Source organism: Arthrobacter sp. YAF34 (assembly GCF_052113245.1).
GTDB lineage: Bacteria > Actinomycetota > Actinomycetes > Actinomycetales > Micrococcaceae > Arthrobacter.
Window position 1 is genome coordinate 230687 of the sequence record NZ_JBFRCV010000002.1, and the last position, 113433, is coordinate 344119.

The window sequence follows — 113433 nt, forward strand, 5'->3', positions numbered from 1 at the left end:
CGCGGGCAGGCCGACGCCGGCCGCGTCCGCGAGCTGATCCTTCAGCGCCTCGGCGTCGAAGGCTAGTCCCTAGCCGCCCACTAATTCGGTCATGATGGTCTGCAGCGCTTCGCAGACCATCATGACCGATGTGCGTTTAAGGTTCTCCGGCCTGGCCAGGAGGTCGATCCGGCGCCGGGTGCTGATGCCCTCCAGCGGCCGCAGCACAATATCCGGGTTCAGCACCGGCCGCGCGGTGTGCCGCGGCAGCAGACCGATCACGCCGCCGGCCGCCACGAGCGCCGCCACGGTCGAGTAGTCGTTGATGCGGTGCACGATGTTCAGCTCACGGCTGGAGACCGCCGCGACGGCGGAGAGCACGTCGGCGGGGGAGTACCCGGCGCGGCTCGTCACCCACGGTTCGCCCACGACGTCGTCGGCCGTCACCGCCCGCTGGGCGGCCAGCCGGTGCCCGGCCGGCAGGGCCACGTCCAGCGGCTCGTGCGCGAGCGGAATCACCGCGACGCGTTCCTCGGGCCAGCGCGGGCTGTGGTCCATCCGGTGCGCCAGCACCAGGTCGTAGCGTGCCGTCAGGGCCGGGAAGTCCTGCTGGGCCACATCTTCGTCCGAAAGCAGGATCCGCGGCTGGCCCGGGCCGTCCAGGAGCCGGGCCAGCGGCGCGAACAGCGCCTGCCCGGCGCTGTGGAAACCGCTGAGCGTCACCGGTGCGACCGGCGAACCGTGGTACGCCCCGATCGCCATTTTCGCGTCCGCCATCGCGCTCACGACGGCGGCACCGGCGTCCGCGAGGACCTGCCCGGCCTCCGTGAGTACCAGGTTCCGGCCCTCCTTCCGGGTCAGCGGAACCTCCACGGTCTTCTGCAGCGCGGCCAGCTGCTGGGACACGGCCGAGGGTGTGACGAGGAGGGTTTCGGCGACGGCCTTGACGCTGCCCAGCGCGCCGAGTTCGCGCAGCATCTCCAGCTGGTGGATTTCCATGCCGCTCATTCTATGCGCAAGAAAAAGCTAAATCGTCGATTGAGAAAAAGGAGGTTGTGCTAACGCTTTGTGATGGGTCTAATGGGGTGAGTTGTCCCACACCCGTGCGGCTCGGCGGTACAGAACGCGCGAAGCAAAACACACAGTTAGGAAGGCCCATGAAGGCTCTCTACAAGGCCGGCGCCCACGCAGGATTCGAGCTCGTGGACCGTCCCGAGCCCGAGACCGGCCCCGGCGACGTCAAGATCCGGGTCATGACCACGGGCATCTGCGGCACTGACCTGCACATCCAGTCCTGGGACGCCTGGGCGCAGGGCATCATCAACGCCCCGCTGATCGCCGGCCACGAGTTTTACGGCGAAGTGGTCGAGACCGGCGAGGACGTCCTGGACGTCAGGGTCGGGGACCGGGTCTCCGGCGAGGGCCACATCGTCTGCGGGATCTGCCGCAACTGCCGCGCCGGCCGCAAGCAGATGTGCATCAACACCGTCAGCGTCGGCGTCCAGCGCGACGGCGCCTTCGCCGAGTATGTGGTGATCCCCGAGACCAACGTCTGGGTCCACCAGGATCCTTCCGTCACGCCGGAACTGGGCGCCATCTTCGACCCCTTCGGCAACGCCGTTCACACCGCCCTGAGCTTCCCCCTCGTCGGCGAGGACGTCCTGATCACCGGCGCCGGACCCATCGGGCTCATGGCGATCGCCGTCGCCCGGCACGCGGGCGCCCGCAAAATCGCCATCACCGATGTCTCCGCGCCCCGGCTGGAACTGGCCCGGAAGCTCGGCGTCGACCTCGCCATCGATGTCTCGAAGATGCGGGTCAAAGACGCCCAGCGGGAACTCGGCATGCGCGAGGGCTTCGACATCGGCATGGAAATGTCGGGACACCCCACCGCCCTGCCTGAGATGATCGACAACATGAACCACGGCGGCCGGATCGCGATGCTGGGATTGCCTAGCCAGTCCATCGACATTGACTGGGGCAAGGTGGTCACGCACATGCTCACCATGAAGGGCATCTACGGCCGCGAAATGTTCGAGACCTGGTACGCGATGAGCGCCATGCTCTCGTCCAACCCGGTCCTGCACGCCAACATCTCGGCCGTGGTCACGGACACGCTGCCGGCCACCGACTGGGAAAAGGGCTTCGAGGTGGCCCGCGCCGGCGTCGGCGGCAAGGTGGTCCTCGACTGGACCGTCTTCTAGACCGGCTTTCCTGACAGCCCGCTTCCGGGCCTCCTGCCAGACCCCGCATTTTGCCCCGCATCCAACCAGCTGAGGAGCCAACCCATGTATTCAGCCATCAAGGACCAGCTGCAGCACGAACTTGACGAGATCCGCAGCGCCGGACTGTTCAAGACCGAGCGGCACATCGACTCGCCGCAGGCCAACCGCATCAAGGCCGGGCAGATCGGCGAGTCCGGCGCCGACGTCCTGAACTTCTGCGCCAACAACTACCTCGGCCTCGCGGACCACGCGGACATTATTGCCGCAGCCAAGGAAGCCATGGACTCCCGGGGCTTCGGCATGGCCAGCGTCCGCTTCATCTGCGGCACCCAGGACCTGCACCTGGCGCTGGAAAAGCGCGTGTCGGCCTTCCTCGGCACCGAGGACACCATCTTGTTCTCCAGCTGCTTCGATGCCAACGGCGGCGTGTTCGAGTCCCTCTTCGGCCCGGAAGACGCCGTCATCTCCGACGCCCTGAACCACGCGTCCATCATTGACGGCATCCGTCTCTGCAAGGCCCAGCGCTTCCGCTACGCCAACCAGGACATGGCGGACCTCGAAGCGAAACTGATCGAGGCCACCACGCAGGAGAACCCCGCACGCCGCAAGATCATCGTCACGGACGGCGTCTTCTCGATGGACGGCTTCCTGGCCCCGCTCGAGGCGATCTGCGACCTCGCCGAGAAGTACGACGCCCTGGTCATGGTGGACGACTCCCACGCGGTGGGCTTCATGGGCGCCACCGGGGCCGGCACGCCGGAACACGCCGGCGTCTCGGACCGCGTGGACATCTACACCGGCACCTTCGGCAAGGCCCTCGGCGGCGCCTCCGGCGGCTACGTCTCCGGCCGTGGCGAGGTCGTGGCGATGCTCCGCCAGAAGGCCCGCCCGTACCTGTTCTCCAACTCGCTGGCCCCGGCAATCGTCGCAGCCACGCTCAAGGCCCTGGACCTCGTGGAGAACTCCGGCGAACTGCGCGGCAAGCTCTTCGCCAACGCCGAACTCTTCCGGAACCGCATGACCGAGGAAGGCTTCGACCTCCTCCCCGGCGAGCACGCGATTGTCCCGGTGATGTTCGGCGACGCCGTCATGGCGGCCAAGGTGGCCGACGCCATGCTCCACCACGGCGTCTTCGTCACGGCGTTCAGCTACCCGGTGGTGCCTAAGGGCGCCGCCCGGATCCGCGTGCAGCTCTCCGCCGCGCACAGCGCCGACGACGTCGAGGCGTGCGTGCAGGCGTTCATCCGGAGCCGCGCGGCCGTCGCAGCCGCCTAGGCCGGATCCCTGAGCCAGGCCCCACGCTGAACTGCTCCCCGAAAGTCGGACTGAAAATTCAGTCCTGACTTTCGGGGAGCAGCTTCATGGAGGGAGCAGTTCGTTCCTTGCCCGGCGACTGCCAGCGCTAAGAGTTGACTGTCAGCGTGAGCGGTGATGCTGTCTCCGGGCCGCCACACTCCGCCGTTCCGCCGGTCCGCTGCCAGGCCAAGGTCATCTTTTTCTCGGCGAGGGTATTTCCGGCTGGGTCCAGGGCCCGGACGGTCACAGACCCGGGGGAGTCGATCTCGAATCCAAACCGCCAACGGTCCGGGCCGAACTTCTCGACGGTGATGGGACGCTGAATGGGACCGCTACCCGGCGGGAATCCGAGGCCGTTGGCCCCGGTGGGGGTTACCGTCGCGGACGGGAGGACGGTCCGCGGCGCAGGGCTCTCCGTCGCCCGGGAACATGAGTCCGGGGTGCACAGCTGCACCCAGGACACACTGCGGGTGTCTCCAGCCAAGGTCACGGTGACGAAGTTCGTCCACGCAATGGCCGGGCAAACCCTCGCGCACCCCGCAACGGGCACCAGGGCCGGCAGCAGGACTGTCAGCCAGGCGAGGGACCGCAGCGGCGTCATGCGGCCAGCGTAAGTCCCGGCCTCGGACATGTCGATAGGAGCATCTCCCTTGCGGCCATGGCCCGGACAATCTGCAAGGATGGAGCCATGTCAGATACTTACGATGTCGTAATTGTCGGCGGCGGTATTGCCGGCCTGTCCCTGGCTGCCACGCTGGCCGGGCACTGCAGCGTGGCCCTGGTCGAAGCCGAGCAGACCCTGGCCTACCACACCTCGGCCCGCTCGGCGCGGCAGCTGATTCCCAGCTACGGCCCGCCCGTGGTCCAGGAACTCACCGTCCGGACGCTGGACCTCATCGCCGCCCAGGACGCCGACCGTCCGGAACCGGTGCTCACGCCGCGCAGCTTCATGCTGATCGGGGACGACGCCACCGTCCAGGCGGAGGCCAGCGGCCACATGCACCGGATCACCCACGCCGAGGCACTGGAGCTGTGCCCGGCCCTGGTCCCGGACTCGTTCAGCGCCGCTGGCCTGGACACTGGCTCCTTCGCCTGCAACGCCCCCGTGCTGCTCGAGGACCACCGGCGCCGTGCGGAGGCTGGCGGAGTGGACATCATCACCGGCGCCAGGGTCCATTCGGCCCAGCGCCTTGGCACCGGCTGGGAACTGGGCGCCGGGCAGGAAGGCTTCCAGTCCGCCGTCGTGGTCAATGCCGCCGGGGCCTGGGCGGATGAACTTGCCGTCCTCAGCGGCGTCGAAAAGGTCCAGCTGCAGCCGTACCGGCGCACCGCGGCGATCGTCGACGTCGACCATCCCCTCCCGGAGTCCAGCCCCTTTGTGGCCGCTGCCGACGAATCCTTCTATTTCCGCCCGGACGGAGCACAGGTCCTCATCTCGCCTTCGGAGTCTGTCCCGAGCGGCCCGGAGGACGCGCAGCCCTACCCCGGCGACGTCGAACGACTCATCGCCCGGCTCAACACCGTCACAGCACTCGGGATCCGTGGCGTCCGCAAGGCCTGGACGGGGCTGCGGACGGAGGCGGCCGACGGCGTTCCCGTGGTGGGATTCGATGCCGAGGCCACCGGATTCTTCTGGCTCGCCGGCCAGGGCGGTTACGGGTTCCAGACCTCCTCCGGCATTGCGGAGCTGGCCGCCGGGCTCATCCTCGCCGGCCAGGGGTCCGCCGCTTCCGTTGCTGCCGCGGACGCCAGTCCGGCATCCCGGACAGCGGAGGCGCTGGCCGCGACCCGCTGGTCCATCCGGCGCTGAAGAATGGTTCCATGAGCACCCTCATCACCAACATCGCCGAACTGATGACCCAGGACGCGGAACACCGCATCCTCCGCGACGCGGCAGTGGTGATCGAGGGCGAGCGGATTTCCTGGCTCGGTCCCGCGGCCGACGCCCCTGCCGCGGACGAAAGCGTGGACGCCGGGGGCCGGGCGCTCCTGCCGGGCTGGGTCGATTCGCACACCCACCTGATTTTCGCGGGGGACCGCACGGCCGAGTTCGAGGCCCGGATGGCGGGGGAGAGTTACAGCGCCGGCGGCATCGCCGTCACCACCGGTGCCACCCGGGGCACGAGCGACTTCGACCTCACCCGGCTGGCGATGGGCCGGGTCGCCGAGGCCGTGTCGCAGGGCACCACGTACCTGGAGACCAAGACCGGCTACGGCCTGGACCTTGAGAACGAGGCCCGCAGCGCCCGGATCGCCTCCACGGTCGCGGACGAAGTCACCTATCTGGGGGCGCACCTGGTGCCCGCCGGGACGGACGCGGAGGAATATACGGAGCTGGTGTGCGGGCCGATGCTCGCCGCCGTGCTGCCCTACGTCCGCTGGGCCGACGTCTTTTGCGAGCGGGGCGCCTTCAACGAGGACCAGTCCCGCCGGGTGCTCCAGGCCTGCAAGGACGCCGGGCTGGGCCTGCGCGTCCACGGCAACCAGCTCGGCGAGGGCCCGGGCGTCCGGCTCGCCGTGGAATTCGGCGCCGCGAGCGTGGACCACGTGAACTACCTCTCCGCCGCGGACATCGAGGCGCTCGCCGGCAGCTGGTTCGGCTGGGACGCCGGCTCCGGCGGAGGCACGCGCGGCACGGTCGCGACGTGCCTGCCGGCCTGCGATCTCTCCACCCGGCAGCCGCTGGCCCCGGGCCGGGCCCTGCTCGACGCCGGCGCGCAGCTGGCCCTGGCCTCCAACTGCAACCCCGGCACGTCGTACACGAGCTCCATGGCGTTCTGCGTCACCACCGCCGTTCTGCAGATGCGGCTCAGCGTCCACGAGGCGGTCCGCGCAGCGACCTACGGCGGCGCGTTGGCCCTCGGGCGGGAGTCCGGGAACGACGTCGACGGCGAACGCGCGGTGGGCTCGATCGCCGTCGGACACCGCGCGGACCTGCACCTGCTCAATGCGCCGTCCGCCACGCACCTGGCCTACCGGCCCGGCATCCCCCTGACGCACGCCGTATGGCGGGCCGGCACAGAACAGCAGGTCAGCGCAGCCCAGGCGGTGCGCTAGCTGTACTGTCCCGGCACAGCTAGAAAAACATCGGCGGGGCGTCGAGAACGGTCTCGTCCACACGCCTCTTCTCCCACTGGGTGAAGGGCTTGTCAAGCTCGTACTTGCCGTGCGCACTGCGCAGCAGGGTGCGGACCTCGGCGTTCTCCGGGTTGTTCAAGGACTCGAAATACTCCACGGACCAGTGGAACCAGCGCATGCAGAACAGCCGCATGGTCAGTCCGTGCGTCACAAACAGTGCATTCGGCGCATAGCTGGGCCTCGACCAGTGCCGGTACAGGGTTTCCATGAAGGAGGAAATCCGGTCATACACATCGGAGCCTGACTCGCCCTCGCGGAAGCGGTAGAAGAAGTGCCCGTAGGCGTTGCGGAGCTCCTTCTGGTCCTCGATGTCACCGGCGATCTGAAAGTTGGCCCAGTCCTGTTCCCGCAGCCGGGGCTCCTCGATCACCCGCTCCACGAGGGGACCCAGATTGAGCGCCTCGAGCGTTTGGTAAGCGCGCAGGTACGGCGAGACGTAGACGCACACCGGGCGGCCGTCCAACTGGCGCCGGACCTCGACGCCGGCCGCCGCCGCCTGCTCCAGCCCGAGCGGCGTCAGCGGGATCCGGTAGTCCGGAACGCGGTTGTAGATCGAGGTGTCGGCATTGGCAGCGGACTGGCCGTGCCGGATCATGATGATTTTCCGGGGCGCACTCATAGTCCCCAAGCATAGGGGTCCCAAAAGCAAGGGCCGTAGGCAAAGCCCCGCACGGCCGGCGCGCTCCTAAGACCAGCAAACTCTCGGCAACTGCAGGCAAGATAGGACCATGTTGGTTCCCTCCCGCCGTCGGCTGCGGTTCGAAGTGTTGATTGTCCTGGGGCTGTCGCTGGGGCAGTCCGCGGTCTATTCCGTCGTGCAGCTCATGGACAAAATGACCCAGGCGCCGCTGGCCCAGGGGACGTCCACGCTGAACCGTTCGCAGAGCCCGCGCGAATACTTCGATCTCACCTACCAGCTGCTGGACATCTTCTTCGCCCTGGTCCCCGTGGCCCTGGTGATCTACTTCCTCACCGAACGGTGGCCGGGCGGAGAGCACGGCACCTCGGCGTTCCGGAAGATCGGCTTCGACTTCGCCCGACCCGGCAAGGACCTGCTGCAGGGACTGGGGCTCGCCGCGGTCATCGGCGTTCCGTCCCTGGCGCTCTACGCCGCCGGCCGGGCCCTGGGGATCACGACGGCGATCATCCCCAGTGCGCTGGACGCGTACTGGTGGACGGTGCCGGTCCTTGTCCTCTCCGCGATCCGGCACGCGGTGGTCGAGGAAGTGATCGTGGTGGCCTACCTGCTCGACCGGCTTGGAAAACTGGGCTGGAGCACCCCGGCGGCCATCGCCGCCAGCGCCCTGCTCCGCGGCAGCTACCACCTCTATCAGGGGTTCGGGCCGTTCATCGGCAACGCGGTGATGGGCGTTGTCTTCGCCCTGGTGTACACCCGGACCAAGCGCGTCATGCCGCTCGTGATCGCGCACGCCATCCTGGATACCGTGGCGTTCGTGGGATTCAGCCTGTTCGGCAAAGCCGTGGGCCTGGGCTGACAGCCAACACAGCAACGCGGGGTCACTTTCGGCCCATCCGGAGCCTCCGGACGGGCGCGAAGTGACCCCGCGTTGCTTTTATGAACAGGCGACCCCGGCCGGCCTTAAAGAAGTATCGGCCGCCATCTAAGGGTGACAACGTTGGCACCCTTAGATGGCGGCCGAAGTGTGGGGCAGGTGCAGCGTTAGATCGTGACCGCTCCGGAAGCGGTCTCGAAGGTGACGGAGAGGATGCCGGGCGTGCCGTGCGGCGCGATCCAGTGAACGGCCACGTCCTCCAGCGGCTTTTCCACCGGCTCGCCCAGCCATTCGGTCACCCGCTCTGCGGAACCGGCAATGGTCAGCGCGGACATTTTGACATCGCTCTCGTAGGCTTTGGACGGGTGGAGCTCCGGATTGCCCTCCCACTTGAGCATGTACGGCACCTGGGGATCGGCGATGAGGCCCAGGATGCCGATCTGCTTCCAGACCAGTTCACGGCCGTCGGGGAACTTCCGGTTGCCGTTCACGGCCGAGCGGCCCAGCCGCTCCTCGAACGGGGCGAGGTCGTCCACTTCGACGCACCAGCCCATCCAGCCGCCGCCGGCCTCGGAGCGTGCCCGGACGGCCTGGCCAAAGGGAGCCTTGTCCGACGCCGGGTGGTTCAGGACCTCAACGACTTCCAGGTACTTGTGGCCCGCGAGCGGGATAATCATGTTGCGTGTCCCGAAACGGGGGTGCACTCCGCCCTTTACGGCTTCGACGCCGAGGGCGGACGCAATACGTTCAGTGGTGGCTGCCAAGCCATCGTGTTCACAGGCGTAAGAGACGTGATCCATGCGCATGCCCTCATCTTGGCACTTTGTGATGGACCTCTCAGCTTAGGCTCCCCTTACCGTCATAGGATGTCACGGCGCGCCGTCAGCGGCAGCCCGGGAAGCGTCTGCAGGCGGCGCCACGGTCCGTCATCTTCATGTTCGTCACAAAGCTATCCAACGCCCGCCCGCCCTTCCTAGACTGAAGCAAGGTCATGAGTGCCAGCGCACAGCCCCGGCTTGCTGGCCGGCAACCCTCGTATCGCGGTGGGGTGCCCCGGGTGAAGACCTGGCCGTCCGGCGCCCGCCGGAGGGCAAGCGCGGCGCCTGTGCCGGTCCGGGCCGATGGCCCTGGGCGGTGCTGTGCCCGGTCCCTTGAGGAGCATCAATGTCCACTGCCTGGTCCTTTGAAACCCGCCAGATCCACGCCGGTCAGGAGGCGGACTCCGCCACCGGGGCGCGGTCCCTCCCGATCTACCAGACGACGTCGTTCGTGTTCCCAAGCGCCGAAAGCGCCGCGAACCGCTTCGCGCTGGCCGAGCTCGCCCCCATCTATACCCGGATCGGCAACCCCACCCAGGACGCCGTCGAACAGCGCGTGGCAAGCCTTGAAGGCGGCCTCGCGGCCCTGCTGCTCAGCTCCGGCCAGGCCGCCGAGACCTTCGCGATCCTCAACGTGGCCGAAGCCGGGGACCATGTAGTGGCCAGCCCCAGCCTCTACGGCGGAACGTACAATCTGCTCGCCCACACGTTGAAGAAGTTCGGCATCTCCGTGACATTCGTTGCGGACCCGGACAACCTTGACCACTGGCGGGACGCCGTCCAGCCCAACACCAAGCTGTTCTTCGGCGAGGTGGTGTCCAACCCGCGCCAGGACGTGCTGGACATCGAAGGCATCTCCAAGGTGGCCCATGAGGCCGGCGTGCCCCTGATCGTGGACAACACCCTGTCCACCCCCTACCTCATCCGTCCGATCGAGTGGGGCGCAGACATCGTGGTCCACTCCGCCACCAAGTACCTCGGCGGCCACGGCGCCGCGATCGCCGGCGTGATCGTTGATTCCGGCAACTTCGACTTCGGCAAGGACCCCGAGCGGTTCCCGGGCTTCAACACCCCGGACCCCACCTACAACGGGCTGGTCTACGCCCGCGACCTCGGTGCCGGCGGCGCCCTCGGGGCCAACCTCTCCTACATCCTCAAGGCCCGGGTGCAGCTCCTTCGCGACCTGGGCTCCGCCGTGTCCCCGTTCAACGCCTTCCTCATTGCCCAGGGCATCGAGACGCTCAGCCTGCGCGTCGAACGCCACGTGGCCAACGCCACCAGCGTCGCCGAATGGCTGGAGGCCAGGGACGACGTCGAGTCGGTCGCCTACGCCGGACTGCCGTCCAGCCCCTGGTACGAACGCGGGCGCAAGTACGGGCCCAAGGGGACCGGCGCCGTCGTGGCATTCACGATCGCCGGGGGAGCCGAGGCCGGCAAGCGGTTTGTCGATGCCCTCGAGCTGCACTCGCACGTGGCAAACATCGGCGACGTCCGCTCCCTGGTGATCCACCCGGCGTCGACCACGCACAGCCAGCTCTCGGCCGAGCAGCAGGCCGTGGCCGGCGTGAGCCCGGGGCTGGTGCGGCTCTCGGTCGGCCTGGAGCACATCGATGACATCCTCGCGGACCTCGACGCCGGATTCCGCGCGGCCAAGGGCGCCTAAGGACACGCCGCATTCGCCGGAGCCGTCGAGGTCGCCGTAACGCTCGGGCGGCCTCGGTGGTTTCCGGCGGTCCCGGTGCACTGGACACCGGGGTGTCACACGGAAGTCACAATCTTGGTCATACCGGCACCCTGTTTCGTACACTCGATGCAGGTCATGAGTGCCAGCGACAGCCCCGGCTTGCTGGCCGGCAACCCTCCTTTTGCGGCGGGGTGCCCCGGGTGAAGACCTGGCCTGCCGGTCAGCTGACGGCAGGCAAGCGCGAAGTTAGGTCCTCAGATGACGATTGCCGTCACCCGCACGGGTGTACCCGAAACCCAACCAGCCCGGACTTCCGGTGCGCCCGGAAGCACGTCCGCCGGCCCTGCCCCGGGGGCGGATCCCCGGGTGCCGGACGGACGCGTCCAGTACCTCCGGATCGGCGACCTGCAGCTCGAATCCGGGGTCGCGCTGCCGGACGTGGTTCTCGCTTACGAGACGTGGGGGTCCCTCAACGCCGATGCGTCCAATGCCGTCCTGATTGAGCACGCCCTGACCGGCGACACCCATGTGACCCGCGGCGCCAGCGCGGAACCCGGCTGGTGGGAGCAGCTGGCCGGACCGGGGGCTCCCGTGGATACGGACAAGTACTTCGTAGTGTCGATCAACATCCTGGGCGGCTGCTACGGCTCCACGGGACCGTCCACGCCGGCACCGGACGGGCGCCCGTGGGGATCGCGGTTCCCGCTCGTCACGCTACGGGACACCACCGCCGCGGAGGCACGCCTGGCCGATGCCCTGGGCATCGGCAGCTGGCACGCCGTACTGGGCGGCTCACTCGGCGGGGCGCGGGCGCTGGAATGGGCCGTGATGTACCCCGGGAGGGTCCGGCGCTGCGCCGTGATTTCGGTCGGCGCCAGCAGCACCGCCGAACAGATTGCCTTTGCACAGGCCCAGACCCTGGCGATCCGCCAGGATCCCCACTTCAACGGCGGGGACTACTACGGCGGCCCGGAGCCCGTCGCAGGGCTCGCTCTCGCCCGCCGAATCGCGCACATCACCTACCGCTCCGCGGCAGAACTGGAGGGCCGGTTCGGCCGGAACGCACAGGAGCCCGAGGCTCCCCTCGAGGCCGGATCGCTGGCCGGGCGCGGGCGCTACCAGGTGGAAAGCTACCTGGACCACCAGGGCAACAAGCTGGTCCGGCGCTTCGACGCCAACAGCTACATCGCCATTACCGAGGCACTCATGAGCCACGATGTCTGCCGCGGACGCGGAAGCCTTCGCGAGTCGCTCGCCTCCGCCACCGCCGAATTCCTGGTCGCTGCCGTGGACTCGGACCGGCTGTACTTCCCGGCCCAGTCCCGTGCGCTGGCCGAGGCCCTGCCGGGCGGCGCCGAGCTGCACATCATCGAGGCGCCGATCGGCCACGACGGCTTCCTGACCGAAATCGGCCAGCTAAGCGGCCAGTTGCGGAGCAGCTTCTTCGGCTAGTCGCCGCGCCGCTGTGCATTTTTGCAGATGCTCTCTGCAGTAATGGTCGTTGTGGCCCACGACCTCTGGACCCATACTCGTTGAGAATGACGCTGTGTGTGCAAACTCACACACGTCTCAGCCTAATGGTCCACAGGGTGTCGAAGGCGACACCGAAGGAGTTCTCATGAGCACGGAAAACGCCGCGGCAACGCGAGCAGACGGGTCGGACGTCAAGACGTCCGGCCTGAAGAAGGTGGTGGCGGCCTCGATGGCCGGCACCGTCGTGGAATGGTACGAATTTTTCCTCTACGCCTCTGCGGCCACCCTGGTCTTTGGCAAGGCATTCTTCCCGAATTCCCAGACCGAACTGGACGGCATCCTCGCGGCGTTCCTCACCTACGCCGTCGGCTTCATCGCACGCCCGATCGGCGGGATCGTTTTCGGCCACTTCGGCGACAAGTTCGGCCGCAAGCAGCTGCTCCAGGTCAGCATCATCCTGGTCGGCGTGTCCACCTTCCTGATGGGCTGCCTGCCCACCTTTGCGCAGATGGGCTACTGGGCCCCCGCGCTGCTGGTCTTCCTGCGCTTCGCCCAGGGCTTCGCCGTCGGCGGTGAATGGGGCGGCGCCGTCCTGCTCGTCGCAGAGCACAGCCCCAGCAAGTCCCGCGGCTTCTGGGCCGCGTGGCCGCAGTCCGCCGTTCCGCTGGGCAACCTCTTCGCCACCGCCGTGCTGTTCATTCTGTCCTCCGTGCTGTCCTCCGCGGACTTCCTCTCCTGGGGCTGGCGAGTCGCCTTCTGGCTCTCCGCCGTGATCGTCCTCATTGGCTACTACATCCGCACCAAGGTCAGCGACGCCCCGATCTTCCTGGAGGCCCAGAAGGAAGTCACTGTCGAGAACAAGGGCTACGGTGTTGCAGAGGTCTTCCGCCGCTATCCCCGAGGCGTGTTCACCGCGATGGGCCTGCGCTTCGCGGAGAACATCCTTTACTACCTCGTGGTCACGTTCTCGATTACCTACCTCAAGACCGTGGTCCATGCCGACACCGCCCGGATCCTGCTCCTCCTGCTGGTGGCACACTTCATCCACTTCGCCGTGATCCCCATGGTCGGCAGGCTCTCGGACCGCGTGGGCCGCAAGCCCGTCTACATGGCCGGCGCCGTTCTTGGTGCGACCTGGGGCTTCTTCGCCTTCCCGATGATGGACACCGGAAACGATTTCGTCATCCTCGCCGCTGTCATCATCGGGCTGCTGTTCCACTCCCTGATGTACGCGGGGCAGCCGGCCATCATGGCTGAGATGTTCCCGACCCGCATGCGGTACTCCGGGGTTTCGCTCGGCTACCAGGTGACCTCAATCGTGGCCGGTTCGCTCGCGCCGATCATCGCCGTCGCCCTGCTGAGCCAGTACAAGTCCTCTGTCCCGGTGGCCATCTACCTCCTGATCGCCTGCGCGATCACCGCCGTCGCCGTCTTCTTCCTCAAGGAGACCCGCGGCATCTCGCTCCACGACGTCGACGCCGCCGACGCCCAGGGCACCGCAGACCTCCTCACCGCGGGCAAGCGGTAACCCCGCCGCCCCGAGGAACGTTCGTTAGGGCGCAGGCTGCCCGGCTCCGTGCACTCACGGAGCCGGGCAGCCTGCGTTAACGGCGGAACGCGGCGCCGACGGTAGCCTGACCTGACCCGGGACTTAGGCGGAGAGCACCTCCCGGCGCTCCCTGATTTCCTGCCGAATCGCCTCCAACACGGCACGGACCGGGGCCGAGCGCAGCGACTCGGGCCGGGCCACCGCCCAAATGGGGAGCTGGCGCTGGAAGTCGTCCGGCAGAACGGCCACGAACCCGGGCCGGCCCGCGACGAGGAAGTTGGGGAGCAGGCCAATCCCGGCACCCCGCCGCACCGCCTCCAGCTGGGCGAACACGCTGGTGGCCTGGAAGCTGGACCTCGGCACCGGCAACGCCGTGGAGCGGTGGCCCAGCTCGGCCACTTGGAGGGCCGATTCGACGTAGGAGACGAAGCCGTGCTGCCGGACGTCGTCGAGCGTGGCCGGAAGCCCGTGCTCCTGCGCATAGCCGGGGCTGGCGTACAGCCTGAGGAAGTAGTTGCTCAGGAAGATGGCCTGGGCATTCGCTGTCTCCATGGTGCCCACCACCACTTCGAGATCCACGCCCGAGCGGTTTTGGCTCACCTTGCGGGTGGCGCTGAGCAACTCCACGTTGAGCATTGGATTTTCCCGCTGCAGCCGCACCAGCGCCGGGGCGAGGAACTCGGTGCCGAAGCCGTCCGGGGTGCTGATCCGGACCAGGCCGGAGACCATATCGCCGGACCGGGCAAGGCTGCTGGACAGGGCGCCAAGGGTGCCCTCGATGGCCTCGGCTGCCGCGACGGCGCGGCTGCCGAGTTCGGTCAGCTCCCAGCCGTGCGGGCTGCGCTCCAGCGTCCGGCCGCCGAGCTGCTTGTCCAGGGCCAAGACGCGGCGCGAGATCGTGGTATGGGTGGTGCCAAGCGTCTCCGCTACCGCGTTGAACCGGCCCAGCCGGGCCACCGTCAGCAGAATCAGCAGGTCATCGGGGCTCGGAAGCCGACGCAAGTCCACGTTTTTCTCCTCGGCGGGCAGGTTCGGTCAACGGATACGGAGGCCTGCGCGCCTTCGGCGCCCTCATTCCCAGCAGATGTGCATTTGTGCACATGCCATCTGTGATTTTTTACCTTGATTGCACCCTAGCAGGGTGTGATCGTGGACACGGAGACGCCCGCGTTTCGGCCTTCGGCAGGAGCGCGCAGAGGCGCACGGCAATCATCAAGCAAAGGAGCTTATGCCATGGCAGTTATCGCCTGGATCGGACTGGGAAACATGGGCGGGTCCATGTCGGTCAACCTCGCCAAGGACGGACATGAGGTCCGCGGGTTCGACCTCAACGCCGAGGCCGTTGCCGCGGCCGGCGCCGGGGGAGTCATCCCGGCAGGCAGCATCGCCGAAGCCGTCGACGGGGCCGACGTCGTGTTCACCATGCTCCCCAAGGGCGAGCACGCCCGCGCGGTGTACCTCGGCGAATCCGGTGTCTTGGCCCATGCCGACACCCGGACGCTGCTGGTGGATTCCTCGACGATTGATATTGCCTCCGCCCAGGCCCTGCACGACGCCGCCGCTGCCGCCGGCTTCCGCTTTGTCGACGCCCCAGTCTCGGGCGGCATGAGCGGGGCCAAGGCGGCCACCTTGACGTTCATGATCGGCGGCGAGGCCGGCGCCGTCGCGGACGCCACCGAGTACATCCGCCCCATGGCGGCGAACATCATCCCCACAGGCGGCGCCACCACCGGCCAAGCCGCCAAAATCTGCAACAACCTCATGCTTTTCATCAACCTGGCTTCCACCGCGGAGGGCGCCGTGCTGGCGGACCGGCTCGGCCTGGACAAGCAGGTGTTCTGGGACATCGCCTCCGTTTCCTCCGGCGACAGCTGGGCCCTGCGCACCTGGTACCCCGTGGCCGGCGTCGTGCCCACCGCAGCGTCGAACAACGGCTTCGCCCCGACCTTCACCACCGAACTCGCCAACAAGGACATCGGCCTGGCCATCAGCGCCGCCCGTGACACCGGCACCCCGCTGGCACTCGGCGAACACGTCCAGCAGCTCTTCCAGCGGCTTATCGACTCCGGCCAGTCCGGCATGGACTGCTCCGCGATCGTCAAGCTGGTCGACGGCTCGCTCGAGTCCGCGAACTAGGCCCCACGCCCCAACCCCGGCCGCGCCCCCAACGCCCCCACGAAAGAGACCCACCCCATGGAACGCATTCCGCACTTCATCAACGGCACCCTGGTGTCCGACGCCGAGCGCTTCGGCCCCGTCTTCAACCCGGCAACCGGCGAGCAGGAAAAGGAAGTCGCCCTCGCCTCCGCCGCCCGCGTCGAGGAGGCCGTCGAGGCCGCCCGCGCTGCCCTGCCCGGCTGGCGCGCCACGAGCCTGGCCCGGCGCACCGCGATCTTCTTCAAGGTCCGCGAACTGCTCATGCAGCGTCGCCCCGAACTGGCAGCCCTGCTGACCAGCGAGCACGGCAAGGTCCTCTCGGACGCCGAGGGCGAGATCACCCGCGGCCTGGAGAACATCGAATTCGCCACCGGGCTGTCCCACATGCTCAAGGGCGAGCGCTCCGAGCAGGTCTCCGGCGGCGTCGATGTCCATTCGGTCCGCCAGCCGGTCGGCGTCGTCGCCTGCATCACGCCGTTCAACTTCCCCGCCATGGTGCCGCTGTGGATGATCGGCAGCGCCCTGGCCTGCGGCAACACCGTACTGCTTAAGCCCAGCGAAAAAGATCCGTCCTCCGCCGTCTTCATCGCCCAGGTGTTCGCCGAGGCCGGGCTGCCGGCGGGCGTGCTCAACGTGGTCCACGGCGACAAGGAAGCCGTTGACGTCCTGCTGGAACACCCCGCCGTCAAGGCCGTCAGCTTTGTGGGCTCAACGCCGATCGCGCAGTCCATCTACAAGCGCGCCGCCGACCACGGCAAGCGCGTCCAGGCCCTCGGCGGGGCGAAGAACCACATGGTGGTCCTGCCGGACGCGGATCTGAACATGGCCGCCGACGCCGCCGTTTCAGCCGCCTACGGCTCCGCGGGGGAGCGCTGCATGGCCGTCAGCGTCCTCGTCGCCGTCGGCAACATCGCCGACGACCTGGTCGGCGCGATCACCACCCGGATGGCCACCCTGAAGATCGGCCCCGGCACCGACCCGGCCTCCCAGATGGGGCCGCTGATCACCGCCGAGCACCGCGACAAGGTCGCATCCTACGTTGCGGGCGCCGCGGACGAGGGCGCCTCCGTCGTGGTTGACGGCCGCGAGCAGGAGTTCGACTCCAACGGCTTCTTCCTGGGCGTCAGCCTGATCGATCACGTCAAGCCCGGCATGAAGGTCTACGACGAAGAGATCTTCGGCCCCGTCCTCTCGGTGGTCCGCGTCGAGACCTACGCCGACGCCGTGAAGCTGGTCAACGACAACGAGTTCGGCAACGGCGTGGCGATCTTCACCCGCGACGGCGGCGCCGCCCGGCAGTTCGAGTTCGACGTCGAGGCCGGCATGGTGGGCGTCAACGTGCCGATCCCGGTGCCGGTGGGCACGTTCTCCTTCGGCGGCTGGAAGAGCTCGCTTTTTGGTGACACCCACATGTACGGCCCGGAAAGCATCCGCTTCTACACCCGCGGCAAGGTGGTCACCACCCGGTGGCCCGACCCCGCGACCTCGGTGATCGATCTCGGCTTCCCCCAAGTCGATTGACATCCCTCCCTCTTTCAAGCAACGCGGCGTCACTTCGCGCCCATCAGGCACCGGATCGCGGGACGTAGGTGACCCCGCGTTGCTTTCGGGCTCTGGGATTAGAGTAGGCAGGGACAGCCATGATCCGGGAGGCATTGTGACCACGCTCATCAACCGACCCAACACGGCATTACTCGTCGTGGACATGCAGCGCGGCGTCGTCGCGGAGGCCTACCGCCGCGACGCCGTCGTTGCCACCATCGCAGCCCTCGTGGAGAAGGCGCGCGCCGCCGGCGTCGACGTCGTCTGGGTGCAGCACAGCGGCGAGGAGCTTCCGCCGGGCAGCGACGGCTGGAAGTATGTGCCGGAGCTTGCCCGGAGTGCGGCTGAGCCTCTCGTGGCCAAGGAGTACAGCGACGCCTTCGAGGCGACCGAACTGGAGTCCGTGCTGGCCGCCCGCGGCATTGGCCGCCTCCTCCTGGCCGGTGCGCAGACCGACGAGTGCATTCGTTCGACCCTGCACGGCGCGATCACCCGCGGCTACGATGTCACGCTGGTCGCGGACGCGCACACCACCGAGGACCTGAGCCCATTTGGCGCACCGACGCCGGAACTGGTGGTGGCCCACACCAACCTGTACTGGCAGAACCACAGGGCCCCGGGGCGGACGGCAGGAACGGTGAACGCGGCCGACGTCGACTTCACCGGCCGGGATCCTAGCCGTTCATGATTTCTAGCCGTTCATGATGTCAGCGCGCTGGGCCATGTAGTCCTCCATGGACATTTTGCCGTCGCTGTACTTCTGGTCGAGTTCGGCGAGCTTGCGGGCCCGGTAGCCCTGCGCTGCCGATGTCTGGGGTGCCTGAGGCGCCTGCGGCTGTCCGGCGTCCGGTGCCGGTGCGTGCCGTTGGGGCTGCGGGGGGTTGTTGAGGTACTGGGGGCTGTCTTCGTAAGGAACCGGGGACTGGTAGCCGGCCGGACCCGGATACTGCTGGCCGGGATACGGCTCGGTCGGGAATGGCTGGTCCGGAAACCGCGGCGCGGGGTACTGCTGACCGGGGTACTGCTGTCCGGAACTCTGACCGTCGGGGTACGGGCCGCCCGGATATGGCTGGTCGGCCTGCCCGGGCTGCCTCGGTGCCCCCAACTGGCCGAAACCGCCGAAGTAGTCCTGCTGCGTGTAACCGTCCCGCGGCTGGTTGCTCTGGTTGCTCTGGTTCCCGGGGCGGCCCGGGTTGCCGGGGAATTGGCCGAACTGGCCCGGCGTGCCCTGATTCCGGCCGCGGACGGATCTCCGGTAGCGCCGGACTGCCATGGGCACCAGGAACGACAACACGATGATCCAGAAAAACATACTGCTCACGGGACGGGGCCTTTCGACGGGAGGGCCTGGGGAGTGTCCTTCCAGCTTATGCCCCGCAGGCTCAGGACCGTACCGCGTCCTCGGCCCCCGGCGGGCCCTCGCCCGAGCCCAGCGGAACGCCGGGGCCGAACACCGGGCCGGCGAGGGGCCGCTTGGCCGTCACGCCGTCGCCCGAGGAGCGGTGCCGCAGCCGCCGCACCACCCACGGGACAAAGTATTCCCTGGCCCACACGAGGTCCCCGCTGCGGGCCTCCCGCCAGCTGCGCTGCGGCAGCGGCTTGGGGGAGAGCGGCTCCAGCGTGTGGGCGACGTTCAGGGAGTCCAGCACCATGGCCGCGATCGTGTGGTGGCCCAGCGGCGAGAAGTGCAGCCGGTCAGCATTCCACATCTGCGGATCGTTGAGCTGGCGCAGCGACCACATATCCGCGATCACAGCGTCGTGGCGCGCGGCGATCGTCCGCAGGTTCTCGTTGTAGATGGCCACCTTGCTGCGAATCCGGCCCAACACCGAGGAACCGGTGTCGGGCCCGTTGAACAGGACTACGGTGGCGCCGCCGACGCTCAGGATCTGCACCACCGAGTCCAGCTTTTCCGCCAGCGCATCCGGATCGCCGCCCGGGCGGATGAGATCGTTGCCGCCGGCGGAGAGCGTGATGAGGTCCGGCTTGAGGGACAGGCAGTGCGCCATTTGCTGGTCCACGATCTGCTGCAGGAGCCGGCCCCGGACGGCCAGGTTGGCGTACGCGAAGTCGTTGTGGCCGCGGCTGAGTTCCTCGGCCACACGGTCAGCCCAGCCCCGGTGGCCGCCCGGGCTGGCCGGTTCCGGATCGCCAATGCCTTCCGTGAAGGAGTCACCCATGGCCACATAACGGGTCCAGGGATGGGTAACAACAGCGTCCGCTGACGGGTCCGGTGAATTTTCCATGGCTTCGGTTTCGCTCACCCTCTTATCCTGCACCGTTCCCGTTAAGCTACGCCACCGTAGGTTGTTACCGCCGGGTAACTGTAAGAATGGTTCCATGACTCACGCCGATGCTTTCCCCGCCCCTGTCGTCCTGTGGTCCCAGCCCGAAGAGGCCTGCGCCGGCAAGCCCCTCCTGGTGCTGCTGCACGGCTACGGCGCCAACGAAGAGGACCTCCTCAGCCTGGCCGACATGCTGCCGAAGGATTTCGCGGTGGCTTCGCTGCGGGCCCCGATCGTCTCCGGCCCGGGCTTCACCTGGTTCCCGCTGACGGCCTCCATCGAGTATTCGCTCGACGCCGTCAAGGACGCCGCGGCGTATGTGGGGGACTGGCTCGACGGCGTCAAGGCCAACCACCCGTCGGTGACGCTGCTCGGCTTCTCGATGGGCATGGCCATGGCCACCACCCTGCTGCGCCAGCGCCCCGCGGACTTCGCCGCCGTCGTCGGCCTGTCCGGGTTCGTGGTCGACGCCGGCGATGACCCGAGCTTCCGCGACGGCGAACTGAACGCCACGGTGCCGCTGTTCTGGGGCCGGGACCAGCAGGACCCGGTGATTACCCCCGACAAGATCGACTACACCATGGACTGGGTGCGCAAGCACGTGAAGCTCACCAAGGTCCTCTACACGGGCATGTGGCACGGCATCAACCAGCAGGAAATCGGCCACGTCTCGGAGTTCCTCACGCACGAGGTCCTCAACTCCAGGAACTAGACCCGCCAAGGCCAGAGGCGAGTGCCCGGGGCCAGCGCACGCGGCCCCGGCAGTGCCCCGGCAGGGGGCTAAGCGGCCGGGGCGCTGATCCGCACGGTCTGGCCGTTCACGGTGACCGTGTCGCCGTCGTGAAGCTGGCGGCCCCGGCGCTCATCAATCTCGCCGTTGACCTTGACCAGCCCGTTCTTGATCAGGTCCGCGGCCTCCACGCCGTCCTCGACCAGATTCGCGAGCTTCAGCAGCTGGCCCAGCCGGATCATGCTGTCGCGGATAATGATGTCTTCGAATTCCGTATTGCTCATATAGGCAATAATGCCTGACCTAAGGTGGCACCAATGACCCACACACCCCGGCTCCCGCTCATCGCGGGGCTGCCCTTGGCCGTCGCGGCCGGGTTGTTCATCCCGCTCCAAGGCCGGATCAACGGCGCCCTCGGGGTGGCCCTCGGCGACGGAATCGGTGCCGCCGTCGTCAGCTTCAGCACCGGACTGGTGCTGATGGCGGTCATTTCCCTGGCGCTGCCGAAGGGCCGGGCCAGCGTGGCCCGGATCCTGCCGGCCGTTCGCGAACGGCAGTTCCCGCCCTACTACCTCCTGGCCGGCTGTATCGGGGCCCTGTTCGTCTTCGCCCAATCCTTCACCGTCGCTGTGCTCGGCGTTGCCCTCTTCACCGTGGCCGCCGTGACGGGGCAGACCCTCAGCGGGCTGCTGGTGGACCGGATGGGGATCGGGCCCGCGGGCAAGCGGCCCATCACCGGCATCCGGGTGCTCGGCAGTGTGCTGACCGTCGCCGCCGTCGCGTGGGCGGTCTCGCCCAGGTTCAGCGCCGGAGAATCCGGGCTGCAGCTGTTTGTGCCTCTCTTGCTGCCGGTTCTGGCCGGTTTCCTGATGAGCTTCCAGCAGGCCATGAACGGCACAGCCACCGTCCACTACGGGTCCCCGATCGCCGCGACGCTCGTGAACTTCATCGCCGGAGCCGCCCTGCTCTGGGTGGCCTGGCTGATCAAGCTCGCGGTGGCCGGGGCCGGCAACCCCCTCCCGGCGCAGTGGTGGTACTACCTTGGCGGCCCGCTCGGCTGCATCTTCATCGGGGTCGGCGCCCTGCTGGTCCGCAGCCTGGGCGTGCTGGTCACCGGCCTCGGGATGATCGCCGGGCAGCTGCTCGGATCCCTCGGACTGGACCTGCTGTTCCCGGTTCCCGGAACCGTCATCGCCCTCCCCACAGTCCTCGGCACCCTGCTCACACTCGGCGCCATCATCCTGGCCACCCTGCCCTGGCCCCGGGGCGCGCTGAAGCGGTAGCGGGCCGGTAGGCTTGGAGTTTGCATCCCACTGTTCGTTTCACCCCGTCCGGCAACCAGCCGGTGACCCGGGGCTGACACCGCGGACCGCACCCAGCGGCCCTGTAGAAAATTGGAGTTTCCATGGCAGCAAAATCCGTCCTCGACCAGATCATTTCCCTCGCCAAGCGACGGGGATTCGTTTTCCAGGCCGGTGAAATCTACGGTGGCTCCCGCTCTGCCTGGGATTACGGCCCGCTCGGCGCCGAGCTCAAGGAAAACATCAAGCGCCAGTGGTGGCAGTCCGTGGTCCGCGGCCGCGAAGACGTCGTAGGCCTCGATTCCTCCGTCATCCTGCCCCGCCAGGTATGGGAAGCCTCCGGCCACGTCGATGTCTTCTCCGACCCGCTGGTGGAGTGCCTGTCCTGCCACAAGCGCTACCGCGCGGACCACCTCGAAGAAGAGTATGAGGAGAAGAAGGGCCGTCCCGCCGAGAACGGCCTCAAGGACATCGCCTGCGCCAACTGCGGCACCCGCGGCCAGTGGACGGAGCCCCACGAATTCTCCGGCCTGCTCAAGACCTACCTCGGTCCCGTCGCCAGCGAGGAGGGCCTGCACTACCTGCGGCCCGAAACCGCCCAGGGCATCTTCGTGAACTTCAGCAACGTCCTGACCACCTCGCGGAAGAAGCCGCCGTTCGGCATCGGCCAGATCGGCAAGTCGTTCCGCAACGAGATCACGCCGGGCAACTTCATCTTCCGCACCCGCGAGTTCGAGCAGATGGAGATGGAATTCTTCGTCGAACCCGGCACGGACGAGCAGTGGCACGAGTACTGGATGAAGGAACGCATGTCCTGGTACACGGGCCTGGGCATCCGTGAGGAGAACTTGCGCTTCTTCGAGCACCCGCTGGAGAAGCTCAGCCATTACTCCAAGGGCACCACGGACATCGAATACCGCTTCGGCTTCCAGGGCTCGGAGTGGGGCGAGCTCGAGGGCATCGCCAACCGCACCGACTTTGACCTCTCCACCCATGCCAAGGCCTCCGGCGCGGACCTGAGCTACTTCAACCAGGCCACCAACGAGCGCTACACCCCGTACGTGATCGAACCTGCCGCCGGCCTCACCCGCTCCTTCATGGCCTTCATGATCGATGCCTACACCGAGGACGAGGCACCCAACGCCAAGGGCGGCGTGGACATCCGCACCGTGCTCAAGCTCGATCCGCGCCTGGCCCCGGTGAAGGCGGCCGTGCTGCCGCTGAGCCGCAACGAGGACCTGTCCCCGAAGGCCAAGGACCTCGCCGCCCAGCTGCGCAAGAGCTGGAACATCGAGTTCGACGACGCCGGCGCCATCGGCCGCCGCTACCGCCGCCAGGACGAGATCGGCACCCCGTTCTGCATCACCGTGGACTTCGAGACCCTCGAGGACCAGGCCGTCACCATCCGCGAACGCGACACCATGAGCCAGGAACGCGTCTCCCTGGACAAGGTGGAGGGCTACCTGGCCGCACGGCTGATCGGCGCCTGATCATGGCCATTGCATACAGGGAATGGCGGGAGGGCGACGACCTCGCGCTCCTGGAAATCTGGGGTGGGCCGGAGACGGTGCAGGCCGGGCAGTTCCGGGGCACCCTGGCGCCCTCCGGCAACGCCCCGTGGCGCCGCTGCATCGTGGCCGAGGACGTCGTCGACGGCGTCGCGATTCCCGTGGCGGCGGCCGTGGTCCACGAGGCCTCGCTGCATCCGGAGCGGCTTTGGGCGTATATCGAAGTCGCCCGAGACCACCGCCGCTCCGGCATCGGATCCACCCTGCTGACCATGCTCCGGCACGAGGCGGCCCAGTCGCCGTCGGGCGTGTCCAAGCTGCGCTGCAAGGTGGAGCCGGGCACCCCCGGGGCGGCCTTTGCAGAGGCCGCGGGCCTGGTCCCGATCCAGCGGTCCCGCCTCGTGGTCGTTGACCCGGCGCCGCTCAAGCTGCCGGTCTTCGGCGATGGTTCGGAGTCGGCGGCCACCGATCAGGTCGAAGACCTGGCCACCGGCTCGGTGGAGCTCAGCGACGTCGTGGGCCGGTACTACACCGCCGTCCACGATTGGGACAGCCCGGGGGAGTTGAGTGTCGGCACCGTGCAGCGCCTGTTCCTGGATGACCTCAGCGGCGCCCACGGCGCGATCGTGCTGCGGGCGCCCAAGGCCAGTGCCTTCGGTCACGGCATCGCGGCGAGCCGGAAGGGCAGGCTGGAGGGCTTCGCCATCAGCTATGCGCAGGCAATGCCGGGGACCGACGCCGACGGTTCCGGGGCGGCCGGCCCGGCCGAACCCACCGACGTCTTCCTGGGCCACGAGCCCAAGCTCGGCGCCGATGAAGCCCGGGCCGCCGTGCGCGATCTCCTGGCCCTGATCGCCTATCAGCACCCGGTGATGCTGGAACTGGACGACGCGATGACCGCCCTGCGTGCCGTGGTCGAACCGCTGCTTGACAGCGGCAAGGCCCGCGTCCAGGGCTCGGAAACCCTCGTGGTCTCGGACCCGTCCTAGCCCTGAACCCAACTGACTCGCAGCTGGGGCCGTTTTGAAGCGTGATAACGGCCCCAGCTGCGAGTCAGTTTGCGTTGGACGGCAGGATTATCGGCGCCTGGCACCGGCGCGCCGCGGACCGTCGGCCTCGTCCAGGCGGCGCCGTTCCTCCTCCGTCGGGGCGCCGCCGCCAAGCCCGGCCGGCATCCACCAGGCGCCCGGCGCAGGGTGCAGGGGCAAGTCCGCCATCCCGACGTCGATCCCGTGCTGGAGGGTCCGGGCAAGTTGCGCGGTAGCCGGCTGTGCGTCCTGCGCCGGGTCCGGGAGCGAACCCGGAAGGATCGGCTCACCGACGTGGATGCGGACCGGCGCGCGCCAGGCGCGCCGCGGCGAGAATCCATGGTGCCGGGTCATCAGCCGGTGCGCGCCCCAGATGGAGACCGGAATGATGGGCACACCGGCCTCGGCAGCCATCCGCACGGCGCCGGTCTTGCATTCGCGCACCGTGAAGCTGCGGCTCACGCCGGCCTCGGGCAGAATCGCGATGTATTCGCCCGCCAACAGCCGGGTGACCGCGGCGTCGTAGGCGTGGGCCCCCGATCCGTACCCCACCACGACATGGCCGGCTGCGCTGACCGCGGGTCCGGCAAACCAGTGGTCGGCTGCCCCCTGTGTGATGAGGAAGCGCATTTGGGCGCGGTTGTGCCACCACAGCAGCATTTCCGCGAAGGCGAAGTCGAGGTAGCCGAAATGCGTCACCGCCACCACCGCGCCCTGACCGGGCACCACCTGCCGCGACGATCCGCGGCGGGGAGCATTGGGTAAATCATCGCTCGGCCCGGGCTGGGGCAGGTGCTCCCGGCCCGTGACGAGGACGCGGATCTGGAACAGCCAGCGCAGCGCCAGGCCGGTGCGGACAATGAACCGGTAAAAACGGTCGCTGGGCTCCGGTCTCCACTGCGGGGGCCGCCAGCTCATGCCACGCCTGCCATGTCAGTGCCTTCTACGTCAGCGCCCGCCACGTCAGTGCCCGTCTTTTAGCCCGCTTGCGGGCCGGCGGGGCGGCAGGGGAAGGAAGCCGGACGTGGCTTCGATGTATTCCTTGTAGCCGGGCCGGGCGGCCATGGCCCTTTCCGTCAGCGGCTTGCCAGTCTTGCCGGCGAGAGTCCAGATCATGAGGGCGGGGGACAGGATGGTCAGCACGCCGGGCCAGGAATCGGCGGCCACCAGGAAGATCCCGGCCCAGACGGCGGCGTCGCCGAAGTAGTTCGGGTGCCGGGTGTAGCGCCACAGGCCGGTGTTCAGGACTGTTCCACGCCGTGCGGGATCAGCCTTGAACCGCGTCAGCTGCCAGTCTCCAACCGTCTCGAACACGAAGCCCAGGATCCAGAGCAGGACGCCCAGGACTGCCAGCCAGCCCAGGCTGCCCGTGGCGAACATGCCGACCTGGATGGTGAGCGAGACGAAGAACATCACGATGCCCTGGGGCAGGTAGACCCGGCGCAGGGCGTAAACGTGGCGTGATCCGGGCGCGGCGGAGAGCATGTCCACGTAGCGCGGATCCTCGTGGCCGCCGCGTGCACGGACCCCAATGTGGACCGCGAGGCGGAGGCCCCACACGGCGACCAGGGCAAGGAGCAGCAGCCGACGGCCGGCGTCGCCGTATCCTGCCGACAGCACCCAGGAAATGGCGGCCACCACAACGAAGCCGAGGCCCCAGACGGTGTCAATGACGGAGTGCCGATTCTGCCGCACGGCAACCGCAAAGGTCACTGCCAGCAGGACCACGAGGCCCGCGATGACCCACGGCAGGCTGGCGAGGAAGGCATCGAGCGGGAACGGCGGCATCACAGCACCACCGGCAAACGTGTTCCGGCCGCGGGCAGCACACTGCGGATCGCGTCGGTGGCGCCGGAGACATCGGCCCCCGTGGCTTGTCCGAAGGCGTCCAGGATGAAGCCGTCGGCCAGCGAGTTCCACAGGCCCAGGCGGCGGATCATGAAATGGCCCGCACCTTTGAGGGAGACATAGTCCACGGAACCGGCGACGCCGTCGGCGCGCCGGGCATACTCGAGGGATCTGACCGGGCTGGTCCAGCGGTCTTCGGTGCCGTGGACGATCAGCACCCGGCGGCCGGCCACGGGTTCCACCGGGGTTTCGTGATTGAGCCACGGGGCGAGCGCGACGACGGCGGCGACTTGCGGATCGTCGGCCACGCGCAGGGCGGTGAGGCCGCCCATGGAGTGGCCCAGGAGGTAGACCGGCACGCCGGGATGCTCTTGGCTGATCCGGGAGAGGGCCCAGCGGGCATCGTGCACGGGGGACATGTCCACCCCGTTCCATCCCCGGTACCGGTTGCGCAGCGTCCAGACGGCCAGCCCGTGCGGGGCGCCCTGCCGGTTCAGGGCCCGTGCGAAGGGCAGCATGCGGGCCGGACTCAGGTGCCGGCCACGGACCGGTTCGAAGCTGTCCGCGCGACCGCCGTGCAGGACCAGGGCCACCCCGCGGGTCTCCCCGGCCGCCTCGGCAATGGTCAGCACGGCCTTGGCAGCAGGCCCGGAACGGCCCGCCTCCGGTTCGCGATCGTCTAGTTTACGCATGACCACGCGTGTGTCCTTCCCGTACTTCGTCCGTCAATAACCAACCCTAGGCTGCGGCCCCCGCCCGTCAAGGCAGGGGGTGCCTAGTGTGAATTCGGAGCCGGCGCCCCCGGCGATGGGTGCGGCCCGCAGGCGTGCATTTGAGGGTGTATTTGGACGGTGCATTTGGACGGTGGATTTGGACGGCGCATAGGAGGGTGCATTTGACGGTGCGCTTGACGGAAGAATGCGGGAAGAGTAGGCCTGTGCAGGTAAACCTCCGGGCGTCACGCCGGCTGGGAGCGCAGAAAACCGTCCGGGTCGAATCTCACGACGAAATCGACGGTATGGAAATGAACGGAACATCTTTGGATCGCCTGCGTGAGCAAATCCGCGGGCAACTCATCACGCCCGGCGACCCCGACTACGACGCGGCACGGGCCGTCTTCAACGGCATGATCGATAAGAGGCCGGCCGCGGTGGCCCAGGTTTCCCAGGTGGCCGATGTCATCTCCTGCGTCAACTTCGCCCGGGACAACTCCCTGGACTTGGCGGTCCGCGGTGGAGGACACAGTGCCCCGGGCTTTGGCACGCGGGATGACGCCCTGGTCGTCGATTTCTCCAACATGACCGGCGTCCGGGTTGATCCGGCAACCGCCACGGCGCGCGCGGAGCCGGGTGCGACGTGGGCCGACTTCAACCACGCGACCCATGCCTTCGGGCTGGCAACTCCCGGCGGCATTGTCGGCTCGACCGGCATCGCCGGGCTGACCCTCGGCGGCGGCATTGGCTACCTGAGCCGCAAGTATGGCCTCACCTGCGACAACCTCCTCTCTGCCGACGTCGTCACGGCCGAGGGAAAGTTCCTTACAGCCAGCAAAAGCGAGAACGAGGACCTGTTCTGGGCGTTGCGCGGCGGCGGCGGGAACTTCGGCGTCGTGACGTCGTTCGAGTACCGGATGCACCCCGTGGACATGGTCCACGCCGGGATCATCATTTACCCCGTCGAGCATGCTGAGACGGTGGCGAGGTTTTACCGGGACTACATGGCCACCGCCCCTGAAGAGTTTGGCGCGTTCCTGGGCTTCCACCAGAGTCCTCCTGTTCCGTTCCTGCCCGAGGAATGGCATGGCAAACCGGTGTGCGTCATCGCCGGCATGTGGACCGGCGATCCGGCGGAAGGTCCGGCACGCTGGCAGCCGTTCCTGGACGCCGCGCAGGCTGCGGGATCCATGGTGGGACCAATGCCGTACCCCGCCTTGAACTCGGCCTTCGACCCGCTGCAGCCCCCCGGCATGCAGGCCTACTGGAAAGCGGATTTTCTGGCGGAGCTCAACGACGGTGCCATCGCTGCGCACATCGAACACGGCAGCAAGGTCCCCAGCGTGCAGACCGCGGTACACCTCTACCCCATTGACGGGGCAGTTCATCGCGTGGGCGCAAGCGAAACGGCGTTCTCCAACAGGAGCGTGAAGTTTTCGCCCGTGATCGCGGCGCAGTGGCTGGACCCCGCGGACAACGAGGCAAATATCGCGTGGGTGCGGGACTACGCGGCCGCCCTGCGGCCCTATTCGGCGCCCGGTGGCTACATCAACTTCATGGACGGCGACGATCTGCCCCGGGTTGCGGAGAACTACGGACCGAATTACAGCCGCCTGCGGGAGATCAAAGCCAAGTACGACCCGCAGAACCTCTTCCACATTAACCAGAACATCGCGCCCGCGGAGACCCAAGTTTCCACATAGCCGAGACGGATCGGCCCGATTTGCCCGTCTTTGAGACAATGGTCGGGTGACTGTCGTAGCAACGCCTCCCGCCCCGAAGCTGGAACTCCCGCCCCTGAAGCTGGGCCCGATCACCGTGGACACCCCGGTGATTCTGGCTCCGATGGCGGGCATCACCAACTCTGCCTTCCGCAGGCTGTGCCGTGAGTACGGCGGCGGCCTGTATGTGGCGGAGATGGTCACCTCGCGTGCCCTCGTGGAACGCACGCCGGAGTCGCTGCGCATCATTTCGCACGACGACGACGAGAAAGTCCGCTCCGTCCAGCTCTACGGGGTCGACCCCGTGACCGTCGGCCAGGCAGTGCGGATGCTGGTCGAGGAAGACCGCGCGGACCACATCGACCTCAACTTCGGGTGCCCTGTCCCGAAAGTCACCCGGCGCGGCGGCGGCTCGGCCCTGCCCTGGAAGATCGACCTCTTCACTTCGATCGTCCAGACGGCGGTCAAGGAAGCCTCCAGGGGCAATATTCCGCTGACCATCAAGATGCGCAAGGGCATTGACGAGGACCACCTGACCTACCTCGACGCCGGCCGGATCGCCCGCGATTCCGGCGTCGCCGCCGTCGCCCTGCACGGCCGCACGGCGGCCCAGTTCTACTCCGGCCAGGCTGACTGGTCCGCCATCGCCCGGCTGCGCGAGGCACTCCCGGACATCCCCGTCCTGGGCAACGGGGATATCTGGTCCGCCGAGGACGCAGTCCGGATGGTCCGCGAAACCGGTGTGGACGGCGTGGTCGTCGGGCGCGGCTGCCAGGGCCGGCCGTGGCTGTTCGGCGATCTTATGGCCGCGTTTGAAGGCAGCGACCAGCGGTTCCGGCCGGATCTGGGGCAGGTGGCCGAGAGCGTGTACCGGCACGCCGAGCTCATGGTCGAGACGTTCGGGGATGAGTGCAAGGCGCTGCGCGAAATCCGCAAGCACGTGGCCTGGTACTTCAAGGGCTACGTGGTTGGCAGCGAACTGCGGACCAAGCTGGCGCTCGTCACCAGCCTCGAAGTGCTGCGCGGGACCCTGGATCAGCTGGACCTCGAGTCACCGTACCCGGGTGTCGACGCCGAGGGGCCGCGCGGCCGCGCCGGCTCGCCCAAGAAGCCCGCACTGCCCAAGGACTGGCTGCTGAACCGGACGCTGGATGACGAGCAGACCCGCGACATCTCCTTCGCCGAACTGGACGTGTCCGGTGGCTGAGACCCGGACCACCGCGCCCGTCCTGGACGGCTACACCTCCCGCGACTCCGCCCGGTGGGTCGAGGAACCGCCCAAGAGCACCTACCGTTCGGACTTCGAGCGTGACCGTGCGCGGGTCCTGCACTCCTCGGCGCTGCGCCGGCTGGGTGCGAAGACCCAGGTGGTGGCCCCGGACACCGACGACTTCGTCCGGACCCGGCTCACGCACAGCCTCGAGGTGGCCCAAGTGGGCCGCGAACTCGGCCGCGCCCTCGGCTGCGATCCCGACGTCGTGGACACCGCGTGCCTCAGCCATGACCTCGGCCACCCGCCCTTCGGTCACAACGGCGAGGCCGCGCTCAACGAAACGGCCCACGCGATCGGCGGTTTCGAAGGGAACGCCCAGACGCTGCGGCTGCTGACCCGGTTGGAGCCGAAGGTCCTTGCCCCGGACGGCCGGCCCGCCGGCCTGAACCTGACCAGGGCGAGCCTGGATGCCGCCGCCAAATACCCGTGGTCCGCCGTGAACGCTCCCGTCATCCACGGCGAGCGGACCAGCAAGTTCGGCGCCTACGAGGACGATCTCCCCATCTTCGATTGGATCCGCGACGCCGCCCCGGAACGCCGCTCCTGCCTCGAAGCGCAGGTCATGGACCTGGCGGACGACATTTCCTACTCCGTGCACGACGTCGAGGACGCGATCGTCGCGGGCCATTTCCAGCTGCGCTGGATGGACAACCCCGACCACCGCGCGCGCGTCGTCGGCTATGCCAAGCAGTGGTATTTGCCGCACAACGACCCCGCCGCGATCGACGCTGCCCTGGCCCGGCTGGAGGCCACCAATGTCTGGGTGCGCGAAGCCGACGGCAGCCGCAAAGCCATGGCGGCGCTCAAGGACATGACCAGCCAGCTCATCGGCCGGTTCTGCCAGAGTGCGCTGGAAGCAACGCGCGCCGTCTACGGCCCGGAGAACCTCACCCGCTACAACGCGGAGCTGATCGTCCCGGAGGAGACCGTCATGGAAATCGCTGTGATGAAGGGCCTGGCCACCACCTTCGTGATGACCACCGAGCACAGGCAACCCATCTACGAGCGCCAGCGGGAGGTTCTGCACGCCCTCGTTACCGCGCTGAGTGCCACGGCGGACCGGCACCTGGAGCCGATGTTCGCCGCAGACTGGCTCGATGCGGGGGACGACGCAGCGCGGCTGCGCGTCGTGATCGATCAGGTCGCGTCACTGACGGACGGCTCGGCGCTGGCCCTGTACGAGCGTCTCGTGGGCAGTCTGCCGTCGCTGTGGTGACGGCCCCCACGGCCGGACCGCCGGCGTCGTACCCGGGGACTAGGATGACACTGTGGCCGGCCTGATCAAACGCGAAGACATCGATGAAGTGCGCGAGCGCACCGACATCAAGGAAGTCGTCGACGGGTACGTGACGCTCAAGGGCGCCGGGCTGGGGTCCTACAAGGGCCTGTGCCCTTTCCATGACGAGCGCTCGCCCTCCTTCACGGTCCGCCCCCAGGTTGGCCGCTACCACTGCTTCGGCTGCGGCGAGGACGGCGACGTCATCTCCTTCGTCCAAAAGCTGGACCACATCTCCTTCCACGAGGCCGTGGAAAAGCTGGCCCACCGGATCGGCTTCGAGCTCCATTACGAGGACGGCGGCTCCGGACCCAACCGGGAGGACATCGGCCGGCGCCAGCGGCTGCTGGACGCGCACAAGGTCGCCGACGAGTTTTTCCGTGCCCAGCTGCTGACCCCGGGCGCCGCGGAGGGCCGCAACTTCCTCTACGGGCGCGGCTTCGACCGTGCGGCGTCGGAACAGTTCGGCGTGGGCTACGCCCCGCAGGGCTGGGACTCGCTGCTCAAGCACCTCCGCGGACGCGGCTACACCGATGCCGAACTCAAGCTGACCGGGATGTTTTCCGAAGGCAACCGGGGAATCTACGACCGCTTCCGCGGCCGGCTGATCTGGCCCATCCGGGACATCGCGGGCGAGACCATCGGCTTCGGCGCCCGCAAGCTGTATGAAGATGACCAAGGCCCGAAGTACCTGAACACCCCCGAAACCGCGCTCTACAAAAAGTCCCAGGTCCTCTATGGGATCGACCTCGCCAAGCGCAACATTGCCAAGGACCGCCAGCTCGTGGTGGTGGAGGGTTACACCGACGTCATGGCCTGTCACCTGGCCGGGATTCCGACTGCGGTAGCCACCTGCGGAACCGCTTTCGGCACCGAGCACATCAAGATCGCCCGCCGGCTGCTCTCCGACGACGGCAGCGGGGGAGAGGTCATCTTCACCTTCGACGGCGACGCTGCGGGCCAGAAGGCGGCGCTGCGCGCCTTCGAAGAGGACCAGCGGTTCGTCGCGCAAACCTTTGTGGCCGTCGAGCCCAGTGGCGCCGACCCCTGCGAGCTCCGCCAGGCCAAGGGCGACTCCGCTGTCCGGGACCTGATCGGGACCCGCCGGCCGTTGTTCGAGTTCGCGATCCGGGCCACGCTCAAACGCCACAACCTGGACACCGTCGAGGGCCGGATCGCGGCGCTGCGTGAATCCGCGCCCGTGGTGGCACAGATCCGCGACGCCGGCATCCGGCCGGCCTACGCCCGCGAGCTGGCCGGATGGCTGGGGATGCCGGTCGAGGAAGTCAGCCGGGCGGTCGGCGCGGCCACCAAGCGCGCCGCACAGTCTGCCTCGGCGGCGCCGGGCGACGGTCGGAGCCAAGGCCAGAGCCAGGGGCAGGGCGGCGGCCAGGGCTATGCCGGGTCCCGCCGCGGCTTTGCCGGCACTGCCCCCGGCGTTGCCCCCTTGCCACCGTCGGCCGTGCTCCCGTCCTTCAACCGCCCTGATCCCCGGGACCCCGTGGCAGCAATGGAGCGCCAGGCGCTTGAGGTAGCCCTGCAGGAACCGGCCATGCTCGAGGGCGAGACGTGGCAGCGCTTCTCCGAAGCACGGTTCTCCACGCCGGCCTATCTCGCCATCCACGAGGCCATCCGGGCCACCGGACTCGGGTTTGCCGGGGATCCCGTGCGCTGGGTGGAGCAGTTGCTGCAGGAGGTCCCCGAGCCGTTGCGCCCGCTGGTGTCCGAGCTCTCCGTGGTGCCGCTGCCGGCCAACACGGCCGAAGGCGTCCTGCGCTACTGCAAGGACATCCTCGCCCGCTTGTTCGAGCTCCAGATCACCCGGGTGAAAGCCGACAAGATGGGCCAGCTGCAGCGTCTGGACGCCTCGGCCGATCCCGAGGAATTCCAGCGGCTGAATCGCGAACTCATGCAACTGGAGATGGAGCGGCGGTCCCTTCGCTCGGACGCCTGAGCCCGCCGATTTCGTTTCCCGGGCCGGTGTTTGCTACGCTTATACCCGCTTCATTCCTCCTTAGCTCAATTGGCAGAGCATTCGACTGTTAATCGAAGGGTTGCTGGTTCAAGTCCAGCAGGAGGAGCGCGCAGTCCCCGTTCCGGGTTTCCGGAACGGGGACTTTTTTATACCCGGAGGGGGTATTTTTAGGCCGGCCGGCGCTGGTCCCTGGGCCGATTTCCCTACCGGCAAAACCTTTGCTAATGTCGTACCTGCTTCATTCCTCCTTAGCTCAATTGGCAGAGCATTCGACTGTTAATCGAAGGGTTGCTGGTTCAAGTCCAGCAGGAGGAGCGGACAGGTCCCGCGGCCGGTGAAAACCAGCCGCGGGACCTTTTTTGTGCATCCGGTCAGGTGCCGGGGTCATTCGGTTTGAGCGGTCCTTGCCGTTCCCGAAGCCGCTCGGGTGGCGGGGCTCAGACGAAGTACATTTCCACCTGCAGGAAGCGTTGGGCCTCGGCGACCGCGGCCTCGAACGCCTCTTGCTCCGTGGGGGACTTCCGCGGCTCGCGCGGGTGCCATTCGTGCGGCGCCGAATGCACCTGCGTGAATCCGGCGCCCGGGGGCGCGTAGAAGATTCCGAACCGCTGGACAGGCCACTCCGGGGAGGTCTCCGGCGCCACCAGGAGGGCTGAGTCAAAGGCCGGGTTGTACCACTGGGCAATCGGACGGCGTCGGTCTTCGGTAAACAGCCCGGCGGCATACATGGCCGCCGACTGCTCGCTGGTCTGACTGCACAGGCGATCCCACCACAGGGGCAGGATTCCGGCGTCGCACCGCTGCCACGTGGCCGGGAGGGGCTGAGGTTCCTGCCTATGGGGCATGAATCAACTTTATCGCCCGGCACCGACGTCGAACAGGGTCCGCCCATGCCGGCGCCCGAGGGTCAGCGGATGCGTTGGCCGGTGCAGCCGGGGGACATGCTCAGTGCTGGCCGGTGCAGCCGGGGGACATGCTCAGTGCTGGCCGGTGCAGCCGGGGGACATGCTCAGTGCTGGCCGGTGCAGCCGGGGGACATGCTCAGTGCTGGCCGGTGCAGCCGGGGGACATGCTCAGTGCTGGACTTGGCGTATGGACATGATGCCACTATGCCCAGTCCCGGGCGCGAAAAATGAGCATGTCCCTCCGTGCCGGGCGTCAAGAATGAGCATGTCCCGCGGGGTGCCCTGCAAGAATGAGCATGTCCCTCCGTGCCGGGCGTCAAGAATGAGCATGTCCCGCGGGGTGCCCCGGAAGAATGAGCATGTCCCTCCGCGAGGCAGGGGCGGTGCCCTACTGGATCGGGGGCACTGTGCTGGGCCGCACGACCAGCCAGAGCGCGGCCGCTGCCAGGAAGATGCAGGCGGCCTGGACGGCGCCCATGGGGGTTGCGGAGCCGACGCCGAGCCAGCCGACCACGGGGGAGACCAGGCCGGCCATCATGAAGGTCGCGGCGCCAAGGAGGGATGCCGCTGTGCCGGCCTGGGCGCCGTGTTTGGCCAGGGCCAGCACCTGCACGGTGGGGAACGTGAAGCCGGCGCCGAGGATGTAGAACCACAGCGGCACCAGGACACCCCACAGCCCGAAGCCCAGCTGGTCGAAGACGACTATCAGGACTGCCATGAGGAACATCCACGCCGTGGAACAGGCCAGAATCCATTGCGGCGGGACGCGCCTGATGAGCCTTGCGCTGGTCTGGACGCCGGCCACGATGCCCAGCGAATTGACTCCGAAGAGGAGTCCGTACTGCTGGGGCGTGAACCCGTAGACATTCTGGAACAGGAACGGGGAGGCCGACAGGTAGGTGAAGAGGCCCGCGAAGTTCATCCCGCCGACCAGAAGCAGGCCCACGAAGATCCGGTCGGAGAACAGCACCCTGTAGCGCTGGCGCATGGTCATCCCGGTCTTACCGCGCAGCTCCGGGGGCAGCGTCTCCCGGATCACGAACACGGCGGCGATGATGACGCAGCTCCCGTAGGCGGCCAGGAACAAGAAGATGCCGGGCCAGGGCATCACCAACAGCAGTTGGGAACCGATGACGGGGGCGAGGATGGGTGCCAGGCCGTTGACCAGCGCCATCCGCGAAAACATCCGGACCATCGCATAGCCGCTGAACAGGTCGCGGACCATGGCCATAGCCACCACACCGCCGCCGGCGGCCCCGATGCCCATCAGCACACGGAAGAAACCCAGCGTGGCGATGTCCGTCGACTGGGCAGCGCCCAGAGAAGCCGTGATATGGACCGCCGTCGCGAGGATCAGGGGCAGCCGCCGGCCGAACTTATCGCTGAGCGGCCCCACCACCAGCTGTCCCAGGGCAAAGCCCACGGTGGTCCCGGTCAGCGTCAGCTGCACAGCGGCCGCGGATACGCCCAGGTTCTCTTCCAGCGCCGGGAACGCGGGCAGGTAGAGGTCCACAGTGAACGGCCCCAGGGCAGTCAGCGCGCCGAGCGTCAGGATATAGAGGAATTTGCGACGGCGGCTCAGGGAATCACCGGGATTGGGGGGTGTGCTCACAGAGGTCCATCCTAGGGCCCGCCGGGGAGTCCGGCGGGCGGTGGCGGGGGCGCGCCACGGCCCGTGCGAAAAGGCCTCTCAGGAGCCGAAATGATAGTTTTGACACCGGGGTCTGTGCGAAGCTGTCCAGACCCGACAAGCCCGCGGGAGCGGAACGACAGATGGCACCAGTTAGGCGGGACCGATGAGCGGACGTCACAGCGGCGGGACAGGCGGCGGGCTGCGCATTTCCGCGCTGCCGAAAACCCTGAAGATAATCTTCAAGTTGGCGCCCCGGCAGCTCAATGACGAGATTGCTCTGGCCAAGGCCGAAATCAAGCGCAAGGGGGTTCAGCTCGGCGTCGCCGGCGCGTTTTTCGCCGTCGCACTGGTGTTCGTTGGCTTGCTGGTGATCGGACTCGTCGTTGCCGCGATCATGGGGCTGGCCACGATCATGCCCGCGTGGCTCGCCGCCTTGCTGGTCTGCGCCGTCTGCCTGGTCATCGCAGCGATCGGGGCGCTGATCGGACTGAACAAGTTCAAAGCAGCCATGCCCCTGGTCCCCGAGGACACGCTGCGGGGACTCAAGTACGATCTTGGTATCGCCAAGGAAGGCTCCGCGTTCGATCCCGCCGTCCTGGACCCGGACTCCGAACAGTACAAGGCCGCGAAAGCCGCCAAGGAAGCCGCGGCCGCCAAGGCGAAGGCGGAGAAGGAAGCCAAGGTTGCCGCGCAACCCGACCTTGGGCCCGCCCCCACAGAGGCCGAACTCCGACGCCGGCTGGACGAGCGCCGCACGCACCTCACCGGCGTGCGCGACGACCTCGGCCGGGAACTCGACGTCAAGACCCAGGTCCAGGCCCTGCTGGCCGGTGCCCAGGCGCTACTGCAGAACGGCAAGGAACAGCTCGGCGGCAAGATCGCGGGCTTCCGAGCCTCGGCCCGCGCCTCGGCGGGGCCGCACCCCGCATCAGATGACGCGGGCCTGGCCGGCCAGATCAAGCAGCGCTGGAAGCCTCTGGCGGCGCTCGCAGCGTCGGCGGCCGCCCTCGCAGTCCTGGTCCGCAAGCTAATCAAAGGCTAGGCAGCCCCCTGAAGCTGAACGCCAAACCATTGTCGTCCACGGAAAGGGGGGATCTATGAAGTTCATCGGCGCCGGTGCCCGCCCCGGGCATCCCCTCGTCCACCGCGACGCGGTCTTCACGGTTCCCAATGTCCTGACCGTTGTGCGCTTCCTCGGCGTTCCGCTGTTCATCTGGCTCGTCCTTGCCGAGCACCAATACGGCTACGCCGCCCTCGTGCTCGCCGTCATGGCCAGCACCGACTGGGTTGACGGCTACATTGCCCGCCGCTTCAACCAGATGTCCAACCTCGGCCGGGTCATGGATCCCATTGCCGACAGGCTCTCGCTGATCGCGGTTGCCGTGACCCTCGTGATCGCCGGCGTCGTCCAGTGGTGGTATCTCGCGGCGCTGCTGGTCCCGGATGCGGTGCTGCTGGCCTTGTCCCTGTTCTACTTCCACGGCCACCCGGACCTCCCGGTGAGCCGCATCGGAAAGATCCGGACCGGCCTGCTGCTGGTCGGCACGCCGCTCCTGGTCCTGTCCAAGCTGCCGGTACCTGCCGCAGACGTCTACGCCACGGCCGCGTGGATCTTCCTGGGCCTGGGCCTGGTGGGGCACTGGATCGCGGCCTACAACTACGTTTGGGCCATCATCGGCAAGGGCAGAGACCAGCGGGCCCACGACGGCGGCTCCCGCTGATGGTCTGGTTTGCGGTTTTGCTTGCGGTACTTGGCGCCTTCTGCCTCGCCTTCGGCGCCCAGCGACAGGGCAGTGCGGTCAAGGCCGACACCGGCGGCCTGGCCCTGAGCACCCACGGACTGCTGCGGCTGGTGCGCAATCCGCGCTGGGTCTTCGGGTTCATGCTGCTTTGCGTCGGGATGGCGATGAACGCCGTCGCCCTCGTCATGGCCCCCTTGACGGTGGTGCAGCCCATCGGCGCGATTGCCCTGGTCATCACCACCGTGGTCAACACCAAGGACCAGGGCCTGAGCATGAACCGTGCAACCGTCGTGGCGATCTCGGCCTGCGTGACCGGCTCAGCGATGTTCGTAGTGCTGGCCGTCAACGTGACCCAGGAGAACCACAACGTCAGCAGCGAGGACGAACTGACCATCGTCTTGCTGCTGGCCCTGGCGGTGGGGCTCTTCGGAACGCTCGCCCTGATGTTCAGGCACCGCATGAGCGCCTTCGTCTACATTCTGGGCGCCGGAGTTCTGTTCGGCTTCGTCGCGGTCCTGACCCGCATCATTGGCAGGCATCTGCTCGACCCGAACGGGCTGTTCCTGCTGAATGTGCCCTGGTACAGCGTCGTGGCGATTATCGCTGCCGGCGCTCTGGGATCGTGGTTTGTGCAGAACGCCTATTCCGGCGGACCGCCGGACCTCGTGATCGCCGGATTGACGGTGATCGACCCGATCGTCGGCATCGCGATCGGCATCGTGATCCTGGGGGAACTGCGTCCGGATGTCCAACCTGTTATGGCCATTGCCATGGGGACGGCCGCATCCCTTGCTATCGTGGGAGTGATAGCCCTTTCCAGGCACCACCCGGAAGTCACCAAGCGCAAGAAGGACGCGCGGAAGGCCGCGGGCAGGTCCTAGGGCGTCAGTCCAGACTTCGGCTACAGGCCCGGCGCGCCTGCGCCGACCGCCAGCCGGCCATCTTTGAACCAGCTGCCCGCCAGTGACCACCAGGAGCTCTCCACGTGACCATGTCCGACAACCAGAAACCGCTGACCATCCTGATTGCCGCTGACACGTACCCGCCCCACGTGAACGGGGCCGCCCAGTTCGGCTACCGTCTCGCCAAGGGGATGACAGCCCGCGGACACGACGTGCACGTCCTCGCGTGCCGTCCGGGCAAGGGGCCGAGTTTCAGTGAGTTCAGCGACGAGGCCACCGTGCACCGCCTGCGCTCCCATTCGGTGCCCACACACGAGTATTTCCGGATCACCTTCCCCTGGGAGATCAAGAAGGAGATCGGGCTGTTGTTCGATCGCATCCAGCCCGACGTGGTGCACATCCAGAGCCACTACATGATCGGTGAGCACGTCCTGTACGAGGCCGTGAAGCGTGGCATCCGGGTGGTGGCGACGAACCACTTCATGCCCGAAAACCTCAACCCCTTCCTGCCGTTCCCGGAATGGTTCAAGGACATCGTGGGCCGCATCTCCTGGAAGGACATGGGCAAGGTGATGGGCCAGGCCGACGTCGTGACCACGCCGACGCCGTTGGCCGCCAAGGCCATGCACCAGCACGCCTTCCTCCGCAAGGTCCTGCCGCTCTCCAATGGCATCGACGCAGCCGCCTATGAGCTGGGTCCGGACGAAACAGTTGAACGCCATGCCAGTCCCACGGCCCTATTCGTCGGCCGGCTGGCCGAGGAGAAGCACGTGGACGTGCTGATCGACGCGCTCGCCAAAACGCCCAAGGACCTGGACATCCACCTGGAAATCGTCGGCGGCGGAGAAGTCCGGCCGGCCCTCGAAGCCCAGGTCGCCCGGCTGGGGCTGACCGACAGGGTCAGGTTCCTCGGCCTGGCCAGCGACGCCGACCTGCGGACGGCTTACATCACGGCCGATGTCTTCTGCATGCCGGGAACGGCGGAACTCCAGTCGCTCGTGACCCTGGAAGCGATGTCGGCGTCGACGCCGGTCCTGCTGGCCAACGCCATGGCCCTGCCGCACCTGGTGCGCGAAGGGGAGAACGGCTACCTCTTCACCCCCAATGACAGCGATGACCTCGCCGCTAAGCTGACCCGCGTGTTTTCCCTGCCCGCCGACGAGCGCGAGGCGATGGGGAAGACCAGCCGTGAAATGGTGCAGAGCCACGGCATCGAACGCACGCTGCAGACGTTCGAGGACATCTACCGGGGCGCAAGCTACGACGACCTCGTCCTCTAGGACGCCTGCCTGCTAGTTGTGAGTCCGGCCCGCACGCCTGCGGTCGGCAAGCGCCCGGCCGGCGTGCACGCGTGATGCGTCTAGTATTGCTAGAGTGTTTTTGCCCGGAACCAGTCCGGCCCCGCGGGGCAGGGCTGGTTCCAGGGCGCAGGGGGCTATAGCTCAGCTGGTTAGAGCGCGGGACTCATAATCCTAAGGTCCTCGGTTCAAGTCCGAGTAGCCCTACACTTCTGCGGAAAACCTCTTGCACGGGTCCGCACCCACGGGAGCCGTGGCCGACGTCGGCCACGGCTCCCTTTTCGTCCCCTCCGGCGCTTGCAGGCACCCCCGATCTGCGATATGTTACTGATCAGTAACATATCGCAGAGGCGAAGCCCGCGTCCTTTTGATCGCCGCTGATCACGAGCGAAGGAACATCATGTCCAAAGCTGCAATCGACATCCACAACCTGCCCTACGCCGATGGCGACTTCTTCGCGTTCGAGCAGCTTCTGAGCGCCAAGGAGCAGGACAGGCTGTCCGAGGTCCGCGAGTTCCTCGCCCGCGAGGTGAAGCCAATCGCCGTCGATTGCTGGAACCGGGCCGAGTTCCCCATGGAGCTGATCCCGAAGCTTGCCGAAATCGACCTCGTCAGTCCGGTTAAGCGGCAGGGCTACTCCAACCTCTTCGCAGGGATCCTGCACGCCGAAGCCACTCGCGCAGATACGTCGATCGCGACGTTCATGGGGGTCCATGACGGGCTCTTCACCGGCTCCATCGAAGCCCTTGCCTCGCAGGAGCAGCAGGATGCCTGGCTCCCGGACATCTACTCGCTCAAGAAAATCGGCGCCTTTGGCCTGACGGAGCCCCTCGGCGGCTCCGACGTCGCGGGTGGTACACGCACCACGGCGCGGCGGGAGGGCGGCAACTGGATCCTCAACGGGGCCAAGCGCTGGATTGGCAACGCCACCTTCTCGGACTGGGTAGTCATCTACGCCCGGGACGTCGACGACAACCAGGTCAAAGGCTTCCTCGTCGATACCACGACGGAGGGCTACAGCGCCACGAAGATCGAGAACAAGATCTCCCTGCGCACAGTTCAGAACGCTGACATCACACTCGACAATGTGGTGGTGCCGGACTTCTTCAAGCTCGCCAACGCCAACAGCTTCCGCGACACGAACAAGGTCCTCAAAGTCACCCGCCTCTCTGTCGCGTGGCAGGCAGTCGGCCAGCAACTGGCGGCCTTCGACGTAGCCCGGCGTTACGCCGTGGAGCGCAGCCAGTTCGGCCGGCCGATTGCCTCCTTCCAGTTGGTCCAGCACCAGCTCGTGCAGATCCTGGGCAACGCGGTCAGTTCCATGGGCATGATGGTGAGGCTTTCCCAGCTGGAGGATGCCGGCCAGGCCAAGGATGAGCAGTCGGCCTTGGCCAAGGCGTTTACTACCGCACGCATGCGCGAAAGTGTGGCCTTGGGCCGCAGCATCCTTGGCGGCAACGGCATCGTCACCGACTTCGAGATGGCCAAGGTGTTTGCCGACGCCGAAGCCATCTATTCCTACGAGGGCACCCACGAAATCAACACCCTCGTGACGGGCCGTGCGATCACCGGGATTTCGGCGATCGTCTAAGCGGCGCCCGCTCACCCGGTGTCCGCCAGGGGTGGGAGCAGGACGGAAGGCCTCAAATCCGTCACGAATGCCAGCGGGTTCACGTAGTCGTCGCCCTGGCGGACGCCCCAGTGGAGGCACGGCGGCGCCGGGCCGCAGTGCCCGGTCCGCACGTACCCCAGGACGTCGCCCTCCGCCACTGAGGACCCCGCCGTCAGTGCACTGGCTACCGGCTCGAAACTGCTGCGCAGGCCGTTGCGATGATCGATCGTGATGACCGGACGGTCCACCACGATCCCGACGAAGCTCACCGTCCCGGCGGCCGGCGAGATGACCCGGGCGCCGTCGTGCACCGCCGCAAGATCGACACCGCGGTGTCCGCTGAGCCACGGCCTGGCCGGGGGATCGAAGGCGCGCAGAACTGCCGGCCGTGGACGGAGCGGCCAGCTCCAGTCAGGCGCCGGGGGCAGTGCAACCAGGGGCGGTGCAGCCAGGGGCGGTGCAACCAGGAATGGTGCAGCTAAGAGCAGGGCAGCCAGACAGGCGGGGATCTTCATGCCCCCAGCCTGCCGCTCCAGCACACTGGTCGGAACCGCCCGCTGCGGCTATATGGATAAGCGTCCATCACGGTCCCGCCGCCCCCAAAACGGTCCTTCGCAGCTGGGCCGCTGTAGTACACTTGGTGGAGCAGTTTGCTGTGCCCTCACGCTTGTTCAACTCGCTGATCGCTGATGCGATATTCGGGATCGTCCAGGCCGGCACGCCTCATTCAGGGGTGCGGGGGAGCAGCAGCTGACTACGCGTATCCAGCCCTCCTCATAAGAAGCCTGAAACTTCCGGTGCGGAGGACTGCGCCTCCTGCGGTCCGTCCCTCATGGCACGTCCATGCGGCACGGATAGGAAGCACAGTGGATGCCAGGAGCAGTGCCCGTCCCGGGTGCCTGCTAAACAACCGTCAACTATTGGCAGGGTAAGAGAGCCGTGGGCTCTCTCATGAATGACCTGCCGGAAGGAGCGTCGGCATGCCCGTCGTAACTATGCGCCAGCTGCTTGACAGCGGCGTCCACTTTGGACACCAGACCCGCCGTTGGAACCCGAAGATGAAGCGCTTCATCTTCACGGAGCGCAACGGTATCTACATCATTGACCTGCAGCAGTCGCTGTCCTACATCGACCGTGCTTACGAGTTCGTGAAGGCTACCGTTGCACACGGCGGCACCGTTCTCTTCGTCGGCACCAAGAAGCAGGCGCAGGAATCCATCGCCGAGCAGGCCACCCGCGTTGGCCAGCCGTACGTCAACCAGCGTTGGCTCGGCGGTATGCTCACCAACTTCCAGACCGTCTCCAAGCGCATCCAGCGCATGAAGGAACTGGAAGAGATCGACTTCGACGACGTCGCCGGTTCCGCATACACGAAGAAGGAACTGCTGCTCCTTCGCCGCGAACTCACCAAGCTGGAAACCAACCTTGGCGGTATCCGCAACCTGACCAAGGCGCCGTCCGCCCTGTGGATCGTTGACACCAAGAAGGAACACCTTGCTGTCGACGAGGCCAAGAAGCTGAACATCCCGGTTGTGGCCATCCTGGACACCAACTGCGATCCCGACGAAGTCGACTTCCCGATCCCGGGCAACGACGACGCCATCCGCTCCGTCAACCTGCTGACCCGCGTTGTCGCTGACGCCGTTGCTGAGGGCCTCATCGCCCGCAACCAGCGCGCCACCGGCACCACGGAAGCTCCGGAAGAGCCGCTGGCCGAGTGGGAGCGCGAGCTCCTCGAAGGCAACAAGGCTGAAGCTGCTGCAGCCCCCGCTGCTGAAGCACCGGCTGCTGAGGCACCGGCTGCTGAAGAAGCACCGGCCGCTGACGCTGCCCCGGCCGCAGAAGCTCCGGCGGCTGACGAAGCCCCGGCCGCCGACGAAGCCAAGTAGTCAGACAAGTAAATCTGGATCTCCCCACGTGCTCTCCGGCGCATAGGGGGTACCGACAGGATGGCCGCTCACCAGGTGAGCAGCCGTCCTGTCGGTCCGTACACCACATAAATTTCTAGACAGAGGGGTTCACATGGCGAACTACACTGCCGCTGATATCAAGGCTCTGCGCGAGCGCACCGGCGCCGGCATGATGGATGTCAAGAAGGCTCTTGACGAAGCCAACGGTGACGCCGAGAAGGCCATCGAAATCATCCGCATCAAGGGTCTCAAGGGCGCCACCAAGCGCGAAGGCCGCTCCACCGCTGAAGGCCTGGTTGCTGCCAAGGTCTCCAACGGCGTCGGCGTGATGATCGAGGTCAACTGCGAGACCGACTTCGTCGCCAAGGCTGACAAGTTCATCCAGCTGGCCGACAAGGTCCTGGCCGTGGCCGTCGAGTCCGGCGCCGCCGACCTCGAGACCCTGCTCGCCACCGACGTCGACGGCAAGCCGCTGTCCGACGTCGTCATCGAAGAGGGCGCCGTTCTGGGCGAAAAGGTTGTTGTCCGCCGTATCTCCCGCATCGAGGGTGCAACGGTTGACGCTTACCTGCACAAGACCTCCAAGGATCTCCCGGCCCAGGTCGGCGTCCTGTTCGCAGTTGACGGCGAAGGCGAAGCAGCTGCCACCGCAGCCCACGATGTCGCCGTTCACATCGCCGCGATGTCCCCGAACTACCTCTCCCGCGAGGATGTGCCGGCCGAGCTCGTCGAGTCCGAGCGCCGCATCGCCGAGGAGACTGCCAAGGCTGAAGGCAAGCCCGAAGCAGCAATGACCAAGATTGTGGAAGGCCGTGTCACGGGCTTCTACAAGGGTGAGGTGCTCCTCGACCAGGCATTCGCCAAGGATGCCAAGAAGTCTGTTGCGCAGATCCTCGAAGAGGCCGGCGTCAAGGGCACCGCGTTCACGCGCTTCCGCGTCGGTTCCTAGCCAGACACCAGTCAGACAATAGTCAGACACGCTAAGGGGGTGGTCACCACGGTGGCCACCCCTTTTGCATGCACGCACGAGGCACCAGTTCCGGCCACGGCCGGAATGCCGCCTTGGGCGCCCAGCACGATAACCTAACTCAGAGTTCACCAACGGGAAGGCACCATGGAAACCGTCACCACTTCAGCCCAGCCAAAGAAGAACAGGCGCCGCGTCCTCTTGAAGCTCTCCGGCGAGGTCTTCGGCGGCGGGAAACTGGGCGTCGACCCGGATACCGTCCGTGGCGTGGCCAAGCAGATCGCGGCGGCAGTGCCCGACGTCGAGGTCGCAATCGTCGTCGGCGGCGGAAACTTCTTCCGCGGAGCCGAACTGTCCCAGAGCGGCATGGACCGTTCCCGCGCCGACTACATGGGCATGCTCGGAACCGTCATGAACTGCCTCGCCCTCCAGGACTTCCTGGAGCAAGCAGGCGTCGAGACCCGTGTGCAGAGCGCCATCACCATGGGCCAGGTCGCCGAAGCGTACATTCCCCGCCGCGCCATCCGGCACATGGAAAAGGGCCGCGTTGTCATTTTCGGCGCCGGCGCCGGACTGCCCTACTTCTCCACGGACACTGTGGCGGCCCAGCGCGCCATGGAGGTCCACGCGGACGTCGTCCTGATGGCCAAGAGCGGGGTCGACGGTGTGTACACCGCCGATCCGAAGAAGGACCCGACGGCGGAGAAGCTGCACCGCCTCAGCTACGACGACGCCCTCCGCCGCGACATCCGTGTCATGGACCAGACCGCGATGACCATGTGCAAGGACAACAACCTCACCATGGTGGTCTTTGGCATGGAAGGTGAGGGCAACGTCACCCGCGCCATCCTCGGCGAGGACCTGGGCACCGTCGTCACCCCCTAGCAGCGGCTAGGATGTTTTCAGGACCATTCCGCCGTTAGGCGGGAAACACAGGCGCCAGGCGGAACACACAGGCGCACAAGAAAAACGTGCCGCGCCCCGGCCACCGGGACGCACCAATTTCTGAGGAGAGACCGTGATCGAAGAAACCTTGCTCGAAGCCGGGGACAAGATGGACAAGGCAGTTGAGGTAGCCAAGGAAGACTTCGCCTCGATCCGGACCGGACGCGCGACGCCGGGCCTGTACAACAAGGTCGTCGTCGAGTACTACGGCACCCCGACGCCGCTGCAGCAGCTGGCTTCCTTCGCGGTTCCGGATGCGCGTACCATCCTCATCACCCCGTACGACAAGACGGCCCTGCGCGATATCGAACGCGCCCTGAGCGACTCCGAGGTGGGCGCCAACCCCTCCAACGACGGCAACGTCATCCGGATCACCATTCCGGAGCTGACGTCCGAACGGCGCAAGGAATACGTCAAGATCGTCAAGTCCAAGGGCGAAGACGCGAAGGTGTCGATCCGCAACATCCGCCGCAAGGCCAAGGAAACGCTGGACAAGCTCGTCAAGGACGGCGAAGCCGGCGAAGATGAAGGCTCACGCGGCGAAAAGGAACTGGACGCGATCACCAAGGCGCACGTTGACGGGATTGACGAGCTGCTCAAGCGCAAGGAAGCTGAGCTGCTCGAGGTCTGATGGATCAGGCACAGGAGTCCTCCGGCCAGCGCGTCCGGAGACGGGGGAAACAGCGCGACAACCCGACCCCTAAAGCGGGCCGGAACCTGCCCGCCGCCATCCTTGTGGGTGTGGGCATGCTCGTCTGTGTCCTGGGCGGCCTGCTGTTCCTTCCGCTGGGCTTCGTCCTGGTGACCACCACCTTCGCAATCTTCGGCGTCTGGGAAATCTTCCGCGCCCTCGAGGCCGCGGGTACCCGCCTGCCCATCATCCCGGTGATGGTCGGCACCGTGGCCATGCCGGCCGCCGCCTACTTTGGCGGCCTTGAGAGCCTGCTTTTTGCCATGCTCGTCAGCAGCGTGGCAGTGCTGTTGTGGCGGACCCTTGAAGGCGCTGCCGGTTCGGCGCGCAGCATCTTCGCCGGGGTCTTCGCGCTGTCCTGGGTGCCGTTCCTGATCAGCTTCGCCACGCTGCTGCTGCACACGGCCGACGGCGAGACGCCCATCGGCCTCTGGCCCGGGGGGGTTATCCCGCCGGGCGCCTGGCAGATCGCGACGCTCCTGCTCCTGGTGGTAGCCAATGACACCTTCGGCTACCTCGTGGGCGCTTCCCTGGGAAAGCATCCGATGGCCCCCAAGATCAGTCCCAAGAAGACCTGGGAAGGGTTCGCCGGATCCATCGCCGGGGCCGTGATCATCGGCGTGCTCGCCACGGTCTTCGTGCTGGGCAAGCCGTGGTGGGTCGGCGTCGTCCTCGCGGTGGGTATGGTCGCTGCGGCCACGGCCGGCGACCTTGCCGAATCCATGGTCAAACGCGAACTCGGCATCAAGGACATGAGCAGCATCCTGCCCGGCCACGGAGGCGTCATGGACCGCCTGGATTCGATCGTTTTCGCCTCGCCGGCGGCATTCATTCTCTTCTCGGCCGTCGCCGGCTCGTAAGGCGCATCACTCCCAGCACTCCCGGCCCCTAGAATGGTGCCGAGCAAACCAGCCGAACGGCATCAAAGGAACAAAGTAACAGTGGACATTCAACGGCAGATTCCTGCGTCTTTTGACCGCGTGCAGCGGAACCAATATGGCTACAACGCCAAGCAGGTCGACGATTTCCTGCAGCGCGCGCGGGTGTCATTCGAGGCTTCGAGCCCGGCCGCACGCGCCATCAAGAGCGCCGACGTCCGCGCGGTCTCCTTCGATCCTGTCAAGGGCGGCTACGCCGCGGCCGGCGTGGATGCCGCGCTGGACCGGCTGGAAGACGCCCTGGCCCGGCTCGAGCGCGACGACCTGGTGGCCGAACGCGGCGAGGAGGCCTGGCTGCGCGAAATCGGCCGGCTCGCCGGCGTCCTGCGCGGGCGCCTGCACCGCCCCGACGGCCAGCGCTTCCGGCGCCCGTCCAAGCCCAAGGCCCGCAGCTACAACACCGTCGACGTGGACGACCTGTGCCGCGAGCTGATCGGCTACCTCGAGGAGGACCAGCCGCTGAGCGTGGACAACGTCCGGCGTGCCGTGTTCCGCCCCGCCATGGGCCGGGACGGCTATGAGGAGAGCCAGGTCGACGCATTCCTCGAGCGGGCCGTGGAGCTCATGGCGGCCATCGATTAGTCCCGTGGCCGGGCCGAGATGCCCGGCGTCAGGTCTGCGGGCGCAGCCGGATGTTCACCATCTTCAGCTCGTTGACGCCCTCGAAACGGTAGACCAGTTCCACTGTCTTGGTGGCGCAATCGATGGAACCCGCGACGTCGGCTGAGTTGGCCCCGTTCTTGGAGCTGACGGTGACGCTGGAATAGTTCGGCTTGCAGCTCTCGTCCAGGCCCAGACCGTGCACCCCGAGGGTGAACTCCTCCTGCGAAAGCTTCTCCTTGAGGGCCGGGTCCAGATAGTTTTCATAGGCGTTGGTGACATCGCCCGCGATGATCAAGTTCGTGAAATCGTCCGCGATGGCCCGGGCCCGGTTGTTGGCTCCGCCCACCACGTTGATCAGGATGATGCCACCGACCGTCACGAGCAGCAGGACACTGCCGAGAACCCCGAGCACGATCCACAAGGCCTTGCGGCTCTTTTTCGAAGGCGGGTGGCCCGCGCCCCCGTATGGCGGCGGCCCATAGGGCACGGCACCGGCGGCAGGCGGAGGGTAATAAGGCGGCGCACCGCCGGCGGTGTCAGGCGGGTAGCCGGGCGGCGGGTAGCTGGGCGCACCGCCGGCGGTGTCAGGCGGGTAGCCGGGCGGCGGGTAGGACTGGGCTGCGGGGTCGGGTGCCCCCGCCGGGGCTGCATAGTACGGAACCGGCGGCTGCCCTGCCGCGGGTTGAGCCGCCGAGGGCTCACGTCCCGGCTGCGAGGGTAGTGGGCGGTGCGGTTCCTCGGGACTGCTCATTGTTCCAGCCTTTCCGGCAGCCCAGACAGCCACTGCCCGTAGTGGGCCGCGTCCGCGGACCCAAAGGGGACCCAACGGACACAGCCTAGCGCCGCGGCCCTCTACCGGACAGGGCAGAAGTGCACATCCTAGGGCAGTGCATCACCGCAGCTCAGGTGCGCCGTGACGCCCATCAGTTCTCGGCGGAACCGCGTTCCAGCAGGGGCTGGATCCGGAACGGGATCAGCTCGCCCATGGCGAGTGCGGTGTCGGTCCGGTCCACGCCGTCGCAGGCCAGGATCTTGCCGTTGATCCGGAACAGGTCCTCGGCGTCGAGGGCCACCACCCGCAGGAGCAGATCGGCGGAGCCGGTCAGGCCGTACCCCTCCAGGATTTCCGGAATATCGGCAAGCTGCACGGCCAGGGGGCCAAGCTTTTGCTGCTGGACATGCACGGAAATGAAAGCCATCAGCGGGTACCCCAAGGACGCCGGATTGATGCGCCGCTCGAAGGAGAGGAACACGTGCTTCTTCTCCAGCTGCGCCATCCTCGCCTGCACGGTATTGCGCGAGAGCCCGAGCTTCTGGGCCAGGGCCACCACGGTCCGCCGGGGATCCCGGGCCATGGCCGAAAGCAGGCGGGTGTCGGTGCCATCCAAGGGTTGCATAATGCGCAAGATTAGCACGGTACCGCGAGGTCAAACAGTGCATAATGCTCAGTATTTTCAGGGACGGTTGTACCCGATGAGCATTGTGAGTAGGGTCACAATTATCCGGGGCAACGGCGCCCGGGCGGCTGGCGCGCCGCGGGATCACGAGTCCTGCGAGTTCCGGTCAGACGACGTCAGAAGGTGCGGACAACAGTGTTTACCGACGACGCGGGCAAGGGCGGCATTGCCGCCGGCGGCCCCGGAAACAGTGAAATTTCAACGAGGCGGACGGGCGGCGATCTCGTCCAGCTCATCACTCCGTCGGGCGAGCGGATCAGCCATCCGGAGTTCGATTCCTGGCTCCATGACGTCAGCGACGAGCAGCTTGGCTCGCTCTATGAGGACATGGTGGTCATCCGCAGGATCGACGCCGAGGCTACCGCCCTCCAGCGGCAGGGCGAACTTGCGCTCTGGCCGCCGCTGCTCGGCCAGGAGGCCTCCCAGATCGGCTCGGCCCGCGCACTGCGCGAGGACGACTTTGTCTTCCCCAGCTACCGCGACAACGGTGTGGCCTACTGCCGGGGAGTGAAACCCGAGGACCTCGTCCGCGCCTGGCGCGGCAACGCGTCCGCCGGCTGGGACCCCTTCACGGTCAACGTTGCCACCCAGCAGATCATCATCGGTGCGCAGAGCCTGCACGCCACCGGCTATGCGATGGGCATCCAGAACGACGGCGCCGACTGCGTCGCCGTGGCCTATTTCGGCGACGGCGCCACGAGCGAGGGCGACGTGAACGAGGCCATGGTCTTCGCCGCGAGCTTCCAGGCCCCGGTCGTCTTCTTCTGCCAGAACAACCACTGGGCCATCTCGGAACCCGTCCGGCTGCAGTCCCACATTCAGCTCGCGGACCGGGCCTCCGGCTTCGGCATCCCCAGCATGCGGGTGGACGGAAACGATGTCCTTGCCGTCATGGCGGCCACCCGCATTGCGCTGGACCGGGCGCGGCGCGGCGGCGGGCCCACCTTCATCGAGGCTGTCACCTACCGGATGGGCCCGCACACGACGGCGGATGACCCCACCCGCTACCGGGACGCCAACGAGCTTGAGGACTGGGCCGCAAAAGACCCGATCAGCCGGCTGAAAGCGCTGCTGGACCGCAAGGGCCTGCTGACCGCTGACCTTGAGGCCGCCGTCGCAGACAAAGCCGATGCCGTGGCCAAGGAGCTCCGGGCCGGCACCATCAACATGCCCGAGCCGCAGCCGCTGGATATCTTCAAGCACGTCTACAGCACGCCGAACTCCTGGCTGGACCGCCAGCAGGAGCATTACTCCCGTTACCTGGCTTCCTTCGGCGATCCCGCAGAAGCCGCTTCTGAAGAAGGTGCACGCTGATGACGCAGATGACCTTTGCCCGAGCCATCAATTCGGGCCTGCGCAAATCCCTCGAAAACGATCCCAAGGTGGTCCTGATGGGGGAGGACATCGGCACCCTCGGCGGTGTCTTCCGCGTCACGGACGGGCTGCAGAAAGACTTCGGCACGCACCGCGTCGTGGACACCCCGCTCGCCGAATCGGGCATCATGGGCACCGCCGTCGGCCTGGCGTACCGCGGCTACCGCCCGGTGGTGGAGATCCAGTTCGACGGGTTCATCTACCCGGCATTCGACCAGATCGTCAGCCAGGTCGCCAAGATGCACTACCGCACCCAGGGTGCGGTCAAGATGCCCATCACCATCCGCGTCCCGTTCGGCGGCGGCATCGGCTCCCCGGAGCACCACTCGGAATCGCCCGAGGCCTACTTCACCCACACCTCGGGGCTGCGCGTGGTCAGCGTGTCCAACCCCCAGGACGCCTACACCATGATCCAGCAGGCCATCGCCTCCGATGATCCCGTCCTGTACTTCGAGCCCAAGCGGCGGTACCACGACAAGGGCGAGGTGGACGAGACGGTCGACCTGAGCGCGGCCCTGTCCATGGAAAAGGCCCGCGTGGTCACCGAGGGCAAGGACGTCACGCTCGTCGCCTACGGCCCGCTGGTCAAGACCGCCCGCGACGCCGCCCTGGCCGCCGCGGATGAAGGCGTCTCGGTCGAGGTCATTGACCTCCGCTCGCTGGCCCCGCTGGATTTCGTCACCCTTGAGGCCTCGGTCCGCAAGACCGGCCGGCTGGTGATCACGCACGAGGCATCCCAGTCCGGCGGCCTCGGCGCCGAAGTTGCCGCGAGCATCACCGAGCGCTGCTTCTATCACCTCGAAGCCGCGCCCGTCCGCGTGACCGGCTTCGACGTTCCGTACCCCTACTCCAAGCTGGAAATGCACCACCTGCCGGGCCTTGACAGGATTCTCGACGGCGTCGACCGCGCCCTGGGCCGCCCCAACTCCCTCAGCGGGCTGGAAGGATGAGCGCCACCATGATCAAGGAATTCAGGCTCCCGGACCTCGGCGAAGGACTGACCGAATCGGAAATCGTGGCCTGGAAGGTCGCGGTGGGGGACACCGTCACCCTTAACCAGATCATCGCCGAGGTCGAGACGGCCAAGGCTGTCGTCGAACTGCCCTCGCCGTTCGCCGGCGTCGTCGCGGTCCTGCACGAACAGCCCGGCACCGTGGTGGAGGTCGGGAAGCCGATAGTCTCGTTCGAGATTGCGGGCGACGACGGCGCCGACGGTTCCGCACCTGACTCGGACGCCGCCGCCAAGCGCGAGCCGAACCTCGTCGGCTACGGCGCCGTCCTGGAAGCCTCCGGCCGGCCCGCACGCCGCGCCCGCACGTTCGGGGCCCCGGCGACGGCCTCACCCGTCCGCGCAGCCGAGCCGGCCGCCCCGGTTCGCGCAGCCGAGCCGGCCTCACCCGTCAGCGCACCCGCGCCGGCCGAGCAGGTCGCCCCGGTCCGCGCAGCCGAGCCGGTCGCACCCACGCCAGTCGAAACCAAGCCGGCCGCACCCGCGCCGGGGGAGCGCCCGCGGTCCACCCCGCCGGTGCGCAAGCTGGCCAAGGATCTCGGCGTCGACCTCGAGGCCGTGACCGGTACGGGCGAGCACGGGCTCATCACCCGTGACGATGTCAAGAACTTTGTCGGCGGCGGGGACCTGCCCGCAGCCGCCCAGGAACTCGCCGGCGCGGCGCAGCCAGTTGGGGCGCAGGCGGCCGGGTTCATCCCGTCCGGCGGTGAGCGGGAAACGCGCACGCCGATCAAGGGCGTGCGGAAGTTCACGGCCGCCGCCATGGTGTCCAGTGCCTTCACCGCACCGCACGTCACCGAGTTCCTGACCGTTGACGTCACGCCCACCATGGAGCTGCTGGCCCGGCTCAAGGCCAGCCGCGCGTTCGCCGGGTACAAACTCACGCCTCTGACGCTCGTATCCAAGGCGGTGTTGATTGCGTTGCGCAACCACCCCACGCTCAACGCCCGGTGGGACGACGCCAACCAGGAGATCGTCCAGTTCAACTACGTGAACCTGGGCATCGCGGCCGCGACCCCGCGGGGGCTGACGGTTCCGAACATCAAGGATGCGGACCGGATGTCCCTCCTGGAAATCTCCACTGCCCTGACAGAGCTGACGGACACGGCCCGGGCCGGGAAGACAAGCCCTGAGGCGCTCTCCGGCGGCACGATCTCCATCACGAACATCGGCGTCTTCGGCATTGACGCCGGCACGCCCATCCTGAACCCCGGCGAGGCTGCCATTCTGGCCCTCGGCGCGGTCCGGAAGATGCCGTGGGAGTACCGGGACGAGGTGGCCCTGCGCCAGGTCATGACGCTCAGCCTCTCCTTCGACCACCGGCTGGTCGACGGCGAGCAGGGCTCGCGGTTCCTCCAGGACCTCGGCGCCATGCTGGCCGATCCGGGCATGGTTCTCGCGATGGTCTAGCCACCCCCGATTCTAGGCACCCCTGATCACAGCTGCCGGTTGCCCTCTCCGCCAAGGAGGGGCGGCCGGCAGCTTTGTTTTGTGCGGGGTTGTCGCCGGCCGGGGGCACTTTGAGGACCATTTTCGACGGCGGGGCCCCGGGTCACGGCGTGTCCGCGCCAAAGTGCCCCCGGAGCGCGCCCGCAGCGCGCCGTGGGCGGAGGCGTGGGGGGACGGCGAGCGGTCAGTCGAACGGTTCGGGCGCGGGCGGTGCCAGGAGTGCCGCCAGGGCCATGCTCTGCAGCAGCGGCCTGGCGCGCCGGACGCCCATCAGGCGTCCCGGGCTGCGCACCGAGTGCGGGGTGGAGTTGATCAGGCCGAACGTGGCGTGCGCGCGCATCCGCAGCTCGGAGGCCTCGGTGCCCTCATGCACCCCGGCCAGCACGTCCACCCAGAGTTCAACGTAATTGCGCTGGAGCGTGCGGACCTCGGCCTGATCCTCGCCGGCCAGGTTGCTGAAGTCCTGGTCCTGGACCCGGATGACGTCGGGATTGCTGAGGGCGAAGTCCACATGAAACGCCACGAGGCCGCCCAGCGCCGCTAGGGCACCGTCGGAATCGGCAACCACCCGGCGGCCGCCGTCGAGCAGGTTCTTGCTGACACTGAGCAAAAGCGCACCGAGCACCGCCTGCTTGCCGGCGAAGTGGCGGTAGACGGCGGGCCCGCTGACCCCTGCCGCGGCTCCCAGATCCTCCAGGGAGACGCGGTTGAACCCCTCGAGGGCGAAGAGCGTGGCGGCGGCGGACAGCAGTGCCTGCCGCCGGTTTGCCTTGGCCTGGCTCCGCTGTGTTGAGTTGGCCCGGCTCCGCTGCGTTGAAGGGGCTGGGGTTGAAGGGGCTGGGGTGGAGGGGGCGCGGGGTGCCGGCGTCTGGGTGGTCAGGCTGGGCTCGGTCACCGGCGCATCCCCTCGTTGCGAATGATCCCTGTGTTGGACATCACAGTTAATAGAGACTAACCTAAAACTCAGTTATGCGGTACTAACCGAAATAGCCGGGCGGCCTGAGCTGCCGGTCCGGCGCGCAGGTCAGGGAACGGAAGCAGTCAATGGAGACAATCGCCAGCCGGGTGGATGCGACGAGCGCCGCCTATGCCGCGAACCGGGAGGCCCAGCTCGGGCTGGCCGGCGAACTGAGGGAACGGCTCGCCACCGCCGCGCTGGGCGGCCCCACCAAGTCCCGGGAACGCCATGTGGCCCGCGGCAAGCTCCTGCCGCGGGAGCGCATTGACCGGCTGCTGGACGACGGCAGCCCTTTCCTGGAAATCGCCCCGCTGGCGGCGGACGGCATGTACGACGGCGACTCGCCCGGTGCCGGCGTCATCGCCGGGATAGGTCTGGTGCACGGCCGCCAGGTCCTGGTGATTTCCAACGACGCCACGGTCAAGGGCGGCACCTACTATCCGATGACCGTGAAGAAGCACCTCCGCGCGCAGGAAATCGCCCTCGAGAACCGGCTGCCCTGCATCTACCTGGTGGACTCCGGTGGCGCGTTCCTGCCCAAGCAGGACGAGGTCTTCCCGGACAAGGAACACTTCGGCCGGATCTTCTTCAACCAGGCCAAGATGTCCGCGGCGAAAATCCCGCAGATCGCCTCCGTCATGGGATCCTGCACCGCCGGGGGCGCCTACGTGCCCGCGATGAGCGACGAGACGGTGATTGTCCGCAACCAGGGCACCATCTTCCTGGGCGGCCCGCCGCTGGTGAAGGCCGCGATCGGCGAGATCGTCACGGCCGAGGAACTTGGCGGCGGCGACGTGCACTCGAAGATCTCCGGGGTCACGGACCACCTGGCCGAGAACGACGAGCATGCGCTCCAGATCGTCCGCGACATCGTCTCCACCCTGCCGAAGCCTTCCGCGCCGGTCTGGGACGTCGACACCGTCGTCGAACCCGTTGCCGACCCGGACGAGCTCTACGGTGCCGTTCCCACGGACGTCAACGCCCAGTACGACGTGCGCGAGGTCATCGCCCGGCTGGTCGACGGCAGCCGGTTCCATGAGTTCAAGAAGAACTACGGAACCACCCTGGTCACCGGCTTCGCCAAACTGCACGGGCACCCGGTGGGGATCGTGGCGAACAACGGCGTGCTTTTCAGCGAGTCCTCGCTCAAAGGCGCGCACTTCATCGAACTGTGCGACCAGCGCGGGATCCCGCTGATCTTCCTGCAGAACCTCTCCGGTTTCATGGTGGGCAAGGACTACGAGCAGGGCGGCATCGCCAAGAACGGCGCCAAGATGGTCACCGCCGTCGCCACCGCCCGGGTCCCCAAGCTCACGGTGGTGATCGGCGGCTCCTTCGGCGCCGGGAACTACTCGATGTGCGGGCGGGCGTACTCGCCGCGCTTCCTGTGGATGTGGCCGGCGTCGCGGATCTCCGTCATGGGCGGCAACCAGGCCTCCAGCGTGCTGGCCACGGTGAAGCGGGACCAGTACGAGGCCCGCGGCGAGGAATGGTCCGCCGCGGACGAGGAAGCGTTCAAGGCCCCGATCAAGGCCCAGTACGAGGACCAGGGCAGCCCCTACTACTCCACCGCCCGCCTCTGGGACGACGGCGTGATCGACCCCGCGGACACCCGCACCGTCCTGGGACTGGCGCTCGACGTCGTCTCCCGCACCCCGCTGCCGGAGACCTCCTTCGGCCTGTTCCGGATGTGAGCCAGCCATGACCATCTCTTCCCCGACCACGCCTTCAGCGGTCACACCTCCAGCCACCCCCGCAACCGGCACCCCTTTGTTCGGCACGGTCCTGGTCGCCAACCGCGGCGAGATCGCCTGCCGCGTCATCCGGACCCTGCGGGCCCTGGGAATCCGTTCGGTCGCCGTGTATTCCGACGCCGACGCCGGCGCCCGGCACGTGCGGGAGGCCGACGTCGCCGTCCGGATCGGCCCGGCGGCCGCCACCGAGAGCTACCTGAAGATCGAGGCCATCATCCAGGCATGCCGCGACACGGGCGCCGAGGCCGTGCACCCCGGCTACGGCTTCCTGAGCGAGAACGTCGACTTCGCCCGCGCCCTGGAAAAGGCCGGGATCACGTTCATCGGCCCCGGCGTCGAATCCCTCAACGTCATGGGCGACAAGATCCGCTCCAAAAACCACGTCACCGGCTACGGCGTCCCGGTGGTCCCGGGCATCGCCGAACCCGGGATGACTGACGCGCAACTCATCGAGGCAGCGGCCGGCGTCGGGTTCCCGCTCCTGATCAAGCCCTCCGCCGGCGGCGGCGGCAAGGGCATGCACATCGTCGAACGCGCCGAGGACCTCGAGGCCACCCTGACCACCGCCCGCCGGGTCGCCGCCAGCGCCTTCGGTGACGACACCCTGTTCCTGGAACGGCTCGTGCTCACCCCGCGGCACATCGAGGTCCAGGTCCTGGCGGACAACCACGGCAACGTCATCCACCTGGGGGAGCGTGAGTGCTCGCTGCAGCGCCGCCACCAGAAGGTCATCGAGGAAGCACCCTCCCCGCTGCTGGAATCCCTGCCCGACGGCGCGGCAATCCGGGCCCGGCTCGGCGAGGCCGCCTGCAACGCCGCGCGCAGCGTCAACTACTCCGGCGCCGGCACGGTGGAATTCCTCGTCTCGGACAACGCCCCGGACGAGTTCTTCTTCATGGAGATGAACACCCGCCTGCAGGTCGAACACCCCGTCACCGAGATGGTCACCGGCATCGACCTCGTCGAATGGCAGGTCCGCATCGCCGCCGGCGAGGAACTCACCGTGGCCCAGGACGACGTCGTGCTCACCGGCCACTCGGTGGAGGCCCGCGTTTACGCCGAAATCCCGGAGAAGAACTTCCTGCCCTCCGGAGGTGAAGTGCTGCTTCTCGATGAACGGGGCTCGATGTTCACCGCGATGGACGACCTTGATTCCGTCACTCCAGCCGGCGCCGACCCCGACATCCGGATCGATTCCTCGCTGATGACGGGACTGGAGATCTCCAGCGACTATGACCCCATGGTGTCCAAGGTCATCGCCTGGGGCAAAGACCGGGCCGCGGCACTGGGCAAGCTCGACTCCGCGCTTACCCGGTACACCGCCCTTGGCATCGACACCAACGTCGAATACCTGCGGCTGCTGATCAACGATGCCGACGTCCGCGCCGGCCGGCTCGACACAGGCCTGATCGAGCGGAAAATGCCGGACTTCACGTTCCGCCGCGCCGGCGATGCCGAGCTCATCGCAGCAGCCATGCCTTTCTGGGTCCTTGCCGAGGGCCCGGTGACGGTGGGATCACCCTGGGGCACCGTCCGCGGCTGGCGCCTGGGCGCCCCCGGACCGTGGACCATGAGCTTCGGCGCCCCGGGTATCAGGATCTCCACCGTGGCCGTCACCTGGCTCAGCAACACCGACCTCGGCCGTGCCCGCGTGCGGGTCGACGGCGGCCCCGAACACGAGGTGACGGTCATTGGGATGTCCAGTGACAACATCTTCCTGGAACTCGACGGCGCGGAAGTCCGGTTCGCCCATGCGGGATCCGGGCAGGACTATTCGCGGGAGGACCCCTGGGAGTTCGTGTATCTCGGCAACGAGGGATGGTCCTGCCGGCTCGAACCGTTGAGCCGCGAGGAGAAGCTCGTCCGGGTGCTGGCCGCGATCGAACGCGAGGAAGGCGCCGCCGACCCGGCGGTGCGCTCGCCGATGCCCGGCACCGTGGTGTCCGTGTCCGTCGGCAACGGCGACACCGTGGAGGCCGGACAGGTCCTGCTCGCCGTGGAGGCGATGAAGATGGAGCACCAGCTCGTGGCACCCCTCGACGGAACCGTCCACATCAGTGTCGGCTCCGGCGACCTCGTCAAGGCGGACCAGGTGCTCGCGACGATCCACCCGTTAAGCCCGACTGAGCCCTCGAAAGCCGAGGACACGATCGAGGAAGCGGTTATCGCGATGGGCGCGGCCGAATGACCGCACCCTACTGACCCCACCGCTCCCAACCCGGCTGGCCACCCAACCACAACGCAGCCAACCACCAGCGCAGCCAACACCCTTTTCACCAAACCACAGATATACCTCAGACACAGGAGTCACTCCCATGGCAGATTTTGAACTCAGCGAGGATTACCAGATCCTTAGCGACACCGTCCGCGAATTCGCCGACGAAGTGGTGGCCCCGGTCTCCGCCAAGCACGACCAGGAGCACAGCTTCCCCTACGAGATCGTCTCCCAGATGGCGGACATGGGCCTCTTCGGCCTGCCGTTCCCGGAAGAGTTCGGCGGCATGGGCGGGGACTACTTCGCCCTGGCCCTGGCCCTGGAACAACTCGGCCGGGTGGACCAGTCCGTCGCCATCACGCTCGAGGCAGGCGTCTCGCTCGGCGCGATGCCGATCCACCGCTTCGGCAACGACGCGCAGAAGGAGGAATGGCTGCCGCTGCTGGCTTCGGGCAAGGCGCTCGCCGGCTTCGGCCTGACCGAGCCGGAAGCCGGTTCGGATGCCGGCGGCACCAAGACCACCGCCAAGCTCGGCGGTGGAGAGTGGGTTATCAACGGCAACAAGGAGTTCATCACCAACTCCGGCACGGACATCACCAAGCTCGTCACGGTCACCGCGGTGACCGGCCAGGAGGAACGTGCGGACGGCAGCATCAAGAAGGAAATCTCCACCATCCTGGTGCCCACCAGCACCCCGGGCTTCACAGCGGAGAAGGCCTACAACAAGGTCGGCTGGAACGCCTCGGACACCCACCCGCTGACGCTCGACAACGTCCACGTCCCCGAGGCCAACCTGCTCGGCACCCAGGGCCGCGGCTACGCCAACTTCCTGTCCATCCTTGACGAGGGCCGGATCGCGATCGCGGCCCTCGCCGTCGGCGCGGCCCAGGGTTGCGTGGACCAGTCGGTGAAATACGCCAAGGAACGCAGCGCTTTCGGGCAGAACATCGGCAAGTACCAGGCCATCGCCTTCAAGATCGCCCGGATGGAAGCCCGCGCCCACACGGCCCGCCTGGCCTACTACGACGCGGCCGCCCGGATGCTTGCCGGCAAGCCGTTCAAGACGCAGGCGGCCATCGCTAAGATGGTCGCAGGCGAGGCAGCCATGGACAACGCGCGGGACGCCACCCAGGTGTTCGGCGGCTATGGCTTCATCAACGACTTCACCGTGGCGCGCCACTACCGCGACTCCAAGATCCTTGAAGTCGGCGAGGGCACCACGGAGGTCCAGCTGATGCTGATCGCCCGCGAACTGGGACTGTAGCCGGCCGGAGGGATCACTGATGATCAACAAAGTTGTTGCCAGCGCAGCCGTTGCTGTTGCGGACATCCACGACGGCGCCTCCCTCGCCGTCGGCGGGTTCGGGCTGTGCGGCATCCCGGTCGCCCTGATCGAGGCCCTGCACGAGGGCGGTGCCAAAGACCTGGAAACTGTCAGCAACAACTGCGGCGTCGACGACTGGGGACTCGGGATCCTGCTCAAGGACGGCCGGATCAGGCGCACCATCAGCTCCTACGTGGGCGAGAACAAGGAGTTCGCCCGGCAATACCTCGCCGGTGAACTCGAGGTGGTCCTCACCCCGCAGGGCACCCTGGCCGAAAAGCTGCGCGCCGGCGGTGCCGGCATTCCCGCCTTCTATACGCCCGCAGGCGTCGGAACCCAGGTCTCCGACGGAGGGCTTCCGCAGAAGTACGACGCCGGGGGGAACATCGCGATCGCCTCGGCCGCCAAGGAAGTCCGCAGCTTCCACGGCGTCGAGTACGTGCTGGAGGAATCGCTCACGCCCGACTTCGGGCTGGTCCATGCCTGGAAGGGCGACCGTCACGGCAACCTCGTCTTCCGCGCCACCGCGATGAACTTCAACCCGCTGTGCGCCATGGCCGGGAGGATCACCATTGCCGAGGTCGAGGAACTCGTGGAGCCGGGGGAGCTGGACCCCGAGCACGTCCATGTCCCCGGGATCTTCGTCCAGCGCGTGGTGCTGGCCCCGCAGGGCGAGAAACGCATTGAGAAGCGGACGGTTGCGGTGGCTGCCGGCGCCGGCGCACCAAAACTGTCGCCCGAGCCGGCAGGAGCATAGCCGTGGAAACGAACAAGGCCCCAGAGGCCCCGCCCCGTCCAGAGGCCGTGCGCCACGAATACCGGCGCTCCGCCGTCGGACACGCTCCCGGCATTGAAGGCAAGGGCTGGACCCGCAACGAACTGGCCGCCCGCGTGGCGCAGGAACTGCACAACGGCCAGTACGTGAACCTCGGCATCGGCATGCCGACGCTGATCCCGAACTACATCCCCGCCGGGGTCGAGGTGGTGCTGCACTCGGAGAACGGCATCCTCGGCGTCGGACCGTACCCGGCCGAGGACGCGGTCGATCCCGACCTGATCAATGCCGGCAAGGAAACCGTCACGGTCAACAAGGGTGCCGCGTTCTTCGATTCCGCCGCCTCGTTTGGCATGATCCGGGGCGGCCACGTGGATGTGGCCGTGCTCGGTGCCATGGAGGTCGCCGCCAACGGCGACCTCGCCAACTGGATGATCCCCGGCAAAATGGTCAAGGGCATGGGCGGCGCCATGGACCTCGTCTTCGGTGCCAAGAAGGTGATCGTGATGATGGATCACGTGGACCGCAACGGCAAACCGAAAATCGTGGAGGCCTGCACGCTGCCCTTGACCGGCAAGGGCTGCGTGGACCGGATCATCACCGACCTCGCCGTGATCGACGTCGTGACCGAGGGCGGGAAATCCCGCCTGGTGCTGCGGGAACTCGCACCGAACGTGTCCGTGGAGGACGTCGTGGCGGCCACCGGAGCCGAACTCTTCGAGGAAGACCAGGAACTGACCGTATGAGTGACGCACAGCAAACCACGCCAGACGCGGGTACCGCCGGCCCGAAAGTGATTGAACAGCGCGGCCTCTATTTCGATGAGCTCCAGGAGGGCGTGGTCTATGCCCACCGGCCCGGCCGGACCGTCACGGAGACGGACAACGTCCTGTTCACCACCATGACCATGAACACCCAGGCCCTGCACCTCGACGCGGCGTGGAGTGCAGGGCAGCCGTTCGGACAGCGGCTCATGAACTCGATGTTCACCCTTGCCACCGTGGTGGGCCAGTCCGTGCCCCAGCTGACCCAGGGCACCATTATCGCTCAGCTGGGCCTGACGGATGTGTCCTTTCCGCACCCGCTGTACCACGGGGACACCCTTTACACGGAAACGGTAGTGACCGGGAAGCGGCTCTCCGCCTCCCGCCCCGGCCAGGGCATCGTGACCATGCAGCACACCGGGCGCAACCAGCACGGGGACGTGGTGGCCCTCGCCGCCCGTAGCTGCCTGATGTGGACACGCGAGGCCCACGCGGCTGCTGAGCTGGAAGCGGCGCAAAAGGGGAGAATAGAGACATGACTTTCCTGATGGGTCCCGCCCTGCTGTTCTGCCCCGCCGACCGCCCCGAGAGGTACCAGAAAGCCGCGGAGCGTGCCGACACCGTGATCGTGGACCTCGAGGACGCCGTCGCCCCGGCCGACAAACAGCGGGCCCGCGGCGCCATCCTGGCCCAGCTCGGCGCCACCGGCGACGTCCCGGAACTGGATCCTAGCCGCACCATCATCCGGGTCAACCCGGCGGGCACGGACGAGTTCGAGAAGGACCTGCACTGCCTCAAGCACACGCCCTACCGGCACATCATGCTGGCCAAGGCCGAGAGCGCCAGCCAGCTCAAGGAACTGGAGGGCTACAGCGTGATCGCCCTCTGTGAGACGGCGGCCGGCGTCCTCAATGCCGCCGCCATCGCCGCCGAACCCAATGTGGTGGCCCTGATGTGGGGTGCGGAGGACCTGCTGGCCTCGCTCGGCGGAACGTCCAGCCGGACGGAGAACGGCGACTACCGCGCCGTCGCGTTGCATGCCCGCTCCAGCGTGCTGCTGGCCGCCGGGGCCTTCGGCAAGGACGCCATCGACGCCGTCTACGTCAACATCCCGGATCTGGACGGGCTGGCACTCGAGGCCCGCGACGCCGTGGCCTCCGGATTCTCCTCCAAGGCCTGCATTCACCCGGGCCAGGTGGCCGTGGTCCGGGAGGCCTACGCGCCCACTGCTGCCGACGTCGCCGCGGCCAGTGAGCTGCTCGAGGCTGCCGCCGCGGCAGGATCGGGCGTGTTCGCGTTCAACGGCAAGATGATCGACGGGCCCATCCTCAAGCACGCCGAGTCCACCCTGCGCCGCGCGGGGCACTAGCGCCGGGGAGCATCGGCGTCGAAACCCGCCATCTGCGTCGAACGGGTGCACGCTCCAGGGCCCGGCCGCGCTCCAGGCCCCGGCCAGCCGCGGCCAAAGCGGATTCAGTCCTCCGGCGGCAGGCGCGACGGCGGGACGGCGACATAGAGCGGGGTACGGATCCAGCGCTGGCCCGTCGCACGGAACTCGGCCCGGGTGGAGAAACGGTAGAGGTAGCTGCTGGCACGCACCCAGCGCGGCCGTTCGCCGTCGAACGGGTCATGGCGCAGCAGCCGCAGCATGGGCCGGTCGGCCATCAGGAGCTTGGCGAGGAACGCGTAGAACCACTCCTCGTGCACAGTGCGCAGCGGCAGGAACCACATCAGCCAGTCGAGCCGCAGATGGTACGGGGCGTACTGGCGCGGGATCCGCCGGACGTCGCCCGGCTTGCCCTTGAAGCCATACTCCCGCCAGTCCGCGTCGTCCCCTGGATCCGCGTCGAGGGTCCCCTCCACCACGATCTCGATCCGCCGCTTCGTGACGGTGCCGAAGGCGCCATAGGCGTTCACAAGCTGCCAGCGGTTGAACGAGGCGTTCATCAGCTGGTAGCGGGAGAAGAGGTTCTCGATGGGCCGGTAGCTCAGCACCACGAGCAGCACGGTGGCGAGCGTGACCACCACGAGCCAGGCGACCGGCGCCTGGCTGCCGGCTGTTGCGCCTGTTCCTGCTCCCGCACCCGCGGACGCGGTGGTCCAGTCGAGCGGGATCGCCGGGAAAAGGGAGTGTGCCACGGGATCGCTCACGGCGGCGAAGGCCAGGATGATCGCCATCCAGTTAAGCCAGGCGAAATTTCCGCTCGCCACCAGCCAAAGCTGAGTGAAGATGACGATCCCGGCGGCCGCGCTGGCCAGGGGCTGCGGCGCAAAGAGGAAGAACGGCACCACCAGCTGGGCGAAGTGGTTGCCCAGGACTTCCAGCCGGTGCCAGGCCTTGGGGAGCAGATGGGCCTGCCGGCTCAGCGGCCCCGGCATGGGCTGGGTCTCGTGGTGGTAGTACAGGGCCGTCAGGTCCCGCCACTCCGCACCGCCGCGGATCTTGATCAGGCCGGCTCCGAACTCCAGCCGGAACACCAGCCAGACCAGCAGGATGAGGATGGTCCTGGGCGGGGGAGTCTGGTCGGAGCCGAGGAACGCCACCGTGAACCCGGCCTCCAGCAGCAGCATCTCCCAGCCGAACCCGTAGAACGTCTGCCCGACATTCACCACCGACATGTACAACAGCCACAGGGTCAGGAACGCGAGCAGCGGAACCCACGGCGGCCCGAGCTGGGGCAGCCCGGCGGCGAGCGTGGCGGCGATGGCCATGCCGCCCCAGCAGACAGTCCGCAGCAGCCGGTCCGAGTAGCGCCAGCGGAACAGGCTGGGCCGGCCGCGGCGGTTGAAGCCCTCGAGGTACTGCGGCACGGGCAACAGGCCGCGCTCGCCGAGGAGGGCCGGGAACTGGTTGAGCGAGGAGAGAAAGGCCACGAAGTAAAGGGTGGCGATGCTGCGCTGCAGCACCTGCCGTGCGAACTCGTACTCCGGCGCGTCGAACCACGCGGTCCACTCCACGTTTTCCACGTTACGCCTGCACTGCGCGGCGTCAACGTGCGGCGTCAACGTGCGGAGGGACGGCCGTGCGGGATACTTGAATCATGCAGCCGCGCAAGATCGTCCTCCTCGGGTCCACCGGTTCCATCGGCACACAGGCGCTTGACGTCGTCGACGGCGCCCCGCACCTTTTTGAGGTCGTGGCGCTCAGCGCCGGCGGCGGCAACCTCGAACTCCTGGCCCGGCAGGCCGTCCACACCCGCGCCCAGGCCGTCGGCGTCGCCGCCGGGGACGCGTCCGCCCTCCGGAACCTTATCGACGACGCCGCCCGCGCGGCGGGACTCATCGGCTACAGTCCCGAACTCTTCACGGGCCCGGAGGCCTCCACGCGGATCGCGGAAATCAGCGCCGACGTCGTCCTCAACGGCATCACCGGCTCCATCGGACTCGCCCCCACCCTGGCCGCCCTCGCCTCCGGCGCCACACTGGCGCTGGCCAACAAGGAGTCCCTGATCGTCGGCGGCGCGCTGGTCAAGGCGGCGGCACGGGAAGGCCAGATCGTCCCCGTGGATTCGGAGCATTCGGCGATTGCCCAATGCCTGCGCTCCGGCTCCGCCGCGGAAGTGGACCGGCTGGTCCTGACGGCGTCGGGCGGCCCGTTCCGCGGCAAGACCCGTGACGAACTGCACGACGTCTCGCCCCAGGACGCCCTGGCCCACCCAACGTGGGACATGGGCCTCATGGTCACCACCAATTCCGCCAGCCTCGTCAACAAGGGCCTGGAGGTGATCGAGGCGCACCTGCTCTTCGACATCCCGCTGGACAGGATCGACGTCGTGGTCCACCCGCAGTCCGTGGTGCACTCCATGGTCCAGTTCGTCGACGGGTCCACGATCGCCCAGGCCTCGCCGCCGGACATGCGCCTGCCCATCGCCCTCGGTCTCGGCTGGCCGGACCGCGTCCCCGGGTCCGCCCGGGCCTGCGACTGGACCAAGGCCACCAGCTGGACCTTTGAACCGCTGGACGCCACGGCGTTCCCTGCCGTCGGACTCGCCAAGGACGCGGCCCGGCGGGGGAGCACTTTCCCCGCCGTGTTCAACGCCGCGAATGAGGAAGCCGTGATGGCTTTCCACGCCGGGCGGATCCGGTTTACCGACATTGTCGATACCATCGAAGCCGTCCTCAGCGAACACACAGGATCCTCCGGGCTGACGGTGGAGTCCGTATTGGATGCTGAACGATGGGCACGTGCCCGCACTCACGAACGTTTAGCCGTCAGAAGCGTCTAGTTTGCCAGTTTTCAGGAAGCAGCAGATCACAGCATGAGTCCCGTCCTCCTCTTTATTCTCGGTGTCGTCTTCGTGGCGATCGGCATCGCCGTGTCCATCGCCCTCCATGAAGTGGGGCACCTGCTGCCGGCCAAGCTGTTCAAGGTCCGCGTGACCAAGTACATGATCGGTTTCGGGCCCACGGTCTGGTCGAGGAGGCGGGGCGAAACCGAGTACGGACTCAAAGCCATCCCGCTCGGCGGCTATGTGTCCATGATCGGGATGTACCCGCCGAACAAGGAAGACGGCACCGTCCGCCCGTCGAGCACCGGCATGTTCCAGTCCCTGGCATCCGATGCGCGCTCCCTGGCCCACGAGGAAATCGGTCCGGACGATGAGGGCCGGGTCTTCTACCAGCTGCCGGTCTGGAAGAAGATCATCATCATGCTCGGCGGCCCCGCGATGAACCTGCTGATCGGCGTCGTGCTGACCGGGGTGCTGCTAATGGGATTCGGCGTCGCCAGCCAGACCACCACCGTTGCCGATGTCTCCAAATGCCAGGTCAAGGCGGGCGAGACCGTGGACCCGAATTCCGCCGGCTGCAAGCTTACCCCTGCGGCGGCTGCCGGCCTCAAGCCGAACGACACCATCACGTCCTTCGACGGCAAGGCCGTCACCAGCTGGGACGAACTCACCGGCTGGATCCGCGCCTCGGCCGGCAAACAGGTCAGCATCACCGTCCAGCGCGACGGCGCCTCGGTCACCACCACCGTCACGCCGGTGCTCTCCGCCCGTCCGGTGATCGGTGCCGACGGCCGCCAGGCCAAGGACGGTGACGGAAAGCTCCAGTACCAGGACGTCGGGTTCCTGGGCATCGGGGCGCAGACGGCGCTTGTTCCGCAGCCGGCCTCCACCGTGCTGCCGATGGCGGGGGAGAACATCAAGCAGGTTGCCGGCGTGATCGTGAACCTGCCGGACCGCGTGGCCGGCGTGGCCAAGGCCGCCTTCAGCGAGGAGCCCCGGGACCCCAACGGCCCCATCAGCGTGGTCGGCGTGGGCCGCGTGGCCGGCGAGGTTGCTGCCATGGAGCAGGTCCCGCTGCAGTCGCGCTTCGCAGCCCTGATCGGCTTGCTGGCCGGGCTCAACTTCGCCCTCGCTATTTTCAACCTCGTTCCGCTCTTGCCGCTCGACGGCGGCCACGTGGCCGGCGCGCTGTACGAGGGTGCCCGCCGCCAGATCGCCAAACTCTTCGGCCGCCCGGACCCCGGCGCCTTCGATATCGCCAAACTGCTTCCGGTGACCTACGTGGTGGCCGTTCTGCTCATGGGCATGGGCGCCCTGCTGATCTATGCGGACATCGTCAAACCGGTGAACCTCTTCGGGTAGCCCTGCGGCCCGGGGGCACTTTGGCCCGGTCCGGCGGCAAAAGGGTCGACGGCGCCCGGCGTTTCGTGTCGAAGCGCCCCCGGACGGCGTCAGGGGAGTCCATCCCTGTCAGCCGGATCTCCTCCTCCTCTCCTCCGCCCAGCCCAATTCCACTGATGTTGATTTATAAGCTTATTTTAGCTGATTTCTAGTAATCAGTTGAAAGTGGTTGATTATTAAAGATCACCTCCCTAAGCTGGGGTCATGTACGTCATGACTATCGACCAGCGCGGCAGTACCGGCGACGTCGACCGGGTTCCCGGCCTCCTGAAAGAGCTGGGTCCGCTTTCCACCTCGGGGCGCTTTGAGCGCTCGGTGGGCGACGAGGTCCAGGGGGTCGTTGAGCGGCCCGACGAGGTCGTGGAGATTGCCCTGCATGCCTTGCGCAGCGGCCGCTGGTACGTCGGGATCGGGGTGGGGGAGGTGGACCAGCCGCTCCCTGCCAGTCCGCGGGAAGGTTCCGGCCCCGCCTTCGTGGCCGCCAGGGCCGCAGTTGACCGGGCCAAAGCCGCAGCCGCCCATGTGCCGCTCGCCGTGGTCGCCGGCGGCCGCGGGAGGGCCCGGACCGCCGGCGACCGCGCGGCCGGGTCGGCCCGCGCGTCCGGTGCGGGCCAAGCTGGGGCAGACAGCACGCAGGCCTGCGCCAACGCGGAGGCGGTGCTGCGACTCATTGGCCGCCTGGTCCAGGACCGGACCGCGGCGCAGTGGAAGGTGGTGGATGTGCTGCGCTCCGTGCGGCACGGACAGCCCAACGCCCCCGGCGGCCACGGCAGCCAAAAGGTTGCAGCGCAGAAACTCGGAATCACGGAGCAATCGGTGAGCCGCGCAGTCTCGCGCTCCGGCTGGCAGGAAGAATGGGCGGCGAGGCCGGCCGCCGAAATGCTGCTGTCCTTCGCCCACGACAGCACAGAGCACGACAGCACAGAAGGAGACCGGTGAACGCCCTCTGGATCACCCTCGCCATGCTTGTGGCCGGCTTCGTCGGCTGGCCGGTCACGGCCCTGGTCTTCGGGCTCGCCCGGACCATCGACGACCGGACCATCGACGGCCGGACCACGGACGGCCGGGCCATGGATGGCGGGACCCCGGACGGCCGGGCCCTGGGCGACGGCGGCGCCGGTTCGGCCGCTGGAGACGCCGCGGCGGAGGACCCCGCCGCTGACTCCACCGCCGACGTCGCGGATCCCCTGCAGACAGCGGAACCGGGGGAGCCTGCCGATGCGGTGTTGTCCGCAGCCCCCGCCACCCTGCCAGCCGCCGCCGATAACGCCGCCGATAACGCCGCCGATAACGCCGCAGACGATGCCGCGGTCAGCAACGCGCGCATCCTGCGGGGCGGCGCCATCATCGGCGTCCTGGAACGGTTTGCGGTGTGCCTGGCAATCCTGGCCGGCCAGCCCGTCGCCATCGCCTACGTCGTGGCCATCAAGGGCCTGGGCCGCTTCGCGGAGTTGAAGGCCACCCCGGTCGCCGCCGAGCGATTCATCATCGGAACCCTGACCTCCATGTTGTGGGCGGCCGGCGTCGCCGCCCTGGCCAAGGTCCTCGTCCTCGGCTGACCGCGTGCCGGGCCCGCCCGGATGGGAACCGGGCAAACAGGGCGATAGTGTATCCATATGACTGTTTTTGCTGTGGAGTACGTGTACGACGCCGATTCTTCCGAGGTCCGCGATGCCAGCCGCCCGGCACACCGTGAATGGACCGCGGAATTGGCCCGCGACGGCGCGCTGCTCGCAAGCGGCCCGTACGGGGACGGCGCAGGCGCGCTCCTGATCTTCAAGGCTGCCGACGAGGCGGCCCTGAACGAGCTTTTGCGCCAGGACCCGTTCGCGGCCGCCGGTGCTATCTCGGGCACCCGCACCACGGCGTGGGCTCCGGTGACCGGCCTCCTGGCCGGGCACGCCGCCTAGCCCGTTCCGTCCGCACCTGCTTTACCTCGATACCAAAGCTCGATACTAAAAGGGAGTCCATGTGACCTCGGTCAGCCTGGGAATGCCGTCAGCACCGCCCCCCGTCCTCGCCCCCCGCCGGAAGACGCGCCAGATCAAGGTGGGATCCGTGGGCGTCGGCTCCGACTCGCCCATCAGTGTCCAGTCCATGACCACGACGCCGACGACCGACATCAACGCCACGCTGCAGCAGATCGCGGAACTCACGGCTTCCGGCTGCGACATCGTGCGCGTCGCGTGCCCGTCCGCCGACGACGCGGAGGCGCTGCCCATCATCGCCAAGAAGTCCCAGATCCCGGTGATCGCGGACATCCACTTCCAGCCGAAGTACGTCTTCGCCGCGATCGAGGCCGGCTGCGCCGCCGTCCGCGTGAACCCGGGCAACATCCGCAAGTTCGATGACCAGGTCAAGGAAATCGCCCGGGCCGCCAAGGACCACGGCACCTCGATCCGGATCGGCGTCAACGCCGGCTCCCTGGAGCCGGGCATCCTGAAGAAATACGGCAAGGCCACGCCCGAAGCCCTCGTGGAATCCGCCGTCTGGGAAGCCTCGCTCTTCGAAGAGCACGGCTTCCACGACTTCAAGATCTCCGTCAAGCACAACGACCCCGTCATCATGGTCGCGGCCTACGAGATGCTCGCCGAAAAGGGCGACTGGCCGCTGCACCTCGGCGTCACCGAGGCCGGGCCGGCCTTCCAGGGCACCATCAAGTCAGCGACGGCGTTTGGCGCCCTGCTCTCGCGCGGGATCGGCGACACCATCCGCGTTTCCCTCTCGGCCCCGCCGGTCGAGGAAATCAAGGTGGGCAACCAGATCCTGCAGTCGCTCAACCTGCGGCCCCGCAAGCTCGAAATCGTCTCCTGCCCGTCCTGCGGGCGCGCCCAGGTGGACGTTTACACGCTGGCCGAACAGGTCACCGCGGGCCTGGAGGGCATGGAGATCCCGCTGCGCGTGGCCGTCATGGGCTGCGTCGTCAACGGTCCGGGCGAAGCCCGCGAGGCTGATCTCGGTGTTGCCTCGGGCAACGGCAAGGGCCAGATTTTCGTGAAGGGCGAGGTCATCAAGACTGTCCCGGAGGATCAAATTGTTGAGACACTGATCGAAGAGGCCATGCGTATCGCTGAAGAGATGGGGGACGCCGATGGCGAAGATGCTGTCAAGGGTAGCCCCGTGGTTAGCGTCTCGTAAGGACGGCGCCGATCCCGGCGTCGTCGTCCGCGTCCTGGGGGGCGCGGACACTGGACAGTTGCTGGCGCTGGCGCACAGGGACGCCGTCGCCAATGTCTTCATCCTCTCGCACCTGGAGTCTGCCGGCACGGCGTCCCCCACGGCCGCGGGCGCCAGCATCTTTGGCGTGTTCGACGGCGGGACGCTCCTTGGCGCCTGCTGGGCCGGCGCCAATCTGGTGCCTGTCGAGCTGGACCCCGACTTTGCCGGGCTCGTGGCCATGGCCGCGCACCGCTCCGGGCGCCGCTATGCCTCGATCTTCGGCCCGGCAGAATCCGTCCTGGCTGTCTACTCGGCACTGGAGCAGCTCGGCCAATCCGCCCACGAGGTCCGCGACGACCAGCCCCTGCTGACCATCACCGGGCCGGCCGCCGTCAGCCCCGAGCCCGGACTGGGCTTTGGCGAGCTGGCCGACTTTGACCGGATCCTGCCCGCGTGCGCAGCGATGTTCGAAGAAGAAGTGGGCTACTCGCCTTACCTTGGCGGCAGGGAGTATTACAGCCGGCGCGTGAAGAGTCTCATCCGCCAAGGCCATTCCCTCGTCCACCTCAACGCCGCCGGCGACGTGGTCTTCAAAGCCGAACTGGGCGCCGTCACGCCGGAAGTCACCCAGGTCCAGGGTGTCTGGATGAATCCCGAGTTCCGCGGACTGGGACTGAGCGCGGGCTACATGGCCGCCGTCGTCGTCCTCGCCCAGACCCTGGCACCGGTCACCAGCCTGTACGTCAACGACTTCAATACCAAAGCGCGCGCCACGTACGACCGGGTCGGCTTCCGCCAGGTGGGCACGTTCGCTACAGTGCTCTTTTAGCGGGCAGCTGCCGGCGAACAGCCGAGTTTTATTGGGGGAAACATGAAGACGTCCGCTCTGCGCATTGCCGGGGCCTCGGTAGTACTTGCCTGGGGAGCCGTGGGGTTGTCCGCGTGCGGCACTCCCGCCGGCTCGGACACAGCCAAGAGTCCGGAGGCGCGGGCTGCAAGCCCGGCTTCCAGCGCGCCGGCCACGCCTACGCCCACCCCCACGCCCACCCCGTCCCAGGCCAAGGTGTACACCAGCCAGGAATTGACGGACCTCGTGGCGCAGTTGAAGGACTCGAAGGGAAAGCCGCTGACCGTGATGTCGAGCGCCGATCTCAAGAAATCAATCGACCAGACAAAATCCGTGCTGGCATCGATCTCGGTGAAGCCCGCGGAGTGCGCGCCGCTGGCGCTTGGAAGCCAAGTGCCGTCGACCGAAGGCCTGGCGGTCGGGGCGGGGGCGGCCAGGGATGCTGCGACGGGCGCCGTTACGGCGGTCTCGCTGACGTCCGGGTCTGGCTCCAAGGTCCCGTCCCAGGGACTCGCCCGGCCCGATGTCTTCGCCAAGTGTTCACACCTGTCCGTCACGACGGCCGGCATGAAGGTCGACGTCAAGCTGACCAAGGTGGCCGGACTCGGCTCGAACCCGGCCACCATCGCGTACCGGACGGACTCCGCTCTCGCGGACGGCCAAAGGCAGTCCGCGATCACCGGCCTGGTGGTCCACAACGGCGTCCTCTTCACCGTCACCGCGTCCGGAGGCAGCAGCGAGGCCGATGCCGTGTCCAGGGCGGGCAAGCTGCTGGATCAGGCAACTGCGCTGGTGGGGAAGTAGCCAGTCGCCGCTGAGGAACCGGCCGGCACGAAGATGACGAAATTATCTGGGTGCAGACTCTTGATTCACGGCCCGGTGTCACATAGGTTCTACCTAGCCGTGTCGCACCGGCGTGAACACACTGCTTTGTATACCTCGGTATAAATTCCGGGGCAAGCGGCGCCTGGCGGCGACACCACGTAGCTCGCAGCCTAAGATCTGGGGCTGATGGGGCCACGGAGCCACGCCATGACGGGGATGACCAGCTGGAAACGGCCAGGGGCTTCCAGCAGTCATGGCGTGGCTCTTCCCGTCCTTGCTCGTCACGAGCGCGGCCGCCGGACGGTGGCGCGGCAGAACGTCGCGGTAAACGGGGGCCGTGCGGACGGTAGATTAGTATCTAGATGCTTTTCTTAGGCTTTGCCCGTACTTCCCCAGAAACGGATACCCCACCTGTGGTCCTTCGACTCTCCAAGCTGTTCCTGCGCACCCTGCGCGAAGATCCCGCCGACGCCGAGGTGGCCAGCCACCGGCTCCTGGTCCGGGCCGGTTACATCCGGCGGGCCGCGCCCGGCATCTACACCTGGTTGCCGCTGGGGCTGAGTGTGCTGCGCAAGGTGGAGCAGGTCATCCGCGAGGAAATGTCCGCCATCGGTGCGCAGGAAGTCCACTTTCCTGCCCTGCTGCCCAAGGAACCCTACGAGGTCACCAACCGCTGGACCGAGTACGGCGAGGGCATTTTCCGGCTCAAGGACCGCAAGGGCAACGACTACCTCCTGGCCCCCACGCACGAGGAAATGTTCACCCTGCTGGTCAAGGACCTGTACTCCTCGTACAAGGACCTGCCCCTGAGCATCTACCAGATCCAGAACAAGTACCGCGATGAGGCGCGTCCCCGGGCAGGCCTGCTGCGCGGCCGCGAGTTCATCATGAAGGATTCCTACTCCTTCGACGTCGACGACGCCGGCCTGGACGCCAGCTACGCGGCGCACCGCAGCGCGTACCTGAAGATTTTCGAGCGCCTCGGCCTTGAGGTCATTCCGGTGGCGGCCACCTCGGGTGCCATGGGAGGGTCCAAGAGCGAGGAATTCCTGCACCCCACCGAGATCGGCGAAGACACGTTCGTGCGTTCCGCCGGCGGTTACGCAGCCAACGTCGAGGCTGTGACTACTGTGGTCCCCGCGGAGATCGACTTCAGCAACGCCCCGGCCGCGGAAGTCCGCGACACCCCGGACACGCCGACGATCGAAACACTCGTGGACGCCGCCAACGCCCTTGTCCCGCGGGCCGAGGCCGACGGCGGCGCCTGGACTGCCGCTGACACCCTCAAGAACGTCGTCCTCGCCGTGACACTGCCGACCGGCGAACGCCAGATCGTCGTCATCGGCGTGCCCGGTGACCGCGGCGTCGACCTCAAGCGCGTTGAAGCGAACATCGGGTCCTTCCTGCCGATCGCCGGGGAGATCACCCTCGAAGCGGCCGGCGAGGAGGACCTGAAGAAGCAGCCGCTTCTCGTCAAGGGCTACATCGGCCCCGGGATGTCCCTCGACGCGCCCCTGCTGGGCTCCGAAGGCGCCGCCAAGCTGCTCTACCTCGTGGATCCCCGCGTCGTCAGCGGCAGCACCTGGATCACCGGCGCCAACGAGGCCGGCAAGCATGTCTTCGGCCTCGTCGCCGGACGCGACTTCGGCTGGGACGGCGTCATCGAAGCCACCGAGGTCCGCGCCGGTGACGAGGCCCCCGACGGTTCCGGTCCGCTGGAAACCGCCCGCGGCATCGAAATGGGCCACATCTTCCAGCTGGGCCGCAAGTACGCCGCCGCCCTCGACCTCAAGGTCCTGGACCAGAACGGCAAGCAGGTCGTGGTGACCATGGGCTCTTACGGCGTCGGGGTCACCCGCGCCGTCGCGGCCCTCGCCGAGTCCAACCACGACGACAAGGGCCTGGTCTGGCCGCGCGCGGTCGCCCCCGCCGACGTCCACGTGGTGGCTGTCGGCCGCGGCGAGGAAATCTTCGCCGCCGCCGAAAAGCTGTCCCTGGAGCTGGAAGCCGCCGGCCTCGACGTCATCTATGACGACCGCCCCAAGGTTTCCCCCGGCGTGAAGTTCGGCGACGCAGAGCTCGTCGGCGTGCCGACCATCCTCGCCGTCGGCCGCGGACTTGTGGACGGCGTGGTCGAGATCAAGGACCGGCGCAGCGGCAATGCCGAGAACGTCGCCGTTGACAAGGCTGTTGACTACGTGGTCAACGCCGTGGGCAACAGCTGATGCAGCGCAGTTTCAGGTAGTGGTCTCCGGACTAGAGTCGATCCAGCTCGGAACGGTCATCCTGATCGTCGTGGCCGGTCTTGCGGCGGGCTGGGTCGACGCCGTCGTGGGTGGCGGCGGACTCATCCAGCTCCCGGCGATGCTCCTGGTGCCAGGCATCAGCCCGGTCCAGGCGCTGGCGACCAACAAGATGGGCTCAATCTTCGGCACCACCACGAGTGCGGTGACCTATTACGGCCGGGTCCGGCCCGACTTGCGCACCGCCGTGCCCATGGCGGTGATCGCGATGGCGGGAAGTTTTGGCGGCGCGGTGCTGGCCGCCAACCTGCCGGCAAGCGTGTTCAAGCCGATCATCGTGGCCGCGCTGATCGCCGTCGCGCTGTTCACCGCCTTCCGGCCCAACGTCGGTGAGCTGACCAAGCTGCGCCACGCCGGGCACAGGCACTATGTGGTGGCCTGCCTGATCGGCGGCGTGATCGGCTTCTACGACGGCCTCATCGGGCCCGGAACCGGCTCGTTCCTCATCATCGCGCTCGTCTCGGCGATGGGCTACGCCTTCCTGGAAGCCAGCGCGAAGGCCAAGATCGTGAACGTGGCCACCAACGCCGGCGCCCTGCTGTTCTTCGTGCCGCACGGTGCCGTGCTGTGGGGGCTCGGACTGGTCCTCGGCATGGCGAACATGGCCGGCGGATATCTGGGCGCCCGGACTGCCGTCAAGCAGGGCAACAAGTTCATCCGGGTCGTCTTCCTTGCCGTCGTCGGCGCGCTGATCATCAAGCTCGGCTCGGACGTCTGGCACGACAACCTGGCCTAGGCACACGGGCACGGCACCCTGCCGCACCGCGGACCTGAGCCGGCGCGACAGGTCCTGCGGGGGACTCCCGGTCCGTTGGCACCGGGCGTAGCATGCAGCTATGTCAGCAGGCGAGGAACGCTACAGGGACGCCCTCGGGGCCGCGGCGGGGCACGCACGCCAGTGGCTCGAGAGCCAGGAAACACGCCGAATCGGGCCGCAGGTCACGGCGGCCGAGCTGGCCGCCGATTTCGGCGGTCCGCTGCCCAAGGAGGGCATGGCCGCCGCGGAGGTGGTGGACTATCTCGCGGCGAAGGCCGAACCCGGGCTGATGGCCATGCCGTCCGGACGGTTCTTCGGCTGGGTCATCGGCGGCACCCTGCCGGCGCCGCTGGCGGCGGACTGGCTGGTCAGTGCCTGGGACCAGAACGCCGGGCTGCGCTTCGCCACCCCGGCCACTGCCGCCATCGAGGAAGCCGCCGGAAAGTGGATCCTGGAGCTCCTGGACCTTCCCGAAGAGTCCGACGTCGGCTTTGCCACCGGCGCCACCATGGCCAATTTCACCGGGCTGGCCGCTGCCCGCTGGCGGCTCATGACCGACGCCGGCTGGGACCTCGACGGCGACGGGCTCGCCGGTGCGCCCAGGATCCGCTGCTTCGTCGGGCAGGAACGGCATGACACCATCGACCTCGGCCTGCGCTACCTGGGCCTCGGGCGTCCCGCCGTGGTGCCGTCCGACCGGCAGGGACGCATCATCCCGGCCGAGCTCGACTGCGCCCTGGACCTGGCGCTCAGTGCGGGGGAGGGCCGTCCGGTCCCGGCCCTCGTGTGCCTGCAGGCAGGCAACCTGCATTCGGGCGCCTTCGACCCCTTCGCCGAGGCGATCGCCGTCGCGAAAGCGCACGGCGCGTGGGTGCACGTGGACGGCGCCTTCGGGCTCTGGGCAGCGGCCGTGCCGGAACTGTCCGCCCTGACCGAGGGGCTCCGGCTGGCCGACTCGTGGGGCACGGATGCCCACAAGACCCTCAACGTGCCCTACGACTGCGGGATCGTCATCGTGCGTGACGCCCAGGCCCTGCGTTCGGCGATGGGGCTGCACACCAGCTACCTGATCCAGGCCGCGGACGGGGCCGGAGACCCCTTCGAGCGCGTGCCCGAGCTGTCCCGCCGGGCGCGCGGCGTGCCGGTGTGGGCGGCGCTGAAATCGCTGGGCCGCGACGGCGTGGCCGGCCAGGTCCGCACGCTGGTGCTGCGGGCCGCGCAGTTGGCGGAACTGCTCGGTGCGCTGGACGGCGTGGAAGTGCTCAACGACGTCGATTACACCCAGGTGTCCCTGGCGTTCGGGGATGACGCCGTGACGCGCGCCGTGACCGAGCGGATCATCGGCGACGGCCGGGTCTGGATGTCCGGTTCACGCTGGCAGGACCGCGATATCCTGCGGATTTCGGTGAGCAACTGGAGCACGGACGACGCCGACGTCAGGGTCGCCGTCGACGCCGTCCGGGATGCACTGGCGGCCGTGCGGGGCTAGCCGCGGAGGGCCTTCCGGTCACCCGTGTCCGGAGATCCGGACGGCGGTCAGTTTGTATTCGGGGCACCCCGTAGCCTCGTCCTCCACGGCAGAGGTGAGGCTGTTGACCGTGGCGCCGGGGAAGTGGAAGCCAGCGAAGACCTGGCCGGGTTCCACCTCGTCCGTGATCCGCGCCCGCAGGACCGCACTTCCATGCCGGCTGTCCAACTGGACAGGATCGCCGTCGTGGAACCCCAGTGCCGCCGCGTCCGCGGGGCAGACGTCGATCGTCTCGCCGGCGAGCAGGCGCAGGTTGTCGGTGCGGCGGGTCATGCTGCCGGAGTTGTAGTGCTCGCCTCTGCGCCCGGTGATGAGCAGGAACGGGAACGCCTCGTCGGATTGCTCGCCCGGCGGCAGGTAAGGACGGGCAGCCAGATGCGCCAGGCCGTCCGGCGTGGCGAAGCTGTCCTGGTAGAGCCGTGGTGTGCCGGGCGAATCGGCGGACCCGCACGGCCAGTGCAGGGGACCGTCCCGGTCCAGGCGGGCGTGGGAAATTCCGCCGAACAGCGGCGCCACTGCGGCGCACTCCGCCATGGCCTCCGCCGGGGTGGCGCAACCGAGGTCCGCGCCCATCCGGGCCGCGACGGCGTGCAGCACCGCGAAATCCGTGCGGACGCCGGCGGGGGGCGCGACGGCCGCCCGGACCCGCTGGAAGCGCCTGTCGAAGTTGACGAACGTGCCGTCCTTCTCGAGCCAGGCAGCCACGGGAAAGACGACGTCCGCGGCGGCGGCCGTGGGGGAGAGGAACAGGTCGTTGCAGATCACCAGCGGGCAGGCAGCCAGGGCTGCGCGCACCGAGGTGCTGTCGGGATCGGTGGCAAGCACGTCCTCCCCAATCACCCACAGCGCCTTCAACGCCCCGCTCCGGGCGGCCGCGAACATCTGCGGAATCCGCAGCCCGGCCCGCGGCGGCACCTCGGCCAGCCAAGCCTCGGCGCAACGCGCCCGCGCTGGTGGGTCCAGGATCTTCTGGTAGCCGGGCAGCAGGTCGGGCAAGGCCCCCATGTCCGACGCGCCCTGGACGTTGTTTTGCCCTCGCAGCGGGTTCACCCCTCCGCCGGCACCCGGACCCACGGCGCCGCGCAGGAGTGCCAGATTGGACAGGGTCCGGACGCCGTCCGTGCCGTGCAGGTGTTCGGTCACTCCGAGTCCGTAGAAGATGGCCGGAGCCGCCGCCTGCCCGTACGTCACGGCGGCGCGCACGAGGTCATCGGCCGGGACCCCGGAGATTTCGGCTACGCGTTCCGGCGGGTAGTCGTCGAGCAACCCGAGCAGCTCGTCGTAGCCGCTGGTATGCGCGTCAAGGAAGGCGGTGTCCACGAGCCCCTCGCGGGCCAGGACGTGCGCCAGTCCGTTGAATACGGCCACGTTGGTTCCCGGCCGCGGCCGAAGGTGGACGTCGGCGTGCCGGGCCAGGGAGGTGCGACGGGGATCCACCACCACGAGGCGGGCGCCGTCCATGACCTGCTGGAAGATCCGGGAACCGACGACGGGGTGCGCCGCCGTCGGATTGGCGCCAACCAGGAGGATCGCATCGCACCGGTCGAGGTCATCGAACGGGTTCGTCCCGCCGCCCAGGCCAAACGTGGCAGCCAGGCCTGCCGCGGAGGGGGCATGGCAGAGCCGGGCGCAGTTGTCCACATTGTTGGTCCCCATGAGAGCCCGGGCGAATTTCTGGGCCAGGTAGTTCTCCTCGTTCGTGGCCCGGGCCGAGGAGATGAGGGCGAATCCGTCGGGTTCGGTTTCCCGGATCCCGGCCAGCCTGGCGGCCACGTAACCGGCTGCCTCGTCCCAGGTCGCCGCGGCCAGCGTTCCGTTCCTGCGGATCAGCGGGGTGGTCAGACGCTCGGCGGAACCAAGGAACCCGTGGGCGAACCGTCCTTTGACACACGCGTGGCCGCGATTCACCGACCCCTCGCCGGCGGGCCGGACGGTCATGATCACGTTGTCGCGGGTGGAGACCTCCAGGCTGCAGCCGACGCCGCAGTACCCGCAGGTGGTCCGGGTCTGCCGTTCGATCGGTAACAGATTGAGCAGGCCGGGCTCGGACAGTGCGCCGGTGGGGCATGTGTCCACGCATGCCCCGCATGAGACGCAGTCGGAGTCAGCCCAGCGGCCGCCGGTTCCGGGCGCCACCACAGTGCCGGCGCCGCGCCCCACAAGGGTCAGGGCGAACGTGCCCTGGATCTCTGCGCAGGCGCGGACGCACCGTCCGCAGGCAATGCAGAGATCGCGGTCGAGCTTGACATACGGGTGGGAGTGGTCAACTCCACGCTCCGGTGGCGTGAGGGAACCCGCCGGGGCAGTCACGCCGTAGTCGGCGCATTGCCGGGCCAGTTCGCTGCGGTCGGCAGGGACCTCCAGTGCCCGGGGCGGCAGCCCCGCGGCGATGGCCTGCAGGGCGTCACGCCGGATCGCCCGGGACGCCTCGACGGCGACGCGCAAACCGTCCTCCGCCGGGGTGCTGCAGGCGGCGGCCGGTCCCCGGCCGGTGACGTCGACCAGGCATGTCCGGCACGAGGCCACCGTCGTGAGCCGGTCATCGTGGCACAACGTCGGGAGGGCCAGGCCTGCCGCCCGCACCGCGTCGAGCAGCGTCGCTCCGGCCGGGACCTCGACCTGGCGGCCGTCGACCAGGAGTTTCACGACGGCCATCCGGCGAGGCCGTAGACGCGGGCCAGGCTTCGGACCGCGGCCGGGACCCGGCGGCCGAAGGCGCACAGGCTGCCCGCAGTCATCGTGCGCAGCACCTCGCCGCGTTCCCGGCGGATGTCCGGCCCATCCGGCCGCTCCGACAGGGCACGGCCGCGCCATGCCCCTACCCGGCAGGGCGAGCATTGCCCGCAGCTTTCCGCCGCGGCGAAGTCCCACAGGTTCCGCAGCACCTGGGCGCCTGAGAGCCTGTCATCGAAGGCCACGATCCCTGCGTGGCCGAGGGCTGCTCCATGCTTGGACAGGGCGGCCTCGCTCAGTGGCACGTCGAGGTCGGCAGGGCCGAGGAAGCCGCCCAAGGGGCCGCCGATTTGAAGGGCCCGCAGTGTTGCACCGCCGCGAAGCCCGCCCCCGAGGTCTTCGACGATCCGCCTAACCGACGTGCCGATCTCCACCTCGTAGGCGCCGGGCCGGAGGAAGCGTTCGGACAGACAGACGACCACGGTGCCGGTCTCGTCCGCGGTCCCCAGCGCAGCGTACGCAGCTCCGCCGTGCTGCACTATCCACGGCACCGCACCCAGGGTTTCTACGTTGTTGACTACCGTGGGCCGGCCGTGGAGTCCGCGCGCGGTGGGAAACGGCGGACGGGGCCGCACGACGCCGCGCAGGCCTTCGAGCCCGTTCAGCAGGGCCGTTTCCTCCCCGGAGACATACGATCCAGCGCCTTCAGCCACATGGATCTCCAGGCTGAATCCGCTGCCGCCCGCGTCCGGGCCGATATGCCCCGAAGTGCGTGCGTCGAGCAGCGCTTCCTGCAGCCGGGCGGCGGCGCGCGGATACTCCGAGCGGACAAACACGACGCCGGTTTCTGCGCCGACGGCGAAGCAGGCCAGGGCGAGACCTTCGAGCACGCGGTGCGGGTCCTGTTCCATGAGCAGGCGGTCCGCAAAGGACCCGGGGTCACCCTCGTCACCGTTGGCCACCACGATCCGCGGCGCAGGGTGCTCAAGCGCGGCCCGCCATTTGACGGCGACGCGGAACCCGGCTCCGCCCCGCCCCCTCAGTTGTGCGGCCTCGACCCTGCCCAGGACGTCCTCGGGCGCTGCTGAGGTGGCGACGCCGGGCCACACCGACCACGGCCGGGACCCTCCGAGCAGTCCGGCGGTCACCACAGGGACCGGGCTGTCGCTGTACACCGGGATGGGCGGGGCCGCCCGCGGAGACGCTCCCCGCAATTGAGCCGCCAGACCAGGCCCGGAACATGCGTCCACACCGTCGAGGGCTGCGGGGCCGGAGAAGCAATAGCCGAGGCAGCGCACTGCCTGGATCGAGACGGCGCCGTCCGCACTCCGGCTTCCCGCCTCCACTCCGAGCGCAGCCTCCACCTCGGCGAGGTGCGCGCCGCCGCTCGCCGCGAAGCACGCGGCGGCGGTGCAGACCCGGACGTGCCGGGTTGCGCGGGGCGCGGAGAAATCGGCGAAGAATGATGCCGGACCTTCGACCGCCGCCGCGGGCAGGCCGAGCGTGCGGGCAATCTCGGCGGGCGCAGCGCTGGAGGAGCGGAGCATGTTCGCGACCTCCTCGATCGGCCGGCCGAAGCGGCCGGCATACCGGAGGAATGGATCGTCATGGTTCCGGTCCCGCCGGCCATCGGGTTGGGCGCTCGGGCGCCCGGCACGGGGTTCCTGCATGCGTCCAACTCTCGCCTCGGCGCCCCGGACGGGGAAGAGTCGAAAGTCCCCGCGCAGCGCGGTGCCACTGGCGCGGGGCCGGGACTAGCCGACGGCGGTTCCGGCTGCTTCGCCGGCCCCGGGCGCCGGGAGCTCCTGCGGGGTGGGCAGTCCGGTCAGCGTCCGCCCCGCCAGCGTGCTGGCCACCCACAGCGAACGGGCCAGATCGCCTTCGTGATGACGCCGGGAGGCATACCAGAGGGCGTTCTCCACCTCGCGCGCCAGGCTCCACTGCCGGGCGGCCTCTTCATCGAGGCCGGCTGCCGCGCTGAAGTCCCGGCAGCGCTCGAGCAGTGCCCGCCCCGGATCCTTCTGCGGCAATTCCTGGATCCTGTTCCACAACACCGGGGCCACAGCGAACTCCGCCTCACCGATCAGTGGCTGCGGGTCAATGGCCGCGAAGGCCGCCTGCCCCGAGGGCCGCGCCTGCCCGGCACCGGGTTCCGGCACGCTGGTCCTGGCCAGGATGTTCAGGTAGTGCAGGTCGGCGTGGACCAGGACGTCCTTGCCTGCCCGCCTGCCCACGGCGCCGCGGGTCTGGCAGACCTCAAGCGCCGCCTCAAGCAGCCACCGGGGGAACGGCCGCGCCAGCTGCTCCCACGTCTCGGGGAGCTCGTCACTCCACTGCTCGGCCCGGGCCGCCACATGGTCGATTTCCCGCCACTCCGGCCGGTCGTCGGGCACCACGCTGAGCTGGCGGACCAGACCGCCCCACACCGGCGCCGCCGTGTCCAGCGGGACATGCTCCAGGGAGCGGCCGGCGTCCAGCCGTTCCAGGAGCAGGGCGCAGGATGCAGCATCGGCGTCCAGCAGCCGGACGGCGCCATGGCCACCCCACAGGGTGAGGGCGTGGCGTTCCCGGGTGGCCTCCTCATGCGGGAACGCGATCTTGAGGACGGCAGCACTGCCGTCCCCGCCGTGGGCGCGGGAGTCGCCGCGCCGGGCGGGGATGGCGATGCCGCCGTGACCGTGCCAGGGGAGGACGCCCGGGTCCAGGTCCGGCACAAGCTCCCACTGGTCCAGGAATTGTTTGATCAGCCCGGGAAGGGATGCCAGCCAGGCACGTCCGGCGGGTGTCCGGTTGTAGCGGCGGGAAAGGCCGGGCGGGATGCTGACGTCGGGGATCGGGCTCACCCGACCTATCGTAGGTGCCAGCCCTATGGTGTTGCGGACCTAGACGATGCCGCTCGCGCCGAGTGCGTTGCCGATCACGAACGTGGCCACCAGCGCCGCGGCGCCGCCAATCACCACGCGGATGGCGGCCTTGAGCTTCGAGCCGCCGCCGATCCACGCGCCCACGGCGCCGGTGGCCGCCAGCGCCACGAGCACGGCCACGAAGGTCAGCGGGATTCTGATGTTTTCCGGCGGCAGCAGGATGGCCAGCATGGGCAGGATGGCACCGATGAAGAACGCGACGGCGGAAGCGAAGGCCGCGTGCCAGGGACTGACGATGTCGGTCTCGTCGATGTGGAGCTCGGCGGAGAGGTGGGCGCTGAGGGCATCGTGGGCCGTCAGCTCCTTGGCTACCGTGCGGGCCGTCGCGGGGCTGAGGCCCTTGCCCTGGTAGATCGCGGCGAGCTCCTCCAGCTCTTCCTCGGGCTGTTCTGCCAGTTCCCGCCGTTCCTTCTCGATCAAGGCATGCTGGCTGTCCTTCTGACTGCTGACGGAGACATATTCACCGAGGGCCATCGAGATGGCACCGCCCACGACCGCTGCGGTGCCCGCAAGCAGGATGGGCCCGGTGTCTGTGGTGGCGCCGGCGACGCCCACGACGATCGCGGCGACGGAGACGATGCCGTCGTTGGCCCCCAGGACGCCCGCGCGGAGCCAATTAAGGCGGTGCGCGATGTCATTGTGGTGCGGTTCGTTCTCGTGCAGGGTTGCGGCGCCGGTCGTGTCCATGACTACAGCAAACCACCCGGACACGAGCTGTGCCAGTATTCCAAGGCTTACCAAAATAAGCCAACGCTTGGTCCGGAGGGTGCCTCACTCTGACGGCAGCGGCGCAGGTGATGGTGCCAGAGTCGGCATGGACGCCTTATCCAGGCCGGGCAGGGCCCCCGGGTCCGCACCCCAGAGCACGGTGTGCTTGCCGGACTCGAGCAGGGCCGCGACTGCCCACTGGCGGGTTTTGCCCCCGCTCAGCGCCACGAGGTCGCCATACGCCGGCAACGCGGCGGCCTCCAGGCTGCCGAGGCCGGTGGCGGGGGAGGCCAGGAAAGACTGGCTCAGTGTGTAGCCCGCCTCACGTGGCGGAATGGCCGAGCAATTGAGCCGGCTCAGGGATTCCGCGTTGCGCAGCAGAGCCTCGTGGCGCGCCAGCTGCGCGGCAGCGACTTTGGCGTCGTCGCCGCTAAGCCGGGGCAGCGCCACCTGGTAGCCATAGATGGTCTGCGCCTCGGTCCGGACGACGGCCGCCAGTGCGTTCCCCACGGTGGCGCCGGGCGACGCGGCCCCGGAATCTCCCGCGGCTTCAGGGGCCACGGTGGCGTCCTGTCCGGATCCTGCGGCTGCGGACGGGCACGTGCCGGACAGCTGCGGCGCGGTCACGTCGGCAGTGGGCGGCGCAGTTCCGGTGGCCGCCGCGAGGGCAGACGCCTGGAGCAGTTGAGCGGTGCCGACGGCGGCGAGCAGACGCGCCATGCCGCCGTCGGCGACGGCAGCGTCGGCAAGGCGTTGGCGGCCGCTGTTCGCGAGAGCCGGTACCAGTCCGGCCGCCGTCACCGGCCCGGCGGCCGGTGCCGCAGACGACCCGACAGCGGACGGCGCGGGGGTTGCCGGTGAGCTTTGTCCCGGTGCCAGCAGCGCTTGCGCCTGGGTTGTCAGCAAGGTCACAGTCCGCTCGACGGCGGACCCCGCAGCACCTGCCGGATGGTCCGCCGGACGGTCTTTGCCGGGGGTGCCAAGATGGCTGGCAGCATCCTTTAGCCGCACGGTTTCGGCCAGCGCGGCAGACCGTGCCTGCTCAGAAAAGGGCGGCGCCGCGGGTTTTGGCGGCTGAGCCGGTCTCAGTGCCACTCCCAGGCTGACCACCACCAGGGCCAGGCACGCCAGGAGCGCGTAGCGGGGAAGCATCCGGGGGAAGTTGTCCTGCCAGCGCTTTTCCCGGGGTTCGTCGTTCACAACAGACCATGTTGTCATGCCGGCCCGGAACTCCGTGCACCATGCCGCCCGGAAAATCGCTAGGCTAGTACACACAACATCATCTAGCGGGAGGCGGCCGGCATCATGACCAACGCAGAAGCCACGACTTCAACAGACCGGACCGGAACGGGGAAGGCTGAGGCCGCAACCGTTCACAATGTGGAGGCCGAGCGCCTGTACGCACTCCTGGAACCCGCAGTGCTTGCGAACCGGTTGTACCTGGAGGACGTATCCATCCACGTTGCCGGCGCCAACCGCGTGGTCCACGTGGTGGTGGACCTGCCGCAGGAGGAAGTCGGCGGCGTCGGGCTCGACGTCATCGCCGAAATCTCCAAGACCCTTTCGGACACCCTGGACAACGATCCCAGCATGGACGCGCGACCCTACGAGCTTGAGGTCTCCTCGCCCGGCGTCGGGCGTCCCCTGACCGAAGAGCGGCACTGGCACCGTGCCCGCGGACGGATGGTCAACGTCAACGTGATCCAGGGTGACAACGTCACCGGCAGGATCCAGTCCGTGGACGATGGCGGAGTCACCATCGTGCCGGAAATCGCCGTCAAGAAGGGCATGAAGCCCAAGCAGGGTGAGCCCGTCAAGCTTCCTTTCGACAGGATCCGCAGCGGAAAAGTCGAGATAGAGTTCAGCCACCTCGAAGAGGCCGGTCTGGAAAAGGCAAACAATGGACCTTCTGAGGAGGCCTAATGGATATTGACATGAGCGCACTGAGACTCCTGGAGCGTGAGCGTGAAATCCCGCTGGATCTCCTGATTCCGACAATCGAGCAGGCCCTGCTGGTTGCCTACCACAAGACGCCCGGCGCCTTCGAGAAGGCCCGTGCCGAGCTGGACCGCAAGAGCGGCCACGTGACCATCTGGGCTACGGAGATCGACGACGACGGCGCCCCGATCGGTGAGTTCGAGGACACCCCGGCAGGTTTCGGGCGCATCGCGGCGAGCACCGCACGGCAGATCATCCTGCAGCGCCTCCGGGACGCCGAGGATGACAACGTGCTGGGCCAGTTCAAGGGCCGCGAGGGTGAGCTCGTCGCCGGCACCATCCAGCAGGGCAACAACCCGCACATGATCCAGGTGAACCTGGGCACGGTGGAGGCATTGCTGCCGCCACCCGAGCAGGTCCCCGGCGAGAAGTACATTCACGGCAACCGGCTCCGCGCCTTCGTGATCGACGTGCACCGCGGTACCAAGGGCCCGTCGATCACGCTGTCCCGTTCGCACCCCGGGCTTGTCCGGAAGCTTTTCGAACTGGAAGTTCCGGAGATTGCGGACCGTTCGGTCGAGATCGTGGCGTTGGCCCGCGAAGCCGGCCACCGCACCAAGATTGCGGTCAAGGCAAACACGCCCGGCGTGAATGCCAAGGGAGCCTGCATCGGCGAAATGGGCTCGCGCGTGCGGGCCGTCATGACCGAACTCAACGACGAAAAGATCGACATCGTCGACTACAGCGACGACCCCGCGACCTTTATCGCGAGCGCTCTCTCGCCGTCGCGCGTGAATTCGGTCACCATCACCGACGAGGCGACCCGTTCCGCGCGAGTGGTTGTTCCGGACTACCAGCTCTCCCTTGCCATCGGCAAGGAGGGCCAGAACGCCCGGCTCGCCGCCAAGCTCACGGGCTGGCGCATCGACATCGTCTCTGACGCCGCCGTCAACAGCGGCAGTTAGTTCGCAGGCGCACCAACAGCGGGCGGCCGTCGCGGCCCGCTGTTTGTGCGCTCACTCACGGCTTAACCCGTGATTTCGGCGCTGAGCGGCACGCCCGGGTTCGGGACCCGGGCGCCGGAGGGGCTAGAATGGACATGACCGCGCCTAACGGCCGGTATCCGTGTGTCTTTGGCGCGTCTGGGTTTTTCCAGATTCCTTTGGACGCAGATATACACCATATGGATGTACTGGCAGGAAGATACTCGAACGTGGCACATGTGCAACATCTCGGGACTCAGCCGCAGCGCACCTGTATCGGATGCCGACAAAAAGGGTTGCGGTCGGAGTTACTCCGGCTCGTCGCCGGCGCCGGTGGTTCGTCCGCCGTCGTGGTGGACGAACGACGCCGGATGGCTGGCCGGGGAGCATGGCTGCACCCCAGCGAGAAGTGCCTGGCACTGGCGGTCAAACGTCGAGCGTTCGGCCGCGCCCTCAAGGGCGCAGCCGGTACAGCCGACGTCGAACGCCGGATCACTGCCGGCACGCAAGCCGCGGTCACTCCGGTGGCCGCAGCAACAACCGTCCAACCTGAAAGCGGGTCAGAAAACTGATGGAAACCCGATGAGTTCCCAGCGATGAGTGCGCAACGATGACAACTTTGTTGCGCTCTGCAATGGGCCTTTCAGCTGCATTCGCGGCGGAGGCCCGCAGTAAGAAGTAGACGGTTCGTGCCTGGCTCGGTGCGGACCGAGACAGGAGAAATGTGGCCAAGGTCCGCGTACATGAGCTTGCTAAAGAGCTCGGTATTACTTCCAAAGATGCAGTAACCAAACTGCAGGAACTGGGCGAATTCGTTCGCTCCGCCTCGTCAACTATCGAGGCTCCCGTTGTGCGGAAACTGCGCAACGCTTTCCCCGACGCCCCTGCAGCTTCGAAGTCCGAAGCTCCGGCGTCCGCCCCCCAGGCATCTGCCAGCCCGGCAGCGACCCGTCCGGCGCCCGCGCCTGGACCGGCTGCGCCCGCAGCGCCGGCGCCTGCAGCACCCAAGGCTGAAGCTCCGGCTCCGGCCGCTGCGTCACCTGCCGCAGCGCCCGCCGCTCCGGCTGCCCCCGCCGCACAGGCTCCGGCAGCCCCCGCTGCCCAAGCCCCGGCTGCACCTTCGACGGGTGCCAAGCCCGGCGCGCGTCCGGCCCCCAAGGCTGAAACCCCGGCTGCTCCGGCACGCCAGGGCGGATCCGCACCTCGTCCGGGCGGTCCCCGTCCCGGCAACAACCCCTTCGCCACGTCCCAGGGCATGCCCCGGGGCCGCGGCGGCGACAACGAACGTCCCTCGCGTCCGGGCAATAACCCGTTCGCTCCTTCCCAGGGCATGCCGCGTCCGGGCGGCCGCACCGAGGGCGAACGTCCCGGCGGCCCGCGTCCCGCAGCAGGCGCTGGTGGTCCCCGTCCGGGTGGTCCCCGTCCGGCAGCAGGCGCAGGCGGCCCCCGCCCCGGCGCCCCGCGTCCGGCCGGCGCTCCCGGCGCTGGCCGTCCGGCCGGAGCCGGCGGCAACCGCCCGACTCCGGGCATGATGCCCAACCGCACCGAACGTCCCGCACCCGCGGGTGCCGGTCGTCCCGGCGGCGGCGGCCGCGGTCCGGGCCGTCCGGGTGGCGCTCCGGGTACCGGTGGTCCCGGTGCCGGTGGCGGCGCTCCGGCCGGTGGTGGCTTTGGTAAGGGCGGTCGCGGTCGCGGCGGCACCCAGGGCGCCTTCGGTAAGGGCGGCGCAGGTCGCGGCAAGCAGCGCAAGTCGAAGCGTGCCAAGCGTCAGGAACTGGAGCAGATGAGTGCTCCGTCGCTGGGTGGCGTGAGCGTACCCCGCGGCGATGGCAACACCGTGGTCCGGCTTCGCCGTGGCTCGTCCATCACGGACTTTGCCGACAAGATCGAGGCGAACCCCGCCGCACTGGTGACGGTACTCTTCCACCTCGGCGAAATGGCTACGGCCACGCAGTCGCTGGATGAAGAGACCTTCGCGCTGCTCGGCGAGGAGCTTGGCTACAAGCTCCAGGTTGTGTCCCCGGAGGACGAGGAGCGCGAGCTGCTCTCCACCTTCGACATCGACTTCGACGCCGAGCTCGAAGCTGAAGGCGACGACGACCTCGAGGCACGTCCTCCGGTGGTCACCGTCATGGGTCACGTTGACCACGGTAAGACCCGACTGCTCGATGCCATCCGCAAGTCCGACGTTATGGCGGGCGAGCACGGCGGCATCACGCAGCACATCGGTGCTTACCAGGTCACCCACGCTCATGAAGGCATCGATCGCAAGATCACCTTCATCGATACTCCGGGCCACGAGGCGTTCACCGCCATGCGTGCCCGTGGTGCGAAGGTCACCGACATCGCCATCCTGGTGGTCGCAGCGGACGACGGCGTCATGCCGCAGACCGTTGAAGCCCTCAACCACGCCCAGGCGGCCAACGTGCCGATCGTCGTGGCCGTGAACAAGATCGACAAGGAAGGCGCCAACCCGGACAAGGTCCGCGGCCAGCTGACCGAGTACGGACTGGTTCCGGAAGAATACGGTGGCGACACCATGTTCGTGGAGGTCTCGGCCCGCCAGAACCTCAACATCGACGAGCTCCTCGGCGCCGTCCTGCTCACCGCGGACGCTGCCCTGGACATGCGTGCGAACCCGAACAAGGACGCCCGCGGTATCGCGATCGAAGCCAACCTGGACAAGGGCCGCGGTTCCGTGGCCACGGTCCTGGTCCAGTCCGGTACCCTGCATGTCGGCGACACCATCGTGGCAGGCACGGCCCACGGCCGCGTCCGTGCGATGTTCGACGACGACGGCAGCGCCCTGACCGAGGCCGGCCCGTCCCGCCCCGTGCAGGTGCTGGGTCTGTCCAACGTCCCGCGCGCCGGTGACACCTTCTTCGTGACCGCTGACGAGCGCACCGCCCGCCAGATCGCCGAGAAGCGTGAAGCCGCTGACCGCAACGCCGCCCTGGCGAAGCGCCGCAAGCGCATCAGCCTGGAAGACTTCGACCAGGCAGTCGCCGAAGGCAAGATCGACACCCTCAACCTCATCCTCAAGGGTGACGTGTCCGGTGCCGTGGAAGCCCTCGAGGACGCGCTGCTCAAGATCGACGTCGGCGAGGGTGTCCAGCTCCGCGTCATCCACCGCGGTGTCGGTGCGATCACGCAGAACGACGTCAACCTGGCAACGGTCGACAGCGCCGTCATCATCGGCTTCAACGTCAAGCCCGCCGAGCGTGTTGCCGAACTGGCAGACCGCGAAGGCGTGGACATGCGCTTCTACTCCGTCATCTACGCAGCAATCGATGACATTGAGGCAGCCCTCAAGGGCATGCTCAAGCCGGAGTACGAAGAGGTCCAGCTTGGCACCGCCGAGGTCCGCGAAGTGTTCCGTTCCTCCAAGTTCGGCAACATTGCAGGCTCGATCGTGCGCTCGGGTGTTATCCGACGCAACGCCAAGGCCCGCATCAGCCGCGACGGCAAGATCATCGGCGACAACCTCACCGTTGAGACGCTCAAGCGCTTCAAGGACGACGCCACCGAGGTCCGCACGGACTTCGAGTGTGGTATCGGTCTTGGCTCGTTCAACGACATCACCGAAGGTGACGTCATCGAGACCTTCGAGATGCGCGAGAAGCCGCGCGTCTAGGTTGGTCTAGCGTTACAGGTGCGGGGCCGTTGGATTCTTCCGGCGGCCCCGCGCTTCGCGGTTGAGGGGGCCCCGCCCCTTCGCTGGGCGGCCAACGTCTGACGACGTCGGCCGCCCAGCTTCGGCAGGCCCGATGCCACTCCCGGGCCCCCTCAACCGCTCCGCGCTAAGGTGATTAAGTCACCAGCGCTCCCGAATATTTTCTACATTCCAGGAGGATGTCATGGCTGATCCCGCACGGGCTGCCAAGTTGGCGCAGCGGATTAAGGTTGTCGTTGCGGAGGCCCTGGGCCGGAGGGTGAAGGATCCCCGGCTCGAGGGTGTCACCGTGACCGATGCGCGGGTGACCAATGATCTGCAGCATGCAACCGTCTACTACACGGTGTTCGGCGACGAGGTAGCGCAGGCCGATGCGGCCAAGGGGCTGGAGAAGGCCAAGGGTGTGCTGCGCCAGGAGGTCGGCCGCAACATCACCGTTCGGCTGACGCCGACTCTGGAATTCATCGCCGACCAGATCCCGGTGGTGGCCTCGAACCTCGAAGAGCTGCTTCGAGCCGCCAAGAAACGCGACGCCGAGGTGGCCGCGCTGGCGGCAAGCGCCAAGCACGCCGGCGACGCCGATCCGTACAAGAGCGACGTCCCCGAGGACGTTGAGCTGGACGAGGACGACTTCGACGAAGAGGACCTGGACCTGATCGACAACGACGCAATCGACGAGGACCGCAACAAGTAGTAGCACCGCCAACGGCAGTGGCCGGATCCCGCAAGGGGTCCGGCCACTGCTGTTCCTGGCCCGTGGCTTCTAGTCGTCGGAGCCGCGATTGTGAGATCCGTGCTTGAGGTCCACCGACACGATCTGGCCGTTAAGGGGTGTTGCCGGCGCGCCGTCCGGCGGAAGGGTGTTGACCGTGGCGTACAGCATGGAACCGTGGACGTCCACGTCGGCCACGGAGGCAGCGCTCAAAAGCGTGCTCTGCCTGCCGGAGTGTCCGTCGATCCTCAGGATGCCGTTGCCGAACAGGGACGCGACGAACACGTCGCCCTCGTCGTCCACCGCCAAACCGGTGGGGGACATGATCTTGTCAGCGAGCACCTGCACGTCTCCGTCGTCCAGGTCCACCTTGAAGACGGTGCCCCTGGCCCCAGATGACGGGTCCTCAGGGCCGCCGGGCAGCGACGTCACGTACAGGCAGCCGTCCGGCCCGACCGCTACATCCGTGGGTACCGCCTCGAACCGGTAGCTGCGGCCCACGACACAGTCCGGCAAGTGGTTGGCGGCGGCTGCAGCGGCCGAAATCGTCAAGGACCGGGGCGGCAGCACAGCGACAGTGCCTGTCTCCCCGCTCTCTAAATCAATGGACACCACACTGTTCGCGCCCGCATCCGCCACGTAGGCGGTGTGCCCGGAGACGGCTAATCCGTACGGATGGGAATCCACTTCGCCCGTGTAGGCGGCAGGGACCTCGGCCGGCAGCAGCGCCGCGCACGCGGCCGGCAGGGCGCGGAAGCCGTAGTGGGTATCGCCGTCGGCGTTATGGTCCTTTTCCAAGGCGGCGAAGTCACCCAAGGTGTTCTGGTGGCCGTCGCCGTCGATGGTCCGAACATGGCCGGCGAGCGGACGTTTGTCCTCGGGCCCGGCGCCCTGGCTCTCCAGGAGATATGTTGTCGACCCCTGCTGTGCAACTCCGGCGACGTCCCAGCCTGGGTTCGAGTAGATGACGCTCTTTGTGCCGTGAGCGTCGATCCGGGTCAGCCTGCTCGCGAACTCTTCGCTGACGGTTAACGCCCCGTCCCGGCCGGCACTGACGTGAAGGGGTCCCACCAGTCCTTCCGCGAGAGTGACCGGAGACGGCTCGCTCGCGGGCTGAGTGTCCGGTGTCTTGTTGTCCGGGACGGCGACCGCAGCCGTGACGGTGGAAAGGAACACCGCGGCGGTGGCAGCCGCGCCCAGCAAAGTCATTTTTGTTCTCATGGGGGTGCTCCCGTGGCGGTGGCGGTGATGAAAAGAATCCACACTGTGAGACCAATGAGACTGATTGAAGAATGAGGCAACGCCAACGGAAACCCGCGGCCGCCTCTGAGACCGGAGTGTATTCCGTCGCGGCGGTGAAGTCGACAGGTCCGGGGTGAGCCTGGGCCCGTTGTCCGCGTGGCGGCCGGGGACCTTCGACCCTAGGCCCGTGCACGGGCAGGGAGTCCCATGGAAGCATGACTGCAGGTAGGCGGGGAGGCGCCGGAGCGCCGTGGAAGACAGCCTGACCAAGTGCCCGCACTGCGGGAAAACCAACAGGATTCCGGCAGCGGCGGCCGGGCATCCGCGCTGCGGCAACTGCCGCCGGGACCTTCCGTGGATTGTGGCGGCAGGGGACGCCGACTTCACTGTGATTGCGGAGCAGTCGCCCGTGCCGGTTCTCGTGGACTTCTGGGCGGCCTGGTGCGGGCCGTGCCGCATGGTCAGCCCGGTGCTGGACAAGCTGGTGCTGGAACGGGCAGGGGTGTTCAAGCTCGTTAAGGTCGACGTCGACACCTCGCCGGGGTTGTCCCGCCGGTTCGATATCCAGGCGATTCCAACGTTGCTGGTCATCAAGAACGGGTCGGTCGCAGCGCGTCAGGCCGGAGCGCCCCCGGCCGCGGCTCTCCGCAGCTGGCTCGATGCCGCACTCTCCGCAAGCCCGCGCTGAAATGGAGGAAGCAATGACCGAGATCCTGCGCTACGAAGTCGGGTCGGGGACAGTGCTGGTGGAAGTCGAGGACAACAGCTTCGGCGTGGAGCGGCCTTCCCGCAACGAGCAGGGAATACTGGACGCCGGGCGGCGCCTCGAGGACGCGCTCTCAGCAGTCCGGCCGGCGGCCAACGCTGCCGCGGAGGTGATGAAGGAACTTGGCCCGGAACACCTGGAACTCCAGTTCGGTGTGAAGCTGGCAGGTGAGGCGGGCGCCATCATTGCCAGGACCTGCGCCGAAGGGCACTTTATTGTCCGGATGTCCTTCACCAAGGCTCCCGCGACGGCAGCGGCTCCGGAGGAAGAGATCATGCTCTGACAACGCGCCGCGGGTTCCACGCGGCAGCGCAGCTAGCGGCGCCTGGAGCGGCCGCGGGCTCCCAGCCCACCGCCCAGCACGGGGGATCCCATACCCAGGAGGTAGCCGAAGTCATACCAGTTCCCCGCACGGGCGGAGTTGTAGAACGGGAATTCACTCCAGAAGCCAAAGACATGGGCGATCAGGACGATCCATGCCGTCAGCCCGTTCCAGAAACCCCACAACAGGTCTTGCCACCACACGATGTACTCCCTTGGCTGGAATCCGCGGCACCCGGACGAACCAGGAGCGCCGTGTGCTCAGGCTATGGCGCCGGCCGTGCCGGCGGTAGGGTCTGTGGACCCGGCACGGCCCGCCGCCGGGTCGCGGGCGGGAAGGCGCCCGAGGCCCTCCACGAGATCGGCTTCGCTGCCGCAGAGCGCAATGCGGATCCAGCCCTCACCGATGGAACCGAACGCCGTGCCCGGGGCGAAGGCCACGCCGGAGTCCGCCAGGAAGCGGCGCGTCCACGCCCGGACATCCCCGCCGCTGACGTGGGAGACGTCCGCCCAGAGGTAGAACGCGCCCTGGGCGGTGAGGTAGGGGATGCGGTGGGAGCGCAGCACCGCGGAGGCTGCGTCGCGGTTGGCCCGGTAATGGGCATGGGCGTGGGTGACGTAGTCCTGGGGGCCGGTCAGTGCGGCCAGTGCAGCGTACTGCGACGGCGAGGCCACGCAGGACACGATTGCCTCCATGACGTTGTTCATCTTCTGCTCCAGGCCGGGCGGGCAGATCAGGGCGCCGATGCGGAGCCCGGTCAGCCCGTAGGTCTTGGAGAGCGTAAGCGAGGTGAACACGCGGGCTTCACCCGGAACCTCACTGTCGAAGCGGGCCGGGCTGACATGCGGGACGTCGTAGGTGAACGCCTCGTAGCATTCGTCCGAGATGACCCAGAGATCGTGCCGCCGCGCCAGCTCCACGAGGCGGCGGGTCAGATCCTCGCCCAGGACGGCTCCGAGCGGATTGGACGGGGAATTCAGGATGAGCACCTTGGTCCGGGGCGTGATGAGGGCTTCGATGTCCTCGATCCGCGGCTGGAAATCGTGGTCCGGGTACAGCGGGTAGCGAACCGGGACCGCGTGCAGCAGGCTGCTCGTCATCGCAAAAGTGGGATAGCCAGGGTTGGGGATCAGGATCTCGTCGCCGGGGGAGAGCAGCAGGCTCATGGCGAAGTGCAGGCCCTGCTGGGCGCCGTCGACCACATAGACCCGGTCTGCGCCGACCGGCGTCGCGTTGTGTTCACGGAATCGGGCGGCGAACGCCTCGCGCAGGGCCGGGATCCCGGCATTGGGCGTGTAGTTGGTCTCGTCCCGGTCGAGGCAGGCCATTCCGGCCTCTAGGACGTGGCGGGGGACGGCGAAGCCGGGCTCGCCGATACTCAGCACGATCGCGCCGGGCGTTGCCCAGGCGGCTTCGGTGATCTCGCGGATCTGGTTGATCGGGACATCGCGGACGTGTGGGGCAAGCTCGGGCATGTGTGCCATCCTAACGGGCGGCGTCCGGAATGCGCCGAGCTCCGCCTGGCAGCCGGGCCGTGGGCGGTAGGGCACGGCTGGCCCGCATATACTGGGAGGCGTGCTTTCTGGACTGGTGATAGTGGACAAGCCGCAAGGCTGGACCAGCCACGATGTGGTTGGACGGATGCGGCGGATCGCCGGTACCCGAAAGGTCGGTCACGCCGGGACGCTGGATCCCATGGCCACCGGCGTTCTCGTGGTCGGCATTAACAAGGCCACCCGGCTGCTGACCTACATCGTGGGCACCTCCAAGACCTACACGGCCACCATCAAGCTCGGCGAATCCACCGTGACGGACGACGCCGAGGGCGAGGTCACTGCCACCCGCAGTGCCGCCGGGGTCACCGAAGCCGCTGTCCGCGCCGGCGTCGCCGCCCTGACCGGGGAAATCGAGCAGGTTCCCAGCAGCGTCAGCGCCATCAAGGTCAACGGTGAACGCGCCTACGCCCGGGTGCGGTCCGGGGAAGAGGTCAAGCTCGCGGCCCGGCCGGTGACGATCCACCGCTTTGAAGTCCACGAGATCCGCCGCCTCCGCGCCGGGGACCCAGACGGGGAGGCCCTGGAGGTGGATGTTACGGTGGAGTGCTCCTCGGGTACGTACATCCGCGCACTGGCCCGCGACCTCGGTGACGCGCTCGGCGTCGGCGGCCATCTGACGGCCCTCCGCCGGACCCAAGTGGGTCCCTACACGCTTGACCAGGCGCACACCCTCGAACAGCTGGCGGAAAAGCTGGACGTCCTGGAGATCTCGGACGCGGCGCGGGCGCTGATGCCGAACCGTGAACTCAGCGAGGCGGAGACCACCGAGATTTCCTTCGGCCGCAGGATCGCTGCCGGGGCCGCGGCCGGCACGCCGGAAGCAGCCACCGCGGATAATCCTGCAGCGGCGTTCGCGCCGGACGGGACCCTGGTGGCCCTGCTGGCCGACGCCGGAAGCTACGCGAAGCCGGTGCTTGTCTTCGCACCGGATAATGAAAAACGCTCCAATGAAAAGCCGGCGAGCGAAGAGCGGGCCGGCCAGTAGTGGACGCGTATTTCTACATCATTTTGGTGGTCGGGTTGCTGTCCACCATCATCTGCGCCGTTGCGGGCATCATGAAAAAGGCGCCCAATGACACGACGATCCTGTCGGTGGCCGCCGTCGAACTTTCCCTCCTGGTTTATTTGGTCGGGTCGATTGTCCGTGTGGCCAGCGGAGAGCAGATCGCGGGGGAGCCGTGGGAGTTCTGGGGCTATATGGCAACGGCGCTGCTGCTCCCTATCGCGGCCGTCTACTGGGCCATCCTGGAGCGGACGCGTTGGAGCAACTTTGTCCTGGCCGCCATCGGCGTCACAGCCGTGGTGATGGCCGCCCGTATGAACCAGATCTGGTACTGACATGGAAGAGGCAGAAAACGTGAGCGCAAAATCCCCGCAGGATGGCCCGGGCAACCCTGCGGCGCCGGACTCCGGTATCGCCGGGAAAGCGGCCGCCGGGCTGCCGGCCCCGACCAATACCCGGAACACTGGACCCGGCCGGCTGCTGATTGCGGTCTACGCCATCTTCGCGATTTCCGCCACGGCGCGGGCCGGCTACCAGATCCTGACGAAGTTTAACGAGGCGCCGCTCGCGTACCTGCTGTCCGCCTTCGCCGCGGTTGTCTACGTGGTGGCCACTGTGTCCCTCGCGAAGCCGGGCCGCACAGCGTTCAAGGTCTCCGTGGTGGCGGTCCTGGTGGAGCTTGTCGGCGTCCTCGTGGTGGGGGCACTGAGCGTGTTCGATTCGGTGAATTTCCCGCATGAGACCGTGTGGTCCCTGTTCGGCCGCGGCTACGGATTCGTCCCGCTGCTGCTGCCCATCTTGGGACTCATCTGGCTTTACCGCCGGCGGCCTTCGTCCCAACAGGCGTAGGCCGGGCTGTCCTTCCGGGGCGTCCTCTTAGGCCCGGCCGGAGGTTCGCAGGGCTTCAGTGAGCCTGCTTCGCAGCCCCGGCCACGCCGCGGCGAAACCGGGGTGCAGTTCCCGGCTGGCGACGGCGTCGATCCCCACCCAGGCCAGTTCGAGGCTTTCAGGGTCACTGATCGCGGCTTCGAAAGGCCGGTGTGCTTCGGCAACCACCGTCGTGTAAGTCCAGTAGCCGACATCGAACACCGATGTGAACAGGACCCGAACGTTCTCCGGCGGCACGGCGGCCTCTTCCCGCGCTTCCCGCAAAGCGCCATGAATGGCATCTTCCCCTTGGTGCAGGGCGCCGCCGGGCAGTCCCCAGGTGCCGCCCTGATCGCTCCACAGGGCGCGGTGCTGGAGCAGGACGCCCTTTTCGGGGTCGTGGACCAGGAGCCCGGCGGAACCGAACCGTCCCCAAAACCGTCCACGCTCGCCCTCCACCCAGGCGTCACCCGGATCGCGTGGACCCAACGGGCGGCGCGGTTCGCCTGAGACGGGTCCCGCGAGTGCTTCTCCGGCTTGGGGTGCGGCTGTCCTGTCCATGCCTACAGCTTGCCACGCTCCGGTTCGTACGGCGTAGGGCAGGGCAGGCAGTGTTACGGCCGGTTGCTGGCCACCGGGCATGAGGCCTCAGTAGAAACAGGTCCATGAATCTTGTCGGACCCCGCCGCTAGTGTTTAGTCATGGAAGCCATTGGCGAGTTCATCCCGGATCAGGCCGATCGGCCAGGGTTCGCGATGCCCGGCCGGCTTCGGCAGTTGGGGGCCGTTCCCGGCGCTGCAGGTGATGCGGTAGATGTCAGCGTGGCCGCAGCGCTGGCGTTGCTGCGCACCTCCAGCGGGTCTGCCGCCGAGGACGTTGCACGTTTGGACCTTTTTCAGGCTTCGGAGTTCGCCGAAGGGGTCGAGGATCTGTCCCGCACGGTTGAGTATCTGCAGATCATCGCTGCCGCCGCGGTGGACCGCACGCGGCGAGAGGCGGCTGCGGCGGAGAAGGCATCCGCCGGGTGGGGCTCGGACACGGTGGCCGGTTCAGCCGGCGGCTGGCTGACGGGGTGGAACCAAGACCCCGGCGAGACCGACGGCAGGACGAACGGCAGCAGCGACGATGGGGCGGCGGCTGTCCGTGCGGTGGCGGACGACGGGTACCGGAACACGGCGGAGTTCCTGCGGGCGCGGCTGAGGATCAGCGCGCCCGAGGCCAAACGCCGGCTCACGCTCGCCGCCGAACTGCTGCCCCGCACCGGCATCGGCGGCCGTGACTTGCCACCGTCACGGCCAGAGCTCGCCGCCGCCGTCGCCGAAGGGACCGTCGCGACCCGCACCGCGACGATCATCGCGCTGTCCCTGGAACGGGTCCGGCACGTGGCCGCGCCCGAGACGGCAGCCACCATGGAACATGCTCTGACCCTGACGGCGATCGAGAACGACGCCGATTTCCTGGCCCGGATCGCCCGGCGCTGGACCGAGGCCCTGGACCAGGACGGCGCCGAACCCTCCGAGGACGTGCTCCGCCGACTCCAGGGCGCCTTCATCCGCAAACCCCGGCATGGAATGCAGCACCTGGAAATCTTCGCCACCGCGGACCAGTTCGAACACCTCGTGACGGTCATGAACTCCGCCACCAGCCCCCGCACCGGAACGGCCCCCGGAACAGGCCAGGACGGCGAAGTCGGCGCGATGGGCGGCCCAGTGGAAGACGGGCCGGAAAGCCAAGACGGGCGCGGTCCGGCCCCGGACGGCGCGGACGGCTCCGGTGACGGCCCTGCCGACGCACTCGACCGGCGCTCCCGGCCCCAACTGCTCCTCGACGGCCTGGTCGGTGCCTGCAAGGCAGCACTCGCCGCCGGGGGCCTGCCCGCCACCGGCGGGCTCCGGCCTCAGATCATGGCCACCATCGACTACCGGGACCTGCTCCAGCGCCTCGGCGGCACTGGCACCCTCGGCGGCGGCGCCGCCCTGCCTAACTTCGGCGCCGGATCCCTGAACCAGGGAACCGGCTCGCTGATGTTCACCGGCCCTATCACCGCCTCCACCGTCCGCAAACTCGCCTGCGACGCCGACATCATCCCAGTCGTGCTCGGCGGGGACGGCCAGGTTCTGGACATCGGCCGCGCCTCCCGGGTCTTCCCGCCCCATATCCGTAAGGCACTCGTCGCGCGGGACCAGGGCTGCGCGTTTCCGCAATGCACCATCCCCGCGTCCTGGTGCGAGGCCCACCACATCGATTACTGGTCCCGGGGCGGCAGCACCGGAACGGAGAACGGCACATTACTGTGCTCGCACCACCACCACCTGATCCACAAAGAACAGTGGTCCATCCGGATGCGCGCCGGCATCCCCTGGTTCATCCCGCCCCCGCACATCGACCCGAGCCAGTCGCCCCGCCGGAACAGATACTTCCGCCTCGAATAGCCGAAGGATCCTCCTTGGTGCGCAGGGGAGTGCCGTGCCGGTGTCGAATGGCGCGAACGCGGTCCAGGGTAACGGCGCGGCACCTGTGGCATGCTGAACCTCGTGTGTTCCAGCAACGTCCCAGCGACTCCGTCCCGGGTCCTCTTCTACGGGGTGACGGGGAGCGGCAAATCCTCGGCGGCCAGGGCCTACGCCACAGCGACAGGTCTGCCCGAATTCTCGGTCGATGACTGCGTCGGTTGGCTCCCCGGGTGGGAGCAGCGGGATGCAGCCGAGCAGCGCGCCCTCGGCGCGGCCATCGCGGCCCGGGACCGCTGGGTGCTCGACAGCGCGTATGGCGGCTGGCGGGACCTGATCTTGGCCCGGGCGGAGCTGGTGGTTGCGCTCGACTATCCCCGCTGGCTGTCACTGTCCCGCCTGGTCCGCCGGACAGTGCGAAGGATCGTGGCCGGGCAGGTGGTCTGCAACGGAAACCGGGAGACCGTGGCCCGGGTGCTCGCCAAGGACTCGGTCATCCGCTGGCACTTTCAATCCTTCGCCCGCAAGCGACGGGTCATCCGGGACATGCAGGCCGTCCGGACCCTACGGGAAATGATCGTCTTCCGGCGGCCCAGGGACTTGGATGCCTGGCTTGCCGGCATAACCACGGCGCCCGGCGGGCCGAAAGCCTCTGAACTACGCCCGCCGCTGCGCGCTTAGGGTGGAGGCATGGACCAACGCCGGCTGCTGCTGCGGGCAGTGAAGTCGTTTCACACGTTCGCCTGGTTCAGTATCGAGGCTTGCATGGCCTATGTCCTGTACACCGGCATCAGGGGCCGAACGGACCGGAAGACGGGCGCTGCCGCCGTCGTGGTCGCCGGCGAGACGCTCATCTTTGCCGCCAACGGCTTCCATTGCCCGCTGACCGCCGTCGCGCAGGACCTCGGCGACGGTCTCGGTGCCGGTCTCAGCAATGGCAAGGGCTCTGTGACGGACATCTACCTGCCGCATTGGTTCGCAAGGAACCTGCCCGGGATCCACGTGCCGCTCATCCTCGCCGCCGTGCTGCTGCACTGGCGCAACTGGCGGAATCACGCCGTCCGGGACAGCCAGCGGAGGCTCTTGCTCGGGCGATAGTCAGCGCCAGCCCGGTCGCCGCCAGGCGGCTGCCCCTGAATCGACGTCCCGCCGGCCGTGCCGGAGCGGGCTGCCCCGAAGCCCTGCCGACCGTCCGGAAACCGAACGGATTGCGGGTAATCTTAGAGAGTTCCGGAGCCGGCACGGTCCCTCCGGAGGTGTTCATGGCAGGCAGCAAAAGGCGAGGTTGATGGTCCACATCTGGAACGATCTGTCCGAAGTCCCGGCGGACTTTGGTCCTTCGGTTGTCACGTTCGGCAATTTCGACGGCGTGCACCGCGGCCATCAGCAGGTGCTGTCGCAACTCATCCGCACGGCCCGACTGAACCACGCCCGCGCCGTCGCGATCACCTTCGACCCGCACCCCGCGCAAGTGCACCGCCCGGAATCGGCCCCGGAGCTGATCATGGGGCTGGAGGACAAGCTCGTGGCCCTGGGCGAGCTCGGCCTCGATGCCGTGCTGGTGATGAAGTACTCGCTCGAGCTTGCCAGCCTCACGCCGGAAGAATTCGTCTCCACGGTCCTGGTCGACGCCCTGAAAGCGAGCCACGTGGTGGTCGGACACGACGCCCGGTTCGGCCGCGGCAATTCCGGCGACCTCACCACCATGCAGGAGCTGGGCCGGAAGTTCGGGTTCGAGGTGCTGGTCATCAGCGAGTTCGGTTCGGAAGGCTTCCCCATCCACGACGACGCCGGGACGGACCGCCGCTGCTCGTCCACCTGGGTCCGCGAGGCCCTGCGTGCGGGCGACGTCGCTACCGCCGCCGCCGTGCTCGGCAGGGCGCACCGAATGCGCGGCGAGGTAGTACACGGTGCCGCACGCGGCCGCGACCTCGGCTTCCCCACGGCAAACCTCGCCCCGACCGCCAGCGGGTACATTCCCGCGGACGGCATTTACGCCGGCTGGCTCGTCGACCAGGCGGGCACGCGCTGGCCTGCGGCCATCTCCGTGGGCTCCAACCCGACGTTCGACGGCGTGAGCCGCCAGGTCGAGGCCCACGTGATCGACCGCCCGGAGGAGTCTCCGGACGACTTCGATCTGTACGACCAGACAGTTGTGGTGGAATTTGTCGCCAGGCTCCGCGGCATGGTGGCGTACCGTGGGGCTGAGGCATTGGTGGAGCAGATGCGCTTGGACGTCGTCCAGGCCCATGACATCCTGTTCGCCCGCTGAGAACCGGGCCGGACCGGCGTCCAACCCGCGCCGACGGCGTTCTGACTCATTCGAGCCGCGCTGATTCGCAGCCTGCGGCAAGGAAGGCAAGAAACGTGACCATCGAGAAGAACACGAGGGAGCTGGACCGGGACATCGTCCGGGACTTCAGCACGCGGATGAGCTACGCGTCCTATCTGCAGTTGCCCACACTGCTCAGCGCCCAGCAGCCGGTCAGCACTCCTGAACACCATGACGAGATGCTGTTCATCATCCAGCACCAGACCACGGAGCTGTGGCTGAAGCTGGTGCTGCATGAGCTTCGCAGCGCGGCCGCCTGGCTGCGTTCGGATGACCTCGGATCCGCGTTGAAAGCGATCGCCCGCGTCAAGCACATCCAGAAGACGCTGACCGAGCAGTGGTCGGTGCTGGCCACCCTGACGCCCACGGAGTACTCCCAGTTCCGCGGCTTCCTCGGCAACTCGTCCGGATTCCAATCCAGCCAGTACCGTGCGGTCGAGTTCCTCCTCGGCAACAAGAACGCCAAAATGCTTCCGGTCTTCGAATCAGACCCGGAAGCCCACGAAATGCTGCGCGAATTGCTCGAGGCACCCAGCATCTACGACGATTTCCTCGCCTATCTCAAGCGCCAGGGCCTTGACGTCCCGGCCTCCGTGCTGGAGCGCGACGTCACCAAGGCCCACGAGTTCTGCCCGGAACTGGTCCCTGTGTTCAAGTACATCTACGAGAACGCCGCGGACAACTGGGGCGCCTACGAGGCCTGCGAGGAGCTCGTGGACCTGGAGGACAACTTCCAGCTGTGGCGCTTCCGCCACCTGCGCACCGTGCAGCGCACCATCGGCATGAAGAGCGGCACCGGCGGATCCAGCGGCGCCGCATTCCTGCAGAAGGCCCTCGAACTGACCTTCTTCCCCGAGCTCTTCGCCGTGCGGACGGAGATCGGGCAGTGACCGGGATCAATGCGCAGGCTACGGGCGGGAGCGCCGACAGCCTGCTGCAGCGCGCCCGCGAGCTCGACGCCGCGGATCCGCTGGCCAGCTACTGGGAGCACTTCGTCGGCACGGACACGGACCTGTCCTACCTCGACGGCAACTCCCTGGGCCGGCCGCTCAAGCGGACCGTCACCGATATCAGTACCTTCATCCAAGACAGCTGGGGCGGCCGCCTGATCCGGGGCTGGGACGAGGAATGGCTTGAGCTGCCGCAGGCCATCGGAGACCAGCTCGGCCGCGCGGTGCTCGGTGCCGCGCCCGGGCAGACCATCATTGCCGACTCCACCACGGTGGTGCTGTACAAGCTGATCCGGGCCGCGCTGGCCGCGGTCACGGACCCGGCGCGGACCGAAATCGTCCTGGACACGGATAACTTCCCCACCGACCGCTATTTGGTGGAGGGAATCGCCCGCGAGGAAGGCCTGACGCTGCGCTGGATCGACGCCGATCCCGCTTCCGGTGTCACCGTCGACCAGGTGCGGGCCGCCACGGGGCCGGCCACCGCCGTCGTGGTCCTCAGCCAGATCGCCTACCGCTCCGGTTTCCTCGCGGACCTGCCGGCCATCACCGCCGCCATCCACGACGCCGGCGCCCTGGTGGTGTGGGACCTGTGCCACTCTGCCGGGTCGGTGCAGATCGCCCTGGACGACGCCGACGTCGACTTCGCGGCAGGCTGCACCTACAAGTACCTGAATGGGGGACCGGGATCGCCCGCGTTCGCCTACATCAATGCAAAGCACCTGGCCGCACTGCAGCAGCCGATCTGGGGCTGGATGGGACGCAAGGACGCGTTCGAGATGGGGCCCGGCTACGAGGCCGCGCCCGGAATCCGGGGCTTCCTCAGTGGCACCCCGGCAATCTTCGGGATGCTCGCCATGCGCGGCACGCTGGATCTGATCGAGGAAGCGGGAATGGCGGCGCTGAGGGAGAAGTCACGGCTCCTGACGGCGTTTGCCCTCGAACTCTACGATGCCTGGCTGGCGCCGGCCGGCGTGCAACTCTCCACCCCGCGGGACCCGGACCTGCGCGGCAGCCATGTCACGATCGACCACCCCGCCTTCCGTGAAATGACGGCCGTCCTGTGGGACCAGGACGTGATTCCCGATTTCCGCGCCCCGCAGGGCATCCGGATCGGGCTGTCCCCGCTGAGCACCTCGTTTGGGGAGCTCTACCGCGGCGTCGCCGCCATCCGCGAACTGCTGTCGGGCCCGGAAAGCGGAACGCCATCGGCCGCGGGCGGGGCCGGTAGTTTCGACAAGACCGCGGACGTGCCACTAAACTAAACGTTGGATCCGGCTGCAGTCCGTGGCGGCTGGTTCCTGTTGTGCACGGCGGGCCGCTCTGACGAGGGGCTAGCCGGGACGACACCCCCGGCAGTGAATTACTGTTTCGGGCCTCACGGCACATCTCTAGGAGTTATTGTGGCACTTGAAGCCGCTGTAAAGCAGTCCATCATCAAGGATTTCGCAACGTCCGAGGGCGACACCGGTTCGCCGGAGGTCCAGGTTGCAGTCCTGACTCAGCGGATCAAGGATCTCACTGAGCACATGAAGGAGCACAAGCACGATTACCACACCCAGCGCGGTCTGCTGGCCATGGTTGGTCGTCGCAAGCGCATGCTCACCTACCTCAAGAACACTGACATCACCCGCTACCGTAAGCTCATCGAGCGCCTCGGCCTGCGTCGCTAGTCAGCTTTAAGGGGCGGCCCCTTCCGGACCGGAAAGGGCCGCCCTCTTCAGGACAAAATTAAACAGGAGGATCAACCGCATCACGCATTCGCGGTCCTCGGTAGTGATCCCCGGGAACGGCCTCAAGGAATGAGGCCCGGCCCGTGGGTCTCGATCGATGACCGGGTGCAGTGCAGGCCAGTAGACAGATGCTGGACTGGGTTGATGCGGCTGGGCTCCGTGAACCATGAAACGGAGGTGACTCTCTATGGAGGGTCCCGAAATCCAGTTCTCAGAAGCAGTCATTGACAATGGCCGCTTCGGCAAGCGTGTAATCCGCTTTGAAACCGGCCGCCTTGCCAAGCAGGCCGCCGGCGCAGCGATGGTCTACATCGATGAAGAGACCGCGCTGCTGTCCGCCACCACGGCCGGCAAGCACCCGCGTGAAGGCTTCGACTTCTTCCCGCTGACCGTCGACGTCGAAGAGCGCATGTACGCTGCCGGGCGCATCCCGGGCTCGTTCTTCCGCCGCGAAGGCCGTCCGTCCACGGAAGCCATCCTGGCCTGCCGCCTCATGGACCGTCCGCTGCGCCCCGCGTTCGTCAAGGGCCTGCGCAATGAGGTCCAGATCGTCGTCACCGTGCTGTCCATCAACCCGGACGAGCTCTACGACGTCGTGGCCATCAACGCGTCCTCGATGTCCACCCAGCTCTCGGGCCTGCCCTTCTCCGGCCCGATCGGCGGCGTCCGCGTTGCCCTCGTGGCCGACGAGCACGGCTCGCAGTGGGTTGCGTTCCCGAAGCACTCCCAGCTGGAGAACGCCGTCTTCAACATGGTCGTTGCAGGCCGCATCGCAGGTGACGACGTTGCCATCATGATGGTTGAAGCCGAAGCCACCGACAACTCCTGGAACCTCATCAAGGAACAGGGCGCCACCGCCCCGACCGAAGAGGTCGTTTCCGAGGGCCTCGAGGCCGCCAAGCCGTTCATCAAGGCACTCTGCGAAGCACAGTCCGACCTGGCAGCCCGCGCCGCCAAGCCGACCGTTGAATTCCCGGTCTTCCTGGACTACCAGGACGACGTTTACGCCGCCGTGGAGTCCGCTGCCGCCGAGAAGCTGGCCGCTGTCTTCCAGATCGCCGACAAGCAGGAGCGCGACACCGCTTCCGACCAGCTCAAGGACGAGGTCACCTCCTCCCTGGCCGGCCAGTTCGAAGGCCGCGAGAAGGAGCTGTCCGCAGCCTTCCGCTCCGTCACCAAGCAGGTTGTGCGTCAGCGCATCCTCAAGGACCAGATCCGCATCGACGGCCGCGGCCTGACGGACATCCGCCAGCTCACCGCCGAGGTTGAGGTTCTGCCCCGCGTTCACGGCTCGGCCATCTTCGAGCGCGGCGAGACCCAGATCATGGGTGTCACCACGCTGAACATGCTCAAGATGGAACAGCAGATCGACTCGCTGTCCCCGGTGACGCGCAAGCGCTACATGCACAACTACAACTTCCCGCCGTACTCCACCGGCGAGACCGGCCGCGTCGGCTCCCCGAAGCGCCGCGAAATCGGCCACGGCGCCCTCGCAGAGCGCGCCATCATGCCGGTGCTGCCGTCCCGTGAGGAATTCCCCTACGCCATCCGCCAGGTGTCTGAGGCTCTCAGCTCCAACGGTTCGACGTCGATGGGTTCCGTCTGCGCCTCCACGCTGTCCCTGCTCAACGCAGGCGTGCCGCTGAAGGCTGCCGTTGCCGGTATTGCCATGGGCCTGGTCTCTGACCAGGTTGACGGCCAGACCCGCTACGCCGCCCTGACCGATATCCTCGGTGCCGAAGATGCCTTCGGCGACATGGACTTCAAGGTCGCCGGTACCTCCGAGTTCGTCACGGCCATCCAGCTGGACACGAAGCTCGACGGCATCCCGGCCTCGGTCCTGGCTGCCGCCCTGAAGCAAGCCCGCGAAGCGCGCCTGCACATCCTGGACGTCCTGAATTCCGCGATCGACACCCCGGACGAGCTCTCCGAGTTCGCGCCGCGCGTCATCGCGGTCAAGATCCCGGTAGACAAGATCGGCGAGGTCATCGGCCCGAAGGGCAAGATGATCAACCAGATCCAGGAAGACACCGGAGCCGACATCTCGATCGAGGACGACGGAACTGTCTACATTGGCGCCACCAACGGCCCGTCTGCCGACGCAGCACGGTCCGCGATCAACGCCATCGCCAACCCGCAGATCCCGGAAATCGGTGAGCGCTACCTGGGCACGGTCGTCAAGACCACTACCTTCGGTGCCTTCGTGTCGCTGACCCCGGGCAAGGACGGCCTGCTGCACATCTCCGAGCTGCGCAAGATCGCCGGCGGCAAGCGCGTGGACAACGTCGAGGACGTCGTCTCCGTGGGCCAGAAGATCCAGGTGGAAATCACCAAGATCGATGACCGCGGAAAGCTTTCCCTGTCGCCCGTTGTGGCTGACGAGGCAGGCTCCGAAAACACAGACAACGCTGAGGTCTCCGCGGACGCCGCAGAGTAGTCTCTCCTGAGTCAAACAGCGGGGCCGGTGGATCATCCACCGGCCCCGCTGTTCGTTAAGACCGGGACGGGTGCTCATGACACCGGCTGCTTGACCTCCTGAGCCTGCGGCCCCGGCGAATGCCCGAAAGGCCGCAGCCGGGGGAGTGGTCCGCTGGTACGATGGCAGGCAGATTTGACGAATTTTTTTGACGGTTTTATGGAAAGGCCTTGATGACAGTCGTCCCCCTGCCGCTTGAGCAGAATCAGCACGCAGATTCCCTGATCCACGGAGCCGACGGCGGTTCCGAGGTCCGCCGCTCGGTCCTTCCCGGCGGCGTGCGCGTGCTGACCGAGGCCATGCCCGGCCAGCGGTCGGCAACCATCGGATTCTGGGTCGGGGTCGGTTCGCGCGACGAGGCCCCCGGGCAGCACGGCTCCACCCACTTCCTGGAACATCTGCTGTTCAAGGGCACCAAGCGCCGCACGGCCTTGGAAATCGCGTCGGCCTTCGACGAGGTCGGTGGCGAATCGAACGCCGCCACCGCGAAGGAAAGCACCTGCTACTTCGCCCGCGTCCTGGACAGCGACCTGCCCATGGCGATCGACGTCATTGCGGACATGATCACCGGCGCCGTCCTGGACCCGGAGGAGATGGAGCAGGAACGCGACGTAATTCTCGAAGAGATCGCCATGGACAGTGACGACCCCACCGACGTCGCGCATGAGCACTTTGTGGAAGCCGTCCTCGGGTCCCACCCGCTGGGCCGCCCGATCGGCGGCACCCCGGCAGCCATCCGGGCCGTCGCCCGGGACTCGGTGTGGGATCACTACCGCCGCTACTACCGCCCCGACGAACTCGTCATCACGGCGGCCGGTGGACTCGACCACGACGTCGTCTGCGGGCTTGTGGTGGATGCCCTCCACGCCGCCGGCTGGAGCCTTGAGCCCGCTGCCGCCCCCGTCCAGCGCCGGTCCACCGAACGGGCGGCCATCACCGGCACAGCGGGACTCCATGTGGTCAAGCGCCAGGTGGAACAGGCCAACATCATCATGGGCTGCCCCTCACTGGTCGCCACGGACGACCGCCGCTTTGTCATGAGCGTGCTTAACGCCGTCCTCGGCGGTGGCATGTCATCACGGCTCTTCCAGGAGGTGCGCGAGAAGCGCGGACTCGTCTACTCGACGTACTCCTTCGCCTCCTCCTACGCCGACGCCGGCTACTTCGGCATGTACGCCGGTTGCACGCCGACAAAGGTCCGGCAGGTCATCGACTTGCTCGCGGCCGAACTGGACAAGCTGGCCGCGGACGGCATTTCCGACGAGGAGCTCCGCAAGGCCGTGGGACAGCTGTGCGGGGGCATCGTGCTGGCGCTGGAGGACACCGGGTCCCGGATGTCCCGGCTGGGCCGCGCGGAACTGGTCTCCGGCGAATACCAGGACATCGATGAGACCCTGCGCCAGATCAAGGCCGTCACCGCCGAGGAAGTCCAGGAGTTGGCCCGTGAGCTCGCCGCGGCCCCGCGGACCGTCACAGTGGTGGGCCCGTTCGAGGAAACCGAGACCTTCGGGCTCTAAGTCCGCCGCTGCGGGTCTTTACAGTGCCGCAGGCGCCGCGTGATGATGGTGGCGGGGTCACTCGGGAGGAACTCCACTTGGGAGGAACTGTGGACCGGCCAGTGCCAGGCGTGGCATGCGCGGTGCTTGAGCCTTTCCTGGGCCGTTGGACGGGGGCCACGCACTGGGAGGCTACAGCGTGGGGCCCGGCGCGCAGCGCGGAATCCGAGATCATCTTCGCCTCGGCGGCGGCGGGGCTGGCCGTCACCCAGAGCTACCGGCACACGGATGAGGACGGAACCCGTTCCGAAGGCCATGGCGTCTTCACGATGAACCCGGACCATCCCGACACCTTCTGGTATCACGTCAACAGCCTCGGGCTGCCGCCCGAACCACCCGCGCGCGCCAGCTGGGAGGGCGGCACCTTGACGGTGGAACGGCGCAGCGACCGGGGGACTGCACGGCACACCTTCCGGGTGGACGACGGCGTGCTGACGCACGCTGCGGGTCTCCGCCTGGGCAAGGCGAGCGAGTTCACCCCGTTCATGACGACCGTCTGCCGGCGTGTCGCCGAGAGCGCCACGATCCCGGCCTGAGCCTCCGCGCGGGCAGCGCCCCCGGTGGAACTGATCCCGACACCGCCCACTGAACGGCGGCCTCCTCGCGCGGCCACCGCACCCTGACGGGCCCCAAGGCTGTCCCACTCCCTCGCCGGGCCGGGCGGAACCCTGCCCGGCGCCACCAGCCGCGCGCAGCCCCCTGCGGCCGCCCCGGATCGTCTGCCCGGCCGTGTTCCGCCGCCGGGCCGCCCAAACCGTTGACCCCATCGATCCCGGAATCGTTGCCGGAATGTTGCCGAAGAGTGGCGTGAACCGTTGACACCGCGTGACCTGCACCATAGATTTACCGTAATCTGAATCACCTTTCAGGTTTGATCCGGGTGATCACCTGGAATTCCTGCCCATCCATGGGTTCTCAAGAAAGGCATCCCGTGAAGGATACGAAGAAGTTCCTGCTGGCCGCCGCGATGGCCACCGGGCTCACCCTGAGCGCCTGTGCGCCGACCTCGGGCTCCTCCGCCCCGGCCGGGTCGGGTGGCGCCGGCGCGAAGGCCGACCCCGTCAACGTCGGCATCATCTATTCCAAGACCGGACCGCTGGCCGCCTACGGGGCAACCTACTACCAGGGTCTGCAGGCCGGCATCGACTACGCCACCGGCGGCACGGGCGAGGTCAACGGCGCCAAGATCAACCTGACGTACTCAGACGACGGCGGCGACCCGGACAAAGCCGTCACTGCCGCCAAGGACCTGATCGGTAAGGGCTACAAGATCATCGGCGGCACGGAATCGTCCGGCATCGCCCTGAAGCTCGCCGAGCAGGCCCAGCAGAACAAGGTGCTCTACATTTCCGGCCCCGCCGCGACCGACGCGATCCAGGGCATCAACAAATACACGTTCCGCTCCGGGCGGCAGAGCCTGCAGGATGTGGCCACCGCGGGCACCTTTATCGACACCAAGGGCAAGAAGGTCGTGGTGTTCGCGCAGGACAACGCCTTCGGCCAGGGCAACGTCGCCGCGGTGAAGGCCGTCCTTGGCGCCAAGGGCGCCACGGTGGAACCGATCCTCGTCGCGGAGGGCCAGGAGCTCACCCCGTTCGCCCGCCAGCTCATCGACGCCAAGCCTGACATGGTCTTCGTGGCCTGGGCCGGGGCAACATCCGGCACCATGTGGCAGACCCTGAGCCAGCAGGGCGTCTTCGACGCCGCCCCCGTCGTGACCGGTCTCGGTGACGCGGCCACCTTCGGCGCCTACGGCGCGGCAAGTTCCAAGATCAGCTTCCTCAACCACTACTTCCCGGGCGCTGCGGGCACTGACGTGGAGAAGAAAATGGTCGCCGCGGTGGAGAAGGCGGGCCAGAAGCCCGATCTGTTTACCCCGGACGGATTCGTGGCCGGCCAGATGATTGTCCAGGCCGTCAAGGAAGGCGGCACGGACACCGACGCCATGGTCAAGGCCCTCGAGGGCTTCAGCTTCGATGGCCCCAAAGGCAAGGAAACCGTCCGCGCCTCGGACCACGCCCTGATCCAGGACATGTACCAGGCCAAGCTGGCCCAGAAGGGCGGTACGTGGATTCCCGAGCTCGTCAAGGTGGTTCCCGGCGACACCGTCGCGCCGCCGGAAAAGAAGTAACCGCCGGGCGCTTCGGCGCCTGGCACACTTCCCAGACCAGCCAGCGAGAAAACGAAGGACCCGAATGAATACCCCAGCCCTGCCCGCCCTCGCGGTGGACGGCCTTGGCTTGCAGATCGGCGGTGTGCACATCCTCCAGGATGTGGGCTTCACGGTCGGCGCCGGCGAGATGATCGGCGTCATCGGCCCCAACGGGGCCGGCAAGACCACCCTGTTCAACCTGATTTCCGGCGTGCTGCGGCCCACCGCGGGCAGCATCACACTGAACGGCAGCGAGATCACGGCCGCGCCGATCCACCGCCGGTCCCGGGCAGGGCTGGGGCGGACCTTCCAGACCTCCAACCTGTTTCCCCGCCTCAGCGTGCTGGAAAACGTCCGGCTCGCCGCCCAGGCGAAACTCGGCGGCAGCTTCAGCGTCCTGCGGTTCCCGTCAGCCTCGGACGAGGCGACCCGGATCGCGCGCGGCACCATCGCGGAGGTGGGCCTCACCGGCAAGCTCACGACGGCGGCGGGAGACCTCTCCCACGGCGAAAAGCGCAAGGTGGAAATCGCCGTGCTCCTGGCGACGGATCCCGCCGTCGTCCTCCTCGACGAACCGATGGCCGGGGTGGCGTCGGGGGACGTCCCGTCCCTCACTGCAATCATTCGGGGAATGCACCGGGACCGCGGCTGCACCGTCATGATGGTGGAGCACCACATGGACGTCGTCCTGGGCCTGGTGGACCGGGTGGCCGTCATGCACCACGGCAGCCTGCTCGCCCTGGACAGTCCGGATGCCGTCATGGCAGATCCCACGGTCCAGAGCGCTTACCTTGGAGAACCAGTATGAGCCCCGCAATGCACAGCTTCCGCGGCCCGGGACCGATCCTGAGTGTCCGCGGCCTCCATGCCCACATCGCCGGCCAGCAGGTGGTCGAAGACGTTTCCTTCTCCGTGCCGGCCACCGGGATCACCGCCCTGCTTGGCCGCAACGGGGTCGGGAAAACCAGCACCATCAAGGCGATCATTGGCCTGATTGACCGCACCGGGGAAGTGGAACTCGACGGCGTACGGATCGACGCGCACCCAACCTTCCGGATTGTCCGCAGCGGTGTGGGCTACGTGCCCGAGGACCGCGAGGTGTTTTCCAAGCTCACGGTGGCCGAAAACCTGCGGCTCGCGGAGCGCGACGACTCGCCGCGCCGGCAGTTCGTTGAGGAGCTCTTTCCGGACCTGCTGGCCCGATCCAGGCAAATGGCCGGATCGCTGTCCGGCGGCCAGCAGCAAATGGTCTCGCTGGCCCGCGCCCTCCTGAACACGAACAAGATTCTCCTCGTCGACGAACCCACCAAGGGCCTGGCGCCCAAGATCGTGGCCGAAGTCGCCGAGACCCTGGCGGAAGCAGCCAAGACCGTCCCCATCCTGCTCGTCGAACAAAACCTGCACGTGGTCCGCCGGCTTGCCGAAGGGGCCGTGGTCCTCTCCGGCGGACGGGTGGTCCACACCGGCAGTGCCCAGGAGTTCCTCGACGACGCCGAGCTGACCCAGCGGCATCTGGGCGTCTCGACCGGCGACGCCACCGGCGTCGACAGTGAGCAGCCCGCCGCGAAAGGTGCCGCCCTGTGAGCACCCTGGTCCTGTTGCTGTTCACCGGCCTCGGCCTCGGTGCCCTCTACTTCCTCGTGGCCGCCGGGCTGTCCCTGATCTACGGCCTGATGGGCGTCCTCAACTTCGCGCACGGCGCCTTCCTGACCTTTGGCGCGTTCGCCGGATGGGAGATCGCCCTGCGGGCGGGCGCCGACAACTGGGGAGCTTTCCTGCTGTCCCTCCTGGTCGGTGCCGCCGCGGGAGCCGCGTTTGCTGCCTTCACCGAGTTCGTCCTCATCCGGCGGCTGTACCAGCGGCATATCGAGCAGGTCCTCATCACGGTGGGGCTCTCGCTGGCGGCCGTGGCCCTCTTCGACGGCATCTGGGGGACGGACCCCGTGTTTATCCAGGGACCGGCCTGGTTCAAGGAGACCACGGAAATCTTCGGCGCCCGCGTGCCCAATGACCGCTTTGTCTGCATCATTGCCGCCGGCCTGGTCCTGCTGGCTCTGGTGTTCTTCCTGAAAAACACCCGCTACGGCATGATCATCCGCGCGGGCGTCGAGAACCGCTCCATGGTCACGGCCCTCGGCATCGACGTGCGTAAGGCCTTCACCCTGGTCTTTACGATCGGCGGCGCGGCCGCCGGCCTGGGCGGTGTCCTCGCTTCGCACTACTTCGGCTATGTCTCACCGATGCTCGGCGGTTCGCTGCTCATCTTCGCCTTCATCGTCACCGTGATCGGCGGCCTCGGCTCCCTGACCGGTGCCGCGATCGCCGCCGTCGCCGTCGCTGTCTTGCAGCAGTTCGCCAATTTCTTTCTCGGCGGCACGGGCGACTTCGTTGTGGTGCTGGCCCTGGCGCTCGTGCTGCTGTTCCGTCCCTCCGGCCTGCTCGGGAGAACTTCATGACCACCCATACGGATACTCCGGAAACCGGCGGCCCCGCCACTGCCACGGACGGGCCCGACGCCGGACCGCGCCGGGGTGCCCCTTCCCGGGCGCCCCGGCCAGGTCTGAGCCGCGGGCGGGTAGCCGGCGCAGTGGCCGCGCTGGCCGGACTCGTGCTCCTGATACTCCTGCCGCTGCTGAACCTGTCCCTGCCAGGCGTGCTGCCCGGCCCGACTTATACGCCCGGTTCGCTGCAACTGCTGGCCATGTGCATGGTCATGGCCGCCGCGGCGCTGACCTACCATCTGCTGCTCGGCGTCGCGGGGCTGCTCTCCTTCGGACACGCGCTGTACTTCGGCGCCGGCGTCTACGGCCTCGCGATCATCCTGCAGAACCTGGACATCCCGCTGCTTCCGGCGATGGGGCTGACCCTGCTGATCGTGATCGTGCTGGCCCACGTGGTGGGCAGTATCAGCCTCCGGGTCAGTGGCATACCCTTCGCCATGGTGACGCTCGCCTTCGCGCAGGCCGGCTCGGTGATTGTGGGCCGCAACCCCAACGGCGTCACCGGCGGCGATGAAGGGCTGACGCTGCGCACCGACAACCTGCCGGACTTCCTGGTGGGCGTGGCCAACACCCGCAACCTCTACTGGCTGGCCCTGGCCGTGCTGGTCGCGGTCTTCCTGGTGGTGACGTGGGTGCAGTCCTCCCGCGCGGGCCATGTTGCCGCTGCCATCCGCGAAAATGAACTCCGCGTCCGCGTCCTGGGCCTGCAACCCTACCTGGTGAAGCTGCTGATTTTCGTCCTATCCGCCGTCCTGGTTTGCATCATCGGCATGGTCTTTTTGCTCCTGCAGAGCGGCGCCGTGCCGCGGGCCGTCTCCGCAGACCTCACCATCACGCTGCTGGTCATGGTGGTGCTCGGCGGCGTCGGTTCCCGCTGGGGAGCAGTCGTAGGCGGAGTCTTCTACACAATCCTGGATCAGCGCCTGACCACGCTGGCCAATTCCGACGCCGTCAGGTCCCTCCCGGACATACTGCGGGTACCGTTGTCAGAGCCGCTGTTTATCCTCGGCACGCTGTTCATCCTGGTGGTGCTGTTCCTCCCGGGCGGCCTGACGGGCGCCGCGGAGCGCTTGGCAGGACGGTCGGGGCGGCACAACCCGCGGCGAGGCGGACAACGGGCGGACACGTCCCGGGAGATTCTGGAGGAAGCGGCATGAGCCCCGTAGACGGACTGCACACCCTCGGCCGCTGGACCACGGACCGCAGCCTGGCGACCCCGCACCGGGTTGCCATCGATGACCGCGGCTGCACCCTCACCTACGGCGAGCTGGAGCGCCGCGCGGCCGCCCTCGCGGCCGGCTTCCGGTCGGTGGGGTACGTGGTTGGCGACAGGGTTGCCACCTTGACGGGCAACAGCTCGGACCATGTGGTGGTGTTCTTTGCCTGTGCCAAGGCCGGGCTGGTCCTCGTACCGCTGTCGTGGCGGCTCACGCCCAAGGAGCTTGCCACCCAGCTTCAGGTCTCGGATCCGCAGCTGCTCCTGGTCGAAGACGAGCTGGACTCGCTCGCCGCCGCCGCGTGCGGGTTGCTCGCACACCGGCCGCGGACAGCGGCCCTGGGCCCCGGCGGAGTTGAAAAGTCCGTGCCGGCTCCGTCACGTGCCAGTGGCGCCGTGGGGGAGCCGGGGGCCTGGACCGGTCAACGGGAAGTGCGCGACGACGACGCCCTCCTGATGATTTTCACGTCCGGGACCGAAGGTGCGTGCAAGGCGGCAGTGCTCACGCACGCGAACTGTTTCTGGACCAATCTGTCCCTGTCCCGGACGATGGATCTGGGCAGCACCGACGTCGTGCTGGCGGTGCTGCCGCAGTTCCACGTCGGCGGCTGGAACATCCAGCCGCTGCTCGCGTGGTGGACGGGAGCCACGGTGGTCCTGGAACGCGGCTTCGAACCTGGCCGGGTGCTGCAGCTGATCGCCGAGCGCGGCGTGACCATGCTCATGGGCGTCCCCACCCAGTACCTCATGCTGGCCGAACACCCGGACTTCGCGGGCGCCGAACTTGGCAGCCTGCGCCACGCCGTGGTCGGCGGGGCTCCCATGCCTGCGCCGCTGCTACGGATCTGGCACCGCCGGGGTGTTGCCCTGAGCCAGGGCTACGGACTGACCGAGGCCTCGCCCAACGTGCTGTGCCTGGCCAACGAGGACGCCGCCCGCATGCTGGGTTACTCCGGGAAGCCCTACCCGCACGTGGCCGTGGCCGTGGCCGAGCCTGCGACGGGGGAGATCCTCGACGGCGCCGCAACAGGTGAACTCCTCGTGGGCGGTCCCGGCGTCTTCGCCGGCTACTTCCGGGATCCCGCCGCGACTGCCGCCGTCCTCAGCGGCGGCTGGCTCCGCACCGGCGACCTGGTGGAACGCGACGCAGACGGTTTCATCAAGGTGGTTGACCGGCTCAAGGACATCTTCATCTCCGGCGGCGAAAACGTTGCCCCGGCCGAGGTTGAAGCCGTGCTGCTGACGCACCCCGCCGTGGCGCAGGCCGCCGTCGTGGGTGTCGAGGACGCACGCTGGGGTGAAACCGGGGCGGCCTTCGTGGTCATCCGTCCCGGACTGGCCACCGATGCGGAGGACCTGCGGGAGCACTGCGCCTCCCAGCTCGCGCCCTTCA

Annotated in this window: 105 protein-coding genes, 3 tRNA genes and 2 riboswitches (2 of these 110 only partly in view); of the genes, 81 read left to right on the plus strand and 27 right to left on the minus strand. The window is 67.7% G+C overall.

The genetic code is table 11. The features are described 5' to 3' along the window. Positions 1 to 66: the 3' end of an Asp-tRNA(Asn)/Glu-tRNA(Gln) amidotransferase subunit GatB gene (gatB, locus tag AB4Y72_RS03390; RefSeq protein ID WP_441424755.1), read on the plus strand. Its footprint begins 1440 nt before the window's first position; only the last 66 of its 1506 coding nucleotides appear in the window; its start codon lies off the left edge, out of view; it ends in the stop codon at positions 64 to 66. A gap of 3 nt (positions 67 to 69) precedes the next feature. Here gatB and AB4Y72_RS03395 read toward each other — a convergent pair whose 3' ends face one another. Beyond that, positions 70 to 978, minus strand: coding sequence for a LysR family transcriptional regulator (locus AB4Y72_RS03395; RefSeq protein WP_441424756.1), 909 nt, complete (start codon positions 976 to 978; stop codon positions 70 to 72). 158 nt (positions 979 to 1136) lie between these two features. Here AB4Y72_RS03395 and tdh point away from each other — a divergent pair, with 158 nt between their 5' ends. Then, a complete protein-coding gene (gene tdh / locus AB4Y72_RS03400; protein WP_441424757.1) occupies positions 1137 to 2183 on the plus strand; it encodes an L-threonine 3-dehydrogenase in 1047 nt (348 codons plus the stop codon). Positions 2184 to 2267: 84 nt separating this feature from the next. Further along, positions 2268 to 3479 (plus strand): glycine C-acetyltransferase, encoded by a 1212-nt coding sequence (locus AB4Y72_RS03405; RefSeq protein ID WP_441424758.1) that lies wholly within the window; start codon positions 2268 to 2270, stop codon positions 3477 to 3479. Between the two features lie 127 nt (positions 3480 to 3606). Here AB4Y72_RS03405 and AB4Y72_RS03410 read toward each other — a convergent pair whose 3' ends face one another. Beyond that, the gene (locus AB4Y72_RS03410; RefSeq protein ID WP_441424759.1) at positions 3607 to 4101 is read right to left on the minus strand and encodes a hypothetical protein; all 495 of its coding nucleotides are present in this window, start codon (positions 4099 to 4101) and stop codon (positions 3607 to 3609) included. A gap of 87 nt (positions 4102 to 4188) precedes the next feature. Here AB4Y72_RS03410 and AB4Y72_RS03415 point away from each other — a divergent pair, with 87 nt between their 5' ends. Further along, complete coding sequence (locus tag AB4Y72_RS03415) at positions 4189 to 5310, plus strand: NAD(P)/FAD-dependent oxidoreductase (RefSeq protein ID WP_441424760.1); 1122 nt, start codon at positions 4189 to 4191, stop codon at positions 5308 to 5310. Between the two features lie 11 nt (positions 5311 to 5321). After that, the gene (locus AB4Y72_RS03420; RefSeq protein WP_441424761.1) at positions 5322 to 6557 is read left to right on the plus strand and encodes an imidazolonepropionase; all 1236 of its coding nucleotides are present in this window, start codon (positions 5322 to 5324) and stop codon (positions 6555 to 6557) included. Positions 6558 to 6576: 19 nt separating this feature from the next. Here AB4Y72_RS03420 and AB4Y72_RS03425 read toward each other — a convergent pair whose 3' ends face one another. Next, positions 6577 to 7257, minus strand: coding sequence for a histidine phosphatase family protein (locus AB4Y72_RS03425; protein WP_441424762.1), 681 nt, complete (start codon positions 7255 to 7257; stop codon positions 6577 to 6579). A 109-nt stretch (positions 7258 to 7366) separates the two neighbouring features. On the opposite strand from AB4Y72_RS03425, the gene AB4Y72_RS03430 reads away from it, so the two are divergent. Beyond that, the gene (locus AB4Y72_RS03430) at positions 7367 to 8134 is read left to right on the plus strand and encodes a CPBP family intramembrane glutamic endopeptidase (protein ID WP_441424763.1); all 768 of its coding nucleotides are present in this window, start codon (positions 7367 to 7369) and stop codon (positions 8132 to 8134) included. Positions 8135 to 8319: 185 nt separating this feature from the next. On the opposite strand, the gene AB4Y72_RS03435 is transcribed toward AB4Y72_RS03430, so the two are convergent. Next, a complete protein-coding gene (locus AB4Y72_RS03435) occupies positions 8320 to 8958 on the minus strand; it encodes a VOC family protein (protein WP_441424764.1) in 639 nt (212 codons plus the stop codon). Positions 8959 to 9139: 181 nt separating this feature from the next. Next, positions 9140 to 9255, plus strand: a riboswitch (SAM riboswitch). A 61-nt stretch (positions 9256 to 9316) separates the two neighbouring features. Between AB4Y72_RS03435 and AB4Y72_RS03440 the strand changes: the two genes are divergently transcribed. From AB4Y72_RS03440 to AB4Y72_RS03450, 3 genes are all read left to right on the plus strand, one after another. Beyond that, entirely contained in the window at positions 9317 to 10633 is a 1317-nt protein-coding gene (locus AB4Y72_RS03440) for a bifunctional o-acetylhomoserine/o-acetylserine sulfhydrylase (protein ID WP_441424765.1), read from the plus strand. A 152-nt stretch (positions 10634 to 10785) separates the two neighbouring features. Next, positions 10786 to 10901, plus strand: a riboswitch (SAM riboswitch). An 11-nt stretch (positions 10902 to 10912) separates the two neighbouring features. Further along, positions 10913 to 12106: a homoserine O-acetyltransferase MetX gene (metX, locus tag AB4Y72_RS03445; protein ID WP_441424766.1), complete on the plus strand. Its 1194-nt coding sequence runs from the start codon at positions 10913 to 10915 to the stop codon at positions 12104 to 12106. 166 nt (positions 12107 to 12272) lie between these two features. Continuing rightward, the gene (locus tag AB4Y72_RS03450; RefSeq protein WP_441424767.1) at positions 12273 to 13655 is read left to right on the plus strand and encodes an MFS transporter; all 1383 of its coding nucleotides are present in this window, start codon (positions 12273 to 12275) and stop codon (positions 13653 to 13655) included. A gap of 123 nt (positions 13656 to 13778) precedes the next feature. On the opposite strand, the gene AB4Y72_RS03455 is transcribed toward AB4Y72_RS03450, so the two are convergent. Further along, positions 13779 to 14678 (minus strand): LysR family transcriptional regulator, encoded by a 900-nt coding sequence (locus AB4Y72_RS03455; RefSeq protein ID WP_441424957.1) that lies wholly within the window; start codon positions 14676 to 14678, stop codon positions 13779 to 13781. Positions 14679 to 14909: 231 nt separating this feature from the next. Between AB4Y72_RS03455 and mmsB the strand changes: the two genes are divergently transcribed. The 3 genes from mmsB (at position 14910) to AB4Y72_RS03470 (ending at position 18063) form a co-directional block, all read left to right on the plus strand. Continuing rightward, positions 14910 to 15812: a 3-hydroxyisobutyrate dehydrogenase gene (mmsB, locus tag AB4Y72_RS03460; protein ID WP_441424768.1), complete on the plus strand. Its 903-nt coding sequence runs from the start codon at positions 14910 to 14912 to the stop codon at positions 15810 to 15812. A gap of 57 nt (positions 15813 to 15869) precedes the next feature. After that, entirely contained in the window at positions 15870 to 17354 is a 1485-nt protein-coding gene (locus AB4Y72_RS03465) for a CoA-acylating methylmalonate-semialdehyde dehydrogenase (protein WP_441424769.1), read from the plus strand. 136 nt (positions 17355 to 17490) lie between these two features. Continuing rightward, entirely contained in the window at positions 17491 to 18063 is a 573-nt protein-coding gene (locus AB4Y72_RS03470; protein WP_441424770.1) for an isochorismatase family protein, read from the plus strand. Between the two features lie 3 nt (positions 18064 to 18066). On the opposite strand, the gene AB4Y72_RS03475 is transcribed toward AB4Y72_RS03470, so the two are convergent. Both AB4Y72_RS03475 and AB4Y72_RS03480 read right to left on the minus strand, forming a co-directional pair. Beyond that, positions 18067 to 18687, minus strand: coding sequence for a hypothetical protein (locus AB4Y72_RS03475; RefSeq protein ID WP_441424958.1), 621 nt, complete (start codon positions 18685 to 18687; stop codon positions 18067 to 18069). Between the two features lie 70 nt (positions 18688 to 18757). After that, entirely contained in the window at positions 18758 to 19621 is an 864-nt protein-coding gene (locus AB4Y72_RS03480; protein WP_441424959.1) for an SGNH/GDSL hydrolase family protein, read from the minus strand. Between the two features lie 94 nt (positions 19622 to 19715). On the opposite strand from AB4Y72_RS03480, the gene AB4Y72_RS03485 reads away from it, so the two are divergent. Continuing rightward, positions 19716 to 20372: an alpha/beta hydrolase gene (locus tag AB4Y72_RS03485; RefSeq protein WP_441424771.1), complete on the plus strand. Its 657-nt coding sequence runs from the start codon at positions 19716 to 19718 to the stop codon at positions 20370 to 20372. Positions 20373 to 20440: 68 nt separating this feature from the next. On the opposite strand, the gene AB4Y72_RS03490 is transcribed toward AB4Y72_RS03485, so the two are convergent. Further along, a complete protein-coding gene (locus AB4Y72_RS03490; RefSeq protein WP_441424772.1) occupies positions 20441 to 20674 on the minus strand; it encodes an RNA-binding S4 domain-containing protein in 234 nt (77 codons plus the stop codon). A gap of 33 nt (positions 20675 to 20707) precedes the next feature. Here AB4Y72_RS03490 and AB4Y72_RS03495 point away from each other — a divergent pair, with 33 nt between their 5' ends. From AB4Y72_RS03495 to AB4Y72_RS03505, 3 genes are all read left to right on the plus strand, one after another. Further along, complete coding sequence (locus AB4Y72_RS03495; protein WP_441424773.1) at positions 20708 to 21673, plus strand: DMT family transporter; 966 nt, start codon at positions 20708 to 20710, stop codon at positions 21671 to 21673. 122 nt (positions 21674 to 21795) lie between these two features. Next, positions 21796 to 23181, plus strand: a complete 1386-nt coding sequence (locus AB4Y72_RS03500; protein WP_441424774.1) for a glycine--tRNA ligase — start codon at positions 21796 to 21798, stop codon at positions 23179 to 23181. A gap of 2 nt (positions 23182 to 23183) precedes the next feature. Next, positions 23184 to 24188 (plus strand): GNAT family N-acetyltransferase, encoded by a 1005-nt coding sequence (locus AB4Y72_RS03505; RefSeq protein WP_441424775.1) that lies wholly within the window; start codon positions 23184 to 23186, stop codon positions 24186 to 24188. Positions 24189 to 24275: 87 nt separating this feature from the next. On the opposite strand, the gene AB4Y72_RS03510 is transcribed toward AB4Y72_RS03505, so the two are convergent. The 3 genes from AB4Y72_RS03510 to AB4Y72_RS03520 are packed head-to-tail and all read right to left on the minus strand — an operon-like array spanning position 24276 to position 26767. Continuing rightward, the gene (locus AB4Y72_RS03510; RefSeq protein ID WP_441424776.1) at positions 24276 to 25145 is read right to left on the minus strand and encodes a lysophospholipid acyltransferase family protein; all 870 of its coding nucleotides are present in this window, start codon (positions 25143 to 25145) and stop codon (positions 24276 to 24278) included. 45 nt (positions 25146 to 25190) lie between these two features. Beyond that, positions 25191 to 26015 (minus strand): DUF1295 domain-containing protein, encoded by an 825-nt coding sequence (locus AB4Y72_RS03515; RefSeq protein WP_441424777.1) that lies wholly within the window; start codon positions 26013 to 26015, stop codon positions 25191 to 25193. Continuing rightward, complete coding sequence (locus AB4Y72_RS03520; protein ID WP_441424778.1) at positions 26015 to 26767, minus strand: alpha/beta hydrolase; 753 nt, start codon at positions 26765 to 26767, stop codon at positions 26015 to 26017. Before AB4Y72_RS03520 ends, AB4Y72_RS03515 begins: the two co-directional genes overlap by 1 nt. Before the next feature lie 332 nt (positions 26768 to 27099). Between AB4Y72_RS03520 and AB4Y72_RS03525 the strand changes: the two genes are divergently transcribed. The 6 genes from AB4Y72_RS03525 (at position 27100) to AB4Y72_RS03550 (ending at position 33348) form a co-directional block, all read left to right on the plus strand. Beyond that, positions 27100 to 28491 (plus strand): FAD-binding oxidoreductase, encoded by a 1392-nt coding sequence (locus AB4Y72_RS03525; protein WP_441424960.1) that lies wholly within the window; start codon positions 27100 to 27102, stop codon positions 28489 to 28491. Between the two features lie 46 nt (positions 28492 to 28537). Further along, positions 28538 to 29716: a tRNA dihydrouridine synthase DusB gene (gene dusB, locus AB4Y72_RS03530; RefSeq protein WP_441424779.1), complete on the plus strand. Its 1179-nt coding sequence runs from the start codon at positions 28538 to 28540 to the stop codon at positions 29714 to 29716. Beyond that, positions 29709 to 30998 carry a deoxyguanosinetriphosphate triphosphohydrolase gene (locus AB4Y72_RS03535; RefSeq protein WP_441424780.1) on the plus strand — a complete coding sequence of 430 codons (1290 nt, stop codon included), beginning with the start codon at positions 29709 to 29711 and terminating at the stop codon, positions 30996 to 30998. The genes dusB and AB4Y72_RS03535 overlap by 8 nt, the downstream gene beginning before the upstream one ends. 52 nt (positions 30999 to 31050) lie before the next feature. Further along, the gene (gene dnaG, locus AB4Y72_RS03540) at positions 31051 to 33012 is read left to right on the plus strand and encodes a DNA primase (RefSeq protein ID WP_441424781.1); all 1962 of its coding nucleotides are present in this window, start codon (positions 31051 to 31053) and stop codon (positions 33010 to 33012) included. Between the two features lie 54 nt (positions 33013 to 33066). After that, positions 33067 to 33139: transfer RNA gene (locus AB4Y72_RS03545), tRNA-Asn, on the plus strand. A 136-nt stretch (positions 33140 to 33275) separates the two neighbouring features. Continuing rightward, positions 33276 to 33348, plus strand: a tRNA-Asn gene (locus AB4Y72_RS03550). Between the two features lie 122 nt (positions 33349 to 33470). On the opposite strand, the gene AB4Y72_RS03555 is transcribed toward AB4Y72_RS03550, so the two are convergent. Then, positions 33471 to 33878, minus strand: coding sequence for a hypothetical protein (locus tag AB4Y72_RS03555; protein WP_441424782.1), 408 nt, complete (start codon positions 33876 to 33878; stop codon positions 33471 to 33473). 448 nt (positions 33879 to 34326) lie between these two features. After that, entirely contained in the window at positions 34327 to 35550 is a 1224-nt protein-coding gene (locus AB4Y72_RS03560) for a multidrug effflux MFS transporter (RefSeq protein WP_441424783.1), read from the minus strand. 184 nt (positions 35551 to 35734) lie between these two features. Between AB4Y72_RS03560 and AB4Y72_RS03565 the strand changes: the two genes are divergently transcribed. From AB4Y72_RS03565 to AB4Y72_RS03590, 6 genes are all read left to right on the plus strand, one after another. Further along, entirely contained in the window at positions 35735 to 36613 is an 879-nt protein-coding gene (locus tag AB4Y72_RS03565; RefSeq protein ID WP_441424784.1) for a phage holin family protein, read from the plus strand. Between the two features lie 55 nt (positions 36614 to 36668). Further along, the gene (locus AB4Y72_RS03570) at positions 36669 to 37292 is read left to right on the plus strand and encodes a CDP-alcohol phosphatidyltransferase family protein (protein WP_441424785.1); all 624 of its coding nucleotides are present in this window, start codon (positions 36669 to 36671) and stop codon (positions 37290 to 37292) included. Beyond that, positions 37292 to 38194 (plus strand): DMT family transporter, encoded by a 903-nt coding sequence (locus AB4Y72_RS03575; protein ID WP_441424786.1) that lies wholly within the window; start codon positions 37292 to 37294, stop codon positions 38192 to 38194. The genes AB4Y72_RS03570 and AB4Y72_RS03575 overlap by 1 nt, the downstream gene beginning before the upstream one ends. 110 nt (positions 38195 to 38304) lie before the next feature. Then, positions 38305 to 39495 (plus strand): glycosyltransferase, encoded by a 1191-nt coding sequence (locus tag AB4Y72_RS03580; protein ID WP_441424961.1) that lies wholly within the window; start codon positions 38305 to 38307, stop codon positions 39493 to 39495. Between the two features lie 151 nt (positions 39496 to 39646). Further along, a tRNA-Ile gene (locus tag AB4Y72_RS03585) sits at positions 39647 to 39720 on the plus strand. Positions 39721 to 39913: 193 nt separating this feature from the next. Continuing rightward, positions 39914 to 41104 carry an acyl-CoA dehydrogenase family protein gene (locus AB4Y72_RS03590; protein WP_441424787.1) on the plus strand — a complete coding sequence of 397 codons (1191 nt, stop codon included), beginning with the start codon at positions 39914 to 39916 and terminating at the stop codon, positions 41102 to 41104. An 11-nt stretch (positions 41105 to 41115) separates the two neighbouring features. On the opposite strand, the gene AB4Y72_RS03595 is transcribed toward AB4Y72_RS03590, so the two are convergent. Next, positions 41116 to 41640: a M23 family metallopeptidase gene (locus AB4Y72_RS03595; protein ID WP_441424788.1), complete on the minus strand. Its 525-nt coding sequence runs from the start codon at positions 41638 to 41640 to the stop codon at positions 41116 to 41118. Between the two features lie 465 nt (positions 41641 to 42105). On the opposite strand from AB4Y72_RS03595, the gene rpsB reads away from it, so the two are divergent. The 6 genes from rpsB to AB4Y72_RS03625 all read left to right on the plus strand — a co-directional run bounded on the left by rpsB (position 42106) and on the right by AB4Y72_RS03625 (position 47158). Next, positions 42106 to 43014, plus strand: a complete 909-nt coding sequence (rpsB, locus tag AB4Y72_RS03600; RefSeq protein WP_441424789.1) for a 30S ribosomal protein S2 — start codon at positions 42106 to 42108, stop codon at positions 43012 to 43014. A gap of 133 nt (positions 43015 to 43147) precedes the next feature. After that, positions 43148 to 43984, plus strand: coding sequence for a translation elongation factor Ts (gene tsf, locus AB4Y72_RS03605; protein WP_441424790.1), 837 nt, complete (start codon positions 43148 to 43150; stop codon positions 43982 to 43984). A 165-nt stretch (positions 43985 to 44149) separates the two neighbouring features. Beyond that, positions 44150 to 44887, plus strand: coding sequence for a UMP kinase (pyrH, locus tag AB4Y72_RS03610; RefSeq protein ID WP_090576522.1), 738 nt, complete (start codon positions 44150 to 44152; stop codon positions 44885 to 44887). Between the two features lie 133 nt (positions 44888 to 45020). Then, positions 45021 to 45578 carry a ribosome recycling factor gene (frr, locus tag AB4Y72_RS03615; RefSeq protein WP_441424791.1) on the plus strand — a complete coding sequence of 186 codons (558 nt, stop codon included), beginning with the start codon at positions 45021 to 45023 and terminating at the stop codon, positions 45576 to 45578. Continuing rightward, positions 45578 to 46498 (plus strand): phosphatidate cytidylyltransferase, encoded by a 921-nt coding sequence (locus AB4Y72_RS03620; RefSeq protein WP_441424792.1) that lies wholly within the window; start codon positions 45578 to 45580, stop codon positions 46496 to 46498. The genes frr and AB4Y72_RS03620 overlap by 1 nt, the downstream gene beginning before the upstream one ends. 33 nt (positions 46499 to 46531) lie before the next feature. Beyond that, positions 46532 to 47158: a DivIVA domain-containing protein gene (locus AB4Y72_RS03625; RefSeq protein ID WP_441424793.1), complete on the plus strand. Its 627-nt coding sequence runs from the start codon at positions 46532 to 46534 to the stop codon at positions 47156 to 47158. A gap of 28 nt (positions 47159 to 47186) precedes the next feature. On the opposite strand, the gene AB4Y72_RS03630 is transcribed toward AB4Y72_RS03625, so the two are convergent. Together AB4Y72_RS03630 and AB4Y72_RS03635 are read right to left on the minus strand one after the other, a co-directional pair. Then, positions 47187 to 47591 carry a hypothetical protein gene (locus tag AB4Y72_RS03630; protein WP_441424962.1) on the minus strand — a complete coding sequence of 135 codons (405 nt, stop codon included), beginning with the start codon at positions 47589 to 47591 and terminating at the stop codon, positions 47187 to 47189. A 511-nt stretch (positions 47592 to 48102) separates the two neighbouring features. Further along, positions 48103 to 48576: an Lrp/AsnC family transcriptional regulator gene (locus tag AB4Y72_RS03635; protein ID WP_441424794.1), complete on the minus strand. Its 474-nt coding sequence runs from the start codon at positions 48574 to 48576 to the stop codon at positions 48103 to 48105. A gap of 195 nt (positions 48577 to 48771) precedes the next feature. On the opposite strand from AB4Y72_RS03635, the gene pdhA reads away from it, so the two are divergent. The 3 genes from pdhA to AB4Y72_RS03650 are packed head-to-tail and all read left to right on the plus strand — an operon-like array spanning position 48772 to position 52429. After that, a complete protein-coding gene (gene pdhA, locus AB4Y72_RS03640; protein WP_441424795.1) occupies positions 48772 to 49950 on the plus strand; it encodes a pyruvate dehydrogenase (acetyl-transferring) E1 component subunit alpha in 1179 nt (392 codons plus the stop codon). Continuing rightward, positions 49950 to 50960: an alpha-ketoacid dehydrogenase subunit beta gene (locus AB4Y72_RS03645; RefSeq protein ID WP_441424796.1), complete on the plus strand. Its 1011-nt coding sequence runs from the start codon at positions 49950 to 49952 to the stop codon at positions 50958 to 50960. The genes pdhA and AB4Y72_RS03645 overlap by 1 nt, the downstream gene beginning before the upstream one ends. Next, positions 50957 to 52429 carry a dihydrolipoamide acetyltransferase family protein gene (locus AB4Y72_RS03650; RefSeq protein ID WP_441424797.1) on the plus strand — a complete coding sequence of 491 codons (1473 nt, stop codon included), beginning with the start codon at positions 50957 to 50959 and terminating at the stop codon, positions 52427 to 52429. Before AB4Y72_RS03645 ends, AB4Y72_RS03650 begins: the two co-directional genes overlap by 4 nt. Before the next feature lie 223 nt (positions 52430 to 52652). Here AB4Y72_RS03650 and AB4Y72_RS03655 read toward each other — a convergent pair whose 3' ends face one another. Then, the gene (locus AB4Y72_RS03655; protein ID WP_441424798.1) at positions 52653 to 53363 is read right to left on the minus strand and encodes an SACE_7040 family transcriptional regulator; all 711 of its coding nucleotides are present in this window, start codon (positions 53361 to 53363) and stop codon (positions 52653 to 52655) included. Positions 53364 to 53512: 149 nt separating this feature from the next. Between AB4Y72_RS03655 and AB4Y72_RS03660 the strand changes: the two genes are divergently transcribed. The 7 genes from AB4Y72_RS03660 (at position 53513) to AB4Y72_RS03690 (ending at position 61627) form a co-directional block, all read left to right on the plus strand. Further along, positions 53513 to 55120 carry a carboxyl transferase domain-containing protein gene (locus AB4Y72_RS03660; RefSeq protein ID WP_441424799.1) on the plus strand — a complete coding sequence of 536 codons (1608 nt, stop codon included), beginning with the start codon at positions 53513 to 53515 and terminating at the stop codon, positions 55118 to 55120. Positions 55121 to 55127: 7 nt separating this feature from the next. After that, complete coding sequence (locus tag AB4Y72_RS03665) at positions 55128 to 57368, plus strand: acetyl/propionyl/methylcrotonyl-CoA carboxylase subunit alpha (RefSeq protein WP_441424800.1); 2241 nt, start codon at positions 55128 to 55130, stop codon at positions 57366 to 57368. Positions 57369 to 57495: 127 nt separating this feature from the next. Beyond that, entirely contained in the window at positions 57496 to 58659 is a 1164-nt protein-coding gene (locus AB4Y72_RS03670) for an acyl-CoA dehydrogenase family protein (protein WP_441424801.1), read from the plus strand. Positions 58660 to 58678: 19 nt separating this feature from the next. Then, on the plus strand, positions 58679 to 59476 hold the full coding sequence (locus AB4Y72_RS03675; RefSeq protein WP_441424802.1) for a CoA transferase subunit A: 798 nt from the start codon (positions 58679 to 58681) through the stop codon (positions 59474 to 59476). A gap of 2 nt (positions 59477 to 59478) precedes the next feature. After that, positions 59479 to 60240: a CoA transferase subunit B gene (locus AB4Y72_RS03680; protein ID WP_441424803.1), complete on the plus strand. Its 762-nt coding sequence runs from the start codon at positions 59479 to 59481 to the stop codon at positions 60238 to 60240. After that, complete coding sequence (locus AB4Y72_RS03685) at positions 60237 to 60797, plus strand: MaoC family dehydratase (RefSeq protein WP_441424804.1); 561 nt, start codon at positions 60237 to 60239, stop codon at positions 60795 to 60797. The genes AB4Y72_RS03680 and AB4Y72_RS03685 overlap by 4 nt, the downstream gene beginning before the upstream one ends. Further along, entirely contained in the window at positions 60794 to 61627 is an 834-nt protein-coding gene (locus AB4Y72_RS03690; protein WP_441424805.1) for an HpcH/HpaI aldolase/citrate lyase family protein, read from the plus strand. The genes AB4Y72_RS03685 and AB4Y72_RS03690 overlap by 4 nt, the downstream gene beginning before the upstream one ends. Before the next feature lie 104 nt (positions 61628 to 61731). Here AB4Y72_RS03690 and AB4Y72_RS03695 read toward each other — a convergent pair whose 3' ends face one another. After that, positions 61732 to 63216, minus strand: a complete 1485-nt coding sequence (locus tag AB4Y72_RS03695) for a lipase maturation factor family protein (RefSeq protein ID WP_441424806.1) — start codon at positions 63214 to 63216, stop codon at positions 61732 to 61734. Positions 63217 to 63299: 83 nt separating this feature from the next. Here AB4Y72_RS03695 and dxr point away from each other — a divergent pair, with 83 nt between their 5' ends. The 11 genes from dxr (at position 63300) to AB4Y72_RS03750 (ending at position 75268) form a co-directional block, all read left to right on the plus strand. Continuing rightward, positions 63300 to 64484 carry a 1-deoxy-D-xylulose-5-phosphate reductoisomerase gene (gene dxr, locus AB4Y72_RS03700; RefSeq protein WP_441424807.1) on the plus strand — a complete coding sequence of 395 codons (1185 nt, stop codon included), beginning with the start codon at positions 63300 to 63302 and terminating at the stop codon, positions 64482 to 64484. Between the two features lie 33 nt (positions 64485 to 64517). Continuing rightward, positions 64518 to 65849: a M50 family metallopeptidase gene (locus AB4Y72_RS03705; protein WP_441424808.1), complete on the plus strand. Its 1332-nt coding sequence runs from the start codon at positions 64518 to 64520 to the stop codon at positions 65847 to 65849. A 243-nt stretch (positions 65850 to 66092) separates the two neighbouring features. Beyond that, entirely contained in the window at positions 66093 to 66827 is a 735-nt protein-coding gene (locus AB4Y72_RS03710) for a MarR family transcriptional regulator (protein ID WP_441424809.1), read from the plus strand. Then, positions 66824 to 67447 (plus strand): hypothetical protein, encoded by a 624-nt coding sequence (locus AB4Y72_RS03715; RefSeq protein ID WP_441424810.1) that lies wholly within the window; start codon positions 66824 to 66826, stop codon positions 67445 to 67447. Before AB4Y72_RS03710 ends, AB4Y72_RS03715 begins: the two co-directional genes overlap by 4 nt. A 57-nt stretch (positions 67448 to 67504) precedes the next feature. After that, positions 67505 to 67798: a YciI family protein gene (locus AB4Y72_RS03720; RefSeq protein WP_441424811.1), complete on the plus strand. Its 294-nt coding sequence runs from the start codon at positions 67505 to 67507 to the stop codon at positions 67796 to 67798. A 61-nt stretch (positions 67799 to 67859) separates the two neighbouring features. Beyond that, a complete protein-coding gene (gene ispG / locus AB4Y72_RS03725) occupies positions 67860 to 69026 on the plus strand; it encodes a flavodoxin-dependent (E)-4-hydroxy-3-methylbut-2-enyl-diphosphate synthase (protein WP_091249715.1) in 1167 nt (388 codons plus the stop codon). Next, positions 68989 to 69876 carry a GNAT family N-acetyltransferase gene (locus AB4Y72_RS03730; RefSeq protein ID WP_441424963.1) on the plus strand — a complete coding sequence of 296 codons (888 nt, stop codon included), beginning with the start codon at positions 68989 to 68991 and terminating at the stop codon, positions 69874 to 69876. The genes ispG and AB4Y72_RS03730 overlap by 38 nt, the downstream gene beginning before the upstream one ends. A gap of 42 nt (positions 69877 to 69918) precedes the next feature. Beyond that, the gene (locus AB4Y72_RS03735) at positions 69919 to 70698 is read left to right on the plus strand and encodes a hypothetical protein (RefSeq protein ID WP_441424812.1); all 780 of its coding nucleotides are present in this window, start codon (positions 69919 to 69921) and stop codon (positions 70696 to 70698) included. Between the two features lie 434 nt (positions 70699 to 71132). Beyond that, on the plus strand, positions 71133 to 72944 hold the full coding sequence (locus AB4Y72_RS03740) for a proline--tRNA ligase (RefSeq protein WP_441424813.1): 1812 nt from the start codon (positions 71133 to 71135) through the stop codon (positions 72942 to 72944). 19 nt (positions 72945 to 72963) lie between these two features. Further along, positions 72964 to 73758 carry a sulfite exporter TauE/SafE family protein gene (locus AB4Y72_RS03745; protein WP_441424814.1) on the plus strand — a complete coding sequence of 265 codons (795 nt, stop codon included), beginning with the start codon at positions 72964 to 72966 and terminating at the stop codon, positions 73756 to 73758. A 100-nt stretch (positions 73759 to 73858) separates the two neighbouring features. Beyond that, positions 73859 to 75268, plus strand: coding sequence for a pyridoxal phosphate-dependent decarboxylase family protein (locus tag AB4Y72_RS03750; RefSeq protein ID WP_441424815.1), 1410 nt, complete (start codon positions 73859 to 73861; stop codon positions 75266 to 75268). 18 nt (positions 75269 to 75286) lie between these two features. Here the strand turns inward: AB4Y72_RS03750 and fdhF are convergent, their stop codons facing one another. The 5 genes from fdhF to AB4Y72_RS03775 all read right to left on the minus strand — a co-directional run bounded on the left by fdhF (position 75287) and on the right by AB4Y72_RS03775 (position 82812). Continuing rightward, a complete protein-coding gene (gene fdhF, locus AB4Y72_RS03755) occupies positions 75287 to 77962 on the minus strand; it encodes a formate dehydrogenase subunit alpha (RefSeq protein ID WP_441424816.1) in 2676 nt (891 codons plus the stop codon). Continuing rightward, the gene (locus tag AB4Y72_RS03760) at positions 77950 to 79650 is read right to left on the minus strand and encodes an NAD(P)H-dependent oxidoreductase subunit E (protein ID WP_441424817.1); all 1701 of its coding nucleotides are present in this window, start codon (positions 79648 to 79650) and stop codon (positions 77950 to 77952) included. Before AB4Y72_RS03760 ends, fdhF begins: the two co-directional genes overlap by 13 nt. Before the next feature lie 84 nt (positions 79651 to 79734). Continuing rightward, entirely contained in the window at positions 79735 to 80823 is a 1089-nt protein-coding gene (locus AB4Y72_RS03765) for an aminoglycoside phosphotransferase family protein (RefSeq protein ID WP_441424818.1), read from the minus strand. Positions 80824 to 80862: 39 nt separating this feature from the next. Beyond that, positions 80863 to 81591: a VIT1/CCC1 transporter family protein gene (locus AB4Y72_RS03770; protein WP_441424819.1), complete on the minus strand. Its 729-nt coding sequence runs from the start codon at positions 81589 to 81591 to the stop codon at positions 80863 to 80865. 84 nt (positions 81592 to 81675) lie between these two features. Then, entirely contained in the window at positions 81676 to 82812 is a 1137-nt protein-coding gene (locus tag AB4Y72_RS03775) for a DUF4439 domain-containing protein (RefSeq protein ID WP_441424820.1), read from the minus strand. A 105-nt stretch (positions 82813 to 82917) separates the two neighbouring features. On the opposite strand from AB4Y72_RS03775, the gene rimP reads away from it, so the two are divergent. The 5 genes from rimP to rbfA all read left to right on the plus strand — a co-directional run bounded on the left by rimP (position 82918) and on the right by rbfA (position 88900). Then, the gene (gene rimP / locus AB4Y72_RS03780; protein ID WP_441424821.1) at positions 82918 to 83535 is read left to right on the plus strand and encodes a ribosome maturation factor RimP; all 618 of its coding nucleotides are present in this window, start codon (positions 82918 to 82920) and stop codon (positions 83533 to 83535) included. Continuing rightward, positions 83535 to 84515, plus strand: coding sequence for a transcription termination factor NusA (gene nusA, locus AB4Y72_RS03785; RefSeq protein WP_441424822.1), 981 nt, complete (start codon positions 83535 to 83537; stop codon positions 84513 to 84515). The genes rimP and nusA overlap by 1 nt, the downstream gene beginning before the upstream one ends. Before the next feature lie 314 nt (positions 84516 to 84829). After that, positions 84830 to 85105, plus strand: coding sequence for a YlxR family protein (locus AB4Y72_RS03790; RefSeq protein WP_441424823.1), 276 nt, complete (start codon positions 84830 to 84832; stop codon positions 85103 to 85105). Between the two features lie 152 nt (positions 85106 to 85257). After that, on the plus strand, positions 85258 to 88167 hold the full coding sequence (gene infB, locus AB4Y72_RS03795; protein ID WP_441424824.1) for a translation initiation factor IF-2: 2910 nt from the start codon (positions 85258 to 85260) through the stop codon (positions 88165 to 88167). A gap of 223 nt (positions 88168 to 88390) precedes the next feature. Further along, positions 88391 to 88900 (plus strand): 30S ribosome-binding factor RbfA, encoded by a 510-nt coding sequence (rbfA, locus tag AB4Y72_RS03800; protein WP_441424825.1) that lies wholly within the window; start codon positions 88391 to 88393, stop codon positions 88898 to 88900. 69 nt (positions 88901 to 88969) lie between these two features. Here the strand turns inward: rbfA and AB4Y72_RS03805 are convergent, their stop codons facing one another. Next, complete coding sequence (locus AB4Y72_RS03805) at positions 88970 to 90139, minus strand: ScyD/ScyE family protein (protein ID WP_441424826.1); 1170 nt, start codon at positions 90137 to 90139, stop codon at positions 88970 to 88972. A gap of 271 nt (positions 90140 to 90410) precedes the next feature. Here AB4Y72_RS03805 and trxA point away from each other — a divergent pair, with 271 nt between their 5' ends. Together trxA and AB4Y72_RS03815 are read left to right on the plus strand one after the other, a co-directional pair. After that, the gene (trxA, locus tag AB4Y72_RS03810; protein WP_441424827.1) at positions 90411 to 90848 is read left to right on the plus strand and encodes a thioredoxin; all 438 of its coding nucleotides are present in this window, start codon (positions 90411 to 90413) and stop codon (positions 90846 to 90848) included. Between the two features lie 13 nt (positions 90849 to 90861). Beyond that, a complete protein-coding gene (locus tag AB4Y72_RS03815) occupies positions 90862 to 91209 on the plus strand; it encodes a CU044_2847 family protein (RefSeq protein WP_441424828.1) in 348 nt (115 codons plus the stop codon). 32 nt (positions 91210 to 91241) lie between these two features. On the opposite strand, the gene AB4Y72_RS03820 is transcribed toward AB4Y72_RS03815, so the two are convergent. Together AB4Y72_RS03820 and AB4Y72_RS03825 are read right to left on the minus strand one after the other, a co-directional pair. Then, positions 91242 to 91451, minus strand: a complete 210-nt coding sequence (locus AB4Y72_RS03820; RefSeq protein WP_028278246.1) for a hypothetical protein — start codon at positions 91449 to 91451, stop codon at positions 91242 to 91244. 57 nt (positions 91452 to 91508) lie between these two features. Then, a complete protein-coding gene (locus AB4Y72_RS03825; RefSeq protein WP_441424829.1) occupies positions 91509 to 92723 on the minus strand; it encodes a pyridoxal phosphate-dependent aminotransferase in 1215 nt (404 codons plus the stop codon). Positions 92724 to 92823: 100 nt separating this feature from the next. On the opposite strand from AB4Y72_RS03825, the gene truB reads away from it, so the two are divergent. The 3 genes from truB to AB4Y72_RS03840 are packed head-to-tail and all read left to right on the plus strand — an operon-like array spanning position 92824 to position 94656. Next, positions 92824 to 93789 carry a tRNA pseudouridine(55) synthase TruB gene (truB, locus tag AB4Y72_RS03830; protein WP_441424830.1) on the plus strand — a complete coding sequence of 322 codons (966 nt, stop codon included), beginning with the start codon at positions 92824 to 92826 and terminating at the stop codon, positions 93787 to 93789. Further along, positions 93789 to 94142, plus strand: a complete 354-nt coding sequence (locus AB4Y72_RS03835) for a hypothetical protein (RefSeq protein WP_441424831.1) — start codon at positions 93789 to 93791, stop codon at positions 94140 to 94142. The genes truB and AB4Y72_RS03835 overlap by 1 nt, the downstream gene beginning before the upstream one ends. Position 94143: 1 nt before the next feature. Further along, entirely contained in the window at positions 94144 to 94656 is a 513-nt protein-coding gene (locus AB4Y72_RS03840) for a hypothetical protein (protein ID WP_441424832.1), read from the plus strand. A 27-nt stretch (positions 94657 to 94683) separates the two neighbouring features. On the opposite strand, the gene AB4Y72_RS03845 is transcribed toward AB4Y72_RS03840, so the two are convergent. Continuing rightward, a complete protein-coding gene (locus AB4Y72_RS03845) occupies positions 94684 to 95235 on the minus strand; it encodes an NUDIX domain-containing protein (RefSeq protein ID WP_441424833.1) in 552 nt (183 codons plus the stop codon). Between the two features lie 140 nt (positions 95236 to 95375). Here AB4Y72_RS03845 and AB4Y72_RS03850 point away from each other — a divergent pair, with 140 nt between their 5' ends. The 16 genes from AB4Y72_RS03850 to AB4Y72_RS03925 form a co-directional block, all read left to right on the plus strand. After that, on the plus strand, positions 95376 to 97106 hold the full coding sequence (locus AB4Y72_RS03850; protein WP_441424834.1) for a DUF222 domain-containing protein: 1731 nt from the start codon (positions 95376 to 95378) through the stop codon (positions 97104 to 97106). Positions 97107 to 97208: 102 nt separating this feature from the next. Further along, positions 97209 to 97805, plus strand: a complete 597-nt coding sequence (locus AB4Y72_RS03855; RefSeq protein WP_441424835.1) for an adenylate kinase — start codon at positions 97209 to 97211, stop codon at positions 97803 to 97805. A 9-nt stretch (positions 97806 to 97814) separates the two neighbouring features. After that, positions 97815 to 98222 carry a hypothetical protein gene (locus tag AB4Y72_RS03860; protein WP_441424836.1) on the plus strand — a complete coding sequence of 136 codons (408 nt, stop codon included), beginning with the start codon at positions 97815 to 97817 and terminating at the stop codon, positions 98220 to 98222. Between the two features lie 190 nt (positions 98223 to 98412). Further along, positions 98413 to 99396, plus strand: a complete 984-nt coding sequence (locus tag AB4Y72_RS03865; RefSeq protein ID WP_441424837.1) for a bifunctional riboflavin kinase/FAD synthetase — start codon at positions 98413 to 98415, stop codon at positions 99394 to 99396. 95 nt (positions 99397 to 99491) lie between these two features. Continuing rightward, a complete protein-coding gene (kynA, locus tag AB4Y72_RS03870; protein WP_441424838.1) occupies positions 99492 to 100346 on the plus strand; it encodes a tryptophan 2,3-dioxygenase in 855 nt (284 codons plus the stop codon). After that, entirely contained in the window at positions 100343 to 101671 is a 1329-nt protein-coding gene (locus tag AB4Y72_RS03875; protein ID WP_441424839.1) for a kynureninase, read from the plus strand. Before kynA ends, AB4Y72_RS03875 begins: the two co-directional genes overlap by 4 nt. A gap of 138 nt (positions 101672 to 101809) precedes the next feature. Further along, positions 101810 to 102079, plus strand: a complete 270-nt coding sequence (rpsO, locus tag AB4Y72_RS03880) for a 30S ribosomal protein S15 (RefSeq protein WP_018774485.1) — start codon at positions 101810 to 101812, stop codon at positions 102077 to 102079. A 247-nt stretch (positions 102080 to 102326) separates the two neighbouring features. Further along, positions 102327 to 104576: a polyribonucleotide nucleotidyltransferase gene (locus tag AB4Y72_RS03885; RefSeq protein WP_441424840.1), complete on the plus strand. Its 2250-nt coding sequence runs from the start codon at positions 102327 to 102329 to the stop codon at positions 104574 to 104576. A gap of 212 nt (positions 104577 to 104788) precedes the next feature. Further along, a complete protein-coding gene (locus AB4Y72_RS03890) occupies positions 104789 to 106132 on the plus strand; it encodes a M16 family metallopeptidase (protein ID WP_441424841.1) in 1344 nt (447 codons plus the stop codon). Positions 106133 to 106254: 122 nt separating this feature from the next. Beyond that, positions 106255 to 106707 (plus strand): DUF1579 domain-containing protein, encoded by a 453-nt coding sequence (locus AB4Y72_RS03895; protein ID WP_441424842.1) that lies wholly within the window; start codon positions 106255 to 106257, stop codon positions 106705 to 106707. A 395-nt stretch (positions 106708 to 107102) separates the two neighbouring features. Next, entirely contained in the window at positions 107103 to 108302 is a 1200-nt protein-coding gene (locus AB4Y72_RS03900) for a substrate-binding domain-containing protein (RefSeq protein WP_441424843.1), read from the plus strand. Between the two features lie 64 nt (positions 108303 to 108366). Continuing rightward, on the plus strand, positions 108367 to 109131 hold the full coding sequence (locus AB4Y72_RS03905) for an ABC transporter ATP-binding protein (protein ID WP_441424844.1): 765 nt from the start codon (positions 108367 to 108369) through the stop codon (positions 109129 to 109131). After that, positions 109128 to 109907 (plus strand): ABC transporter ATP-binding protein, encoded by a 780-nt coding sequence (locus AB4Y72_RS03910; RefSeq protein ID WP_441424845.1) that lies wholly within the window; start codon positions 109128 to 109130, stop codon positions 109905 to 109907. Before AB4Y72_RS03905 ends, AB4Y72_RS03910 begins: the two co-directional genes overlap by 4 nt. Next, a complete protein-coding gene (locus AB4Y72_RS03915) occupies positions 109904 to 110779 on the plus strand; it encodes a branched-chain amino acid ABC transporter permease (RefSeq protein ID WP_441424846.1) in 876 nt (291 codons plus the stop codon). The genes AB4Y72_RS03910 and AB4Y72_RS03915 overlap by 4 nt, the downstream gene beginning before the upstream one ends. After that, the gene (locus AB4Y72_RS03920) at positions 110776 to 111981 is read left to right on the plus strand and encodes a branched-chain amino acid ABC transporter permease (RefSeq protein WP_441424847.1); all 1206 of its coding nucleotides are present in this window, start codon (positions 110776 to 110778) and stop codon (positions 111979 to 111981) included. Before AB4Y72_RS03915 ends, AB4Y72_RS03920 begins: the two co-directional genes overlap by 4 nt. Further along, a protein-coding gene (locus AB4Y72_RS03925; RefSeq protein WP_441424848.1) for a class I adenylate-forming enzyme family protein crosses the window boundary here: on the plus strand, positions 111978 to 113433 show its 5' portion. 215 nt of this gene lie beyond the right edge of the window; only the first 1456 of its 1671 coding nucleotides appear in the window; it begins with the start codon at positions 111978 to 111980; the stop codon falls past the right edge of the window. The genes AB4Y72_RS03920 and AB4Y72_RS03925 overlap by 4 nt, the downstream gene beginning before the upstream one ends.

Bases quoted from the DNA above. Each gene is read 5' to 3' on its own strand.
- AB4Y72_RS03395 (WP_441424756.1), bottom strand. From the start codon at position 978: ATGGAAATCCACCAGCTGGAGATGCTGCGCGAACTCGGCGCGCTGGGC.
- tdh (WP_441424757.1), top strand. From the start codon at position 1,137: ATGAAGGCTCTCTACAAGGCCGGCGCCCACGCAGGATTCGAGCTCGTG.
- AB4Y72_RS03405 (WP_441424758.1), top strand. From the start codon at position 2,268: ATGTATTCAGCCATCAAGGACCAGCTGCAGCACGAACTTGACGAGATC.
- AB4Y72_RS03410 (WP_441424759.1), bottom strand. From the start codon at position 4,101: ATGACGCCGCTGCGGTCCCTCGCCTGGCTGACAGTCCTGCTGCCGGCC.
- AB4Y72_RS03415 (WP_441424760.1), top strand. From the start codon at position 4,189: ATGTCAGATACTTACGATGTCGTAATTGTCGGCGGCGGTATTGCCGGC.
- AB4Y72_RS03420 (WP_441424761.1), top strand. From the start codon at position 5,322: ATGAGCACCCTCATCACCAACATCGCCGAACTGATGACCCAGGACGCG.
- AB4Y72_RS03425 (WP_441424762.1), bottom strand. From the start codon at position 7,257: ATGAGTGCGCCCCGGAAAATCATCATGATCCGGCACGGCCAGTCCGCT.
- AB4Y72_RS03430 (WP_441424763.1), top strand. From the start codon at position 7,367: ATGTTGGTTCCCTCCCGCCGTCGGCTGCGGTTCGAAGTGTTGATTGTC.
- AB4Y72_RS03435 (WP_441424764.1), bottom strand. From the start codon at position 8,958: ATGCGCATGGATCACGTCTCTTACGCCTGTGAACACGATGGCTTGGCA.
- AB4Y72_RS03440 (WP_441424765.1), top strand. From the start codon at position 9,317: ATGTCCACTGCCTGGTCCTTTGAAACCCGCCAGATCCACGCCGGTCAG.
- metX (WP_441424766.1), top strand. From the start codon at position 10,913: ATGACGATTGCCGTCACCCGCACGGGTGTACCCGAAACCCAACCAGCC.
- AB4Y72_RS03450 (WP_441424767.1), top strand. From the start codon at position 12,273: ATGAGCACGGAAAACGCCGCGGCAACGCGAGCAGACGGGTCGGACGTC.
- mmsB (WP_441424768.1), top strand. From the start codon at position 14,910: ATGGCAGTTATCGCCTGGATCGGACTGGGAAACATGGGCGGGTCCATG.
- AB4Y72_RS03465 (WP_441424769.1), top strand. From the start codon at position 15,870: ATGGAACGCATTCCGCACTTCATCAACGGCACCCTGGTGTCCGACGCC.
- AB4Y72_RS03475 (WP_441424958.1), bottom strand. From the start codon at position 18,687: ATGTTTTTCTGGATCATCGTGTTGTCGTTCCTGGTGCCCATGGCAGTC.
- AB4Y72_RS03480 (WP_441424959.1), bottom strand. From the start codon at position 19,621: ATGGAAAATTCACCGGACCCGTCAGCGGACGCTGTTGTTACCCATCCC.
- AB4Y72_RS03485 (WP_441424771.1), top strand. From the start codon at position 19,716: ATGACTCACGCCGATGCTTTCCCCGCCCCTGTCGTCCTGTGGTCCCAG.
- AB4Y72_RS03490 (WP_441424772.1), bottom strand. From the start codon at position 20,674: ATGAGCAATACGGAATTCGAAGACATCATTATCCGCGACAGCATGATC.
- AB4Y72_RS03495 (WP_441424773.1), top strand. From the start codon at position 20,708: ATGACCCACACACCCCGGCTCCCGCTCATCGCGGGGCTGCCCTTGGCC.
- AB4Y72_RS03500 (WP_441424774.1), top strand. From the start codon at position 21,796: ATGGCAGCAAAATCCGTCCTCGACCAGATCATTTCCCTCGCCAAGCGA.
- AB4Y72_RS03505 (WP_441424775.1), top strand. From the start codon at position 23,184: ATGGCCATTGCATACAGGGAATGGCGGGAGGGCGACGACCTCGCGCTC.
- AB4Y72_RS03510 (WP_441424776.1), bottom strand. From the start codon at position 25,145: ATGAGCTGGCGGCCCCCGCAGTGGAGACCGGAGCCCAGCGACCGTTTT.
- AB4Y72_RS03515 (WP_441424777.1), bottom strand. From the start codon at position 26,015: ATGCCGCCGTTCCCGCTCGATGCCTTCCTCGCCAGCCTGCCGTGGGTC.
- AB4Y72_RS03520 (WP_441424778.1), bottom strand. From the start codon at position 26,767: ATGCGTAAACTAGACGATCGCGAACCGGAGGCGGGCCGTTCCGGGCCT.
- AB4Y72_RS03525 (WP_441424960.1), top strand. From the start codon at position 27,100: ATGAACGGAACATCTTTGGATCGCCTGCGTGAGCAAATCCGCGGGCAA.
- AB4Y72_RS03555 (WP_441424782.1), bottom strand. From the start codon at position 33,878: ATGCCCCATAGGCAGGAACCTCAGCCCCTCCCGGCCACGTGGCAGCGG.
- AB4Y72_RS03565 (WP_441424784.1), top strand. From the start codon at position 35,735: ATGAGCGGACGTCACAGCGGCGGGACAGGCGGCGGGCTGCGCATTTCC.
- AB4Y72_RS03570 (WP_441424785.1), top strand. From the start codon at position 36,669: ATGAAGTTCATCGGCGCCGGTGCCCGCCCCGGGCATCCCCTCGTCCAC.
- AB4Y72_RS03575 (WP_441424786.1), top strand. From the start codon at position 37,292: ATGGTCTGGTTTGCGGTTTTGCTTGCGGTACTTGGCGCCTTCTGCCTC.
- AB4Y72_RS03580 (WP_441424961.1), top strand. From the start codon at position 38,305: ATGTCCGACAACCAGAAACCGCTGACCATCCTGATTGCCGCTGACACG.
- AB4Y72_RS03590 (WP_441424787.1), top strand. From the start codon at position 39,914: ATGTCCAAAGCTGCAATCGACATCCACAACCTGCCCTACGCCGATGGC.
- AB4Y72_RS03595 (WP_441424788.1), bottom strand. From the start codon at position 41,640: ATGAAGATCCCCGCCTGTCTGGCTGCCCTGCTCTTAGCTGCACCATTC.
- rpsB (WP_441424789.1), top strand. From the start codon at position 42,106: ATGCCCGTCGTAACTATGCGCCAGCTGCTTGACAGCGGCGTCCACTTT.
- tsf (WP_441424790.1), top strand. From the start codon at position 43,148: ATGGCGAACTACACTGCCGCTGATATCAAGGCTCTGCGCGAGCGCACC.
- pyrH (WP_090576522.1), top strand. From the start codon at position 44,150: ATGGAAACCGTCACCACTTCAGCCCAGCCAAAGAAGAACAGGCGCCGC.
- AB4Y72_RS03620 (WP_441424792.1), top strand. From the start codon at position 45,578: ATGGATCAGGCACAGGAGTCCTCCGGCCAGCGCGTCCGGAGACGGGGG.
- AB4Y72_RS03625 (WP_441424793.1), top strand. From the start codon at position 46,532: ATGGTGCCGAGCAAACCAGCCGAACGGCATCAAAGGAACAAAGTAACA.
- AB4Y72_RS03635 (WP_441424794.1), bottom strand. From the start codon at position 48,576: ATGCAACCCTTGGATGGCACCGACACCCGCCTGCTTTCGGCCATGGCC.
- AB4Y72_RS03645 (WP_441424796.1), top strand. From the start codon at position 49,950: ATGACGCAGATGACCTTTGCCCGAGCCATCAATTCGGGCCTGCGCAAA.
- AB4Y72_RS03650 (WP_441424797.1), top strand. From the start codon at position 50,957: ATGAGCGCCACCATGATCAAGGAATTCAGGCTCCCGGACCTCGGCGAA.
- AB4Y72_RS03660 (WP_441424799.1), top strand. From the start codon at position 53,513: ATGGAGACAATCGCCAGCCGGGTGGATGCGACGAGCGCCGCCTATGCC.
- AB4Y72_RS03665 (WP_441424800.1), top strand. From the start codon at position 55,128: ATGACCATCTCTTCCCCGACCACGCCTTCAGCGGTCACACCTCCAGCC.
- AB4Y72_RS03670 (WP_441424801.1), top strand. From the start codon at position 57,496: ATGGCAGATTTTGAACTCAGCGAGGATTACCAGATCCTTAGCGACACC.
- AB4Y72_RS03675 (WP_441424802.1), top strand. From the start codon at position 58,679: ATGATCAACAAAGTTGTTGCCAGCGCAGCCGTTGCTGTTGCGGACATC.
- AB4Y72_RS03685 (WP_441424804.1), top strand. From the start codon at position 60,237: ATGAGTGACGCACAGCAAACCACGCCAGACGCGGGTACCGCCGGCCCG.
- AB4Y72_RS03690 (WP_441424805.1), top strand. From the start codon at position 60,794: ATGACTTTCCTGATGGGTCCCGCCCTGCTGTTCTGCCCCGCCGACCGC.
- dxr (WP_441424807.1), top strand. From the start codon at position 63,300: ATGCAGCCGCGCAAGATCGTCCTCCTCGGGTCCACCGGTTCCATCGGC.
- AB4Y72_RS03705 (WP_441424808.1), top strand. From the start codon at position 64,518: ATGAGTCCCGTCCTCCTCTTTATTCTCGGTGTCGTCTTCGTGGCGATC.
- AB4Y72_RS03710 (WP_441424809.1), top strand. From the start codon at position 66,093: ATGTACGTCATGACTATCGACCAGCGCGGCAGTACCGGCGACGTCGAC.
- AB4Y72_RS03720 (WP_441424811.1), top strand. From the start codon at position 67,505: ATGACTGTTTTTGCTGTGGAGTACGTGTACGACGCCGATTCTTCCGAG.
- AB4Y72_RS03730 (WP_441424963.1), top strand. From the start codon at position 68,989: ATGCTGTCAAGGGTAGCCCCGTGGTTAGCGTCTCGTAAGGACGGCGCC.
- AB4Y72_RS03735 (WP_441424812.1), top strand. From the start codon at position 69,919: ATGAAGACGTCCGCTCTGCGCATTGCCGGGGCCTCGGTAGTACTTGCC.
- AB4Y72_RS03750 (WP_441424815.1), top strand. From the start codon at position 73,859: ATGTCAGCAGGCGAGGAACGCTACAGGGACGCCCTCGGGGCCGCGGCG.
- fdhF (WP_441424816.1), bottom strand. From the start codon at position 77,962: ATGGCCGTCGTGAAACTCCTGGTCGACGGCCGCCAGGTCGAGGTCCCG.
- AB4Y72_RS03760 (WP_441424817.1), bottom strand. From the start codon at position 79,650: ATGCAGGAACCCCGTGCCGGGCGCCCGAGCGCCCAACCCGATGGCCGG.
- AB4Y72_RS03770 (WP_441424819.1), bottom strand. From the start codon at position 81,591: ATGGACACGACCGGCGCCGCAACCCTGCACGAGAACGAACCGCACCAC.
- rimP (WP_441424821.1), top strand. From the start codon at position 82,918: ATGACCAACGCAGAAGCCACGACTTCAACAGACCGGACCGGAACGGGG.
- nusA (WP_441424822.1), top strand. From the start codon at position 83,535: ATGGATATTGACATGAGCGCACTGAGACTCCTGGAGCGTGAGCGTGAA.
- rbfA (WP_441424825.1), top strand. From the start codon at position 88,391: ATGGCTGATCCCGCACGGGCTGCCAAGTTGGCGCAGCGGATTAAGGTT.
- AB4Y72_RS03805 (WP_441424826.1), bottom strand. From the start codon at position 90,139: ATGAGAACAAAAATGACTTTGCTGGGCGCGGCTGCCACCGCCGCGGTG.
- AB4Y72_RS03815 (WP_441424828.1), top strand. From the start codon at position 90,862: ATGACCGAGATCCTGCGCTACGAAGTCGGGTCGGGGACAGTGCTGGTG.
- AB4Y72_RS03825 (WP_441424829.1), bottom strand. From the start codon at position 92,723: ATGCCCGAGCTTGCCCCACACGTCCGCGATGTCCCGATCAACCAGATC.
- AB4Y72_RS03840 (WP_441424832.1), top strand. From the start codon at position 94,144: ATGGAAGAGGCAGAAAACGTGAGCGCAAAATCCCCGCAGGATGGCCCG.
- AB4Y72_RS03845 (WP_441424833.1), bottom strand. From the start codon at position 95,235: ATGGACAGGACAGCCGCACCCCAAGCCGGAGAAGCACTCGCGGGACCC.
- AB4Y72_RS03850 (WP_441424834.1), top strand. From the start codon at position 95,376: ATGGAAGCCATTGGCGAGTTCATCCCGGATCAGGCCGATCGGCCAGGG.
- AB4Y72_RS03860 (WP_441424836.1), top strand. From the start codon at position 97,815: ATGGACCAACGCCGGCTGCTGCTGCGGGCAGTGAAGTCGTTTCACACG.
- AB4Y72_RS03865 (WP_441424837.1), top strand. From the start codon at position 98,413: ATGGTCCACATCTGGAACGATCTGTCCGAAGTCCCGGCGGACTTTGGT.
- AB4Y72_RS03885 (WP_441424840.1), top strand. From the start codon at position 102,327: ATGGAGGGTCCCGAAATCCAGTTCTCAGAAGCAGTCATTGACAATGGC.
- AB4Y72_RS03890 (WP_441424841.1), top strand. From the start codon at position 104,789: ATGACAGTCGTCCCCCTGCCGCTTGAGCAGAATCAGCACGCAGATTCC.
- AB4Y72_RS03905 (WP_441424844.1), top strand. From the start codon at position 108,367: ATGAATACCCCAGCCCTGCCCGCCCTCGCGGTGGACGGCCTTGGCTTG.
- AB4Y72_RS03910 (WP_441424845.1), top strand. From the start codon at position 109,128: ATGAGCCCCGCAATGCACAGCTTCCGCGGCCCGGGACCGATCCTGAGT.
- AB4Y72_RS03920 (WP_441424847.1), top strand. From the start codon at position 110,776: ATGACCACCCATACGGATACTCCGGAAACCGGCGGCCCCGCCACTGCC.